Genomic DNA, 115,343 nt, shown 5'->3' with positions numbered 1-115,343 from the left:
AGGAGCGGTTTCGGGCAATTGGTGGCATGGAACATTCGAAGGTACGACACCCGGACATCTTGAAGTGCAAGTCCAGGGAAAAGAGTTTAGCTGGAAATATGTGAAGTAATTTCTTAGCCGGTCAATCGCATGAGCACAGTGCAGTTCAAGGGAAATATACAAATCAGCTAACCGCCAAAAGGATATAAACTTTTGGCGGTTTTTTTGGGGAAAATAGAATAGAGTTAATCTTAAGAGCAATGGTCTGTTGCATTATTCTACTGGTTTGTTTATAAATCCATCATAAATTGACTTTCCTAAAAATAAAACCTAATTTTGATTCATCAACAATAACTAAACCAGCAGATGAGTGTCACACATGTCCGACAATTGTTTACCCAGCTTTACGAAGAAAATTGGGTGAAGTTGTATGTGCATGTTTTCCGCATGTTGGACGATCGTGACGAAGCCCGTGATATTGTGCAGGAAATATTTGCCAATCTCTGGGACCGCATGGAACGACTGGAAATTGAGCATTCCTATCAGGCTTACCTGTTTCGTTCGGCCCGAAACTTGGTGATCAACCGTATCGCCAGCCAGGATGTCGGACGTAAATATGAACATTACCTGGAGCATGCCGCCCCGAGCCTTGAAATTATGCCCGACGAATTGCTGCGGGAGAAAGAATTGGCTGCGCAGATCGATCAGGCGATTGAAAAGCTGCCCCGCAAAATGGCTTTGATCTTCAAAAAAAGCCGTTTCGAACAACGTAGTTATCGGGAGATTGCCGCAGAATTGGAGATCTCGGAGCAGACTGTCAAAAAGCAGATATCCAATGCGTTGACGGTTTTAAGAAAAAAAATACGAACTATTTTCATTTTTTTCTACCACTAAAGGGTCGCCATCCTGTCTTCTAAGTTATAAACAGGATAGCACCTATGAAACCACCCTTATCGAAACAATTACTGCAGCGCTACCAACAAGGTCTGTGCAATGCCGAGGAAACGGCACTTGTCGAAAGTTGGTACAATCAGCTCAGCAAGACAAATAATGAAAAAGATATACCTGAACTTGATCTGGCAGCCGAAGACCGGTATTTCCAACAGCATATTTTTGGGGCTGTATTGCAGGGGCATCGCCAACGACGTGCCTATCTGAAGGTAGCTGCCAGTCTGGTATTCTTTTTAATGGCAGGCGCCGCTATATATTTCTTTTCCAAGCCCCAACGAGCACCGCAACCTTTGCCTTTTAGTGTCGGTCAATTCCAGGCGGATCTGCTGATCGGCAACGAAGTGGTCAGCCTCGACGACAAGAAGCCCTTTAACCCCGCCTATATGGCGAAGGAAAAAGGGGCGAAGGTGGCTGTCAAAACAAAAAAGGGGCAAGAATTCAAAATGAAGCTTCCGGATGGTACCGTCGTCTGGCTAAATGCCGACAGCAAGCTGGAAATCGGATCGGGATATAACCTACAGGAACGCGCGGTCTTCCTGACGGGTGAAGCTTATTTCAAGGTGGCAAAAAATAAAGCGAAACCTTTTATTGTTCATGTTGGCAGCACCAGCATCGAGGCCTTGGGAACGGCTTTTAATGTGAAGTTATACGCAAACGATAGCCAGCTGTTGACCACACAGCTGGATGAAGGAAAAATACGGGTCAGCAATGCGGGGCTTCAGCAGGTATTGCTGCCGGGACAGTCCATCGAACTGAATGTGCAGAATGGTGCCTTCCAGCTACAGCAGGAAAACAGACTGCAGGATGCATCCAATTGGAAAGACGGTTACTTTGAATTTGACCAGACTCCGCTGCCGGAGATTTTGGCCGATCTTGCCCGGTGGTACAATTTTACCTATAGCCTGTCGCCCGTCTATAATAATAAAGTCCTGAGCGGAAAAATCAGCAAAAAAGAGTCCTTTGCCGAAGTGCTTAAAATATTGCGATTTGCCGGCATAAATTATACCATCGACAAAGACCGACTCGTCCTTGTGCCCTAACCAAGCCCAAAACAAACGAATATTCAATCTAAATACCCTATGAAACAATCCGTAAAAACACTGCTATTGATGCTGATGCATGTCAATGGCTATGCCTTTAGCCAGCAGGCAGACAAGGCAGCTGACCATGTTCAACTCAAACAACTCGTCAAAGCCATTGAGCAGCGAAGCGATTATCGCTTTGTTTACGACCCCCATGAAATTAACCCCGATCTGCCTTTCAATGTCAATTTAAACAATGCCAATATCCCCGAACTGCTTCGGCAGGCATTCGCGGCGAAGGGGATCCGTTATCAAATTGTCAAAAACACCATTGTGCTCCAGGGCAAAGGGGCCAGCAAATCATTGCAGGCCGCCATCTCTGGGCGGGTCAGCAATGCTTCGGGTGCAGCGCTTGAAGGCGTAAGCGTCCGTGTTAAAAACAAGATCGCCAGCACGGTCACCGATGCCAGCGGCCGCTTTAGTTTAAATGGGCTGCAGCAGGAGGATATATTGCTCTTGAGTTACGTGGGCTACCGCAGCCAGGAAGTGAAGGTTGCCGGCAATGGCATCCTGGAAATAAGCCTCGAGGCCGATCCGGGCAACCTGGATGAAGTGGTGGTTATTGGTTACGGCACGTCTTCGGTACGCAAAAATACCGGTTCAGTATCCAGCGTCACCAGCAAGGAGATCGAAACGCAACCGGTACTGGATCCCCTGGCAGCCTTGCAGGGCCGCGTTGCGGGACTTAATATCGCTTCCAATTCGGGCTTGCCGGGCAGCTCCTTTCAAGTGCAGCTGCGCGGGGTCAACTCCTTGACCAATGGCAGCAGTCCGCTGTACATTATCGACGGTATCCCATTTTCGGACGAAAGCATGAACCAGTTTACCGCAGCCAATGGCAATCAAAGCCCGCTGAGCCTGATCAATCCCAAGGATATTGAACGCATCGATGTGCTTAAAGATGCCGATGCGACAGCCATTTATGGCTCCCGGGGTGGGAACGGCGTGATCTTGATCACAACAAAAAAAGGCAATAAGAACGGGCTTAAAATAGACTTTAATGCCAATGTGGGCTCCAGTAAAGCCATCCGCAACCTGAAGATGCTGAACACGCAGCAATACCTGGACATCCGGAAAGAGGGCTTTAAAAACGATAACTGGACAGCAACGGCAGATAATGCGCCGGATCTGCTTACCTGGGATCAGTCTGCCTACAGTGACTGGCAAAAGCAGTTTTATGGTGCATCGGCTCCTTTCTCCACCTACCAGCTGTCATTTTCCGGCGGCAACGAAAATACGCAGTACCTGGCCAGCGCCAATTTCAATCGTCAGGGTGATCCCTTGCCCGGTAATAAGAACTATCAGCGTGGCGGTGCACTGTTGAACCTGTCTACACAGTCCAAAGACCAGCGATTTAAACTCAACAGCAGTTTCAACCTCAACCTCGACCGCAACAATACGGTCCCCACAGACATTGCACAGTTTTATAACCTGGCGCCAAATTATCCTTTATACGATGAAAATGGCAACTATTACTGGTTTCAGCAGACCTTACAGAATCCTGCAGCCTACATGGAGCGCTCGAGTATTTCTAAAGCTAAATCCCTGCTGGCCAATTTTTCTGCCGAATACGCCATCTTACCTGAATTGGTCGCGAAAGTCAATGTGGGCTATAACCTCAAAAGTATGGACCAGACGCGCTTGCTACCCAACGCGGGATTTAATCCATTGACGAGTACGGGATCAATGGCCTCTTACGGGAATTCGGATTATCAGTCCTATATCATTGAGCCGCAATTAAACTACAGCAAAACAATTGGTAAACATGATTTCAAGTTGCTTTTGGGTGGCACCTGGCAGCAAAGGGTCACCGAAGGGAAATACTTCGATGGCAGCAGCTACCCGAGTGATTCGCAGCTGGACAATATAGCTGCTGCAGGCATCCTCGCAATCCGCAACAATCAGTATGCCGACTACCGCTACCAATCTGCATTTGCACGTATCAATTATGCCTATGCCGACAAATACCTATTGAATTTCAGCTACCGAAGAGATGGTTCTTCGCGCTTTGGACCCAACAATAAGTACGGTAATTTTGGGTCGATCGGTGCAGCCTGGGTATTCAGCAACGAAGAGTTTTTCCAGGATCAGTCTATCCTGAGCTTCGGTAAGCTACGTGGCAGCTGGGGGGTGACGGGCAATGACCAGATCGGCGATTACCAGTACCTTGATACCTGGGGCACAGGTTTTGCCTACCAGAGCATCACGGGGCTTTATCCGACGCGGGTGTTCAATCCCAATTTTGGCTGGGAAGAAATCAAAAAGAAAGAACTGGGCCTCGACCTTGGTTTTTTCAGGGACCGTATTTTCCTGACGGCCAATTATTACAACAATAGATCGGATAATCAGCTGATCAATATCGTGCTCGCACCGCAGACAGGCTATAATTCTTATTTTGGTAATACCCCCGCACTGATCGAAAATAAGGGCCTTGAGTTTGAGCTGAGCAGCGTGAATATCCAAAAGGAAAAGTTCAGCTGGAAAACCAATTTCAATATGACTTTTCCTTCCAATACCCTGCTGGACTATCCTAATCTTGAAAGTAGCAGCGATGTACGGCGATACGTCATTGGCGAGTCTACCCGTATTGTGCGTGGATTTCAGTTTACGGGAGTGGATCCGCAAACAGGTATCGCTCAATTCCTGGATGTGAATGGTGATGGGAAAATCACCGAATTCAATGACTATGTGACCCTGGGTTCATTGCTGCCGAAGTTTTATGGCGGGATCAACAACAACCTGAGTTATGGCCATGTGAGCCTTGGACTGCTGTTTCAGTTTGTCAAACAGGAGGGGCCCTCCATTGGTTATGGCCCGCAGGCCACGACCATCGGCGCACTGGGCAACCTGGATGAATATGTATTGCGCCGCTGGCAGCAGCCGGGCGATGTGACGGATGTACCGCGTGCAACCGCCAACAGCGCCAACGATGCCAACCTGGCGTACCGCAATTACTACCGTTATTCATCGGCGGTATGGGACGACGCCTCTTTTATCCGCTTAAAAAATGTATCGCTCAGTTACGACATCTCCAAATGGGCGCAGAAGATCAATATAAACCGTGCTGTGCTGCAGTTCAATGCACAGAACCTCTTTACCTGGACAAGCTTTAGAGGTATGGATCCCGAGATGCCTGGTTTTGACCGTACCTATGTTTCGGATGTCAATCCTTTTGGTTCGGTGCGGAGCAGCGCTACACCATCGCTGCGTACCTATACTTTCGCAGTTCAGCTCACTTTTTAATGATCATAAAACTAAAGACTTACACCATGAACAAATATATCATCTACAGCCTTTTTGCAACGCCCCTGTTGAACCTCTCCTGCAACAAATTTCTGGCGGTGGATCCCCCCAAGACAGAAGTGGCGGCAGCGTCGGCCTTCAGTGACGAAAAAACGGCCACAGCAACCGTGGGCGGACTCTATACCAGTATGAACAACTACAATAACCAGTTTGCCAGTGGGCTGATGAGCATCGTGCTATCCAGCCTGGCCGACGATTACAACTCGGCCTTTACAAGCTACGATGAGTACAAATACAATCGGCTGAGTCCCGCAACCTCTTACCTCGATCGGCTGTGGTCGCAACCCTATAGCTATATCAATCACAGCAATAAGATAATCGAGGGACTTGAAGCTTCGGCACTCAGCACCAAGGTAAAAGCGCAGCTCTCGGCAGAAGCGCGTTTTACGCGGGTATTCAATTATTTTTACCTGTGCAACCTCTTCCAAAAAGTGCCCCTGATCACAGACACCAAAGATCTGGAAGCCAACAACCGAAAAGGGCCAGCGTCCCGGGAAGAGCTCTATGCTTTTATGCTGGGCGATCTGAAGCAGGCTGCTGTGGATATTTCGGATACCTACCAGGGCAATGAGCGCACCCGCCCCAATAGAAAAGCGGTTGATGCGCTATTGGCCCGGTTATACCTGTACCATGGCGACTGGGCCGATGCGGAAGCGACCGCCGACAAAGTCATCGGGGATAACCGGTACGAACTGTCGCGCGACCTCAATACCGTTTTTTTGAAGACGAGCAAAGAGGCCATCTGGCAGCTGCAGACGGTCAATCTTTCGACGGCAGGCGTCAACACCTGGGAGGGATTCAGCATCGTTCCGGCCGTAGCGACGGCACGGAGTTACTATCAGCTGTATGATACGACCGTGGCAGCTTATGAGGAGAACGACTTGCGTAAATCACAATGGTTAAAACCGTATGTAGTAAACAATAAAACACTTTATATGCCCTATAAGTACAAGTTGCGCACAGCGACACCGGTTGCCGAATACAATACTGTGCTGCGCCTGGCCGAGCAGTATCTGATCCGTGCGGAAGCGCGGCTCAACCAAAATAAGTTACAGGCAGCACTACAGGATATCAATCAGATCCGCGAGCGTGCAGGCCTCGCTGCGCTGCCACAAACGCTGGACAAAGCAGCCATCGCCCTAGCCCTCGAAAAGGAACGGCAGCTGGAGCTGTTGGGCGAATGGGGTCACCGCTGGTTTGACCTGGTCCGCACAAACCGGGCCCTGCCTGTACTTTCGAAGGTCAAAACAGACTTTAGTCAAAGCGATACCAAAATACCGATCGCCAGTGCTATTTTATTAACCAATGGTAATCTCCAACAGAATGATTAAGCTATATAAACAGGCCTCGCTGCAGTTTAGACGGGCCTTGCTGCTGCTGTTACTGCCAGCAACCCTGGGAGTGCAGGCGCAAGTCAGCATCCTACCGGAAAAAGCAGCCGCCGGTGATATCGTGACCATCAGCTTTGATCCCGTTAAATCTACCGCTGCTCCTGGCGCAGGGCCATTTTTCGTGGACTTCAACTACTCCAATTTTTACGAATTTCCGAGCCGCATGCCCATGCAGCGCGAAGGCGGACTGTGGCGTGTACGCTTTAAACTGCCGCCCTACGCCAACTTTTCCTGTTTTACGATCGCCGACAAGGACAAGAAATTTGTGCAGCGGGCAAGCGACAGCAGTCAGTATGAGATCTACGTCTATAAGCAGGGGAAACTGATCGCCGGTAATTACCTGGGGAAATCGTACAGCATACCCGTCCAGGATAAAACATCGGATCGCATCGTGGAGAAACAGGAATATTACCTCAAAAAAGAGCTGAGCTTGTATCCCGACAACTACGAGGCCCAGCTCCGGCTGATCGTCCTCGAGATGAAGAAAAGTAACCCCGCCCAGCAGGCCAGGCTCCTGAAGAAGGGCTTGGCCGTGGTTGAAAAGAAATTCCGCAGTAACCCGCTTTTTGAGGGGAACCTCAATAAGGTAACCATGGGGTATTTGATACTCGGTCAAAATCAAAAAGTAGATTCGATCCGTCAGGTTGTGATCAAGGAGTTTCCCAACAAGAAGATCGGCATAGCCTATCGGCTCAATAAACTGTTTAGCGAGCCGGATTCCACGGCGGTGGTTGCCAAGATCGGGCAGCTTCTTGCCCTTAAAACGGCCGATAATGAGGCGGCCTATGGCAGCGCTTACGACTATCTTTTTACCTACTATGTGCGGCATGGCGACAGCGTACAGGCCAAGAAATACCTGCCCCTAATTACCCGATGGGAGCAGGATCCCTACAAATGGCGCGCCTACAATCAGTATGTGCAGCTGCTGTTGGATCATAAGCTGCTGCTCAACGATGCATCCAAGCTCAATCTATACCTGTTGGACAGTGTGGCGGCCTATCCGGTGAGCTTAATACGCTATTTCCCCGAAACAGGTTATCTGGTGGCGCATGACCCCGCCAAGGCTGATAAAATCGCTGCGGTGAAAGCAGAACTTATGGCCAATCAGGGGCTTATCGCTACTCAGTTAAATCAGACTGAAGTAGCGCAGGACTGGTTTGCCAAAAGCATCCCTACGCTCAAATCGGCGGCACTGCTCCGGGCCATTGCCCTGCAGTATCAAGCGTGGAATGAGCCAGAGCGTGCGATACCTGTGCTGGAGGCAGCCTATCGCTATGCGCCTTTTGATCCACAGATCCGGCAGCTGCTCGACAGCGCGCTCGATAAAAAGGGGATGGGCAATGCCGCCGAGCGGCAGGCTTATTTTAGGCAGCTCGATAAGCAATGGAAGCAGGGCTATTACGCGGAGTTTCAGAAGATCATCGGCAGTACACCTCTTCCAGAAGACCTCAGCATCGTTGATATGGACAAAAAGCCCTTGCTTAAGGCGGAACTTGCGGGCAAGATCGTTGTCATTGATTTTTGGGCAACCTGGTGCAAGCCCTGCATAGCCTCTTTTCCTTATCTGCATCAGGTGTACAAAAAATATGCGGATGACCCGCAGGTGAAGTTCGTTGTGCTCAATTCGGGCAGTGGAAATAGCTGGGACGATGCGTATAAATGGGCGCAGGCCAATCGCCAATTTGACTTTCCATTTTATTATAACCAGGATAAGAAGTTGAGCAGTAAACTGGAAATAACCTCCATTCCGACAACGTTGATCTTGGATAAAAAAGGGAACATCCGTTTCCGAAAGGTAGGCTTTGAAGGTGAAAAGTTGCTGCAGAGCCTCGATGCCATGATCGAATACCTGAAAGAACTGGACCAATAACCAGGGGATGTCGTACCCCCTTTTTTTTGGTATATTTGCCTTACAGGTGATCCTGGTTGGATAAACTGTAATCAATATTTATGTTTGAGAAGAAAACTATCATCACTGTACAACACCCCGAATCCATGCATCATTTAAATGGGATGGTCGGTTCGTGGACAGACTGGGAGCTGACAGAACTTGGAAGGCAGCAGGCGGAAAATATCGCCACTAATCTGCAATTGGAGCTTGGGGATAAAAATTTTTCCCTGTATTCATCGCCACTTCGCAGAGCCAGTGAAACTGCCGAAATAATCGGAGAGGCCTTTGGGCGCAGCCCACAGTTCATGAAGGCGTTAAAGGAAAGGAATCTGGGCAGAGCGGTGGGGCAGTCGGTACAATGGCTGAAGGACAATATCGAAAACCAAGAGCTAACCTGCTTTGATAGATGCTTTAGTGATGCAGAATCTCGTTATGATGTTTGGCAAAGGCTGAAGCCGCTGTATGAAAAAATCTGCTACGGTGAAGAAGAGTATACGCTAGTGGTCTCGCACGGAGACACTTTAGGTATATTCCATGTAATGTGGCTGGGATTGGATGTCGAGATGCTGGATAAAATACAGCTTGCGGGCCGCAGTGCTGGTGTTACCATTCTTCAACAGTTGACCACAGGAAAAAGAGTCATCAGTAAGCTGGGGGATATGGGCTATCAAATCCTGAAGGATCAATAAGGTAGTTATACAACTACCTTATTGATGTCTATTACCTTTGTGGTAATACGAAATGTTTTTGTTGATCCCTTGCGCCGCATCATTTCTTTCGGGCGATACCGTTGCGGGAGCGTATTGCAATGACACAATATCGCTGCTGTCGATGTCGGGCATTTTAAGCGGGCGGTACCACGAAGGTGGGTTTGTTAGATTGCCCGTCCGCTTGCGATCTGTTGTTTCGGTTGATTCTTGTACCGAACGCTGTTTCCAGCGTTTGTATACCAGCAGTGCTGCTCCAGCGACTGCCGTGATAACGAGTCCGATTTGTGCTTTCATGCTTTCTTCTTTACGAATTGAAAAAAAATCCTTTCAAATTGAACAAAGCTCCTTTCAAAAAGTTCAATAAAAATCAAATCAGCTTTTTGGTCTAGCGCAATAAGGTCTTCCAACAGTACATTCGAACGTTAGTCCACCAGTGTTACCAGCATATCAGCCAATTTTGTAGGTGCTGTGAGCATGGCATCGTGGCCCGTCGCGATCTCCCGATAGTGCCAGTTGAGCTTGTGGTCGGCGCGCACCTTTTCGCTCATCTCCTTCATAATGGGCAGCTGTGGATCGGTACATGCGATATAGACCAAGGGTAATCCATTGCCATACTTGTTTTTTAAGTGCAGCCGCTGTGCAAATGTGCCAAAAGGTTGTGCGCTGAGCCTTTCCTTGACCCAGGAAACCATGCCGGGGGCTGTAACACCAAATAGTGCAACATCAAACGGCGCAAAATTCTCTTTCCGCTGAATGTTTTTGAGCTGAATTTCTTGCACTGCCTTGGGTTGCAATGAAATGGGGCTCTGGCCGTCTTCAATAATCATGGCGTCGAGAAAAATCAACTTGTGTAATCGTGAGGGAATGCGATCGGCAACTCCGGCAATCACAGCACCGGCATAGCTGTGTCCAACGAGATACACATCGTGCAGATCTTCCATCTCGATCAGGTTGACGATGTCCTGGATATGGGTGTCGATGTCGACCGAAGGCTCGATCAGGTGTTTACGTTCACCAAGCCCCGTCAGCGTAGGGGCGTAGACCCTGTAGTGAGCATCTGTGAGCTGTTGTGCGACGGCCTGCCAGCACCAGCCGCCATGCCAGGCCCCGTGAACCAGCACATAGGTAGGCCGATGATCTTGGTGTTGAGCGTATCCACTTAACATACCGCAGCTTAGCAGGACAAGCAGAAATAAAGTTCGCAGTTGTTTCATTTTTTTATAATTTTATACTGTTTTTAATACCTGACAAAGGTATAGGCAAGCTTTTGTCCGCACAATAACTCATCCTGAAGTGAGTGGCTATAACTCGATATTTAAAATGGCAACACCCCGAAAAAAACAATCCACTAACACGGAGAATCTACAGACTTTGGCACAGGCATGTGATGTGAACGAAGTACTGGCGCAAATAGCGTTGCGTTGGAAAATGCAGATTCTATACTGTATTGCAGCGGATGTATCGCAATTCAGCACCTTAAAAAAAATGTTTCCGACACTTTCAGATCAGGTACTGAGCAAACGTTTAAAGGAGCTGAAAGAAGAATCGCTTGTCGTTACCGAAGAAATTGAAAACACCGTACCGCCTCAGATACGCTATAGCCCAACAGAAAAGGGTAAGGAACTGTTGAAGATTATCCTGAATCTGCATCACTGGGGACTAAAATGGAAAACTACAGGCAATAACTATTGCCAAGTGCATTCGGAAAGCGATCAGGATCGCGTTTTTTAACCCTATTTAAATCTTATGGATTCACTCTTTCGCGCCTGGCAAACAAGCCGCATGGCTTACCTTAAGTTCTTCGACAATTATTCTTTGGAACAGCTTAACCGCATTCCCGAAGGCTTTAGCAACAACCTGATCTGGAATATCGGGCACATCATTGCCACACAGCATAAATTAATTTATATCGGATCTGGGATAGCGGGACATATCCCCGAGGAAGTTTTTCTGAATTATCAGTCCGGAACAAGACCGACAGCAGCGGTATCGCAACAGGAAGCCGATCTGCTTAAAAGATTACTCCTCGAGCAGATTGAGCCGACCATACGTGATTTTAATAACAAAAAGTTTGTCCACTATCAGGAGCGTACAACCGGAACGGGCTTCCATTTAACCTCCATATATGATGCCTTCGAATGGAATAATTTTCATGAAGGGCTGCATTTGGGTTATATGATGAGTATTAGAAAGTTTGTTGTTGACCGACAATAATCTAGGGGGGGTATTTTCAATGGTTTGTATATGCAGTACGAAAGGTTAAATAGGTGAAAGCGAATGATTTTTAAAGCTCTTCGGTCGAATATGGATGTTGATGACAGTGCATTTGATGATATATACCCGTCCAAAATAAAACAATTGGCTGAACGCCACTGGACACCTGTTCATGTTGCAAAAATGGCTGCCGAGTACCTGGTTGAATCTCCCATGGACAAAGTCCTGGATATTGGTGCCGGAGCAGGGAAATTTTGCCTTGTTGGCGCTTCTTGCACCCAGGGAATGTTTTATGGTGTGGAACAGCGCGAATCACTGGTGGAGCTTTCCAATGGATTGGCCGAGAAACATCAGGTGCACAATGTAGCCTTTATTCATGGCAATATTGACGAGATCTGTTTTTCCGACTATGACGCATTTTATTTCTATAACTCCTTCTATGAAAATATAGACACATCGAGTCCAATTGATTACTCGATAGCGCCTGATCCAAAACTTTATCATGCCTACACCGCGGCTCTTCGGAATCAGCTTGCGCTGCTGCCTATTGGTACGCGTGTTGTTTCCTATTGGAGTGGCTGGGAAGAAATTCCTAGTAATTTTGATTTGGAGTATACGGCATGTGACGGTTTTCTCAATTTCTGGCGGAAGCTGGGTTAAGGGAAAGGAAGCAGGACAGCCCTGCTTCCTTTTTTTGACGACCTTAATCTAAGTAGAAGAAAAGCCGGCTGAATATCTGATTCGGTACTTTTGGCGCAATAAAATAAGGCTGAACCTTGCCTTTATCGTTCAATTTTGGCAAAAAGAATCCTTCGGCACCCATTTTACTTTTTGTTTCGTCGCCGTCAAAAGCCCATTCATTGTCCGTATTGGCCTTGGTGAAATTGACCGTGGCACTCCGCAGATCAGCGCCTTTGTCAAAATCCTTCGGTGGTAGATAGTCTACATAGACCCACCTTCCGGGAAGTACATTTTTTGCAATGTACTCCTTACGGACATCACCCGTCGCTGCATTGACCTTCTGTAAAGAAATATCAATCGGGAAATCAATGCTTTTATCATAAATATAAAAGCCCAGTTTATTGACATTGGGGTCTGCAGCAGGTGGGTTCACTTCCTGCACCTTGCCATCAAAATAGACGTAGTTGAAATTGACTTTGATCGTGTTTTCAGGCAATTCGGCACTGTAAACCACTTTCTTGGTCTCCGTATCGGTTAAGGTAACCAGTCTTTTTTTTGGTATTTTGTAACTGTACGCCGTCGCAAAATGGATATTGTGCTGCGGTTGAATGATAAAAGCGCCATCTTTATGATCAAATACGGTCGTATCAATGGCGATCTGCAATGGATGGTCACTGCCATTATAACCATTGATCAGGATATGCATCGCGCGTTCCACCTCCGCAGCGTCCTTGTTGCAGGCACTGAACAGGAAGGGTAGGCCGATCAGCAGGAGCGCTGTCACCAGGGAATACAGCTTTGTTGACAAATTTTTCATACGCTATAATTCTAAAACCTTATTAAACCGCATCATGGTGTTGATGGGTGCTTCATTGATAATAAACAACTTGGAAATGGCTTTTGTGGGTGAGGGCACCGGTGCACCCGAGGTCAGCTGGCTGAATTCAAAAGACGATCCTTCGGTATAGGGAATATTTGTCCCAGCTTTATAAATATAGGCCCGAAATAAGACCGAGGTCTTCTCTCCCTTATAATCCTGGATGCCTAAGGGAAAGGGATCGAAAATGAGGGGCTGAGAGAACGTATTGGGTTTTAGATTTTTGATCCGTACGACCTCTTCAAACACTTTGGGGGTAAAATAGTATTTTCCAAATACAATGTCCACGGGCTCCCGGTAATTTAAGATGTTGGACTGGAGCATATAGATCAACTGTACTTTGCCCTCCACAGGTGCCGGCACTTTTGGGAAATCGGCTACTTTTCCGTCCATGTAAATAACATTGAGGTCTGTTATAGCCGCTGTATCGTTGGCTTTGATTTCCCGTTCCAGCAGAATTTTATCGGTAACCTTAGACTTCATGGTAAATTTTAAACGCTGCTTGGCCGGGTCATTGAAATTATAATTCGCAGCAAATGCGATGCGGCTAAAGGCTGGTGTTACCGTAGCGCTAAAGGTGTCCAATTGCAGGATAAGTTCCTCGTTGCTGTTATTGTAACCACTTAAATTGATCATATGCACATTGGAATAATACAGCAGTTGGTCGCCACCTTTATCGCATGAAAGGAAGGTGGATAGCAGAAAAAAGGTGATCGCCGTGGCTATTAAGATTATTTTTGTTTTCATAGCGGTTGATTTAAAAGGTATATCCGATGGAAAGGCTAAAGGAACTGCCCACTTTCCGGTTAAAAGTTTCTTTGTCGCCTATGCGCATCTTTTTTGTCCCGTCTTCGGAGGTCTCGTAATAACCTTCCTCATATTTTTGGGAAAAACCAAACTTCCATTCGTAGATCTCGTCCCATTCCTGTGTGGGCCATTCGGAGTTTGATAGACCTTTCCAACGATCCTGTACTTTGTACGTCTCGGGTCTATTCACATAGAAGCGGAACGGACTGTTCAACAGGTTGCTCAGGTTCAGTTTAAGATCGAGGTTTTTGTTTTTCAGGAATTTGTAGCTCAGCTGTGCGTCGAGCTGGTTGCGTGGGCGTTCGTATTCAATCAGATCTTCGCTCATGGCTGTCATAAAGGTTTTATAGCCCATATGGTTGAAGGCTACGTTAGCTCCAAAGCGGTCTCCGGCGTATTGGATAGCCGCATTATAGACAACGGGGATCTGTCCATAAAGTGGGCGTTTGCTTTTCAGGAATTGCTTTTCACGGTATTCAAAGGTATTTCCGTATTTATCGGTGCCGATACTCTTTGCCATAAATTCGGCCGACTGCACTTCGGAGCTTTGAAGCGTCATGTTTCCACTGACATTGAAATCCTCCAGTAGGGAACCGGGCGCCATAAAGCCCAGGTTTTTACGGATATCAAACTCCAGTCCCTTTACTTTGGCCCATTCCGAGTTATTGGTGGTCACATAGATGCGATGCGACGAATCCATCATCTGCCGGTACAATTCGATGGGGTTCTGAAAATATTTATAGAAAAACCCGATGGAAATAACTTCGGCAATGGAAGGGTACCATTCAAAACGCATATCATAATGGTCAATTAAGGTCGACAGCACACCTTCATTCCGACGGTAAGCACCACCCAATGCGGGATCCTGCCGCACCATCTTGGAGTTTTCAATCAATGCCGGCCGCACCACGGACTGTGAGTAAGCCATGCGGATGTTAAAATCGGGTATGGGCGTCAATGTTAGGCTCACCGATGGCAGGTAGCGCCAGGTTTTCTCTTCAGTTTCTGGATCCGCCGTCATGCCCACCAGTTTGCCCGTTTTGGGATCGACAAAGCGTTGCTTGCGCATCGCAATGGTTCTGGCATCCATCTGCAGGTCATTATCGCCATTTTGCAGGCTTTTATACTTGAAGTATTCGGCTCGTACACCCCAGACCAGTCGGATCCACGAGTTGAAGCGGTTGTCGAGTAGACCATAGACGGCCTGGTTTATATTTTTCCCTTCATAAGCACTGACGGAGAATGCTGCCGGGTAGTAAAACATGCCATGTAAGGGATCTGTGAACTCGAGGTATTTCGACCAGGTGTTGACAGGCGTAAAGGTATTGGCACCGACAGAGACGATAGGCAGCGAAACCCATTCGAACAAGCCATGCCGATCCATATATTGGTATCCGGCTTTGAACGTCTGCTTTTGCCCGAGCCAATTCGTCTGGTAGCTCAATGCACCTTCCGCAATTTTGTTGGTCTCCGTATAATGGTACTCGGAGCGTGTAAATGTTCCGTCACCGGCATTAGCGTAGTGCGAAGGGATGACATTATAAAGGGTATCATTTAAGAAACCGATCGGAGCGAGCCAAGCTTCGGTGGCATCTTTCTCACGGTTGTTCAGCTGATTGCGGGCAATATTCCACTCGAGTTTGAAATTGCCGAACCGATGTTCGCCATCCAGTTTATTCTGCAGCATATCTATAAATTTAGGACGGTCATATTCGCGGATTGCTGGCCTCGAATCGTAGCCAATATCATTTCCCCAGCCTTCGATTATAGAGAACTGATTGTTGAACATCCGGGAATAGAAATTCCTCGAGGTTACCTTGTGATTTTTGCTGTTCCAGCCCAGGTTGACCAAAGCGCCTAAGCTTGAATTGAAGTTATACTGTGTCGAGGTCGTCGGATGGATTTTTTTGCCCGTGCTGACATCGAAAGTTGCCCCGTCTACCTTTTGCCAGTTGCCGCGCTCAAAATTGGAGATGCGATCAATAGATTGCTCATTTCGGTAACTGAGTGAGCCGACAAATCCAAAGACGCCCTTTGTACCACTATAACTGCGCCCCAGGCTGAACTGGTAGTTTTGTCCGGGTAGTGCGGTGTATTTTCGGGTACCCAAACGCTCCAGTCCGCCGATACGCTTGTTCTGTGCAGCGATCATTTCCGGTGTAAAAGGTTTCACGCCTTCAGGCACGGGTTTATAGGGATTGGCAGGGTCGTAATTGATCCCGTCGAAAACGGTCAGATCGCGCGGGAAATTGCCCCTTGTACCATCGTCAAAGGCCAGGTAATCTAAGCTGCCGCGGCCATAGCCCAGGAAATCTTTACCCGTTGAGCCATTGATGTATTTGCTTCCCACCGAAAAGGACGTGAAGTTTTTGACCGGAATGGCCAGGGTGTTGATCTGTACCAGTCCACCACCAAAACCAAAGCTCAGGTCGGGCGACGAAGTTTTGTGAATGATGACATTGTCGATCAGGTTGCTGGGGACAATATCAAATTCGAAGTCCCGCACCTGCACGTCTGTACTGGGGAGGGTGGCGCCATCCATCATGGCCAGGTTGTAACGCTCGGCAATACCGCGGACCACCACCCGACGGTTGTCGTTGGTACTGACACCGGAGATGCGTTTCAGGGTCTCACCGACGTTTTTATCCGGTAAAACGGCTATCTGCTCCCGGCTGATCCCGTTGGAGATGGTGGCTTCATTCTTCTGTTTGGCATATAAGGAAGCTACACTTTCCTGTTTGTAACTTCCTGTCACGACCACCTGCTCCAGGCTTTTCACCACGTTCTTCAAAACGATGTTGAGATCGGTCTGTTTGCCGGACTGCACCACGATGTCGGTGATCCTTTTTGTCTGATGGGAAATGTAGCTGACTTCGATGGTATAGGTGCCTGGTGCGAGGTTCAAGTTGTAGCTGCCATCGGCTTTGCTTTTTAAGGATTGGCGGCTTTGGAGCAGCGTAATGCTTGCATCGGCAAGGGCTTCACCATTTTCATTGATGATTCGTCCGCTGATATTTCCCTGCTGTTGGGTGGCACTGTTGCCCATGCTGGCGGATAGCGAAACGGGGATAGCGGCCATGCTTTTTGCCGAAACGATCACAGACTGGTCCTTCAGCACAAAGCTGAGTGGCTGGTTTTTGAAAATTTCGGCCAATACAAGATTGATGTCGGTATTGCTGATTTCTATCGTAACGGGTCTGGCAATGCGCAGCAGGCTGCCTTCGACCAGAAATCCATACCCCGTCTGCGTACTTATCTTTTTGAATACTTTGGCCAGGGAGCTGTTCTTCTCGGAGAGACTGATGTTTTGTCCTATTGCTCCGAAGCTGATCTGTAGCATGCCAAAGAGTGTCATGAAGGTGCTTAGCTTCATTTTCAATAGTATTTTTGTATTTTTTTTATACATTTGTTAAGCTGAAATATGTGTTCATTGGATCGAGAAATTCATTGGCCTATTCCGGCTTTTTGGCCAGTAGTGTTGCGACCACTATTGGCTTTTTTTGGAATTGGGCATGCGGTATAATGTTCTATCAGGTGCTGTCCTAGGGCAGTCACCGATGTCAGTGCTTGTCTTATTTTGTTTCTACGATAAGCCTCCTTCCTTGCATCTCGACCTGGATGCTTTTAAATGTTTTTAATAGATTCAGTACTTTTTCAAAAGACCAGGACCGCGGGATTCTTCCGGTAAAGGTTTCGCTCGTTGGGGTACCCCGATACTGGATGTCCACATTGTACCAGCGGCCAAGTTCGTCCACAACACTGCCGATATCGGCATCTGTAAAATCAAAGTAACCCTCTTTCCAGGCGATCACTTCCGCGGGCTCCACATTTTTGATGGACAGGGATTCTCCCGCAACAATACCCTGTTCACCAGGCTTGAGGACAACGCGCTGATGCGCATTGGCCAAGGCAATGGAACCGCTCAGAAGGGTTGTTTTGGTCCTGGATCTGGATGTGTAGGTATTAACATTAAAATGAGTTCCCAGTACTTCGATCACTTGATTTTCGGAGCGCACCCGGAAAGGCATAGCCGCATTGTGTGCCACTTCAAAATACACCTCACCGCTGATGCTCACCTCGCGCGACGTGCCCCGGAAGGCTGAAGGATAGCTGATCGACGACTGTGCATTGAGCCAGACTTGCGTACCGTCGGCTAATGTCAATTGGTAGCGGCCACCCCGTGGGGTAGCAAGCGTATTGACATGTACCTTATCGACGTTCTTGCCGGCCGTATACACCAGATTACCGGGTTTCAGTTTGTTGATATGAATATTTCCTTCGCTGCTGAGCTCGCCATTTTTGGACTCGTCCAGCAGGATTTTTTCACCATTGCCAAGGGTTAAGATGGCTTTATCCGTTGCGGGATGAATGCTGCTGCTTTGCTTTTCAGCAGGGGTAGTTGACTGGTCAGCCTGCTGCTTGAAGATGTAAAACGAGACCGCACAAAGGAAGACGAGGGATGCTGCTGCTTGCCAAAGCCTATTTCCCGGATGGAGGAAGGATCGCTTCTTTGGAACAGGGGTCGATGCGGCTATCTCCACGTCGATCTGATCGAAGATCTTTTCCTGCAGTTGGCTTTTCCGGCGTAAACGTTCTTCGACGCTTAACCTGTCGATGAGATTCGGATTGGCTTCAAAGGAAGCGTACCAATTTTCAAGAACCTGGAGCTCGTCCTCCGTTATTGTGCCGGCTTCGTATTTAGCGAGTATATCACGTATCTGTTGATTTTGATCGTCCATTTCCTGTGCTTTATACTAAGGAGTACCCGAAGTCTGCAAAAGCGGGAACGAAAATTTGAAAAAAAATACTTTGCCTATTTTTTGTGCGTGTAGAGCAGCAGGACCAGGTAGAAAATATCCATTTGATGTGCTTTGATTTCTGAGCGCATGATCTTCATGGATTTTGTGATGTGCTTGCGGACCATGGCCACCGAAATGTTGAGCTGGTCGGCGATATCCTGATTGGAGCGCTTTTCGAAGCGGCTCAATAGAAAGACCTCTTTGCAGGTGGCGGGCATTTTTTCGGTGATCTGAATAATCTCTGCATGGATTTGCTTGGCTTCGAGCAGCGTGTCGGGCTGAATCGGAGCGGTATAGCCGAGCTGGGCGGCGGTTTGGATATATTTATCCTGCACTTGTTGCGCCCGATAGGTTTTAAAGACCTGAAATTTAATCGCCGTTTTTAAATAGGCCGAAAGGGAGTGGCTGAGTGTGATCTCCTTCCGCCGCAGATAAAAATCGACAAAAATAGCTTGCACGATCTCTTCGGCCATGGCCAAGGAGCCTGTCCGTTTACCGGCATGATTAATCAAAGGTTCCCAATAGCGGTTATAAAGTTCGGAAAATGCGGCTTTATGGTCTTTTAGTTGAACCAATTCCAGCAGCTCCTGATCCGAAAGCGTTTTCAATTCACAATTAGCCATTCTAGTTAAGCAAAGACCAAATGTAAAGAGGCAATTAAACCTGAGCGTTTTACGAATATTAATAAATTATTAATATTAGTTTGGCCTGTTGCTGCCCCGGGGCTGCCGACAAATAAGCGCTCGGTCCATCAAAAAAGCCGCTTTCCTTCTGTGCTAACCGGCTTTTTTGATGGAGTTTATCACCGGGCTTGCTAACCCGACGTATTTAAACCTGATTACCTGGCAATTCAACTATAACGCCCCGGGTATTCGGGAAATATTTGTCGAGGTCTTCAAATTTATTTGAAGATCTCGGTAGGAGCAATTCCCGACCAGGATTTTGGTAGATTTTTCAGTCCAAATAGGCGGGCCAATATCCACGAGGTATTTCTATTGCTATTGAAGAAGGCATTGGTCATGCCTAGATTTTTGATTTTTTTGCCCGTAATGCCAAAAGGGATCTGCATCTCGTTCATGCTCGTGCCGCCGTGACCCTTCTTGATGCCACCATGGTCGGTCAGTAACAGAAAATAGCAGTCCTCATAGAGATTTTGTGCTTTCAATGTCTGTATAAAATTCCCGATCGCAACATCTGCTTCTTCGATTGATGCTATATATTCCGGTGACATCCAGCCGTGGCCATGTCCGGCATGATCGGTATGCACACTGTATAGAAATACCAACATTGTATTGTTTTTATTGTCACCGATAAATTTTAAGGCTTTCGCATAGTTGTTCTCGTACTTATCGTCCTGTTCAAAGGAGACTTCATCCAGGTATTTTTTGTTGATGGGATTGATAAGCTCAGCCCAATTATAGTAGAAAGCGGTTTTTGCATTCGGTTTCTCCTCCTTCACTAGTTTGAATATGGATGGCGAATAACCCTCTTGATCTACCTCCAAAGCTTGTAGGGGGCGGTTGTCCAGTGTCCAGTTATTGGCCGTGATACCGTGTTCTTCAGGACCCTGTCCCGTGAGATGGCTCGTCCAGTTGGGGAGTGTGACTGATGGAAGGACGGGCCTGCTGGATAGTGTCAGTAATCCTTTTTCAAACAGCTTGTCGATATTTGGATGTTTTGAACCCCGAAAGCCTTCGGAACTAAAACCGTCCAGACCGATGATAACAATATGTTGTGCGTTTACAGCACTACATACAGCGATAAATAATAAAATCAATAGGGTTTTCATGCGCCTTATCGCATAACGACAGACGCCAGAAAGTGGACTGCTGCCACGATTCCAGTGATAGGTTGGTGAATTTTTCATTAATATAAATATACATAAGTTTTGTAATACTAAACAAAGTTTATTTATACTGTATTTTCAGGTAGTTAAATTTACGTGAAGTCATAAAGATAAGCAATAAGCGTCGGTCGTGTTTCCATGCTTAGTGTAGTAATAAGAATGCTATTGCTTTATTTTCTAAGTATTAAAGTGGAAATAACAATTTTAACTCCTGACTATTGTTGTTTAATGGTCAGAAGTTTTTTATATTTACGGCACGTTAGCGAACCTTGGGCAGATAATCTGAAAAATCTGGCTTTATGGTCGCAATGCGCAATGATTAAAAACTTATTAGAATATGAAATATTACTTACTGACCTTTTCTGTTTCTGCTCAGGTGCTCACCAAACGCGCTGAACTGATCAATTACCTTAGCCGGCATATTGCTGATCTGAAATACATTTCGGCCGATCTTCAGGATAAACTTTGTACCATTACCATCCGGACCTTACGACGTGACGAAGGCGTTGTTCTTAATTTATTGGCCCTAAGGGGGTTCAAGGCATCTTTTCTATCAGCGACTGAAGGTTCTTAATGTTACTAGCTGAAAAAATGGTCGTGACAACTCTGGTAAAAAGCTTAACAGAATGCACTTTAGGATCAGTGACTTAGCGTGGGACATAGTGAACTGCTGCGGTCCTGCCTATTGGACGAGCTTAAAATTACCGGTTCAAAACGTTTGTCCGTTCGATTACCGTGATTTCCTCTTTCGCGGCGATCTGCTGTTTTTTTGAAGTTCTACAGTAGGTATACTGTCGTGAACGGCTAAAGCCACGGGGCAAGACTGTCCGCTCCAGATAACCCTCCGCTACATATTTACGCAATAGTGAAGCAATTCGTTCACTTTTAAAAGTAATCTGATAGGTTTTTTCAACGGCAGCGATAACCTGTTCAATGCTGCGGGGATGCTGAAAATAATCCGAGTCAAAAATCAGCTGCATGACAGATTCCCGCTGGTAACGATGGTCTAGATTTTGCATCCTTTGGAGTTGGTTTTTGTCAGTGACCTCATCGGTAAAGAACTTTTTGCCTAAGGGGAAGAATTTGGTCTTAAATAGATCGACATTACTGTGGGCACCTGTTTCTATTCTTAATGGAGTTGATTCATCAAAAAATTGGGTCATTGGAATAGAAAGCGCATCACAGAGCTTGGCTACGGCTTCCACAGAGATCGTCGAATTTTTGTTACAGTAGCGCTGAAGTCGGCTTTCGGGTATCTCGCTAAAATTAGCTAAGCCGGCTAATGTCATTGCTGTTTGGTCAAGGATTTCTAAGATCCGCAGGGACATCCATTCAGCTAAGGCGGTATTGGTGATCTTTCCCATACTAATTGCAGAATTCCGCTCAAAATTTGATGGATTGTCTTGTTTTGCTCAGAATTCTCTTATACTATTGTTGTTTTTCTTCGTTTATCTGATTAGTCGTTCTTTTTTTTAAAGAAATATCCCAAAGGATCTGTTTTCGACTGATAGTTTATATAACTTGTATTAACAATTTTGGTAACACCGTTGATTATTGAATAAAAAAATAACGTTACGTCTGCATTTTTTATTTATGTAAACGATATTACTGATTTTTATTGAAAACAGGGTGATGTGTTAAAAGAAATAAAGGTGTTTTTGACAGTAATATGTTTATTTTGAAATCTTAGCAAAGGCGAAGGGAATTTGGAGGCTGTCGCCCGCCACATTTGCTTTCAGCTTTTCACCGTCCCGCCAGTAGGTAATTTTTTTAGGAAAGGGGAGCGAGTCATTCGTACATTCAAACAGACCGTTCTTCATCATGGTCATCTCAAAAGTGATAAAATCTTTTTCATCGGGTGTTTTAACCTTTAAATTCCAGTTACCGTCGGATTTTGATAACTGCATTTTTTCCTGATGTATGGTATCCAGGTTATGTAGGGTAAAAGCAAAACCGACATATTCAGCGTCTTTGATTTTCTTCCAATATTCAAAGGTCCTTTTATCCTTGGCTTCGTTGGTAAGCTGCCATTTTCCCACGAGCCAATCGAAATTTTCAGATGGCTCATTTTGAAGCCCTGAACATCGTACCAAAACGAGTAGAATCAATAGGGGAACTCCAACTTTGATTAATTTTGCCATCTTCTGTTTTGTTTTAAAGGTTGAGCAGCCAGCATAGGCGCTGCTGAGACGGGCCCAAATGTTGACAGGAGGCTCTGTTGCCCCTATGCGATTAAATTTAATAAAAAAACGGAGTTTGAAAAGTATCGGTTTGGTCATTATTCTGTCAATTGCAGCAGTCTAACGACGCCCTTTGCAGGCTTGTGCTTTTTCGTGTAAAATACGTTATATTTACCTGATGGAGCTTGTACTTGCTATCGTAATTGCCACTATTTTTATTTTTTTGGCTTTGCTGCATATTTTTTGGCTGTTTGGCGGCCAATGGGGAATGAACGCTGCCGTTCCGACCGACTTGAGTGGAAGAAGGATATTTAATCCCACCAGGGTAGGTACTTTATTGGTAGCCATCGGATTATTGATTTTTGCGTGGGTAAATCTATGTGCCATCGGGGTTTTGGATGTTCCGATAGACGCAAAGTATATTCGCTATGGGATGTATATAGTCAGTGGTATTTTCCTGCTTCGATTTATTGGCGATATGAAGTTTGTCGGCATTTTTAAGAAGTATAGGAAGACTCCTTTTGCCCGAAAAGATACGTATTTTTATAGTCCATTATGTCTCTTTTTGGCACTATCCAATGGCTTTTTGGCACTTGTATTATGAGAAAAAACGACTCCTATTGCTGCCCTGCGTAGCGTGCATGATCTGACTGGTAATTGTCTGTATTCAAATGTACATATTCCCGCCCGCTCTTCTATATTGATTGACTCTATTTTTGGTCAGGAAAAAGATTATTGAAAATAAAGTCTACTAATATTATAGAATTTATTTTATGTTTACTATATTTGTTTTATCAACCTAGGAGATAAGCCTGTCTTGCGTACAAGCCGTATCTTCCGCACGTAATGATCACAATGTTTTACTTAATTCATTATTTATGAACGGCAAATTTTATCTAAATCCTTTCCAACCGAGCGCAGGTCTGCGCAATGGTACATCCTTTTGTTCTGATTTCAATAAGCGAATGTGTAGCTGCGGTTAAAGGGAAGTACTTCTTTCCATAAAAAGCAGCTTTTCTGACAAGTAATCAATTGGCGTTGGCACTTGTAAATATTCACTGTTAAAATTTTACCTATGAAAAATAGCGTATGGAAGTACGCCGTGACAATTTTTTTGTCACATGGTTTGCTATTGCCTGCATTTTCGCAGCAAGCTGAGCCCCTTATTAACGCTACCTTAAAAGGTGTTGTATTGGATTCGATTACCAATCGGCCTATTGAAGGCGTTACCATAAAGCTCGAAGGCGTGACGCACCAAGTAAAGACCGACGCGTCGGGGAGATTTCAGTTTGTCACGGGGCAACGGCTTCCGTTGACATTCTCCACTTCATTTTTGGGATATAAAGGTCGAAAGATTACCGCACGGGAGGCGCAGATTCAGATCTTGCTTCAACCGAGCGTTTCCGACTTGGATGAAGTTGTTGTTGTGGGCTACGGTGTACAAAAACGAAGAAGCCTAACGGGCGCAGTTGCCAAGATCGACGCTGCCGAAGTCAACAAAATTCCGGTAGCCAGTTTTGATGCCCAGTTGCAGGGTAAACTCTCGGGAGTGCAGGTTTCCACCAACTCGGGAGTCCCTGGCGAAAGTATCTTTCTGCGGGTTCGCGGAACAACATCCATCAACTCCAGTAGCGATCCCTTATATATTATCGATGGGGTATTCTTAAACAATACTTCGCTTCAGAATATCGGGCTCGGTGGACGGACCAGTTCGCCGCTCACAGATATCAACCCGGCAGATATCGAGTCGATTGAAGTGCTGAAAGATGCATCTGCTACCGCAATCTATGGTTCCCGGGGGGCCAATGGTGTAATTATCATTACCACCAAAAAGGGAAGCTACGGTAGCCGGACCAAAATTGACCTCAACGTGCAGGGAGGCTGGGCTGAAGCCAATAAATCCCTGTTGCCCAAACTGGCTACAGGTCCCGAAACGGCAACCCTCGCCAACGAGTGGTGGATAAACTCCGGACTGGACAATCCGGCATTGAAACAGACTTTCGCCAACAGGCCTTACCGTCCTGTCTCGGAAGGCGGGAAAGGAAATCCCGAAGATCAGCCTACTTACGATCGCCTTGGTTTCCTCTTGCGCCACGGGAAGCTGCAGGATTATAACATCGGCATCCAAGGGGGCGGAGACAAATCGCGTTTTTATATTGGTGCGGGCTACACGGGCCAGGAAGCTTTTATCAAGGTGATCGACTTCTCACGTACTAATCTCAAGTTTAATTTTGACCATCAGCTCAGCAGTCGTGTGAAGATCGGTCTGACCAATAATTTTTCCAGAACCTACCGCAATCAGGCACGTACAGGCGATGGCCCACAGGTAAGCCTGTTTAATTCGGCCGTTTCTTCGGCAACGAATGTGCCGATATTCAATACCGATGGATCAATCAATGGTACCGATAACACCTATACCCTGGTAGACAACTACGATGTCAATACCACAAGCCTACGTTATATAGGAAGTGCCTTTGCGGAAATCGATCTACTGAAGGGACTGAAATTCAAATCCAGCTTTAGTGCCGACTATAACCTCTACGACGAATCACAATACTGGAACAGCAAAACCAGTATCGGTATCGCAAATAACAATCAGGCGACGTCGGGAATATCGCGAAATGCAACCTGGATCAATGAGCAAACACTGACCTACCAGCATACGTTCGGCAAGCATAGCCTCAATGCTATTTTGGGAAATACCTTGCAGAGCAATGTACTTGATTACAAGTATTTGGAGGGGAATGGTTTTGCCAACGATTCCTTTAAACAGATTTCCTCGGCAGCCAATATCATTGCCGCAGACAACTGGACTAAATATACCATTGCTTCCTATTTTGGAAGGGTAGGCTATAGCTATGCCGACCGTTATTTTGCAGAGGCAACCCTGCGGGCAGATGGCTCGTCCAAGTTTGGTGCCAACAACCGATGGGGGTATTTTCCCGCTTTTTCGGCGGGCTGGCGGATTAGTCAAGAAGCCTTTCTGGCAGATCAAACCTGGTTAAACGACCTGAAAATAAGGGCTTCCTATGGATTGACTGGCAATCAGGCCGGAATCAGCAATTTCGCCGCCAGAGGTCTCTGGTCGGGCAATGAAAAATATGCGGACAGCTATGGCAAGGTGTTGCCAAGTACAGGTCCTTTCCAATTGGGTAACGAAAATCTGCGCTGGGAGAAAACGGCACAGGCCGATCTTGGACTGGATGTGGCGCTCTTTAAAAATCGCCTGTCCATTACCGTAGATCTTTACCATAAATATACCTCCGATCTCCTGCTCGAGCGACCTATTGTCGGCAGTTCCGGTTTTTCAAAGTATTGGGCCAATGTGGGCGAAATCAGCAACAAAGGCTATGAAGTGTTGATCAACTCGCTCAACGTGAAAACAAAAGACTTTGCCTGGAATACAAGCTTCAACATCTCGGGCAATAAAAATAAAATTGAGAAACTACCCACGCAAATCACCCAGTATACCCGCGATTGGGTGATTCTGAAAGAAGGTTATTCGCTCAACTCATTCTGGCTGTATGAACAGTTGTATGTCGATCCGCAGACCGGAAAGGTGGTATTTGACGGACAGCTGAGCGATGGTTCTTTGCCGACTTCGGCGCGGAAGGTGTTTCGCAATGCCTATCCCAAGTTTTACGGTGGTATAGGTAATACCTTTACCTATAAAAACTTCGATCTGGGTGTAGACTTTAGTTTCCAATATGGCAACTACGCGGTGAACCTCAACCGCTATTTCAGGGAGCGTAATCCCAGCAGTGGTGGGGTATCTCAAAATGTGCTGAACAGGTGGCAGCAGCTCGGGGACATCACCGATGTGCCCCGACTGACATCGGAAGGGCTCAACTATACCATCGATGCCAATAGCCGTTATCTCGAAGATGCCTCGTTTTTGAAACTCAGACAGCTTTCTTTTGGATATAAACTGCCGAAAGAGCTGGTAGAGCGGGCGAAGCTGTCTGCCGCGCGGATCTATTTTGTAGGATCAAACCTCTTTATCTGGAGCAAATATACAGGCGATCCCGAATCGAATGTCACCAGCAACCCAAATGCGCAGGGGATAGGCACATTTGGAACGCCACCGCAGCCCCGTACGTTTCAGCTTGGGCTCAATGTAACCCTTTAAACGTTAACCTTAATCCGTAAAGCTCATGAAAAAAATTATATATTTCCTTTATCCGCTTCTTGTCCTTCAGCTCAGTGGCTGCAGTTCTTTTTTGGAAGTGGAGCCCAGGAGTTCAGTATCTGATGAAGTGACTATCGTCGATGCGAGTTCTGCCGCAACAGCAGTACGCGGTATCTACTCTGCACTTCGGTCCAACGATTATTATGGCTATAGCTTTCAGCTGCTGGGATTCTTTTCGGCAGACAACATCGTGTATCGCGGCAGTCAGACTGTTCATCAGACGCTGACCAATCATACGGTCAAATCCGACCTCGCTGTGTTGGCTACGGCTTGGAACCAGATCTATGCCACCATCAACAGGACCAACCATGTGATCAGCAAAGTACCCAACCTGGCGCTAACGACGACTTTCACCGAAGCCTACCGCAACCAGCTTGTGGGAGAAGCCTATTTTGTGCGCGCACTGGCGTATTTTGATCTGGCCAGAACCTGGGGTGGTGTACAGATTGTGTTGCAGCCGACAACTTCGGCCAGCAGTCTGCCGCAGGTTAAAAGAAGCTCCCTGGCCGACACCTATGCGCAGGTGCTGCAGGACCTGCAAAAAGCAGAACAGCTCTTGCCTAATGACACCAATCGCATTCGCGCTACCAAGAAAACAGCCCGCGCGCTCCTGGCAAGATTTTACCTCTACCAGAAAAACTGGAGCGAAGCCATAAAATATGCATCCTATATTATTGACGACAACGCCAATTATAGCTTGGTCAATCCATACCGCTCGTTTTATGCCAACAATACCTCCAACACCAAAGAGTCTGTCTTCGAATTGGTCTATGATATCAACAATACCAGTGGGCAGACCAGTCAATGGTTGTCGGGCAATAATGGCGGGACTGCCTGGATCAGACCTTCGCAGGGTATCTACGACCTACTGGTAGATCCTACGATCGGAGGGGATCGTGCTGCGCTCGTGTCCAAAACCACCTCATCCACAGACCCAAATATCCTGATCGGCAATCTCTATTACCGAACAGACCGTACTGACCCCGCCTTTTTGATCCGTACGGCCGAGCTCTATCTGATCCGCGCCGAAGCGTTGGCGCAGCGGAATGGCCCGGGCGATCTGACAGCGGCATTGGCCGACTTAAATGCCATACGCTCGCGCGCGAATATTAAGCCGTTGCAAGGGCTCGGAGCTGCGGCACTGCTGCAGGCTGTGGAAGATGAAAACCGCGTGGAATTTGCCCTGGAGAACCATCGCTGGTATGATCTTTTGCGGACGGGACGTGCACAGCAGGTGCTAAATATTTCTTCCGCGAATAGGCTTTTGCTGCCGATACCGTATGCTCAGGTTTCGATAGATCCGGATCTACAGCAAAATCCTGGTTTGGATTGATCCGCATGAATCAGGTGTTTTTTTTCATTTAATCGTATTGAAATGACCATATTAACAGACTCTCATTTTTTTAAGCGCCATCGCTCAGCGATCGTATACATTGGCCTGATTTTCTTTTTGATACTCAGTATCCCTTACGACCCTAATCTTTTTAGGGACCGTTCATTTGGGGATCTGTTTTCCTTGGAGAACTGGTTTGCGTTGGCGACTTACCGCACTTCTTTTATTGCCGAGAGCCCTTACGTCGGTACGGACGTGCGCGGATATTACAACTGGGCTATTGCGCTGCTGCTCGCGTTGTTGCTATTTTGGGCCTTTGGCCGTAAAATCAGGCAATCTTTTCAGGTCAATGATGATAGCGTATTTTATTGGCTGCGCGTGCTGCTACGCTATCGTTTAGCCTTAGCAATGATCTTTATCGGTCTCGTCAAAATCATCCCTATACAACTTCCCGAACCAACCATTAGCGAGCTGCATACCGAATATGGTGATTTTCTGCTCTGGAAGCTCTATTACCTGACCAACGGCATTGCAACCGCGGGTTATCTACCGGTAATTGGTGCGCTAGAAATTGTGAGTGGACTCTTTTTATTGAACCGGCGCACAGCAATCATCGGGTCGGGGCTGCTTATCGCTGTATTGCTCAATGTTGTTATCGTCAACTATGTGTACGAAATCGGTGAACAGGTGTATAGTTCATTTTTACTACTGCTTGCGGTCGTGATCTTCTCGTACGACTGGCCCCGTTTTTATCAGCTCCTGATCAAAAAGGGAGCGACTGTTCCCGATGGGTTTTGGCCTGAGTATGGACGCCGCATTGCGCGCATTCGCCCTTATCTGCAGGTCTTATTCCTGCTGCTGATCACTGTCTTTAGCGTGCAGACTTACCTGAGCTGGAAGAATTCGGATTATCCCTTCCCCGATGAAAAAGGGTTGGAAGGAGCAGCAGGGGTGTACAATGTGAAAGATTTCGTGTGGAAGGGCGATACCATCCCGTATTCGCTGAGCGATACATTGCGGTGGAAGGACGTGGTTTTTGAAAAATGGAATACGCTCAGCATAAGGGGAAACCGTTCTGTACGGGTTGATAGCCTCAAACCACATATCGCCTTCAACCGGGAGCGTAACTATGAATATCTGGGCAATGGTGGCCGCGAATTCTTTGCTTATGCGATCAAAAAAGGAGCAAACAAGGCGGAGACAGCGATCAAACTGACGGGAAAGGTCAGTAAAGGCCACACCTTTGCCTTTGTGGTCAATCGCCCGGATAAGCGCACGCTTGTGCTTGATGGTGTAAACCAACTCGGCGATTCCCTGCATGTGCGCCTGGAGAAAATAAACAAGAAATACCTGTTGCAGGAGGGGCGTAGAAAGCCGATCCGTATTTATTAACGATTCAAATTTAGACTAAGCTTATGGCAACGATTCAATATTTGGAAAGCACTCCAACCATCCAGCAGGAGCAGGGCTGGAAGTACTGGGAGAAAGTGGGATTTAGATTTACTTTTATTTTCTTTATCCTGATGGTGGTACCCCTGGATGGGGACTGGTACGAAAAAGTATTTAAACCCGATTCGCTATACGATTGGATGGCAACGATCGCCGGTGGCTCGCGCACAGGTTGGATCGAAATACACAGCGAAAGTGGCAAATGGGGGTTCGCATCGTATACGTCCTGGTGGCTCAATGGCCTGATAGCCGTGCTGGGTGCTTCCATCTGGACGATATTGGCCCGGAATAGCAAGGTGCAGCGTTACGATGCGCTTTATTATTGGTTGCGGGTATTGGTGCGTTACCGCATTGCTTTGGGACTTATCGCCTTCGGATTTATCAAGTTCTTTCCGATGCAGATGCCCTTTCCATCACTTGCCAATCTGAATACCGACATCGGCGAATATGCTCCCTTTAAGTTGTACTGGCAAATCGTCGGTGTATCCTATAAGTATGAGATCTTCTTAGGCTTTTTGGAGATCGCCGCAGGAAGTTTACTCTTCTTCAGGCCTACTGTTGTCATCGGGGCTATTATCAATGCAGGCGTGCTCTTTAACATTGCTCATGCCAATATCGCCTATGATGGCGCGGTACATGTATACAGTTCGTATTTTGTTTTGCTTTCCCTTTTTCTATTGCTGCAGTACCTGCCAGCGATCTGGAAGCTTTTTATCCTGCGCGAGCCGGTGAGCACCTATTACTATGTGCCCAAATTTCTCAAGCAGTGGAATAAACCCCTGTATTTCGGTCTTAAGTCAGTCATTGTGGTGCTGTTTATATTTGTTTACGGCTTTTATCGCTATGAGCGATTCTATGATGAAGGGCGTTTAAAGGAACCGGTGCTTCCAGGGCTGGCAAAAGCAGCAGGACATTATGAAGTTTCGGGTTTTCTGCTCAATGGAAAGCCGCAGCCTTATTCACCGGCAGATTCGGTACGTTGGCATGAAGCCTTTTTTGAACGCTATTCGACCTTGGTCTACAAGGTCAACAAAGCCAATTCCATTGATCTTGGTAATGGTACGCCAGCCTTGAATGATGTGCTCAAAACGTATGAATTTACGGGCCGGGCCGGAGGAAAGAATTACCTGTATTATGAAATAGACTCGGCAGAACATGCGCTGTACCTGATCGACAAAAATCAGAAATTTAGTAAGGAGCAACGAAAAAAACTCGATGAAAAACTGGATGTGGGGCTGAAGGCCCTGTATGGAAAAGCACAGGGCGATAGCTTAGGTATCCTGAAATGGGCTTACGAACGACCAACGCCAGAGCAGATTAGACTCAAGGGGCTGGATGCCAGCGGTAATAACCTTGAAATTACGCTCGACCGGGTTAAAGAATCCTATCTCACCGGTAAAGAATGGTATATGAAAAACACCCTCTTTACCTATTAATCACCTTAAAAAAATAGCATGTTATGAATAGAAGATCATTTATCCACCGTTCAGCTGTCTTTTTCACGCTTGCTTCGGCAGGCCAGGGCATATCCTGTTTTGGAAATACCGATCACACCGGGGCGGGCTACAGTATCAAACAGTTCGAAGATGAGGGCCTCGCACAGTTTTCCTATGCGATTTTGGCCGATAAGAAAATTGTACTTGTGGACCCTGCCCGTGATCCGCGGCCTTATTACGCTTATGCAAAGGAACAGGGGGCCAAAATTATCGCCGTTGTAGAGACCCATCCGCATGCTGATTTTGTGAGTTCACATCTGGAGATCCATCAAGAGCAGAAAATTCCGATTTATGTGAGCAAGCTTGTCCGTGCAACGTATCCGCATCATACGTTTGACAATGGCGATAGGTTGAAGATTTCGGACCATATCGTGTTGCATGCCATCAATACAGCGGGGCATTCGCCCGACAGCATCTCCGTCTTGCTAAAAGAAAACGGTCGTGATGTGGCCATCTTTTCGGGGGATGCGGTGCTGATTGGCGGGGTTGGAAGGCCCGATTTGCGCGAGTATTCGGGTGAGCAGGCGACACTACGCGAAAAATTGGCTCGGCAGCTCTATCATACCGTTCATGATGTCTATGCCAACTTAGTCGATCAGGTGCTTCTGTATCCGGCCCATGGTGCCGGATCGCTCTGTGGCAATGCCATAAAAGGCGCGAAGCAAAGTACCATCGCTGCAGAAAAGGCTCATAATTTTGCCTTTCAGCAACAATCCGAAGAAGCGTTTGTCAAGCAGATCTTAGCAGACCGTTCTCCGATACCGATCTATTTTCCTTATAATGTGGAGTTGAACCGTCGGGGCGCAAAGCCATTATTGGCTTCTTTGTCGGATATTTCATCGGTTTCAGCAGCTGCGGTGCCTTATGAATCGAGCACTGTCCTTGACACACGCGCTGCTTCAAAATTTAGAGCGTCGCATTTTCCAGACGCCATCAATATCCCCGAACGGAGCAAGTCGGAATCTTGGGTCGGGACTTTTATTGAACCGAAAGACGGCTTTTATCTCGTTGTGGATACCAAAGAGCAGGGGCAGGTGCAGCTTGAAAAACTGGCCAAAATTGGCTATGAGCAGTTTGTAAAAGGGATTGTGCTGTATGGGGATTTCGCAGGGCAGCCTTCGACAGCTTTTGACCAGACAGCTTTCGACCGGGCGCAAGATCACTATTTTATAGTCGACGTACGCACGGCCGAGGAGGCTAAGGCCGGGCCAGTATTCAAGGGGGCGCATAACATTCCGCTGGCGGAACTGAAGCAGCATATTGCTGAACTACCGGTCGATAAACCTATTGTCGTGCACTGCGCTTCGGGTTATCGTTCGGCCATTGCAAGTAGCCTGATCAATGAATCGGTACCAAAAGCGCAGGTAAGGGATATCGGAGAACATATTAAAACCTACAAGCAATCGGTGAATTAACACGAGGGATTACACTTAAATGCATACATGATATGAAAGATTTAAAACTATTGGTTAGTATGTTGTTAGCGGTAGCGGTATTGCTCAATATGACGAACTGCCAATCCAGACAGGACACCCAGGAAGCCGTAAAAAATAGTCAGGTTTCGTTTAAAAAGGAAGAAGGAGTGCGCTTTAAGCAGGAGCTCGAAAGCCTGAATAAAACGAATAAAGTGCCGGTACAGATTCCCGACAATCCGCGGATCGTTTATGCGACCGAACAGGATGTGCTGGAGCTGGAAAACGGCATTGTGCTGTTTGGATGGCCCAGTTGTCCATGGTTTCGCAATGCCATAACGCCATTGCTGGAATTTGCCCAGGAGGAAAAGGCGGCCATCTATTACCTCAATATCCACGATATCCGGGATCTCAAAGAGAAGGATAAAGAAGGTAAGGTGATCACAACCAAGGCTGGTAGCCCGGGTTATGAAGCTATCTTGGCCAAATTTCATGATATCCTCAATCCTTATACAGCTGTGGGCGTTGATTCCATCAAACGGATTTCTTCACCAACGGTATTATTTATTGAAAAAGGCAAAGGTGTGCATAAGGTTGTTTCCACGGTCGTATCGCAGACCGATCCGAAGGTCAAGCTCGATAGCACGCAGCGACAGGAGTTAAAGCAACGGTATCGGGAATATTTTTTGGATGAACATACGATTTAAGACCAGCGTATTTCAACAGCATCGTAAATTAAATGGATAACATATGAAAAAAATAATCAATCTTGGACTTTTAGCATTTGTTTTAACGACATTTACAGTATCCTGCGGATCTGCGGGCAAGAAAAAGGAAAACGGCAAATCACAGTCGGATTCCACATCATCAAAAGGTTCAAAAAAGGATCAACCCAATACGGGCTGCGACTAATAGACTGTAACACGATAACACATGCGAAGATTTGACGCAATTATTATTGGCTCGGGACCGAACGGACTGGCGGCAGCCATTACCTTTCAGCAACAGGGGCTCAGCACCCTGCTGATTGAAGGTGCCGATACGGTCGGTGGGGGGATGCGGACCAAGGAACTTACACTTCCGGGCTTCCGACATGATGTTTGTTCGGCGATCCATCCCATGGCCATGGCTTCGCCATTTTTCAGGAAGTTGCCTTTGGAAGCTTTTGGGCTATCGTTTGTGAAGCCGACATATGCGGCGGCACACCCACTGGAAAATGGGGAAACGGGAATTCTTTACCATAGTCTTGCCGAAACCATAAAAGGCTTGGGGCCAGATGGCGAAAGCTATCGCAAGCTGGTGGAAAAGGTCGCGACACATTGGGAAGACCTTGCTGCCGATATTATGGGGCCACTATCCTTGCCGAAGCATCCGTTACGGTTGGCTTCCTTTGGTCTGGATGCGCTTCAGCCGGCAAGTTGGACGGCAAAGCGTTTTGCCAGTGCACAGGCTAAGGCTCTATGGGCGGGAATGGCGGCCCATGGAATTCAGCCGCTAAGCAACTGGACAACTTCCGCTATTGCTATTGTGCTCGCGGCAGTAGGTAACACATATGGCTGGCAGATCCCAATAGGAGGCTCGCAATCCATTGCCGATGCTTTATTAAGCTATTATAAATCCTTGGGCGGGGAGATCCAAACGGGCTTTTGGGTAGAGGACGTTCGCGATCTGCCCTCCCATAAAGTCCTGCTCTGCGATATCACGCCGCGGCAGTTGCTAGCCTTTAAAGGAATAGAACTGGGTAGCGCTTACCGCAGGCGCCTTGAAGGCTTTCGGCAGGGAATGGGGGTATTTAAAGTTGACTGGGCATTGTCAGAAAAGACGCCCTTTAAAGACCGGCGCTGTCAGCAGGCGGCTACCGTGCACTTGGGCAATACCTATGCAGAAATTGCCGAGAACGAGCGACTAAGCCATCTTGGAAAGCAAGTGGACAAGCCTTTTGTGTTGTTTGCACAGCAGAGTGCATTTGATTCCAGCCGTGCTCCCGATGGAAAACATACGGGATGGGCATACTGTCATGTCCCCAATGGAAGTAGGGTCGATTACACCGAAGCGATTGAAAATCAGATCGAGCGCTTTGCACCGGGCTTTAAAGATACTATTCTGGCTAAGCATACCTTTTCTCCTGCAGCACTCGAGTCGTACAATCCCAATTACATCGGTGGTGATATCAATGGTGGGATTATGGATATTTCACAGCTGTACAGTAGACCTATATTGGCCCTAAACCCGTACCGCACCTCGGTCGACTCGATTTATCTCTGTTCATCGTCGACCCCTCCGGGAGGTGGGGTACATGGCATGTGTGGTTATCATGCCGCACGTACGGCGCTCAAAGAACATTTTGGTTTAGTACTGTAAACGGCAAAAATTGGCTTATTCCTGTACATGGTAAAGGTTGGCTCGTTGCCATGAATGGCGCCGACTTACTTGTTGCTGTAGATAGCTCCGATTATGTATGTCCTGATCCGCCTCTATGGAAGGCCCTTATGGTTATCCGCATAACATGTTATCTATATTTAGAGAAAATTAACAGAATTTGTTACGAATTGTTCGTAGCTTTAGTAAGTAAATTAAAGCTATAGCATTCCATGAAAGCGATATATTCCTTACCTACATTCATCTGTCTACTCTTTGCGTGGGCCCTGCCGCTTCATGCACAGAACGTGATCGACATTTTAGAAAAATCGAAATGGGCGCTTGACCAAAAAGAAGCAATAAACTACAATTACAGGCTGGAAATAAATTATACCTCGGAAAATTACAACTACACGCTGGAAGGGAATACCTATTTGGATTTTAGGACAAAGGACAATCCGCTGGGGCTGGCTTTCCAATTTTCCAATGCAAAGAGCAAGATTGTGTATAATGGATCCGAGTCTTTTGAGCTTAATCTACTTGACAAGACAAGTGCGTTAAAACGTCATCCCCAAAAGAGTGAGCTGGGGCATTTTACCTTTTTGAACTTGAGTCTGTTGACCTGGAAAAATGTGCTTCCCCTCATTATTGCTTCGGCCGATATCCAAAAGACTTTTGTGGACAGTCCGAATCCGATATGCTATGCGATACGAATCGGGGTGGGGCAGCGGGATATCGATAAATTAGGAAATGTGAATGCCCTAACCGCAAAAAGGAATATAAGCTATACCGTGCTGCTGGACAAAAAAAGCTACTTTCCCGTCGAAATTATTCAGGAAAATGATGTGTCCAAAGGCGATTATCTCAGAACACAGTTTAGTTATAAGGATTTAGCTGAAGTTCCGGTCGAACGCTCCTGGTATTTTTCCAGTTATTCCGGATATAAGATTAAAGATCCGAAAGTGCAGATATCGTTGATTAGGGGTGAAATTGCTCCAAAATGGCAATTACCGTTGGTTTTAGACTCCGGATCAATCAAGCTGGATTTTCTTCAGGGCAACTATGTACTACTTGAATTCTGGATAAAGAACTGCGGCTACTGTATTGAAGCGGTTCCGCTCTTGAATGAATTACAGCTGGGTTATGCGGACAAGGGGGTAAAGGTGATTGCTATAAATGCTGGCGATCGTGAAGCAGATATCCAAAGCTTCCTTCGTCGAAATAAACCTGTATACCCCAGTGTATGGGACCGTGATGGTAAAATAGGCGCACTTTATGGCGTCGGTGGATACCCACAAGCTTTTCTTTTGGATAAAGGAGGTCGACTGTTATTCCAGGGAGCTGTAAATTCTCCTGAAATGAAAACTATACTTGAGCAGTTGCCGCGGAACAGGTGATTTTGCTGTTTTATATTTTTCTGAAGCACAGCGCAATTAGAAAAAATCAGTGAATGGATGTGTTTTTTAATTTCGGCAGTATTTTTGCTGTATAGGGCTAGAAAACACCCCAAATAATATGTTGCATCAGGCCAAGATAATTTCTTGGCCTTTTGTATGTACTTGAATGTTTTTAGTTTACAAAGGCGATAACGGCTTCGATGTTGTCATTCCTTTTTGCTGAATACAAAATAGTAGGAATATGCACTTTAATAGCATGGCGATTAGGTCCCGATACGACTTTGATGTAAAAAACGCTTTATGTAATTATTGAATCACTTTATAAAATTATAACTGAATAAAACCTAAATTTGGACATTTTACCTTTCATCCTGGTTCAGTATTTTTCTTCATAGCGCTAATATATTGTCATCCTATCTTTATAAAATTGGATGAGGATTCTTTGATTGTTGCAGTAAATGAGTCGGTTACAGTCTTTATTTGAAAAGGTCGTTTTTATACTGCAGGTCGAAACTTTCATCTTTAACCAACCACCAATTCAGTATTGAGCCATGCTGTTACTATTTTGTTTCTAATATCGCAGCTGTTGAAAAATTGGAATTTACTCCTATTTTTATACCTTCAAATTTACAATCTATGTGAAACATTGATTCAGTTAGTTACCATCGGTTTATTGAGATGACTGGCTTTGGTTATGTGGAATGAGAAAAATAAGTGATGTAATAGCGAGTTTTTTCAGCCGATTGTACACATAGACTTACATTAATTTTACCTTAATGAAAACAGAGCATTTGCCAATTACACTCACGGAAGAGGGGGTATTTTACAAAGAAATAAGTGGGACCGAAGATTATAATAAGACAACAAAATGTACGTATTTTTTGATGGTGCTATTTTCTGAAGGAAGTGGTACGCATTATATTGATACAGCGGAATATCCGATCAGAGGGAGGCAGCTTCATTTTTTATTTCCAGGGCAGCATCACCACTGGACTACCGGCCCGGAGACGAGTGCGCAGAAAATTGTCGTGGGAAAGAAAGTATTTGAAACTTTCTCCAGTCTTAGTGAGATTTATTTCATTCGTCACAATTTGCATCCCGTCTTTAAACTCAGCACATCTTTATTTGAGGTGATATTTAATGAAATGAAAAGTATCCAACGTGATCTCTTGGCGTTGGAATCGGATGGAAAGTGGAACGAAATTGTCCGCTTGAGAATCGATATACTCGTTTCTTTGATAAAAAAGGAAGCTGGAGATTATTTAAAGGAAAATCTTCTTGGAAATTCAAATGTAATTATTGACTCTTTTTGGGATCTTGTGAATGTAAATTTCCTTACTCAAAAAAAAGTAAGTTGGTATGCTAAGCGATTGCATGTAACGGGTAATTATCTGAATATCCTTTGCCGAAGATATCTCCATATGACAGCTTCAAGCGTGGTTCAACTGCGAATAACACAAGAGGCTAAACAACTCTTAAAATTCTCAGGTAAAAGGATAAAGGAGATTGCATTTTATTTAGGGTTTGAATCGTTATCGGCATTTTCTACATTCTTTAAGAACAACAGTGGTTACTCGCCATCCGTTTATAAAGGGCAGTCATCTTAAAAGACCAAAAGTAGAAATCAAAAATAGGATATGCCAGGGAAGAGTTCATCGTGCATCGCAGGGCGAACCGCTGACGGATGGTACTCAATGGGCGAAGTTGATGTGCTATAAAGAGATTAATTTGTAACTATCTGTTTATATTGAACTATTTAAGTAGCTTATTGATATAGGGTTATGTTAAGATTATTTTGGCGTTATGTCAGTTTGGCAGATGCCTATTTCAACTCGCTGTTGGCTTTACAGGACTGCTTCGATTTCAGAAAGATGTGTTTCTTTAATAGGGTTGCCCTACATTTTCCAACGAAAGAATGCAGTGAACTCGTACTTTATCTTGGCAGATAGGCAAAAGGACGGGGCCTGTTGGTTTTTTGTATACTGAACACCTTAATTTAGCTTTTGATAAAGTGGATTAGGGTATTGTTTTCGTGGTTGGATGTCCAGGTCACGTTATTATTTGATAGGGATATACATATAGTTCCATTACAAAAAATATGAGCCGTACAGCAAATAATTTGCAGTGGTGTTATTTTATGTATATATTCTAATTGCTTATATACAGCGTATTGTGGTTTTTATATTGATTAAAGGTATAGGTGGTGTTTTGGTTAATAAGGACGACTAATGTATCTTTTGGAAATTGTTGCGTAGGATGAAACGATCAAATGATTGTGGAAAAAAATGCATAAATTAGGGGAACTAAACAAGCTGTTTTATGAACATGAACTTTATTCCAAAAGCTTTCTTTCTATTTGCGCTCTGTCTGATCCATGTAATCGGTCATGCGCAAGAAAGCAACAACAATAAGAAATTGTGGGCAAAATCAATTTTGAATCAACAAGCGCCAAAACTGGAGGTGGAACAATGGCTGACTGATGTGCCGGATACAAAGGGTAAATTTATCCTCATTGATTTTTGGGCCACCTGGTGTGGACCCTGCAGGAAAGTTATTTCCGAACTCAACGAGTGGCATAAGAAGTATGGTGATAAACTTGTGATCATTGGCCTTTCGGATGAAAAAGCAGCGGTCATTAAAAAGGCGAAGGAGATTAAAATTGATTATTTTTCAGCGATTGATACGAAAGCGAAGTTGAAGAAACAGCTCGAAGTTCAGGGAATACCACATTGCATTCTAGTGGATCCTGAGGGCATTGTGCGTTGGGAGGGTTTTCCTACGTTGGAGGGGCATGAGCTAACCGATGACGTCGTTTCTGGTCTCATCAGAAAGTATTCGCGGAAGCGTGGGAGATTCAAAGATAGCAGTCCCTATTTTCTGCGGCAGGAAGAAGTGATGTTGGCTGGATTGTAAAAGTCTTCAGCAACCCAGATCGATAAATTCTCCGATTTTTAGTCGGTACTTGGGTAAAAAATGAATAAAAAAAGTGTAACGGTTGCCCGTTACACTTCGCAAGAAGATAAATAGATTATCTACTTGTGTGTTTACTTAATTATGCGATACGTACGTTAACTGCATTAACGCCTTTTTTACCATTTTCTACATCAAATGTTACGCTGTCATTTTCGCGTACTTCGTTGATTAAACCAGATACGTGTACGAAAATGTCGTCTCCACCACCCGCAGGCGTGATAAAACCAAAACCTTTTGTTTGGTTGAAGAATTTAATAGTTCCTTCTTGCATTGTTTTATAAATTATATTAAAGTAATCTGTACTACACTATTGTGATAAATGAATATGAACAATAGTTAATCGATTTTTTGCAAGAAATGGGATCTGATTTTAATGATCTTGGATTGACTCAAGTCCAAAAAGGTCTTTACCTCCGTTTTGCTAACAAAAAAGCTTCTGAAAATGCGAAAACTGAGCGGTAAGTAAAACTTGACGATTTCAGATAAGCAAAGGCGGAGCCGATTATAATCCAAATTTAAGTATAAATTATTGATATATACAGTGTTTTAATTTTTTTATATAAAATAAATTCTTATCACGCTTAAAACTTGCGATATACGAGCGGGGTCTATCGCCCCGGCAAAGCTATACGCGATAGACAAAAGCATTGATATTCATGCCCGCACCAACAGATGCAAATAGAATAATATCGCCTTCGTGCAAGGATTGGTTGTCTATCTGACCGCGCGAAATAAGATCATAGAGCGTAGGAATGGTAGCCACACTACTATTTCCTAAGGTATGGATGGTCATCGGCATAATGTCGGGGGGCGGAACTGTATCGTATAGGGCATAGAATCTCATGAGAATGGCTTCGTCCATCTTCTCGTTGGCTTGGTGGATCAGTATTTTTTTGATTGCTGTGATATCGAGATCTGCTTTTTGGAGGCAGGCTTGCATGGCTAAGGGAACTTTGCTGAGGGCAAATTCATAGATTTTACGCCCTTTCATTTTGATATAGCGGATATCAGGATCCTGCTCTTGTTGATACGAGCTTCCGAAGTTGAGATATTCAGCTTCCTCAAGCGCATAAGTTGCGCTTTCATATGATAGGAGCCCTTGTTCTGTGGTGCTGCCTTCAACGACGACAGCACCGGCGCCATCCGCATAAATCATCGAATCCCTGTCAAAAGGATCTATAACACGGGAAAGCGTTTCTGCGCCAATGACCATACAGCGCTTTGCCATACCCGATTTAATGAAAGCGTTGGCCTGCAATACGCCTTCGTTCCAGCCGGGACAGCCAAACAGTAAATCATAAGCCACACATTTGGGATTACTGATCCCTAACTTTTTTTTCACTCTGCTCGCTAAACTTGGTACAGTATCCGATTGGATTTTGCCGGATGGCACATCGCCATAATTATGTGCAACAATAATATAATCCAAGGTTTCGGCATCAATGTCTGCGTTTTCAATGGCAAGTTGACCAGCTCGGAAAGCAAGGTCTGAAGCCACCTGGTCAGCGTCGGCGTAGCGACGTTCCTCAATGCCGGTGATTGCTTTAAATTTTTCTATGACAGAAGCCGGTTGCTTAAATGGCTGGCCATTTTCATCCAAAAAAAGATGATCGGCAAAATCTGCATTGGTTATTTTATGGGGTGGAATATAACTGCCAGAACCGATAATTCTAATATTCATCATTGTTTCTCCGTACGTATTGTGTTTAAATATATTTCGACGATCATCCCCTTATGCTATGCTGAATCCTTATGGTCGTATACATTCACATTTTTGGCGGCCTATTTCCTTCTCAGCTTTAATTTACTAAATATTATCGGGATAGCGTTAATTTTCTTTCTCACACCAGTCCAGCAGTGGTTTGTATAAGCCCTGAATATCTTTCGGGTTGTTGTCCTTATAAAGGCGAAACAATTCGGCGTTAAATTCATCTGCTTTGGGAAAACCTTTCTTATTGACCATCATATCATTGACGTTTTCAACTATCTGTCCAAAAAGATCGTGATCTTCTCCAAACTTGTCGTAACAATATAAAATGAAAAGTCCCCAGGTTAAATATTCATCGAATACTTTTACCGGAGTCGGATAATGAACCGTACTTTTGTTCGCTGAATCTACCCATACTTCCCTGTTATTGAAAATTGCATCAATCTGTTTTTTATTTTTTTCGCTCAATGGACCTACGTAGTTGTGGTCTATCTCTGTGAAAATGATGCGTGTATTGAAGGCTTTTTTGAATTTGGGGCTCCAGGATTCATCTTCGCGAAGGGTTGGTAAAAAAAGCAGAATTTCTTTGAAACCTTTGTACTTGAAGGTGTGGGTCGCATTCATTCCGGCAATCAGGGGGGAGGTCAATACACGGTAGCTATTGATTGTATAATCGAATTTATGTTCTAACCATTCTTTCTGCTCGGCAATGGAAGCATCCTCCTGATATGCTGTACGAAGACTGTCGTAATAGGCTTGATGCGCCTTGTAGAATGCCCGGTATCCACTCTGTCTGGCAAATTCTTCCAGATCGTTTTTGTAGCCGGGGATGGGATTTGATTTGACCTGATAATTTCCCACTCCTCTCGCTGGAAAAATATAGATGTTTGTAGGTACTAATTGATCGTTTTTAAATTTAAAGCCATATACATTGGCCGCTAAGAGGAAATAGTTGGTTAGATTCTCTCGCAGCTTCTGATCAAATTTCTTTACGATAGGCAAATTGGAAAATGGGGTAAAATGCGTTTTGACCTCCTCAAAATACGCTGTATTCTGCTTGGTCATGTTTGGGTTTTCCTTACCAAAGTCAGTTATTGCAAAGATAATATAAATGAGTTCCTGCGCCTCATTGATTTCAACAGTTGTCTTGCCATCGTTTTGGGCAATATAGGCTTTGCTAAAATCGACGTCTTTTTCCTGACACATGGCTCGGCTGGCCATTAAGCCAAAGCATATTAGAATAAAAAGGAGTTTTCTTTTCATCGTATCGTTAGTTCATATAATTATTGATAGGACATGTTGGTGATCGCATAATATTCTTGCAGTTAACGGTCATGCCTGAATGGGGATTTCACTATGAAATGAAATATTCCCGACTGCAATTATAGGGAGATTTCTGCTTGTTTTATAATAAAATTTGTACAATAAGGAATGAATTCGGCTAATTGATGAGGCTCTATATGATCAGTAGCGAAGAAATAGTTTGCCCGGTTATCAGCCATAAGGGGTTGGAGCTGTATCACACAGTGGTTACAAAAGTACAAGGTGATGGGCAAGCCGGTATGGGGGGCAGATTCGTACCTGCTTCGTACCTTATTCGGATGCGATACAGATATTGTACAGGTGCTGAACAGATATTGTCCAGACCCTGAACAGGAATTACCTGGTCGGAATTTGGTCAATAATGATCACCAGATTGTTGAGCTCCGAAGGTGGTCCGAACACAATACGAACACAACATGAAGACATTGGCGCTCGAGGTAAAAAAACACAGGCTAGCCTGGGCTAAAAAAGATGCACTCATCTGATGCACTTTTTGTGCGATAGAGGAATGCTTCTTTTTTTGTGTTAAATGGATATGCTGCAGGACTTCGCTGCGAAAAAGAATACAGCGAGCCATACAAGTCCTTTAGCCAGAAAGAAGAGAAATGCTCCAATTCCGGCACGCTTAAGCCATTTAGATTTATTGTCTTTTTGCTCCATTTATGGGATTAAACACGAACACTCCAATTTTAGTTCGCACTGGCAATAGGAGTGAATACTTCGCCAAAGTTATAAAAAGTTTGGTTTGCAATCTCTACTGCGCGATCATAAGTTGCCGGATCTTCGGAATATTTGTTCAATACTGTTGTAAAACCAGTCCACATGTCACGGCTATTTTCGCCATAACCTTCGAAGAAAGAAGTTCCTTTGGTAACGCCATATTTATTGAGCATCTGCACGATATACGGGCCGCCCATGATTGAACCTTCCAAAACATATAATGATGCAAGTGCTTCCTGTACATTGGCTACCGCTGGAGCGTTTGCTTCTGGAAGGTTGTCTACATTACCACCCAAAGCTTCTATATCGCTTTTAATGTACGATGAATTACGGCGTTCAGCCAAATCTGGCAATACTTCTGCGGTTACAAAAGGAGCGATGCGATCTTCTACAGCACGGAAATAAGCATAGAAGCCTTTCAATACTTCTGCGTAATCTGCTTCTGAACGAATATTTTTCAATTGGCGCACGATCGTTCCTTCTACGTTTTGGTGAGCTGCGTGCGTTTGCTCTTTGATATGTTGACTTAACATGTTCTTGTTTTTATTTATAACGATTCTATACAAAGATTCGTATTTATTTCTACAAATGTATGCTGTTTTCTGCTTTATCATCTATGAAAAGTGGTTTAAATTTAAATAGGAGTATAACAAAATCCAGCTTCAATAAGTTGCTCACTTTAACCTAAAGTTTGTTTTTAGCAGCAAATTTTCGTCTACTGGCGTCGGGAAATAAGACGCGGATGAAACTGCTTTGATCCGTAGGTTTCCTCCAATATCTTTTAATGCTGCTGCAAGCCAGGCTTCCTTTGGGTCTCCGGGATGGCGGGAGCTTTCGACCGGAGCTAAAGGCAGGTCTACAGGTATGCCATCAAAATAATCCGACCATCCATCAGCATTCCGGATGAGAAATGAAGCCAGGTATACATCGAAATCTCCTATGTGGACTGAAAAAAAACCTACGGGTTTACCAAACGTCTGCTGACCAATAAGGCGTATCGGAATATAAGGTCTGAAGCTGCTGATCAGTAATTCACTTGCCGAAGCCGTGCGTTCTGATACAATGCATGACAGCTGCTGTAAAGAATTGAAATGTCCCTTTTTGATAAAGTAATGCGTATTGGCTTTTTCACTATAATCCACATCGGCGAGGGTGGCAGGGCGTCCTTTGTATTGGACCACTTTGCCACTTGCATCCAGATAGGGTTGGTTGAGGAGTAGTTTTGCTTTGCCTTGCTGTACAGTCGGATGAAATTGTTCGCTGAACATAACTTTTTTATCCAGTTTGGCTGGGCTAATGAGGTTGACTAAATATTCTGCGGTCTCCACATAACCACCACCGTTATGACGTAGATCGAGGATTAAGTGAGTAACTTGCTGCTGTGCGAGTTCGGCCGCAAGTTGATCCAATTCGGCCTGTACTGTATTGAGCTGCGGAAAGGAGGGAATGTAAACATAAGCAATCCGTTTGTTTCCCGCAGACCAGTAGGACAGGTGTGTAGCATACCTGTAGGGTGTTTCTATGCTGGCCATGTGACCGCTACTTTTCTTGTCGTTACGACGACGCTCCAAATATGAATATTTGGGTTTATTGGGGATGGTCGACCACTCATAAGGCTTTTCTTTTATGCGCATGGCGTATTGGCTGAGGGCAAAAAGTTCACGTTCATAGGCCGTTTGCTCGGGTTCTATTTGGGCATATTTTGTCCGCGGATCAAAGGTGGTATACGAAGGGAGAGCTTCCTGCCAGCGGTAGAGCTGTTTGGCATACAGGTAGATTGAGTCGAGCGTCAATTCTTTTTTTGTTCCTGTTTTTGGACTAATAAATTCATCGGGCAGCGTTGTTGTCTTACTGCCGTTCTGACAAGCTGTTATAGCAGTTATTGTAACTAATAGACCAACTATTGGGCGGATTCGACTCATGATTTGATGCGCATTGTGTTCCTTATGTCTGTAGTAGCTTCGCTACAAAATGGGTAATTATCTGAAATTTAATACTTTTTTACTTTTTTATTTCATATAAAAGCCTAATTTTGTGCCAATTTATTTAATTTTTGATGCCTCCGCTACTGTGGAGTACTCAAAATGTCCCAAAGGTATCCCCTTTGGGATTTTTTATTTTAGGGCAATACAGGTCGCTCTGTTTTGCTTGGCACATTGGATAAACTCTCCAAAAAAGCCAAGATATTTTCCTGTTCTTTACTACTTAATCGGACATTTTGGATATGTGGCGATAAGGTGCCATTGACCTGTTGTCCTGTCTTTTGGGGCATCCCTTGACTCAGTAGGTTGATCAGTTCACTTAAGCTTGCAATACTACCATTGTGTAGGTAAGGGGCAGTATGGACCACATTGCGCAGACCCGGCGTGCGAAATTTACCTTTGTCTGTTTCCAGTCCTGTCGCCTCAAAGCGACCATTGTCCAAGGCACCTTTGCTGGTAACAGCATAACCCAGATTATGAAAATCGAGATCAGTAAAGAAGGCACCATTATGGCAGTTGATGCATTTTCCTTTGGTCCGAAACAGATGGAGACCTTCGAGCTGTGCATCGTTTAATGCCTGGTAATCTCCTTTGATAAAACGGTCAAAGGCGGTTTCGCCGCTGCTAATTGATCTTGAATACGCTGCTATGGCATCCAGTAATCCTTCGACGCTCATCGTCTGGCTCGAATAAGCCGCCTCATATAAACGAAGATAGCCAGGTATAGCTTGCAGCTTAGCGGGTAAAGCAGTCGTATTTCCGCCCATTTCGATGGGGGAGTTGATGGCTTCGGCAATCTGCTCTCGATAAGTCATTGCGCGGCCGTCGTGGAAGAGTTTGCCTTCCAGGTACCAGACATTTTCTAGGGAAGGTGTATTGCGGTGATGCAGTGCGATCCCATCTGCCGTTGTTTTTTGGTCGATCCAGTAGGTGTCCGGATTATGACATGAAGCGCAAGTCTTCATGCCATTACCGGTGCGGGGGTCGAAAAATAAGGCTTTGCCAAGTGCTATTAGCTCGGCCTTATCTTTCGATGGGTTTTCAGGTAAAGCGGCCAGTTCACGTACCTTGATATTGCTGTACCAAGCAGCAGCTGGCCATTGCGTTACCGATTTACTATATTGTTGGCGTAAGGTTTCTTCAGGTTGAGGGACAATCGTCGGCTCTTCTGGTATAGACTTACTTTTGCTGCAGCTGTATACAATGATAGCTGCTAATGCGATTATGATAAACTGCTTTGTTTGATTAGCGACAAACACGATTAAAATGAGTTGGTAAGGCGTATTAGTTTAGCGTGATATAATAAGTATCCTCTAATAATACTTTTCCTGATTTGTCTACCATTTTTAGCTTGTTGATTCCACTACCCGCTACGTTGGACGGTATAGGGATGGTGACCGTCATTGCGTTCACATCAAATACCGCATTGTTTATAGTATATTCTTTATTCAGATTGTCCACCGCGATGAAATGGTCAAAATCGCTTTTAAAATAACGCTCGTAAAGGACTTTACTTTGCAAAGGAGCCACAAAGTTTTCTCCTTTTTTAACGCTATATAACAGATTACTCTTTATTAATAGATTGAGGATGCTAGGTAAGACAGCCTCAAATGAATCGCTTACGATGGAATAACGGCCTGACACCAATTTGACCTTATAGCCAGTACCTGCTTTGAAGTCATCTGGAGCAGCAAAAGTAACAGCAAAATTAGTGGGTACTATATTTTTGCTAAACGAAAGTAATGTTTCTTTTCCATCTTTATCTATTAAATAGCCTTTAGTTTGTGTCTCGTTGGGTATAATGTTTTCTCCAATAAAAGTAAAAGTATTCGGATCAGTGATATAGTATTGACCAGACGATAAACTGTTAAATGTAGCTTGTACTATGGGCTGATTGTATTGGAAGGTCAATGTATAGTTTTTGCTGGATCCGTCCTGTGCCCGAACAGTATAGGTGATGGGTTTTTCGGATTGGAGTTTTATCGGTGTACCCGATGCAGGCGTAATAGTCGCTAATTCCGAAACTTTAATCGTAGGTGTAATGTTTTCGGGTTGCTCCACTAAGGGTGGCCAATATAAGATAATCTGGTCATTCACAATGCTGGCTGACAAGATTTTGCCATCAGCATCCTGAATGCTAAAAGATTCAATGTCATTGTAGGGTAGGCTTGGGTATTCCGTTTTACAGGACCAGCATGTTAGTGCTAGCATAAAAATCGCTAGAAATTGAAGGATATGTATTTGTTTTTTCAAAAATGAGTGTTGCATAATTTTTTTGGTTAAAAAAATCGTTATGCGGATGTTGATTAGGCTAAAAAGATCCGCAACCCATCCACCAGGTTGCGGAATCTTTCATTCATTAAATAGGAAGGACTATAATGCCTTAACTTCGATATTGGTATCTGCTTTTACTTGTAATTGACCTGCCACTACTTGTTGGCCAACATTTGTAAAATTAATTAACTTAACAGCATACGAAGCTCCGGAAGAATTTCCGACCAACACTGTCAAAGGTTGGATTGCTTGGTTTGCATGGCTATCTAAATCATATTCATACCATTCGCCACTACCCTGTGATGATACTGAAGTCGCTGTTGCCCAATCTGATGCTGTAACGGAAGCGATGTCTTTTGCTACCGTTCTGATCGAATAAGATCCATTAGCCTTGATCGAACCATTTACATGGCTAAAGAATGCAACTTGACCAGAGCTACTTAAGCTTTGTGCACCTGTAGCAAGGTCGACATATACTGCAGGCCAAGTTGCTGCAGCTGCTGGGCTCCACCATTGACCTACAACAGTGTAGTTACTATTTGCTTTAGCTTGGTTCAGCGCCAAAGGAGCTGTTGCTGATTCTGTTGTTGGGGCTGCTGCCCATACTGCTGCCGATAGCACAGTCACGGCCATCGCTGATTTTAAGATAGTTTTGATGTTTGAGTTCATGTTGAGATCTCCTCTTGTTTAATTTATTTAATTTTGATGCCACCATGGCATACTGTGGATGCTTGTTTATGATTCCGTTATTGTACTTGGAGACAACTGTGTCTTTACAACATCGGCCCAGTCTTTAAATTGGAATTTGAGCTGCAAATTATCAAAGGTTCCGATTGGCAGAGTCGCTGGTAATGAAACTGTCATTTCGGTACGGTTATAAGATTTGATTGTCAATGGATAATCTTTTCCATTGAGTGTCATGATAACGGCCGTAGGATCTAGAATAACCTTATCTAGGCCAGCTTTTATGGTCCAATCCTTGTTTTTTGCGAGATTTAGACCCAATAAGCTAAGAATTACATCCGGTTGGCGATACGTAATTTTGAGCGGATTGGCTAGTGTAATGGTGTGGTTGATGTTGGTCACCTCCACATCATAGGTGCCTGCTTTAATATCGGACGGAATACGGTTTTCTCGTTCAGTTCCCGTATAACTTAATTGATAACCAACATTTCCTGATACTTTCAAGCTATTGGGCGTAGCCATCTTATAGCGTTCTTTGGTCTCTTGATTAATCAATGCGATACTGACCAATGCGGGATTGGTATGCATGAAAGTCCCATTTATCGCTGGAAATGCACCTCCAGGCCCTTTTGTAAGTGAAATGGAAGATGTCGATGCAAAAGTCGCTTCAAAAGATGGCGTACTTTGTAGCTCAATCTTTAAGCTATAGGTTCTTGTGGTGCCTGTAGCGGACTTCACGGTATACGTCTGTTTTTTTTCATCTGTTTTAACGGGCAAAATTTCTTCTGTTAAACTGGCTCCGTTAGCAACTTTAATAGTCGGATCGATGACGAGCAAGCCATAATAATAAGGGAGATATACCGTAATGGTATTGGCCTCATTGTCTATTGCTCCATAAATGACATCGTCATTGGGGAGGTTGGTGACCTTGTATTCGAGTATCTTATCTGCAGGAAGTAAGGCTAATTCTTCCGTTTTGGTGCAGCGGGTTAGCAGCAATCCTAAAAAAAGGAAGCTTAAAATGCTGTATAATCTTTTCATGTTAGTTTAGTGTCTAAATCAGAATGCGTAGCTTATAGTATTTAGTTAGCAATCACAAATTTGCTACTACCAGCTTTGGCAAGTACATATTGGAATGTAAAGAATGGTGTTGGTGAATCTTTAAACCAATCTTTTGGATCCAAAAGGTCTTTGTAGATACTTTGTATCTTGATCTTGGCATAATTCCCCTGGGCTGTACGGACGATCAGTGTATTGCTTTCAATTGGATAGCAAACGTGTTTTTTGTTTTCCGCTCCACCACCTTTGATTACGCCATCAAAATCATATAAATACCAACCTAGACCTTCACCAAATGCTCCTGAATCATCTGTACCATAGGCTTTTTCACCTTTGCGAAACTCGGAGTCTGAGGGGATATCGATTACATCTTCAAATTTTTTCTTCACAATGAGTATACCACCTTTCCCTGGGCCACCTTTACCAAATCCGTTTGCTGTATTATTGCAATTGATAAAACTGCGGTATATTTCTGAACAGGAGATATCCCATCGTGCGGTTAGTTTATAATCCGGTGTCACAGCTTTGTTCTGTTCCAGACTGTAATATATTGGTGATTGCGCCGTGGTTGGTGCACTTCCAGCAGGTAAGTCTTCGCCAAAATTCTTAACCGTAATCAAGCGGTTGAACATAGCTTCTGGTGCAACAGGATCTGGTTCAGGCTCTACTGCTGTGGGCTCGCTTTTGCTACAAGACCCCAACACAATTAAAAATGCCAATACCGGTATGAATTTTAATAGGTTGCTGCTTTTCTTTATTTTCATTGTTGCTCGTTTTTTTGTGTTAGTTGATACCTTGTCCCTTTTCTATACATGTAGTAGGGTGTTAGTATGTTATTTTTATTTAAATTGATTCTAAATAATAGTAAAGATAAAATCTTTTGCTGATAAAGTATGTATGAAAATTGGTATTTAATATATTTTTTTCGGTTTTTGATTTTTGGTTAACAAAAGCAGCTGGAATTTTAACCAGCTGCTATCTTGATACTATTTAAATTCTTGGTAATCGATGGAGTAGAAATAATAATTTCCGGGAGCCACATCTCGTTCAGGCTTCTCGTTTTCATAAATGTTATTCATTCTGATTTTGTAGAATGGCTTGTTATCCTTTAATACGATGATTGTTCGATTTGCAACAGCCACAATTTGGTGGTTAGGTTTTCCCGTATAATCAGCCCAACCTATTACATTGGGAGCGAAACTGGTTTGAAGGCCCAATAAGTTATCTTTAGCAACCAGAAATTGATCTGTAGATTTTACTTCGTCAAATGGTTTTTCAATGTATGATAATGTATATCCTTTAATAGCGTTTGTGATAAAATCAACATTTGTAGGTTGCGCATTAATTGAAACAATAAAATCACTCGCATTTAAGCCATCGTTCTCCTTAAAATCAAAATAATAGGTTTGCGCTGCAGTTGTTGTCGCTTTTCCATCTTCACCGATAGTAAATTGTTTGAAGTTACGTAGTGAATAGGTATTGCCTGTACGCTTGATTGTTCCTTGTGTATTGATCGTTTTGGAAACCTTTGTTAAATCAACAGTTTCACCGTCTTTGACCATAACCTTAGCTTGGTATTCCGGCTCGACTTGCTCCACCTTATCATCATCCTTGCTACAAGAAGTAAAACCTAAACTCAATGCACATAGTAGTGCTGCTGTTGTAAATAATCTATTCATCTTTAATTTAATTGTGTAATTTTTCCTTATTATAATGTGTTTGTATTTAAATCTTTACTGCCATCCTGCTGTACATAATATTTAAATGTATAGTATGGGGCAGGCCAATTGAGGTTGGTTACCGCCGCTGGATTTCCCTTATAGGCATTGATCAGTTGCAATTTGGCATATTTGCCATCGGGTAAGCGAATCGCATAGGTGCGATTGGGGAGCGCCTGCATAATATGGGTGCTCAAACTATAGCGAAACCAGCCATCCGAACCATCGGTTGCTGCCCAGCCAATTTTGTTTACTTCACTTTTATTAAACTCTTCATCCGAAGGAGCTACAGTGACACTCTGATAGGCTTGTCGCAGTAAAACCACAGCGGTATTATTTGCCTGGCCGCCATAACCCGGATTGTATTCATGCTGGGCATTGTTCAGATAGATCTCCGAATTGTAAGGACCTGTAAAGGCAATATCCCAATCTTTTGTTTTAAGCCACTGCGCAGAATCGGCTTTGGTTTTAACCCAGATTTGCTTTTGGTCTTTAAAACGAAAAAGAAATATAAAAAATGGTCTTTGCTCTTTTCCTTCAGTACCTTCGCCCATGGCTGCATCGGTATCGCCAGCAAGATCTTTGATCAGAGTACTTTTGCCATCTTCCAATCCGATAGTATAATCTTTGTCTTTCCCGCAGGATACGACTGTCAATAGCAATAGTGCTGAAAAAATACAACGGCCAATCTTGTGAAAGGAAAGCCAGATGCTACATTCTCCTATAATCATGCGAATCGTTCTCATCTTTTATCTTGTACTTGGTATGCTAAATTCGTGTTCATTAGTGCTTATTATTCTTTTATCCAACGGTAGCTGACACCACCCATAATAACCCGTCCAGGCTGCCCGAGTAGATAACGGCTTGTAAAATTGAATAAGTTGTCACCGATCAGGCGGAGGGTCAATCTCCTGTTCATCAGTCTCTTTTCTACTGTCATATTCACCAATGTGTGATAGGGAATAAAAATGTCGTATTTGTCAATAAACTGGTTGCCATTGTATTCCTGAAAAGGTGTGGCACTTCTGAAATTGACCCGCGCATTGACATTAACGCCCCAGGGTTTATATTCATATTGGGCTTTTGCGTTGAACATGTGTCTCGAACGGTCTTCAATACCCCAATAATCCGATTTTTTACTCTGGCGATATTCGCCTGTAGCGGGATCGTTGATCTGGTTATAGGGATAACTGCCCTTGGCAATACTATCCAATACACTCAGGTCTTTGGCAATCAGGTATTGATAGCCCATCGACAATTGCAGATCTTTGGTCGCCTGATAGGTCAATGAAACTTCAAAACCTTTATTCATCGCTTTGGGCAGGTTGCGGTAGCTATAGATCTGTGCGACTTTGGTTCCGTTACCTACACTAACTGTGTTGATCTGATTGTTGATCCGATGGTAGAAGACAGAGAAATCGGCCTGTAATCTCTTGGTCGGGTTCCAGGTCAGTCCAAGATTATTTGAAATGCTGGTTTCGGCTTTAAGGTTGCCCGCCACCAAATTGAGCATATAGCTGTTTTTATAACTGAGTTCTCCGGCTTGATCCATGGCTGCAATTACATCGGCTACGCGTTCCGAACCGACCACAAGATAATTGGCTGCTGGATTGAAGAAGACCTGATAGCGCATTTTATAGTCGGGGGCTTTGAATCCTGCACCAACACCGCCTTTGATAAGTAGTGTGGCGCTGACGTGGTATTGTAGACCCAGACTTGGACTCAAGTGGCCATTGTAGACGTTGGTCTGATCGTAGCGTAAGCCCAGCGTCGTCAATAAGCGGTCTACAGGTTTCCATTCGGTCTGTAAATAGGCGAATGCGCTGTTCAAAGAGCGTTTGGCATCCAGATCTTGGTTGTCCATCCGTTCAAGGCTACCACCTATACCGCCAGTAAGTTTAACCTGTTGTGCAGGGCTATACGCAAACTGCTGTTCAATGCGGTGTACATTCTGACCAAATTGCTCGGCGCTGGCAACAATACCTTGTTGCAACCATTGTGCGGCAATCTGGGAGTGGAAACGCGAGAAATAGTAACGCGTCATACTACGCAGTCCAGACGCAAAATTATGGTCGTAACTTGCCGAGAGATTGATGTCCTGATCTTTTTGTTTATCCTGCAGTGTGGCCGATTCAGACCAGGCATTGATCATTTCAGATTCCCGGGCTGCATAACGCCCTGTCACGCCCAAAGTGCCATTTTTGCTTGTACGATAACGCAGTCGGCCCTGGAAACTATAGTTGGTATAAGGCGGAAAAGTGGTGCTCTTGGAATCCAGGTATTGCTTGTCGGTATTAAAACCATCCGTGCGGTAGTAATTGCCCGAAAATACTGCGCTGCCGCGCTGATTAGCAAAAGGTGTCTCAGCTTCCAAAGTGGCATCGACGGTATTGAGACTGCCATAGAGGAGGGAAGCCTGTGCCTGTGGTGTGATAGCACCATGGCGTGTAATGATATTGATTGCACCACCTAATGCGTCACTGCCGTATAAGCAGGAGGAAGCTCCCTTGATGATCTCGATACGCTCAATATTGGTCACCGAAACACGGGACAGGTCAAAGTTGCCACTGTTGCGCCCCAGCATAGGTTGCCCGTCTACCAGGACCATCACGTAGTTGCTGCTGAATCCCTGGATCTGCACACCGACGGCTCTGGAGCCTCCGGCGATATCGTTAACAATGGCGATACCCGTCTGTTCTTTTAAAACTTCATCTAGCCGACGGCTGCCCATAAGCTCGATCTCGCGCTTGGTGATTACTTTAACGGGCATGGCTGCATTTTCGGCCTTAACGAGATTGTCTACAGCCTGCACTTTACCCTGCACATCAACTACATCCATCTGCCGTTCTTCAGCTTTTAACACAATGGTCAATTGCTGATTTTTGTCTTCCAAATCGATAATTTGACGGTACTGTTGATAACCCATGGCCTGTACCTGTAATTCGTAGCGCCCCGCATAGAGCTGGGAGAATTGAAATCTCCCAGCAGTATCTGTTTTAAAAGCATATTTATCTGGATAAAGATAGATAGTCGCATTGGCGACGCCTTTATTGGATTCGTTTTTCAATACACCGGAGATTTTCCATTTTTCCTGTGCTTGCACAGTGTAGATCTGGCAGGCGCAAAGGGCGATCAGGGTGCTTGTTCGAATAGGTGAGCTGCTTTTAAACACTATTTTTATTTTTAATAATTCTAAATAATGTTACAAAAAAAGGTAATCCTGTTGGATTTTTCTCTATGCAAAATGTCATAAATTCTATTTAATCCGTTTTTTATGGACTGAAAAGTAGTTTGGATTTAGTTATATGTTGCTGTTTATTAATGGTTTGTCAGGCTTTTTATGTTGAGGTATGCTGTTCTAAAAGAAATAATATAATTTGTATTTAGACTGATTATTGATTTGTTTTGTACTCAAGTTGAACGGCGAGAGGTAAAACCATTCCTGGTGATCCGCTATCGCCATAGTGGAGATAAAGAATTACAATGAGTAGATTTTATGTTATTATACTGTGTTTTTTGATGCAAATCGGTGGATGGGCAATGGCACAGCAGAGAATCATTACGTTAAACAGTTCGTTGACCGAAACGATCTATGGACTGGGAATAGGTGAGCACATGGTCGCTACCGATGTGACAAGTATATCGCCCAAAGCAGCGGCGGCCTTGCCGAGGGTAAGCAAGAACCGTTCGGTATCGGCCGAAGGTTTATTATCTTTTAAGCCAAGCATCGTTATTGCGAATGAAGGCGATGTATCCAAATCGGTCATTCAGCAGATTCGTGCGGCTGGTGTGAAATTTGTCTCCATTAAACCAAACTATTCTGTTCCGGGTGCACTTCGTTACATCCAGGAGGTCGCAGACGCCGTCGGTGAATCTGCTGCCGGTAAAAATCTGGTTTCGCGAACAAAATTAAGCCTGGATCATACCATGGAATTGGTGAAAAAGGAAAATCAGGGTAAAGCGGCACCCAAAGTATTGTTTTTATATGCCCGTGGTACGGGTACCATGAGTGTAGCGGGTAAAGGCAGTAGTCTGGATGCGATGATTAATCTGGCTGGTGGTAAAAACGCGGTTCAGGAATTTTCGGATTTCAAACCCTATACAACGGAAGCGCTGGTGCAGGCCAATCCAGATATTGTGTTGCTATTTGATTTTGGCGCAAGTAGTCTTGGCGGTGAGGATGCTATCCTCAAATTGCCGGGGATGCGTATTACGAATGCGGGTAAAAACGAACGTATCTTGGTGATGAATGCCTCGCTGCTGGTCAATTTCAGTAATCGGCTGCCAGACGCAATCTTAGCATTGCACCGTGGATTTGGAAAAGTGATGGATTCAAAATAAAGCCGGTGCAAAAGAAACAGAAATTTATCCTATTGACTTTGGGCCTGGTATTGGTTGTTGTCAGTATTGTTGCCTTGGGGATGGGGGCTTACCATATTCCACCCGCTGATATCTTAAGGATGTTGACGCAAAAATTGCACTTCGGAAGTGCGGGAGGTGTGCATAATATGCACGAAGATGTTCTTTTTGAGATTCGTATGCCGCGTCTTTTGCTCGGACTTTTGGTGGGTGCAGCATTGGGTATATCGGGTGCTGCGATCCAGGGTATATTCCGCAACCCCTTAGCGGAGCCCGGATTGATCGGGATTTCATCTGGAGCTTCTCTTTTTGCGGTACTGATCATTGCCTTTGAGACTTTTCTCTTTACCTCTTTGGCTGCTTGGATTGGCTATTATATATTGGCTTTTGGCGCTTTTGTGGGCGCTGGTTTGACCGCTTTTTTGGTTTACCGTATTGCCAGTAAAAATGGCCGCCCTAATGTGACGACGATGTTGTTGGCAGGTATTGCCATCAATGCCTTTGCGGGTGCGCTGACAGGTTTGATGACCTATATGTCTACAGAGCAACAGTTACGTACGATCACTTTTTGGATGCTGGGTAGTCTTGGTGGGGCTACTTGGGATAACTTAAGGGCTTTGGCGCCATTTATTTTGATCCCGGTGCTGATCTTACCCTTTTTTGGAAAGTCGCTGAATGCCTTTTCCCTCGGGGAGTTGCAGGCAGATCTTTTGGGTATGCGTACCGATCGCGTCAAACGCTGGGTGGTTGTTTTATCCACACTTGCTGTGGGAGCATCCGTTGCGGTATCGGGGATCATTGGTTTTGTGGGATTGATTGTTCCGCATACCGTTCGTCTGATGGGCGGGGCGGATCACCGATTTGTACTTCCTGGTTCATTGTTATTGGGGGCGTTGGTGCTGACGTTGGCAGATGTGATTGCCCGGGTTGCTGTTGCACCCATTGAATTGCCCATCGGCGTCATTACAGCTTTATTGGGTACACCGGTATTTTTGTATATTTTAATCAAAGATAAATAGTCTTTTGGCAGAGGCTTTAAAAATAATTGCATTATGCTACGTGTAGAGAAGATCAACTACGAAGTAAACGGACGAAAGCTCCTGAAGGATATTACCTTTCAGGTACGTAAAGGTGAAATCCTGGCAATCCTCGGAGCCAATGGCGCTGGTAAATCGACGCTGATGGGGGTGCTTTGTGGTGAAAAGAAGCCGGATTCGGGTGCTGTTCATCTCAATGGCAAGGCGCTATCGACATACGAACCTGCGGCTTTGGCCAAATGTAGGGCTTTACTGAGTCAACAGCAGCAGATGACATTGAGCTTTAACGTAGAAGAGATCGTGCTGATGGGGCGGTATCCGCATTATAGGAATACGCCCAAACAACAGGACTATAAAATCGTGGCCGAAACCATGGAACTTTGTGGAGTATCTGCCTTTGCTGAACGGGATTTTTTGAGTCTTTCCGGCGGTGAACAGCAGCGTGTTCATCTGGCACGTATCCTGGCGCAGATATGGGATAACCCAGATGCACTGTTGTTATTGGACGAACCTATTTCTGCATTGGATCTGCATTATCAGCAGAAAGTACTGGCCATTGCACGGGCACTTGCCCGAAAAGGATTTATGGTGGTGCTGATTGTGCATGACGTCAATTTTGCTGCCATGTATGCCGATCGAATTCTGATGCTCAAAAATGGCCGCAAGCTCTTTCATGGTACCCCGGTGGAAGTGTTGGCCCAAAAGGAGATCTATACGATCTTTTCGGTCGAGTCCAGTGTCATTATGAATCCAAGAACATTGAAACCTTATGTTCAGTTGGAGGAAATGGATATTGACTTGGATTAATCCTGTTATTTAGAAAGATTATAAATAATTTTAAAATACCATCTTATTTCGTTAATTTTAACTGCTTCAGGCTTATTTAGGATTTGTAATCATGTTGGTGAAAAGTAAAATAGTAGAGTTGGCAGATTGGCTTTTTGAAGAAGAAATTCCGGATGGCTATGTTCCCGACAAACCTTTGGTCGAAAATAGGATATCCATATCCAAAGATCCGGTCCATATGGAGAATTTTCAGCTATCGACTTCAGGATTGTTTATCTTGCATTCGAAAATGCAGTTTGATCGGCCAGTGCAGGTTCTTACGGAGATCGAGGGCGAGACCATAACCAGCCAGTTTATTTTCTTTAAGCCGACGGATAGCAAATTGCCTTACGGCATGAGCCGGCATAATATACGCTACATTCCCTCGGTCAAATCCATCCATGAAGTGGAACCCGGTATTGAGTATACTTATTTTATAGCTGTTATTTCCAAAGAGTATTACCTCAATCTGATCAAACGCGATTCGTTATTGCATCAGCAATTTGTGCATGAGATCGAAAAAGGCGAATACGTTTCCTTCTCAGAAGAAGATCTGATGGCGACCTATGAGATGCAGCATACCATAACCGAGCTGATTGAATCCAAAAAAAAGGGCGAAATCCGCAGGCTTCATACCGAGTCGCGTGTTGTTGAGCTGCTGATGTATCAGTTTGAGCAATATAATGAAAAAACGGAAAGCAATGATTCGCTCTTTCATGAGGAGGATGTGCAAAGGTTGGAGATGGCACGGCAGATTCTTGAACAGCGTATTGCCAATCCGCCGACGCAAAAAGAACTGGCCGCGGAGGTGTTGACCAGTGAAAGCAAATTGCGTAAGGACTTTAAGGAATATTTTTCAGTGACCATTCACGACTACCTTACACGGGTGCGCATGGAAAAAGCCAAAAGTTATCTGCTCGAAGATAAAATGACTGTCTATGAGGTGGCCTTGTTGACGGGCTATGGTCACCAGAATAATTTTAGCAGTGCTTTTAAAAAATATTACGGAATCTCTCCCGGGGAGCTCAAGATGTAATATAAACTGCTGCTTGGATTAGTTTCTTCTGATCGGGAAGATATGATCGTCCGAAATAGCATAACTTTGATATAGGGAAGACAGGTCTTTGCTGTCCAATCCCGTAAAAGTACTAAAAGCGGGAAGGATAATCTGATGAGTAGATACCAGAAAACAGGGTAGGCGAACCTTCCGTTTCGGTGGAATAACCAGGCTGATACCCGGATGGATATGTCCACTAATCCGAAATGAAGAGGAATCTGCTGCATCAGCGGGGTGGTGTTTAAATTGGATCTGTTGCATTTCGAAAACTTCTTTATGATGCTCTATACCGAAGCGAATGCCCATTTGTTGCGATAGGCGGTCGTGATTGCCTTTGACAAGATGAAGGTGGAGCTCAGGGTGGCGTTGTCTGAATGATTCCAGTAAAAGTACTTCCTGATTAATGCCGGCATGAATGAGATCGCCGACAACGATGACTTGCTTAGCTTGATAGTACGCTATTAGGGATTCTAATCGAGTAAGGTCCGTTATGGCAGTATCCGTCGGGATAGCAATGCCATGCTTTCTGAAATGTGCCGCTTTGCCCAGATGTAGGTCAGATAAGATTAACGTTTTTTGGTCTTTCCAGTATATAGAGCGTTGTGTGTTAAGGGTTAATTCCTGTTTATTGAATGTAATTGTTCGTTCTCCGATTTTCATTTTCTGCGCTTCTTTTTTTGAGCATTGGTCTTTTCCATGCGTTGAATCCGTTCAATCAAGGCTTCGCTCGACAGGGATTGCCGGAGGCTATCCACTTTTATCGGAAAGCTCAATGGCGTATACTCTTCGACAAAGGTATAACGTATTTTGCTCTGATTGATCCTTTCGAATGCATTTATTAACCGATGTTCTTCCAGTTGCTGGTTGAACACTTCGGTAAAAGCCTGTTTGAGCAAAAGGTTAGTGGGATCGTGTTCCATCAGTACGCGGAAAATAATCCCTGATGAGGCCTGTAATGATTTGTTGTTTTGCTGGGTGCCCGGATAGTTCTGCACAACCAGTCCCGAGATGACAGCGATATCCCTAAATTTGCGGCTGGCCATTTCTGCAGAGTTAATACTACTGATCACATCTTCCATCAGATTGCTGCGGCTCAGTACCTGTTCGAGCTGCATTTGACTGAGCTGAATTTCCTTATCGGAATAGAGTTCGAAGCCATAGTCGTTCATGGCCATGGAAAAGCTGATGGGGTACAACTTGCTGATGCGGTAGGCGACAAGCGCTGCCATGACTTCATGGATCAATCGGCCTTCCAAGGGGTAGAAAAATAGATGATGGCCTTCCCTGGTTTTGATATGTTCGACGAGGAATTCCGCTTCACTTGGCACGGCTGAAAGTTCAGCCTGTTTTTCGATCAGTGGCGCCAGGAAATGAAGCTCTTTTTCACTGGAAGGAGCGCTGGCTGCTGCAGCCAATTTTTTTCTCAGGAAATGGCTCAAATTGGACGATAAGGGAAGTCTGCCACCGAGCCAGCTTGGAGTAATGGCTTTACCCGACGAATTTCTTACGAATACCGTCATTTCCTTGACCATCGCTACTTCGAGTATCCGCCCCGCAAGGATAAAGCGTTCACCTTTTTTTAGTTTGCTAATAAAATATTCTTCGATCATGCCGATGTAACCACCGGAGAGAAACTTCACGCGCATCATGGCATCACCGACAATGGCACCTATATTGAGTCTGTGAAGTAGTGCAAGACGACGGTTTTTGATGATCCATTTGCCATCTTCATCTTGGATAACCTTGTGAAATTCTTCGTAGCGTTTTCCAATTTTTCCACCCGCGGTAATAAAATACATACACCATTGCCATTCTTCCGTTTCCATGTAGTGAAAGGCATGGGTATTGGCGACGATTGCATGCAGTTCTTCCGAACGAAATCCACCGCCCAAGGCGATGGTTACCATGAATTGAACGAGCACATCGAAGGTCTGAACCATGGGATCCCGGTTTTCGATCGTCTGCGTTTTTACGGCCTCCTTCAAGGCGGCGACCTCGATGAGCTCCAGGGAATGTGTGGGGACGAAATAGATCGTGGAAGTTTCAAATGGGCTATGTCCACTTCTTCCAGCGCGTTGCATAAATCGAGCTACACCTTTACTGGAACCAACTTGTATGACTGTATCTACAGGTTTGAAATCTACCCCTAAGTCCAAGGAGGAGGTTGACACGACCGCTTTAAGTTTGCCGCTGCTGAGATTGTCTTCGATCCATTCGCGGATATGGGCGTCAATGGAGCTGTGATGCAAGGCTATTTGTCCAGCAAAATCGGGGTGAGCCTGCAGCAGCAATTGGTACCACATCTCACTTTGGCTCCGTGTGTTGGTAAAGAGGATCGTACTTTTACTGGCAAGTATAATCGGGACGACCTGATCTACGAGGTTGCCGCCGAGATGCCCTGCCCAGGGAAGCAGTTCCACTGTGCTGGGGAATATCGGTTTGATGGCAATTTTCTTTTTCTCCTTGGCAACAATCTGGATACGTTTTGCAGCTTGTGGAAGCAAAACTTCCATCGCTTCTTCAAGGTTTCCGATGGTGGCTGTGATACCCCAAACGCGTAGGTTTTTTATATATGCTTTCAGAAAGGAAAGTGCCAGTTCGACCATTACGCCGCGTTTGTTGCCCATGAGCTCGTGCCACTCGTCAACCGTCACACATCGGAGATTTTTAAAATATTTATCGCGTTGTTTTTGAGCAAGCAGTAAGTGCAGGCTTTCTGGAGTAACGAGTAAAACGTCAGGCATGGAGCGGGTTTGCTGCGCTTTGATCTTGGGATCGGTGTCACCATTACGCACCTGTACGATCCAGTCGAGTCCAATTTCATCTATTGCTGTTTGCATGGCCCGCGCCAGATCTTTGGCCAAAGAGCGTAGGGGCGTAATCCAAAGGAGCTTTAGCCCCTTTTGATAGTGTTCCGGATGATTGAGGAAGTCCATCAGTACGGCCATAAAAAGGGAGAAAGTCTTCCCAAACCCTGTAGGCGCGATGACCAGCCCGCTATATCCTTGCGCATATTTTTCCCAGGCCTTGGTCTGGAAGCTAAAAGGGGCGTTTCCCTGCGATTTAAAATAATCACTGATTATTCGAAAGCCGTCACTATATGCTATTTTTTCGTTCAATGTGTATGAAGCTATGCCTTATTGTATCAACTTTTTAATATCTTCAAGACTATCGATCTCTGCGGCGGTCTTGTCTTTTCGCCAGCGTAATATCCTCGGAAAACGTAGCGCGACACCCGATTTATGACGTTTGCTGTATCCAATGCCTTCAAAGGCAATTTCAAAAACTAGTTCAGGTTTAACGGTTCTTACGGGGCCGAATTTCTCTAAAGAATTTTGTTTTACAAAGCGGCTAACTTCTAGAATTTCCTTGTCTGTAAGACCTGAATAGGCTTTTGCGATCGTTACAAGCTGATCGTCATCCTTTACGGCAAAAGTATAATCGGTATAATGGGCACTTCGGCGGCCACTTCCTTTCTGTGCATAAATGAGGACAGCGTCTATACTCATGGGGTTTACCTTCCATTTCCACCAGTCGCCTTTTTTGCGGCCGGCATGATAAGCGGAGTCCTTTTTCTTGAGCATAAGTCCTTCGCTGTTGACCTCGCGCGAGTTTGCCTGAATGTCTTGTAGCGCGGACCAATCTGCTGCATGTATCAAAGGTGACAGCTCTAAAGCACCTGGAGGATTTGCAGCATAACACTGTTCTAGCAGTGTACGTCTGTAATTAAGAGGCTTATCGCGCAGATCGATGCCATCCAGTTCGACAATATCATAAAGGTAGACTGAAATAGGTACTTCTTCACGTAGTGACTTTGGAATGGTCTTTCGGTTGATTCGTTTTTGCAGTTCGGAAAAGTTGAGGACACCGCCGTCTCTGACAGCTAGGATTTCGCCATCAAGCACAAAATTTCCTTTCCACTGATGGAGGGCCTCGGTAATTTCAGGGAACTGCGCTGTCACGAGTTCCTCTCCGCGAGACCAGATATGTATTTCATCTTCGCGCTTGATGAGCTGGCCACGTATACCGTCCCATTTGTATTCTGCCTGCCATTCGTTGAGAGAGCCTAGGTCTTCGGGGGCCTTTTCTAAAGGATAAGCAAGGCAGAATGGATAAGGTTTGGAGCGGTTGGTATCGCTGTAAGCGCCATTGACGAGTTTGTCGAATTCTACCGCATGCGGATTCCATTCGCCCATGATACTATGCGCTACAGCGCTTGCTTCAGTGTTGGTATACTGCGCGATTGTATTGATTAATCCCTTATCGGAAACTCCCAGTCTAAAGCTGCCGCCGAGCAGTTTATTGAAAATGAAACGCTCTACGGTATTTAGTGCATTCCAGGAATGAAGGACAAAAGCCTTTTTTTGGGCTATACTGTCATCCCGGATGGCAATGATCTCGTCCATCCATTCACTCAGGCTTTTTTCGATCTGCTGTGATGGTGGTGGGAGCAGCAACGATAAGGTCTCGGCCAGATCGCCTACGGCAGCATACGATTCTATAAACAACCATTCGGGGATTCCGGTGATTTCTAAGGCCCATGTTTTAAGATCCTTGATCGCGATGCTTCGTTTCGGTCTCTTGCCGGTCATCAGGGCAAGAAACCAAAGTTTGTCTTTTTCGGAAGCCTGATTGAAAAAAGTTAAAATAGCTTCTTTTTTCGAATTGGTCTTATTGCTGCTGTCAAGCGCATGGATCAATGTGGCAAATTCTTTCATAGGCTATTCTGTGGTTTGGCTTTGAGGGTCCTCTTCATCTCCGTATTGCGTTTTAACTTCTTCGGCCTCAATACCGATTTCATTCAGATATTTGGCAAATGTTGCTGTCTGTCCGTGTGTGACATATACTTTTTCGGCAGCGCTACCACGTACCGCCTGCAATAAGCCCTGCCAGTCGGCATGATCGCTGATCGCAAAGCCGGCATCAGCGCTGCGCCATCGCCTTGCCCCACGGATTTGCATCCATCCGGAGCAGATCGCATGGGCAACATGCGGTATTTTCTGTAGAAGCTGGCTGTCCAGCAGAGCAGGCGGTAGCAGCACAATTTGATTGTCAAGCTGTTTGAGCTCCGATTTTAAATCGGCGATGCGGTAATTTGGCAATTTTATACCTGCCTGACTATAGGCTTCGTTCAGCTTGGCAATGCTGTAATGAACGTACACGGGACCCATCTCATGAACAGCGTTGAGAATGCGCTGCGATTTTCCAAGGGAATAACCGATAAACACAGAGGTTTTGTTGTTGCTCTGATTGGTTTTAATCCATGTCTGTAGGCTTTCATTTTGCGCTTCTACGGAATCCCAACGGTAAATAGGGAGGCCGAATGTACTTTCTGTAATAAGTTCATGGCACTTTATGGGTTCGAACGGCGTAGATAAACCATCGTCCTGAATCTTGTAATCGCCCGTAAAGACGACAACTTTACCTTTATGTTCCAGGCGTATCTGTGCAGAGCCAATGATATGGCCAGCTGGATGTAAGGAGACCCTGACTCCATTGATGTATACCGCTTCGTTGTAGCTAAGACCTTGAACCTGAATGTCTGGACCTATGCGACTTCGTAGGATATTGACCGTAAAATGGTGGCATAAGTATTTCTTCATTCCCCAATGGGCATGATCTGCGTGACCATGGGAGATGACTGCCAAATCAACTGGTTGCCATGGATCAAGATAAAACTTGCCCGGAACACAGTAAATACCTTTTGATGTAAAACTTATCATTATTCATTAAAACAGGGTTTCGTGGGCTAAAGTTTTACTTATTTGCTGTCTTTTCAATTTACTGTTGTCTTTGCGTATTAATGTTGGGGGTATTCAGTTAATTTTTTTAGATTTGTTAACCTTGATGCTAAGTTTTAATACACTATGATATTAATTGTCGATGATAATCCGGATAATATTTACTCTTTACAAAAATTGCTGGAATCCAAGAATTTTAAAGTTGATACCGCTCATTCTGGGGAAGAAGCTTTAAAAAAGATCCTAAAAAATAATTATGCATTAATCATATTGGATGTTCAAATGCCGGATATGGACGGCTTTGAAGTCGCCGAGAATATCGCCGGTTTTAGTAAGACAAAGGAAACACCGATCATATTTTTGTCTGCGGTCAATACAGATAAAAAATTTATTACGAAAGGCTATGATTCCGGTGGTTTGGATTATGTCACCAAACCTGTTGATCCGGATATTCTAATGCTGAAAGTCAAGACGTTTTATCGCCTTTATGAGCAGACGCAGGCATTGAAAGATGTTCAGCAGACCTTGGAGCTTGAAGTGGAACGACGAAAGCAGGCGCAGCAGGAGCTTCGGTCTAAATTGGACTATTTACATACGCTTTTGGAGTCGCTTCCTCAAATTGCATTTACTTGTGACAAGAGCGGTAATATTGATTTTGTCAATGGCCGTTGGTTTGAATTTTCTGATGATGCCACTATTTTTCCGCAGACTTACCCTGGTGACCGGCCTATCGCTGCCGCGCTTCACGGTAGCCTTCAGTCAGGTGAACCTTTGGAGATGGAAGTCCGTTTGAAAAAGACCCATTGTGGAGAGTATTCATACCAATTGTTGCGGGTGTGGCCAATCTTGCAAAATAGTGAAAGCAACTGGATAGGAACTTTCACCGATATTGACGCACAAAAGCGGGCGGAAAAAGAGAAAGATGAGTTTCTGAGTATTGCCAGTCATGAGTTGAAAACACCGTTGACAAGTATAAAGGCCTATATGCAATTGCTTGACCGCAAGTTGAAACTGGAAGAGGAAAGTGCTGAAGCAAGGTATGTTCATCGGGTGCAAGGACAAATAGATAAACTCAACAGCCTTATATCGGATCTTTTGGATCTATCAAAAATTGACAATGGGAAGTTGCTTATCAATAAAAAAGTATTCTCACTTGAGCATATGGTAAAAAGTGCGGTTGATTCCATTGTTCAGACGCATGACCAAAGCAGCATGAAGCTTATTCGAACCGGTGATATCACAGCGGTACAAATATACGGTGATGAGATCCGTCTGGAGCAGGTATTGGTTAATTTCTTGACGAATGCATACAAATATGCAGCGGGCACGGAAAAAGTCATTGTAGATTGTACGGTTGTCGACGATGCTGTGAAGATCAGTGTAATCGACTTCGGCATCGGGATACCCGTGGAAAAGCAAGCCGATGTTTTTGAGAAATTTTATCGTGTGGAAGAAACATCATTTGACTTTCAAGGGCTCGGGATAGGCCTTTACATCTGCGCCGAAATTATACGAAGCCATCAGGGAACGATTGGTGTAGAGAGTTCGGGCGAGCGTGGTGCAACCTTCTATTTTACCTTACCCTTAAATTAATTTAAGAATGCCAAATAGTAAGACACTCAATAATCTAACGTGGGGGATCGGCTTCTCATTGGTCGTGTTGCTTATTAGTTCTACTGCATCATACATTGGTATACAGGAGCAAAATAGGCATCGCCAAGAACTTGCGGTAACAAGAAAAATAATCAGCACTTCAACTAGTTTACTAGCTTCGTTACAAGGTGCTGAAACTGGAAACCGGGGCTTTCTTCTGACTGGTAAAGAAAGCTATTTAGAGCCTTTTAATAATGCCTTGGAAAGTTTGCCCAAAGAATTGCAGGAGATAGAAGCCCTCACCAAGCAGGATCCGGTGCAGAAGGTTCGAGTAGACAGTCTTGTAATTGCAGCAAAATGGCGGCTCGACATTTTAAAGGAATCAGTTGCAACGAAGAGAAGGGGCGGCGTTTTCGGCTTAGCACAATTGGATGAGAGTAAAATGGCTATGGATAAGTGCCGTGCAATTATCAAGGATATTAATCAGTATGAGGACGATAATATCGATAGGAAATCGGCTAATTTGGATAATTCTTCGTTTATCACAACCTTGTTTATTGTTATCAGTGCCTTACTTTCTCTTATTATTACCAGCTATTTTTATTTTAGGTTACGTGCCGACTTCTTGAAGCGTGCAGCCCTCGAGAAATCATTACGTGAGAAGGATGAAGGTATTTCTAGGCGCTTAAATTTGGTTCAGAAGATTACCAATCGAATCGCATTGGGGGATTATGATGTCAAGGCAGAGGAGGTCGGAGACGATGATCTCGGTGAAATTGCGAAAGCCGTCAATAGGATGTCGAAGGCGTTGAAAAAATCATTTGAACAGCTAACAGATAATGATTGGCTTCATGCTGGATATGCTAAACTTTACACTGGATTGATGGGAAATAAGAGTGAGCAAACAATTGCTGCAGATTCCATCAAAAGTCTTGTGGATTATACCGGTGCCATCAGTGGCGCGATCTATATTTTTAACGATGACAAGTTGGAACTTTCAGGAGCATATGGTTTGGATATGCAGACACAGCGATATTTTTTGCCGGGAGAAGGCTATATTGGGCAGGTATTTGTTGACCGGGAATCTAAGACACTTCATAATCTGAATGCAACGGATTACGTGGTTAGTTTTGCCAATGGAAAGATCCATGTGCAGCATATTATTTTCTTACCGATGCTGGTTGATGATCAAGTCCTGGGCGTATTGGAAGTTGGTCAGATGGATAGTTTTACTACGGTAGAACAGACATTTTTGAATGAATGTGCCCGACAGATTGGGATTGCACTAGTTTCAGCAAAAGGAAGGGCAAAAATCCAGACATTGCTGGAGGAAACACAGGTACAGTCTGAAGAGCTATTAACACAACATGCCGAGCTTGAAAGTTTAAATACTGAATTGGAGGCGCAAACATTGCGTTTGCAGTCTTCAGAGGAAGAGCTTAAAGTGCAACATGAGGAACTGATGCAATCCAATCAAGAATTAGAGGAACGCTCGCGATTGCTTGAAGATAAGAATTTGATGATTGCCGAACGAAATCAGGAAATTCAGCAGAAAGCCGAAGAGTTGGCGCTGAGTACTAAATATAAATCTGAGTTTTTGGCTAATATGTCCCATGAACTCCGTACACCACTCAATTCGATATTGCTGCTATCTCGTTTGCTATCGGAGAATGTAGAGAAAAACTTAAATTCAGATCAGATTGAATCAGCTAAAGTCATTCAAAGTTCAGGGACGAGTTTGTTAACCTTGATCGATGAGATTTTGGATCTTTCCAAAATTGAATCGGGTAAGATGACCTTGGATTATGCCTCGTTGGATCTGCATGATATTTTGTCCGATTTGAATAGCCTGTTTTTACCCATTGTAAAGGAGAAGGGGTTGGCTTTTAAGACGACTGTCAGTGCTAAGATCGCACCTCGCTTTGAGGGAGATCGGCTTCGCATCGATCAGGTACTCCGTAATTTGATTTCAAATGCGATTAAATTTACCAAAGAAGGCGAAGTACGTCTGGAAATCTATGAAGATCCAAGTGATCACGATCGATTGGTATTCGCTGTAGTCGATTCGGGTATTGGTATACCACTTGAAAAGCAGAAAATTATTTTTGAAGCCTTCCAACAAGCTGATGGCTCGACGAGGCGGAAGTTTGGCGGTACTGGCCTAGGACTTTCTATTAGCCGGGAGATTGCACGTTTGCTTGGTGGAGAGATCAGGTTGGAAAGCGAAGTGGGTAAAGGTAGTACCTTTTTGTTCATTATTCCGAAGTCCAAAGTTGAAGTCAAAGAGATATTGACGAAGGAGCAGCAATTGGTTGAGGAGATATCTTCGGAAGTAGAAGAGGTGATTGAGATTGTTAAAGAAGATACCTATAATCCGGTCACAATTAGGATCCCCGAGGAGATTCCAGATGATCGAGATACGGTTGCAGAGGGAGACAAGGTGATTTTGATTGTGGAGGATGATGTTAATTTTGCCAAGGCACTCTTGAAATATACACATACACAAAACTATAAAGGTGTAGTTGTTGTTCGTGGTGATCATGCACTCCCTGCAGCACAGAAGTATCATCCAGCTGCTATTCTGCTCGATATTCAATTACCAATCATGGACGGATGGGCTGTCATGGATCAATTGAAGGGCAATAAGGCTACGCGGCACATTCCGGTTCATATCATGTCTTCGCTTGAGGTGAAGAAAGAAAGTTTATTAAAAGGAGCAATCGACTTTATTAATAAGCCTGTTGCGTTGGAGCAAATGACTTCGGTATTCCAAAAAATTGAATCGGCCTTAAGCCGTTCACCGAAGAAGGTACTTATTGTTGAAGAAAATCCAAAGCATGCCAGTGCACTGTCTTATTTCTTAAGTAGTTTTAATATATCACTTGAAGTAAAAGATAATGTAGAGGAAAGTATTACTGCTTTACGCACGGCAGATGTGGACTGTGTGATTCTGGACATGGGGGTTCCTGATGAAATGGGCTACCATACGTTAGAAGCAATCAAACAACATGAGGGATTAGAGAACCTGCCGATCATTATCTTTACAGGCAAGAACCTGTCTAAGGCTGAAGAGTTGAAAATTAAGAAATACGCAGACTCTGTTGTTGTTAAGACGGCCCATTCTTATCAACGGATTCTAGATGAGGTCGGCTTGTTTCTTCATTTGATTGAGGTTAATAATTCAGACGACGCCAGAAGGAAGAACAATGGGCTTGGAGCTTTGACCGATGTATTGAAGGGCAAGAAGGTCCTTGTTGCTGACGATGACGTCAGGAACATCTTTTCAATAACCAAAGCATTGGAGAAGTTTCAAGTAAAAGTAATTCCTGCAATGGACGGTAAAGAAGCGTTGGAAGTATTGACATCAGGAGAACCTATTGATATCGTATTGATGGATATGATGATGCCAGAGATGGATGGCTATGAGACTATTAAGAATATCAGGCAACATGTTGATTATGCAAGATTACCAATCATCGCTGTTACGGCGAAGTCGATGATCGGCGACCGAGAAAAATGTATTCAGGCAGGAGCTTCGGATTATATCTCGAAGCCGGTAGATATCGATCAGCTCTTGTCTTTATTGCGTGTGTGGTTATATGAAAATTGAGGACAACTGATATATGGATCAGAATAAGGTAATATTAATTGTGGACGACGATCAACGCAATATTTTTGCATTGCGTTTGACGTTGAAAGCGAAGGGATATCAAGTGTTGAGCAGCACGAGTGCGAGCGAGGCTATCGAGATCTTGGAGACGAATAAAGGTGTAGCGCTGATATTGATGGATATGATGATGCCTGAAATCGATGGCTATGAGGCGATTCAGCTGATCCGCAATTCGAGTTTGCTGGGCAAAATTCCAGTTATTGCCGTGACAGCGCAAGCGATGAGTGGAGACCGGGAGAAATGCTTGGAAGCTGGAGCCCAGTCGTATGTCTCGAAGCCGATTGATGTCGATAAATTGATGGGTGAAATTGAACGGTTAATCTAAATGTTGGGCTATAGTATCATAAAAGACCATGAAATAGATATTTTGCTTGAAGATATCTATCGCGACTACGGGTATGATTTTTTGCAGTATAGCCGTGCATCGATGAAGCGGAGGATTAATCGGCTTATGACGAATGACCGTTTGGCAAGTTTTGCTGAACTTCGTTTTGTATTAAAAGACAACCCAGCATTTTTGCAGCATTTTGTTGAAGAGATTACTGTTAACTTGACCGAGATGTTTCGAGATCCCTTATTCTTTCGTCAACTGCGGGAGGAAATTCTCCCTCAATTGGGGACATATCCATTGATCCGTGTATGGATTGCAGGATGCTCCACAGGAGAGGAAGCTTATTCGATGTCCATTTTGCTAAAAGAGGCTAATCTGTATCACAAGTCATTGATCTATGCAACGGATATTAATCCTCGGGTACTCGATATTGCCCGAAATGGTGTATATCCATTGAGCCAGATAAAATCTTTTTCCGAAAATTATATAGAATCTGGAGGAAAACAGGACTTTTCGAAATATTACACAGCAAATTATGAATGGGCAAAATTCGATGCCGATCTTAAGCAAAAAATGATTTTATCTACCCATAATCTGGTATCAGACACATCATTTAATAGCTTTCAATTAATCCTTTGTCGGAATGTTTTGATCTATTTTAATAAAGATTTGCAGGAGCGTGTTTTTAAATTATTTGACGCGAGTCTAGAAAATTTAGGATATTTGGCATTAGGTAGTAAAGAAACCATACGATTTTCAGGTATTCAGCATAACTTTACAGCTGTAGGGGATCAAAAAATTTGGAAAAAACTTTATACCTTATAGGGGATTGCAGGCAGGCATGAATCTTTTGTGCCTCATGTAAAACAATGACGGTATATATAAACTATTTTATATGAGTAAAACAAAAACGGTGTTGATATTTGAGGACGATACCATTATTTTGGAGGTTATAACGGTTGTTTTGACAGATTTGGGGTTTCACGTTGAAGTTTCGGAAACTTCACATGATATTATCCAAAAGGTGGAATCTGCAGAGCCCGATCTTGTTTTAATGGATAACTGGATTCCAAACATCGGTGGGGTTGAAGCAACCAGATTGCTTAAATCAGATCAGCGTTTTAGCCATATTCCCGTAATTTACGTGTCGGCAAATAACGATATTCAATCCCTGGCAGATCGTGCCGGAGCGGATGATTTTCTATCTAAACCTTTTGATTTGGAAGATTTGGAAAATATTGTCAATAAATATATTGTATAGATCAATTTAAGGTTAGACTTAAAGGCTGCAAATCTCCGGTTCTCGCAGGTTAGTTTAGTCGATGGAAGTATGCTGGTCTATGCCAGCATCAATTAGCTTTTGATCTATTATGTATTTGGTGAAAATGTATCGGTGATCTGACTACCAGGTATTTAGACCTTCCTGTAAAATAGTGTTATAGGTCTCCACGTTGAATTTATAGAGATCAGGAGCTTTATGGGCTCCGCCTTTCCGCTGTTCGTCAAGTTTTTGGAGGATACCCATATTTTTCATTTTACGATAAAAATTGCCACGATTAAGTTTCTTACCAAGCACTGTTTCATAGAGTCCTTGCAGGTCGGTCAGCGTAAACTTGTCTGGTAGCAAATTGTATCCTATTGGTTTATAAGAAAGCCGCTCGCGAAGAGTCCGGAGAGCCTTGTTGATGATTTTGCGATGATCCATGGTGATATTGAGCTCAGTGATGTCCCTAAAGTCGATCCACTGACAAGTCTCACTTAAGGAATCAGGTTGAGGAATTACGTGTTTGTAGTTTACCAGCGCGTAATAACCAATTGAAATAAATCGCTGTTTGTTCCACAATGTGTCTGGGTAATCTGCAAAGGATTGCTGGCTGCGCTGTGGGCATCCAAATACCGCAAATTCTTCCAAGAATATATCCTTCACACCTGAGCGTTCATAAAGTACGCGTTTGACCGCCTCGTCCGTATCTTCCTCTTTCCCTACATAGCCACCAGGCAGAAACCATTCTTTATTATAATTCATTTTTAGCAAAAGGATTCTCAAAGAACCTTGGTCGAAGCCAAAGACGACGATATCCACAGAAATGTGAGGTAGAAATTTTTCATAGCTCTCTGCTGATGCGTTAATTAGCTGTGTTCTGAAATCCATATAACTGCTGTCTTTGGGTTAATATTACAAAAAAATATCGCAACGAGAGGTAAGTTGCCGGATAAAACTCGAACAATTCCTTATGCAAAAATTACATTAGGTGCTTTTTTGATAAATCAATTTATTGGTAATTAGTTGTTTGTGTTATTTTGTTGATTTTATTTTGTAATTGAACAAAAAGATTGTACACTTGTATTGCTTCATTATGAAGCAATGTAAATAACTGATTATAACGTGTTAAGCCAAATGTTTTATTAGCCTTCAGGCGAATGTTTGACTACAAACTCATGTATTAAACGAACAGATTTTATGAATGTAAGAAACCTACTATTCGCTTCATCTTTCAGTCTATTTTTAACTTTTTCAGCACAAGGCCAAGTTTATCAAAAGATTGAGAATCAGTATGGCCCTGTTTTGGGGTATTCAACAACTTCGGGCGTGAAGATCCTAAGTATTGCTGGAAATAAATTTAAGGATCTCAATCGAAATGGAAAATTAGACCGTTATGAAGACTGGCGTTTGACAGCAGAGGAGCGAGCCAAAGATCTCGCCTCAAAATTGTCTGTTGATCAGATTGCTGGGCTTATGTTGTATAGCAGGCATCAAGCTTTACCGGCACCGGCCTTTGGATTTATGGGAGGCACTTATCAAGGAAAAAACTATCAGGAAGGTCTAGTTTCACCTTGGGCTCTGACCGATCAGCAGCGTGAGTTTCTGGAGAAAGATGGGCTGAGGCATGTCCTGTTGACAGCAGTGAAAGATCCGGAGACCGCTGCCCGCTGGAATAATGAGTTGCAAGGTTTTGTGGAAGGCTTGGGATGGGGGATTCCGGCGAATAATAGTTCCGACCCACGTCATAATGCTATTGTTAGTGCAGAGTTCAACGCTGGGGCAGGGGGGCAAATTTCAATGTGGCCGGATGGGCTTGCGATGGCGGCGACATTCGATCCAGCTATCGTCAAACGTTTTGGGCAAGTAGCGGCTTCGGAATATCGATCCTTGGGCATCACGACGGCATTATCACCACAGATAGATTTGGGTACCGAACCGCGTTGGTATCGTATCGGTATGACTTTTGGAGAGAGTCCCGAGTTGACAACAGCGATGGCTAGAGCTTATATCGATGGTTTTCAGACATCGAGTGGAAAAGACGAAATTGCCTTAGGCTGGGGCTATAAGAGTGTCAACGCTATGGTGAAACATTGGCCCAGTGGTGGGCCAGAGGAAGGTGGTCGGGACGGCCATTGGGCTATTGGAAAATTTGCGGTATATCCTGGGGATAACCTGAAGCAACATATTATGCCATTTGTCAATGGAGCTTTCCAATTGGCTGGAAAGACGAGCAAGGCTGCCGCAGTTATGCCTTATTATACGATTTCTTTTGGTCAGGATAAGAAAAATGGTGAAAATGTGGGAAATGGTTATAGCAAATATTTGCTTACAGACTTGCTGCGTGGCACTTACGGTTACGATGGTGTGATCTGTTCGGACTGGTTGATTACGGGGGATGAAGCACCTAAGCCTGATGGATTTGCAGGCAAACCCTGGGGGGTAGAACAGTTGTCGGTGGCAGAGCGCCATTACAAGGCATTAATGGCAGGCGTAGATCAATTTGGTGGCAATAACGATAAGGCTCCTGTATTAGCCGCTTATGAATTGGGCGTGAAAGAGCACGGACAGAAATTTATGCGGCAACGGTTCGAGGCTTCTGCCAGAAGGCTTCTGTTGAATATTTTCCGAGTAGGACTCTTTGAAAATCCCTATTTGGATGTCAAGCAGAGCCAAGCTACCGTTGGAAATCCGCTCTATATGAAGGAGGGCTACGAGGCACAGGTGAAGTCAGTTGTTTTACTAAAGAATAGTGATCAGCAATTTCCTATTCGTGGACGGAAGAAAGTTTATGTTCCGAAGATGTATAGTGCAGCAATGAAAGATTGGTGGGGAAACTATACGCCGGCACGATTGGAATACCCTGTCAATATTGATCTCTTGCGGAAATATGCAGATTTAACCGATAACCCTAGTGAAGCTGACCTTGCAGTCGTGTTTGTACAGAGCCCGATCAGTTCCGAAGGTGGATATAGCGAAAGAGATCGCAAGAATGGTGGAAATGGCTATGTTCCGATTTCCTTGCAGTATGGCACTTATACAGCCTCAGATGCACGAGCGGAGAGTATTGCCGCAGGTGATCCTAAAATCGATCCATCGATTAAGAATAGGTCTTATAAGAATAAAATGGTGACTGCTGCGAATGTGATGGATCTTCAAACGATATTGGATACGAAGGATATGATGAAGGGGAAACCTATTTTGGTATCTGTGACAGCAAACAAGCCCATGGTATTTGCCGAGTTTGAAAAGGAGGTATCAGGTATTATCCTAAATTTTGGTGTATCAACTCAAGCTGTATTGGATGTTATGTTTGGAAAGTATGAACCTTCCGGTCTATTGCCTGTTCAAATGCCCGCAAACATGGCTACAGTTGAAAAACAAGCTGAGGACGTGCCTTTTGATATGGAAGTCTATGTTGATCAAGCAGGACACGCCTACGATTTTGGTTATGGATTAAACTGGTCGGGTGTCATTAAAGATAAACGCGTAGGAGAGTTTGTGAGGAAATAATAGGGGCAATTTAAAAAATGAGAAGGGGAGATAGGTTCAAGCTTGCGTATGTATCGTGGATATTTTGAGATTGATGTATAAAAAAAGCCCCTTTGTGTCATACAGAGGAGCTTTTAAGTACGCCAATCAGGATTCGAACCTGAGACCGTCGGTTTAGAAAACCGATGCTCTATCCAGCTGAGCTATTGGCGCGTCGTTTTCGGTAATGCAAAAGTAGACATTTGTGTTATATTTCCAAAATATCACTGATTTTTTTTTGTGGTTTTTCAATAACTGATTGCTTTTCAATAAGATTATTTTATTGATGTAGGTCAAACAAATTGAATAAAACTGCTGTTAACTTTGTGTTGTTAAACAAATAGAAAAAACATAAAATTATGGCACAAGGAAAATGGGAACTAGACGCTGCACATAGCGAGATAGAATTCAAAGTAAAACACATGATGATTACAAACGTTAAAGGAAACTTTGACAGTTTTAAAATAGATGTTGACGCCGAGGGCGAAGATTTTAAAAATGCCCTTGCGAAAGTTGTTATTGACACGGCATCGATTAATACACGTAATGAGCAACGTGATGGTCATTTAAAAAGTGCAGATTTCTTTGATGTAGAGAAATATCCAGCAATTACATTTGAAGCAACGAGCTTGGAGAATAATGAAATTAAGGGAAATTTGACAATTCGTGACGTTTCTAGACCGGTGTCTTTCGACTTGGAATTTGCGGGTATCCAAAAAGATCCTTGGGGAAATACGAAAGCTGGATTTATTGTAGAAGGCAAAATCAAACGTTCAGAATTTGGCCTTAATTGGAATGCGGCGTTGGAAACAGGAGGGGTAATGGTAAGTGACGAAGTAAAATTTAGTGCTGATATTCAGTTTATAAAAGCTCAATAAGCGCAATATATAAAATAAAATTTGGTGGGAGTGTGAAAATTCGTACTTTTGTCGCGGAGAGTTGNNTTCGAATCCCTCACTCTCCGCCAGGTGCAAATTTAAAGTTTTTAAAAAGCACTAAAAAATAGATAAATCCTGCAAAATCAATGATTTGCAGGATTTTTTTGTTTATGGCTTTCTTTCTTTTTAAGGAGCTTAAACGTGAAGAGCAAATCAATCCACTTCATCTATGTTCGGATTACAGTAGATTGTATCCCTAAAGAAACATCAACAAAAAGGAAGTGGGATATTAACAGATGGAACCAAAAGGAGGAGAAAGTAATAGGTACCAAGGAGAGGCTAAAGAACTCAATATCTTTTTAGAATCATTTTGGGGCCCATTGTTTCTTTACCATCTAGAATGTCTAATCCAGGTGCTAGTGTGTCCGGTTTAACTATTTTGTTCTTATTTAACTTGTGTGATTGGTCTAAGTTTGTTTTATAATAATACTAAAAAAGACAATAATGAAAACAATTAGAAAATTTACAATCGCAAGTGCGTTATGCGTATCCCTATTTTCCGCCGTAGCAATTTCATGTAGTGATGATAACGAATTTCCGACAGAACAGGAATCGTCGCCTGCAAATCATAACAATGCAAAAACTAACTTTATCAACGTGAAAGGAGTAGAGTTTGCTTATCGCAGCTGGGGGAAGGAAGGTGGAATACCTCTAGTGTTATTGCCAGGAACTGGAGGTTCTATGGACGATTGGGATCCCGCGGTCACCAATGGACTCGCAAAACAATATAAAATAATCATTTTTGATAACAAGGGAGTAGCTTCATCCAAAGGGACCACTCCTAATTCTGTCCAAGCAATGGCTAATGACGCTATTGATTTTATCAAAGCAATGAACCTTGGAAGAGTAAATATCATGGGATTCTCAATGGGAGGATTTGTTGCCCAAAGAATTGTGTTAACGGAGCCAGCGATAGTTAATAAGATTATTTTGGCCGATAGTGGACCTAAAGGAGCAATCGGTCTTGCCAATCTTCCAAATATTGTTGCAGGAACTGCTGGACTTAGCGCAGAAGAATCCTACTTAAAATTCGGATTTACTGATTCACAAACAAGCATTGCAGCAGGAAAAGCGTCGTTTGCCCGTGTCCATCAACGCACTGTTGATCGAGATCCGGCACTAAGTGATGCTACTTCAACCGCTCAATTTACTGCAGTATTAGCATGGGCGCAACCTGATGCAAATGCACTTGAGGAAATTAAAACCATTAAAAAACCTGTTCTAATCGTTCATGGAGATAAGGATCTTCCAATTTCTGTTCAAAATGCATATAATATGAAACAAAATTTAGAGAACGCTGTATTAGTTGAGTTCTCAGATTCTGGACATGCGGCTTTTTATCAGAATCATGAAGCATTCATAACAAAAGCATGCGCATTTTTAGCTCAATAACATACTAAATATCAAAAAGCTTTAATTCCGGGGCAGATCAACACTAAAGTTGATCTGCCCATTTTTATTTTAAATAATACCCGGGAATATAATTTTTAAAGTAGAGAACTGTTTAAGGTTGAATGGGAAAAAGGAAAAGTATCTTTTCGAATTAAAAGCAAACATCATTTTGTAATGACCTTACCATTTAGACTTCCTTGAGCTGATCTATTTATAATATTGTGAAGATTCTCAAATTTATAGAAGACATTTTAATGCCTAGTGGAAATGATCGATGAGAAGTTTATGAATGGTTTTCTGTTGACGGTCATTGCTGAGGTAAATTGCTCGTGGTTATTATATGCTGGCTATAGATAAAACATAAATGCAAAAATGCCCGATAAAACTACCGGGCATTCTTGCTGAAATAATTACTTAAAATTATTTCAAAACGAATAAATTAAACTATATGGACCAGGGATAAAATGCGGCTTATTTTGAGGCTGCCATAATTATATTGGCGACTTCTTGAGGATGTGAGATGAATACGGCATGGCTCGCTCCTTTGATCTCGGTGATCTTCGTATCTGACCTTTTGTACATATTTCTTAATATAATAGGATTGATGCTCTTATCCGCCGTTGGAACAATTCCGAATGTCGGTTTTGTATGCCAGTCTGCAGCTGTTACTGCTGTGGTAAACGATGAAGCAAGGATCGGTTTTTGGGCATGTGCCATAAAAGTTGCTTGTTCATGGCTAAGATCAGCCGCAAATCCCGCATGGAATTTTTCCAGGTCATAATAGGCAAACCCTTCATTATCCGGAGGTAAAATACCAGCTTCTGGAAGACCCGGTTGGGACGAATACCATTTATCTGTTGTTTCACCTTTATCAGGTTGAAATGCAGTTACGTAAACTAGAGAGGCAACATTGGCATGTGAACTTGATTCCGTAATTACTGTACCGCCCCATGAGTGGCCTACAAGTACTGCCGGTCCATCAAGTTTATCCAATATTCTTCGTACAGTTGCATTATCATCCTTTAATGAAGTCAATGGAATCTGGGCAATTGTTACATTGTAGCCATTTTTTGAAAGGATATCATATACGCTTCTCCATCCTGATCCATCAACAAAAGCACCATGTACAAGTACTATGTTTTTAATTTTGGTATTGGTGTTCTTTTTTTGAGCTTGTGCATTACCTAAGCCCAAAAATATAGTTACTAAAAGTAAAATTGCAAAGTGGATTTTTTTTAGCATGACTGTTTAGATTAGTGTTGTTGAAATATTGATGTTTCCTTTTATTGCTTTGGAATATGGACAGGTTTGGTGTGCAAGTTCAATAAGCTGTTCGGCGATTTCTTTGTCAATTCCTGGAAGACCGACAGATAATCTTGCTTGCAGAAGAAATGCATCACCTGTCAATCCCAAATCGACTTCGGCATCGACGAAAGCATCTTTTGGTAGTATTGTACCAAGTTTTTTTGCTGCTAAACCAAGTGCTCCAATATAACAGGCCGACCAACCTGCGGCAAATAGCTGTTCAGGATTAGTTCCTTTCCCAATGGATCCTGGTGCGGAAAGTATGATATCCAATTTTTCGTCGCTGCTTTTAGCATTCCCTTCTCTACCTCCAACCGTATGGGTTTTTGCTGTGTAGAGTACTTTTTCGATGTTATTCATTTTCTTATTTATTTTATTGTTAGACCTTATTTTTTATTTTTTTCGGTGTCTTTTCTACTATTTTGATAGTACAAAGAGACCATAAAATATCCTATCAAACTAGTGTAAAGTGCCCCAGATGGACATAATAGCGGTTAAAGTGGACAAATAAAATAATGAAATGGACAATGAGGATTTGCGACAATACTATATATCTGACAGCAAAAAAAATCAAGATTTATTTATGTCTTGATTAACTATATTTTTAAGACCGTGTTGTATTAATTGGATAGTGTCAATAAACTCTTAGCGGAAATTTTGTTAGCGTTAAGCTGCACTTTTTAGGTTAACAGGCTGCTCGAAAATCGAATGGTTAAGATCGTGTGTATTGCTCAGGCAATTTCGGGCAGCGTATAATTGATCAAAACCTAACAGGACATCATCGCCTGTTAGGTTTAAAGATCGTATTACTTTAATAGAATACCTTTTTTGAGGAAAGACTCTAGCACAGAATGTCTCCAGTAAGGAGCCTTTGTGATCTTTTATCGATTTGGTCAAAACTTTAATTTTCCTGATGCCAAAGTCGTTTGTTCGCTTGTCAAGAATATTTATATCGGAACTTTATAGCAGATAAAAATATGCAAATGGGAATCCGTATCCGTTCATTGCCGCATAAAATATGTCATTTCTTATCCCATTTACCCCGATCTAGTTTAGCGGTCTTCCAACCAATTCAGGAACATGGCAGTTTTATCTTTGCCGATCAAAAGCTTTTCTTCTGTTGGAACGGTCAGTTTTACAAAGAGCTTTCTTCCAAAATAATGCTCAACTTCCTTTACGGCAGAAAAATTGATGAGGTACTGTCTATTGAGCCTAAAAAACTGTTTATCGGAAAGGATGCTTCCCAAATGATCCAAAGATTGGTTCATATCATATTGTTCGCCTTTAAAGGTGACAAGGGAAGGGGAGGTATAATTGATATAAATATAGGCGATATCATCCGTTTTGACTGTAAGGTATTTATTGTTTTTAAAAACCAGGAAACTCGTTTTCTTCCTTTCTTGATCACCGATCCGACTGATTATATCGTTAAGATCATTGGCAGAGGCTTTCTGGAAAATATTTTTAAAATTATGCACTTTCTCAAAAGCATTTTTTAGATCATCTTCCGAAAATGGTTTAAGCAGATAATCAATCCCGTTTTCTTTAATTGCTTCCATGGCGTATTCACCGAAAGCTGTGCAAAAAATTACTGGACATACGATTTTGACAGCTTTAAAGATGTCAAAGCTAATACCATCGGACAGCTGGATATCCATAAAGATCAGCTCTGGCGATGGGTTATTGGACAAATAGTCTATAGCGCCCTCTACACTTTGGATCTTTGCCAGAATCCGGGAACCTGGCTGCAAATGCAATATCAGATTTTCCAGTGAACGCGCAGCTTTAATTTCGTCTTCAATTATTAGGATGTTCATATAATATGGGAAGTTTTATGGTAAATTTTTCGTCAGTCGCCGTAATGATAATATTTTTCTGGCTAAGATGAAGGTACCGTTGATTGATATTTTTGAGCCCCAGTCCGGTGGAGGGTTCTGGAATTTTCCTTTCCTGCAGATTGTTCTCGATAACCAAATAATCTTCCTGCTGATAGATCGCAATGTAAAGTGGTTTCTCCAACGAAACAATATTATGTTTGATGCAGTTTTCTACTAATAGCTGCAGTGTAAAAGGAGGAATGTAAGAGTCATAGCTATCACTCCCAAGATTTTGTCTCACAAAAAGGCCTTCTTCAAAACGGGCTTTCAATAGATATACGTACGATTCCATAATAGCCAGTTCTTCTTTTAATGTTAGGACTTTAAGCTTTAGACTTCCAAGAGTAAATCTGTAGAAGTCAGCAAGTTTTAGTATAAATTCTGAAGATTGGTCATCGTGGCTCTCTACCATGTATTTTAGGGTATTGAGACTATTAAAAAGAAAATGGGGATTTACCTGTTGTTTTAAAAGTTCATATTGAGCTTCAAGATTTGCAGCCATCGAGCGTTCAAGTTCTCGTACAAATTGTTGATTAAGATAAGTCTGGTATAATATATGGATAAACATATAAAATGTGAGGTTGATCAATATCCCTCTTACTTCGTACATTAATATTTGGGGGCCAAAATTTAGGTGAGATAGAATGTAATACTGTATAGAAGAAAGGAAAAACATCAATATTAAACCCACTCCCAATCCCCTAAATAGCTGACCCGACAGTACTTTTTTACTGCCTGTTTTCTTTGTATATGCAGGTATCGAATAGATATTATAATACCAGATCAATAATGCAAAACCGGATGTTACAGCGAAATCGGCTATACCTTCGGCCATAACAAAGTGATGGTCTACAATTTTAGGGATTGAGGTTAATATTCCCAATGAAATTGAACTAATCCATATCAGACGACCTGAAATCTCAAAAGGTATTTGCTTTTTGGGTTTAAACATTTTAATGAAGGTTATTTTCTGTTTGAAGTTATGCTTTTTATGGATTATTTAAATCAAAACGCATAAAAAATCATTTTTTAATCTTGAGACAAATTTTCAGTGTAATCAATTAAGTGGAGTTTGTTAAACGCGTAGTATGTAATGGCCAGGACTAAAAAGGCGATTATCGCATCGATTGTCGAAGGTAGGCCAAGCACCAAAATCTTTGAGAAGAAAGCGAAAGTGATGTCAAAAAACATCCCTGCAAAGATCCATTCCTTCAACCTATTGAAACGATTTGGAATAAGGAAAATGATACTGCCTACAATTTTAAATATACCTAGTATATAAATGAAATGTGGAGGATATCCAAGTTGTAGCGTAATATCCCAGACCACCGGATTCCTTGTGAGTTCAAAGAAACCGCTTGCGCCGAACCATAATGACATAAAGATGCGTCCGCCAAGATAAATTTTTGTGTAAGTTGAATGTTGCATGATCAATTATTTTTGCCTTTTGAGCGAGTTATTAAAATTATTGTATACTGTTATGATGAATAATCGTTGTTTACTGTGCCATTAGGTCGGCTTCAATGATCGCCTCAGCGAAAGCCTCCGGTGCTTCCTGTGGCAGGTTATGGCCAATACCACCGTTTAAAGTATGATGCTTATACTTACCTTTATATTTTGATGCATAACTTGCTGGTGGCGGAAAGGCTGCCCCATTTGCATCACCTTCAAGGGTTACAGTAGGAACAATAATATCCGGAGCTTTGGCAAGCTTTTCTTCAAGTTCGTCATATTGTTCTTCGCCTTTGGCCAGTCCCAACCGCCAACGGTAATTATGGATGACAATATCCACATGGTCGGGGTTATCGAATGACTTTGAGGAACGTTTATAGGTCTGGTCATCAAAGTTCCATTTTGGTGAAGCTGTTTTCCAGATCAGTTTATTGAATGCCTGTATATTTGCTTTGTAGCCTTTATAGCCCCGTTCAGTGGCGAAATAATATTGATACCACCATAAAAATTCGGCATTTGGGGGAAGCGGGTTTTCGTTCGCTTTGGGGCTACCAATAAGATATCCACTTACAGCGACCAATGCCGAACAACGTTCAGGCCATAATGCTGCGATAATATCCGCGGTTCTGGCTCCCCAGTCGAACCCACCGATAATCGCCTTTTCAATTTTCAGTGCATCCATATATTTGATGATATCAATTGCGACCGCAGACTGTTGCCCGTTTCGCATGGTTTTATCAGAAAGGAATGTGGTGGTTCCATACCCCCGAAGGTAAGGTACCAGTACACGGTATCCCTTTTTAGCAAGGATAGCGGAGGACTGTTCAAAGCTGTGGATGTCGTATGGCCATCCATGAAGAAGGATAACCGGCTTACCTTTACTTGGTCCGATTTCAGCATATCCTACATTTAGGAGTCCCGCTTGGATAGTTTTAGTCTGCTGAAAATTCATCATATCTTCTGTTTCGCTGTTTTTCTCATTAACCGAAGTTTGCGCATTTAATCTTGAGATTCCAGCACCTATCATCATGATGATGGAAAATGTGAGGATCTTTAACATTGTATTTAGTTGGATTTTCATTGTTTCAGTATTTAAGTTGATTTAAATTTTTAAGGTCGAAGTATTATTTAGGTAATTTTAGGGGCTGGTATTCAAGGATCGAATTAATACGTTGCCTGCTAGATTCATTAGAAGAAACCTTTCCGAATTCGATTCCATATTTGAGATTTCCCATTTGATCGGTTTTAACGGTCTCGACACTTAACAGCTCACCACTGACCTTACTTCCAAAATAATTTGGGTCATCCTGCATTTTATAGGTCACGAGCTTAAGATCTACTCCTATGATTCCTTTTTTTGTTTCCAGTGCTGAAATTCCCTTTTGATTGCCATAAAGCGCAGACATGGTCTGTAAGTTTGGATTAAAGGAAGATGAAATAAACTTCAGGCTTCCCGGATCAAACATAAAGCGGATTTTTCCAGTTTCTTTTTCAGGATTTTTGGTACATGAGCCAAAAATTAAACTAGTTAATAGAACTATGGATAAGACTTTTTTCATTTTGAGCGGTTTTTAAATAGTGTTCAATTAATTTTCTGGAATTTACTTTTGGCGGCACATTGAAAAGAAAGCCTGTCGATTCTGCTAGCTGCCTGTGGCAACTGATGCAGGACTGTTGCGCGAACAATGCTGTTTTCCCTGTTGGTTTCAATTCCTGTCCATTGAATTTTGCAAATCCCCAGCCTTCAGTTTCCGTATATTCTTTCCCGTCTTTGACCATGTATTGCATGTTCACAAAGTCACCCGGTACAATTTCACCATTCGCTTTTTTTGTCTGCTTGAAAACTGCCTTTGCTACTGCGCTTCCATCTGGCCATGGATGAAAATTTTCTTCCTGAATCGCTTTTACAGCGATGTCATTTCCGTAGATTACCCGTATGCTGTTGTCAATGAGTGTGCTCATGCCGATCACTTTCCAATTTTTGAAGTCGGCATTGTAGCTGATCCCATTGGGAGAAACGGGGACTCCAGCTTGTACGGTAGTGGTCAAAGGTTCTACTTTAGGACCAGCTTGAACAGGGCTTATTGTCCTATGTGCAGGAATAAAACTGTCTTTTTCTGAAAGAGACAAAGCAAACTGCTTAATGGTCTCAATCTCATTTTGTGAGAGTTTAGCTCCTGGGTGCGTCATGGCATAGGAGGGAAGAGGCATCTTCTCGGCACGAACCATATTGAATATTGCGTAGAATTTTCCCTTTTGCTCAGCTTCGGATAATTTGTCCCATTCCGAAAAATTCATTACTTCGCGGGCTCTCCTGATGTCTTTATTGACGATCCAGGAAATCGGAGCGAGTTTATCTAAGAAGGTGAGATGTTGCGCATTTGAATGACAGTCATAGCAGGAACGTTCTAAAATCTGAGTGACCTCTTTAGGTACATTTTTCATAGGCCCGGTTACCGGCCTTTGTTCGATCGGCGCATTGAAAAACTGTAAGGCTATAAAAGCTGCTAAGATACAGAGTAATACAATGGGTAATAATCTTATTTGTTTTGCGTGCTTCATGATATTTTCTTTTTTGTTTTGATAAAATTAGAGTAAACAATGCCAGTCGAAAAGATCAAAGGCGATGAACCGGACATATTGAAAGGTGAATAAAGCATTTCTGGTGTTGAACCGGACAGGGTTTCCTATAAACTTACGCTGGTCGCATCAATGATTTCTCCAGAATTCTGGTTCTGTTCAAAAGCGATAATTTCCCAATCTTCTTTGGTATCCGGAAGTTTGAATGAGAAGCTGCCATTGGCTTGAAGTGTTCGGCTTTGCAAGTCCCTTACAATTTGTACATGTGAAAGCGCTTTTCCGGCGTTTTCACCTGCTGAGACCTGCGAAGAGGCTTTCTTTTGAACAAGTGCCATGAGGATTGTGGAGTTTTTCAATGCTGATTTTGATGTGTAGCCGATCTGAATAGATTTACCTTCGGATTTTTCAATTTTTACAATCAGGTTTTCCGCATGGGTCTCCAGCATTGCCGATTGAATGCTGCGTAATACTTTGGTGGATTCGGAGCCAACTGTTTCTGTCTTGCCATTGATTACCATCTGAGGCGTGTATAACGTCCCTAGGTTCATCCACGTTGCATATTCTTTTTGTCTTTCTGTGAACCTGGCTTTGCTGAAACGGTCTTTCCATCCCTGATGATCCCAATAATCTACATGGTATGCCAGAATAAAAAGTTTCTTGTTTTCGTTATCCTTTTCGAGCTTAGCAATCAGTTCGTCTGCCGGAGGACAGCTCCAGCAACCTTCGGAAGTAAACAGTTCGACTACAGCGAAGCTTTTATCCGAATTTTTTGCTTTGATGTTTTCCATTTTCTGGTCATCTGCAAATCCTTTGAAAGCCATAATCAGTGTGATGATCAAAGGAAGACTTAAGACGTATAATATTTCTTTTATCGATTTCATGCTATTGATTTTTATTTTATTGATGAAAAGATGAATTAAGGGTTTTTTATATGACAATTATAAACTGAAGATTTTGAGGGAAAAACCGAAGTCTTGAGGCGGGATGCAGATTTCATCGCTGCATTGCATAAACTGAATTGTCCCCCTGATCGTGCCATTCTTTCCTTTTATTTTGATTCTTTGACTAAACTCAACATCGTTCTCAAAATAGGTTACAGGAATACCCAATACTTTTTCGAACTTTTGGAGTGGTGTAGGTTGGGCCACTTTCCCTACCAGTTCATAAGATTTATCAGGCTGGAATTTAAAGTTCATTTTAATGGGGCTCTGGGGACTATTGCCCAGCGCATACATATGCCACCCTTGGGGTATCTTTGCTTTCATTGAAATTTCTCCTTCGTCAGGGGATTTTCTTTTGAGAATACATTCCCATGTTATCTGACCATTGGAAGTCTGACCTTTGGAATAACCGCAGAACATCATTAGGACTGTGATCATTAAAATTGCTAGCTTGTTCATTTTTCTTATTTTTTTAGTTAAAAACTGTTGTTTTGTTATGCAAATAGACGGTAAATAACAGTTTCAGAATAGTGAAAAGTGGTTAGAACGGACTTTTTTCCCATTGAAGCCGGCACTTATGGACATCAAAAATTTTAGGGGAAATGCGATAAAAAAAGTCCACTATTTCAAAATTGAAAAAGTGGACGGAAAAAAACAGCACAATCAAAACAAATGATTTATTTTAGTTTTTCATGATGGCCATTATAGGTCTGATCTTAATGATCGAAAAGCATTTCTCATTTCTTTTGTAAAGAGTTCCGGTTGCTCCCAGGCAGCGAAATGCCCGCCCTTTTCCAATTTGTTGAAGTAGATCAGTTTCGGATAAGCGCGTTGGGCCCAAGTTTTTGGAACAGCATAGATCTCATCGGGGAAAGCACTTACCGCTACCGGAATCTTTAATCTCCTTGGATCAAAAAATCCCGCTGTGGATATCTGGGATGCCTCCCAGTACAGACGCGCTGAAGATATTCCGGTATTTGTAAACCAATACAAGGATATATTGTCAAGGATGTCATCCTTGGATAGTCCTTCCTGCTGACCTGCGAATATACGTGTAATCAATTTTTGGCTCCGGTAATCATGGTCAAGCATCCAGGCTGCCAATCCGACCGGTGAATCATCAATTGCATAAAGCGTTTGGGGGCGTAGACTCATTTCATTGGCGTAGCCCAAACCTTTTTTATAGAAAAAGTCCAGTTGCATGAACGCATTCTTTTCATCTGGGCCTAAATCCGAAGGTATAATACCTTTTGCCAAGGCCTGCGATATTTCACTTGGTACTGTGGCTGCCATATTGGTATGAATTCCAAGTAATGATTTGGGAGCAATCAGCGCCATATTTTCGGAGATTGCATTTCCCCAGTCACCGCCTTGGGCTACATATTTATGATAGCCCAGTCTGTCCATGAGTGTGATCCATGCTTTGGCTACACGTACAGGGTTCCAGCCAAGTTCTGTGGGTTTCCCCGAAAAACCATGCCCGGGAATGGACGGAATTACCACATCAAAAGCATCTTCTTTTTTTCCTCCGAATTTCTCCGGATTGGTAAGCGGTTCAATGATCTTTAATTGCTCGATAATCGATCCTGGCCAGCCATGGGTAATAATTATTGGAAGCGCATTTTTATTCTTTGAGCGGACATGAATAAAATGAATATCCACTCCGTCAATATTTGTAATGTACTGCGGGTAAGAATTTAGTTTTGATTCTATTTTTCGCCAGTCATATTTTGTCAACCAATAGTCCGCAAGTGACTTCATCGTAGCAAGTTCGACCCCTTGTGTTTCATTGTTGACAAGTTCCTTGTCCGGCCATTTTGTATTCCGTAGCCGTGCTTTCAGATCTGTGATCTTTGCATCGGGTATTCGGATGTGGAATGGACGAATGCTCTGATCTAGCTGAACTGTATTGTTAGAGGCGATTTGCGCGTAGGTAGGTACAGTTCCTAATACAAACATCGCTAGAAATGTTGCCGTTATTATGGTCTTTTTCATTGTAGGAATTTTATAAGGGATTTAACTAATTTATCTAAGGGATTTGAATGCAGCTCTAAGCTCTTCCGTAAAAATCTGAGGTTGCTCCCATGTTGCAAAGTGTCCTCCTTTTTTCGCTTTATGATAGTAATACAAGGTGGGATAAGCGGCTTTTGACCAGCTTTCGGGTGCTTGGTAGATTTCATGTGGGAATACGGAAATCGCCACAGGAACTTCTATAGTCTTGGTTTTTTGATGATCTGAACTGAAATTATTGTTATTGTTTTCCCAATAGAACCGTGAAGAGGAAGCACCGGTATTCGTCAACCAATACAATGTAATGTCATCTAATATTGCATCTCTATGGATTACTTTTTCGGGTTGTAGGTCACTTTCTGTCCATTCTGCAATTTTTTCGTACAAGAATGCTGCAAGTGCACTCGGAGAATCAGACAGAAGATAACCTGTTGTCTGTGGTCTTGTAACCATCATTCCGCCATAGGCTGCATTTCTTCCAAAGAATGTACTTAGAGAATTATATGCTTTAGCTTCGTCTTCTGAAAGTCCGATAGGAGTAGGGTCACCCGCGTTAATCGGTTTTACCAATTCAGCGGGAATTGTTGCGGGCATCGTAAGGTGTATTCCAAGAAGTCCGGACGGAGCCTGCTTTGCCAATGCATCGGAGATCACTGAACCATGATCACCACCTTCCGAAACATATTTTGTGTAGCCAAGGCGTTTTACCAATACATCCCAAGCTTTGGCAACGCGGTCTGGATTCCAGCCTGTTTCTTTAGGGATTTCTGAAAAGCCATATCCTGGAATTGCAGGGATAATCACATCGAACGCATCTTCTGCTTTTCCACCATATTTTAGAGGATCAGTCAGCGGGCCAATGGCATCTATGAATTCTAGCGGTGACCCTGGCCAACCGTGGGTAAGGACTACCGGTAGTGCATTGGATTCTTTTGAGCGTACATGGATGAACTGGATATCCAAACCATCAATTTTTGTTATGTATTGTGGAAGAGCATTTAATTTTTTTTCAAGTTTTCGCCAGTCATATCCTTTCCCCCAATAGGTTACCAGTTCCTTCAACTGTGCTAATTGAATGCCTTGAGATTCATCATTCACAGTTTCTTTATCGGGAAAGCGAGTTTCCGCGATACGGCGTTTGAGCTCGTCAAGCTTTGACTGAGGAATGTTGATCTTAAATGGCCGGATGCTGGTGTTTGTTTTTAAAACAGTACTGGTAGTTTTGTTGTTTTGAGCACTGGCAATGGTAGGTAGACTTAGCGAGAATGCTGCTGCTAAGAGTACGGTTGTAAGTTTTGTTTTCATTGTTTCTTGTTTTGAATTTTTGTCCTGATTTCTTTTTGTTGAGACAAATGTAGACCAAGCCAAAGGCTATGGAAAGAAACAATCGGTTGAACCGGACATATTAGCTGTCGAGTTGGTTATTTTAATCCACGAACAAGATGATGCTATAATTGATCGTTTTGAATGATATATTTATAAATTGCGTGTAACTTAGACAAATGTTCGAACCGGTGGTAACTGTGGCGTTTGCTGCACATCTTTGATGAAAAGGTGAGGAAGATCTTATATTGGTCTATAGAGCAGATGCATTACAGTAAATATGAAAGCAAAAAGTTTCAAAAACAGAAAAACAGCGGTAAATAAACCGCTGTTTCACTTTGTCGGTCTGATTTTATAAACAACGGATCGTCCCTCCGTCGACCCGTAGTACAGAACCGCTGACATAGTCAGCAAAACGACTACAGAGGTAGACAACGGCACCCGCAATTTCTTCAGGTGCACCAAACCTGCCCGTATCATTTGGGATAAGCTCCTGAACTGCTTTGTACTTAATCTCTTCCCTATCCGTTCCCCATCCAAATTTAGGTGCTGCCTGCTCGAGCCATTGTTCTACCATTGGATTGATAATGGCTCCGGGAGATACGATATTCGAAGTGATGCCTGTCTCTTTAAGCTGTCTAGCTAGCGATACAGACATATTATGTCGCGCGGCAAGAGTCGCATTATAATGTGGCTGTTCCTTTATGGGCTGTATGGCCAATCCACCTCCAATGTGTATTAACCTGCCCCAACCAAGCTCCTTCATCTGTGGGACGATGCGCTGTATCATACGTACATATGAAACCACATTTGTGTTGTACAGCGCTAACCAGTCCTCTGTACTGGCTTCGCCCCATGATTTGTGGGAAGTAACTCCGGCATTATTAACCAGTATATCCACCGGTCCGGAGGAGAGTGCCGCTGCAGCTACAGCATCGGCGCCTTCATCCGTCCCAAGGTCTCCGATCGCTACTGTGGCAGATCCACCGGAAGCGTTAATCTGTGCAGCTACATCCTCGGCCCGTTTAAGGTTACGTCCATGTATAATTACCATGGCGCCTTCACTTGCGAGCATTTTAGCAATGGCTTCGCCCAACCCGGAACTAGATCCGGTTACCAGGGCACGTTTGCCCTTTAATTGTATGTCCATTTTAATTGATTTTTATGCTATGAATGTTTTTTATTTGGCGCATAACCAAATTCCTTTTTGTAGGCAAAGGAAAAGTGGGAGAGGTCCTCAAAACCCAGATCCAAGTATACATCGGACGGCTTCCCTTTTTGCTGTTCGATCAAGAAGCGGGCTGTATCCAGGCGCTTCTGCAACAGCCACCTGCCCGGGCTGGTATGAAACTGCTTTTCAAAATCGCGCTTAAAACCCGAAAGGCTGCGGCCTGTAAGAAAAGCAAAACGTTCCATTGGTACATTGTAGCGATAATGGCTGTTCATAAAGGCTTCCAGGTCAATCTTACCCGGTTCATTAAAATCAAACAGCACATTTTTAAATGCAGGATTATGCTGAATAAGTAGTAAAACAAGCTCTCTGGCTTTAAGCGCAACAATACGGTCATCCGTTTGCTGTTGCAGATAAGGAACCAAGGAATCTACAAAACCTTTCAGCAATGCACCTGGCTGGATAAGCAGTGCTGAATGGGGATCAATTATGCTATCAGCTTTCAGTCCATATTGTTCGCTCATTTCCTTTAAGGTGCACTGATCGATATGCACTGCTATAGACCTGAAACTTCCATCGGTGGTACTTTTCACGTATTTTGTTAATTGATTGCGTCGAAAAAAGCGGAAGTCACCTTCCCGATAGGAATGCTTTTGATCAGCAAGCCAGACATCCTGTTTCCCCTGGAGAATATAACTGAAGATATGATCTGCTACAAAAGCTTCGCCCTCGATCGTGTTTCCGGAATAGGTATTTAGCACTATTCTGGGGCCTTTAGCTGCATCTTTTGCTTTTTCGGAAATATCATTTTTACATTCCATAGCGATTAGCTTATGATTACTTTTGGTTCTAATTGTTCTTCGAGTCCATATAATCCTCCTTCTCTGCCCAGGCCTGATTGTTTAAATCCGCCGAATGGTGCCAGCGCATCGTGATAGATCGTATTGATCGCGACCCTGCCGGCATTAATCTGTGCAGCAACTCGTTGCGCCCGCTCCATGTATGAACTGCTTACATAAGCATGCAATCCATATATGGTATCGTTGGCAATGGCAATAGCTTCTTCTTCAGTTTTGTAGGTAATAACGGATAATACAGGTCCGAAAATTTCTTCTTGCGCAATCGTCATGTCATTACTTACACCTGTAAATATAGTGGGTTTGACGTAAAATCCGCTCTGCAATCCATCCGGTTTACCCAAACCACCAACTAAAAGTTCCGCGCCCTCGTCGATACCCAGCCTGATATAATGTTGTATCCGGTCAAACTGTTTCTGACTGGCCATTGGTCCAATGACCGTCTGCTCATCTCTTGGGTCACCAACTATTTGTGTAGCCATTGTTTTCAGCAAGATAGCTTTAACTTCTGGAAGGACAGCTTCCGGTACCAGCAGTCGTGTGCCAGCAATACAGGCTTGACCACTATTCATAAAGGCTGCACTTACCGCCATTGGTATTGCAGTATCAAGATCCGCATCATCAAGAATAATATTGGGTGATTTTCCACTGAGTTCCAGCGTGACGCGCTTCATCGTATCTACTGCATTACGGGCAATGATCTTGCCGACTATTGTAGAGCCTGTGAATAGGATTTTAGCCACAGCAGGGTGGGTAGACAATAGCGTTCCCAAAATATCTCCGCGTCCATGTACCATATTGATTACGCCGGCTGGAAGTCCTGCCTGGTGGAAGCACTCTGCCAAAACTTGCGACTGAATCGCACTCATTTCACTGGGTTTGATTACTACGGTACAGCCAGCTGCTATCGCAGCAGCCAGCTTCACACATATGGAACCTGAATTGGCATTCCAGGCCGTCATAATACCGGTTACGCCAACTGGCACCATAGAAATTACCGAATGACCTATGGGACGTTCGAAAGAAAAATCCTTAAGGATTTCCTTGAAGTAGAGGAAAGTCTCAGCGGCATACTGGTTTGACCAGCGAGACCGTTGTACTGTTGCACCATACTCTGTTGTGGTTGCTTCCTGCAGGTCATCGAGCCGCTCCATCAGCGCATCATGCAGTTGCTGTAGGTAATCCATGCGTTGTGCTCTTATTGTTTGTGAAAAAGAAGGTAAAGCTGCTGATGCAGCAACTATTGCAGCCTCCATATCCTGCTCATTGCCCAAGATGACATGACCGATGAGGCTTTCATCCGAAGGATTAATGATATCCATCTTCTCGGTACCAGTCGAAGGCCGAAATTGCCCATCGACATAATGTTGGTTAATTATTTTCATTTTGTTGTCTTTTAAAACTTCGCTCAAAAGCATCGTTATTATTGACACAAAATTACATCGCTGCCATCCTTGAAGGTTTGTTAGAAAGCCCAGATTACTTTGTTGAAAGGCTCAAGTATCATGCTGAATCACAAGTAGTAGTTTGTGAGAAAGATTAATTTTTTCAAAAAAAATTCTACCTTTGTAGTCTGTTATACTATATCTAACATATTATCTGCGTCTTAACTAAAAAAGACACGCTCGAAAAAGAGCTATAACTGCATGAAATCTTTTGACTTTCAGTGCACAGATAATTGTATCCCCATATTTTATTAAATCACAACCGAAAAATTGATTATCAAATCGATTGGTTTATCATTTTACGATGTTATAGCATTTAAAATGCTTATTATACAAGGAATATAATGAATAGTAAACAATTAATAAGTAGAGAAATAGAGTTATTCTACGATAAAGTATCGGAAGAAACCAGACTTGATAAGGGAATGGGAGTATTTGAGTTTGAAAGAATAAAATCACTTATAGAAAAATACATCATCTCTTCACCATTAACCATAATTGATATCGGTGGTGGCACAGGGAAGTATTCGGAATGGCTTGCAAAGAAAGGACATCGAGTTCATTTGGTGGAGCCCGTTACAAAACATTTAAAAATAGCCCGCGACAGAGCTAATAAATTGAAAAACAAATTTGCTGTGCACAAAGGAGAATCTCGAAAATTAGAGTTCTCAGATAATTATGCCGACCTTATTATACTACACGGTCCACTTTATCATCTTCAAGAGAAAGAGGACCGGGATTTAACCATTTGTGAAGCCAAACGAGTTCTGAAAAACAACGGCGTTATATTGGGTTTTGCCATTAATTATACTGCATCCACTTTGGTAGGTCTTTTAAATGGGTTAATCCACAAAAAGTCATTTTTTGAAATGTGTAAGGAAGAACTAACACTTGGCAAACATAATCCGCCCCCTGATTTCCCTTGGCTTTTAGCAGAAGCATTTTATCATAGGCCCGAACAATTAAAGAATGAATTTTTAAATCAACAATTAACCTATTTAAATACGTATGCAGTTGAAGGTTTGGCATGGTTGGACAAAGACTTTTTTGCCAATATGCAGAACTACCAACGGCGGAGAGTACTCATGGAGCTTATTCAAATTACTGAAAATGATAGCTACCTTCTTCCATTCAGTCCACATATGATGATAGCGGTACAAAAAACATATAACCATGGAAAATAAAGACAAATATTACTGGGCACTAATAGACAATGATGGTCAACTAAACGAAATTGATCTCGGAGAAAAAATAGGATTGAACGAAAACGAAACCAACAAAATAATTGTACAGCTTTTGTCTGAATATAAAATTGAATATACAGCAATCAGATCCTGCAATTACAGCCCGACGAAAAGAGCAAAGAGAATGAAGAAAAATTAACCGCTAATGTATTTTTCCTAGGAGCTGTTACTGCAATAGTCTATGTTGCCTTTAGTCTGGCAAGGCTGGTCATGGCGATAGTTGCGGCTTTGCTTATTGGTGGGTTTTACGCTGAGATTATATTTCGAGGGATCGATTTGATACGTAATGAATATAGCGATTGGGAGCACGAAATCCTAATAACTTTTGTAAATTAGGAAAGCAGCAAAAGACGTTGTCTGTTGACAACAGATAACGTTTTTTTTGTTTGATTATTTACTTATTAACGTTTAAAGGAACAAGATATGGGCGGAAAATTGATCCTAAAGTTCTCACTTTTGGTCGGACAGCTATTCTTAGGAGAAAGCTGTACCCATAACTCACATCGGGTGACGGCAGAAAATACTAAAAATGAGATTACAGCAGTGTCAATTTCTATGGTTGGCGGATTTACAGTAACACCTTCAAAAGGTTATACGATGAAGATAACAAGAGATAGTATTTATTGTCTGTTTTCTGCAATTGATACAGCGCAGAGTACCCTAAAATCATATGTCAACACAGAAGATAAATGGAACTTGTTATTGGATAAAATTGATTTGGAAAAATTTATTGCCGCTAAAGAAGAGGAATCGCGTCAGCCATACGACGGAATAGATATAAAAATAAGCATTACAACAAAAATGGGGCAATATGTAAAACTGAATGCTGACAATAACCCTAGCTGGAATCGTGTATATAGACAATTGGAAGAATATTTTCCCCCACAATCATACGGAAACAAAAAGTTAGATAAGTGAATCTATTAAAGACCGTACCGCTTATAATAGCTTTTTGTAACTTAGATTGCTTTCCATTTTTTGCTGTAAAAAAGGGAAAGAAAATTTTTTGACATAAATAAACACCATAAATAAAATATAAATTAACATGGATGAGCAATTCAAACAGCAGATATATGAGTTGGCTAAACTGATTCCGAATGGTAGAGTGACGACCTATGGGTCGATAGCAAAAGCCTTGGGCTATCCAAATCATTCGCGACATGTCGGAAAGGCTATGGGAGGATGTCCCAGTGATGTACCCGCCCACCGTGTTGTATCCAGTGGCGGCACGCTCGCAGTGCCTGAATTTCAAGAACGGCTTGAAGCCGAGGGGCTTGTTGTCAATAATTTACGGATCAAGGACTTTAGAAAGCTGTTTTGGGATCCGATGGACGAAATAATCGATTAATGTAATACTATGAAATACTGTGCTTTTCTACGCGGCGTCAATGTGAAGGGAACCAATATGAAGATGTCAGATGTCTGTCAGGTTTTTAAGGACGTCGGTGTAACGGACGTTACTTCGGTACTGGCTTCTGGAAATATTGTTTTTTCGTCGGACAAAGCGCCCGCCTCGCTCAAGCAGTTACTGGAGGATTCCATGTCGGCCTATTTTTCTTATGAAGCTTTTTTGTTCATCCGATCACAGGAAGAAGTGGAATTGCTGCAGGCAAATATTCCTTTTGAAATACATACGGACTTCCATGTCTATGCTTTCGTAGGGACAACAGGTGTCGAAACAATACTGATGGATGAATTCAGCAATTCGACACATGTGCCGGGAGAGAAGGGCGAAATTGTCGATACGGTCTTTTATTGGTGCGTACCCAAGGGCAATACCTTGGATTCCAGCTTCGGAAAGGTGTTGGGGAAAAAGAATCTGAAAGATAAGATGACAAGCCGGAATATCAACACCTTTGAAAAGATATTGAAAAAAATGGGTTAATTAACGGAATGAGCCCGGTATTATCCAGGCTCATTTTTAGTTTATGGAATTCAGCCATGCGCGAAGTAGTTACTTGGATGAAAACTTTTATGGCATTGATCTTAATCAATCTCAGCCGATTTAGCCCAGATGTTAATATGGCCGTCTTTTGCATAAAGATCAATTTCGTGAATTTCTTCCGGTCTAAACGTCAGATTCTTCAGCGCACCCACGCAATCAATGACCTGTTGTGGTCTTGAGGCGCCAATTAGCGCCGATGTAACTTGCTTCTTGCGTAAAACCCATGCTATAGCCATTTGTGCCAGTGATTGCCCTCTACGCTGTGCAATTGCATGTAAGGCCTGGATGTTCTTTTGATTTTCTTCATTCAGAAATTTTGTCTGAAGTGATTTGGATTGCGCCGCACGGCTATTCTCGGGGATATGCTGTAAATATTTATCGGTGAGCATGCCCTGTGCCAAAGGGGAAAAGACGATAGAACCAATGCCTATCTCATCCAAGGTATCGAGCAAGCCATCGGTTTCTACCCATCTGTTTAGCATAGAATAGCTAGGCTGATGAATAATAAAAGGTGTGCCCAATGATTTCAGGATTGCATAGGCTTCTTTTGTGCGTTGCGAATTATAGGATGAAATACCGACATAAAGCGCTTTTCCGTTACGGACAAGCTGATCTAGCGCCAGCATGGTCTCCTCCAAGGGGGTATTGGGGTCGAAACGATGTGAATAGAAAATATCGACGTAATCGATACCCAGGCGTTTAAGTGATTGCTCACAGCTTGATATCACATATTTACGGCTTCCCCATTCTCCGTAAGGCCCGTCCCACATGTGATATCCCGCTTTTGATGAAATAATCATCTCATCGCGTAAACCGTAAAATTGTTCTTTTAATATTTGTCCGAAGGCCCTTTCGGCACTTCCAGCAGGCGGACCATAATTGTTTGCGAGATCGAAATGGGTAATTCCCAGGTCAAACGCTGTTGTGCAAATATCAACTTTCGTTTGATGGGCTGTGTCGTCACCGAAATTATGCCACATTCCCAATGAGATGGCAGGCAATAGAAGACCGGATTGACCACAACGATTATAGATCATATCTTGATATCGGTCTGGATTTGCTGTATACTGCATAGTCTTGAATAGTTTTAATCCAAACTAAGATAAATTTACGCTTATTTGCAAGTTTTAATTCCATACGATGGCTGTAATTTTTTAGTGCAGGAAAAGTTTTGAAAGTATCCTGTACAGATATTCTTCGAGAGCATTTGGAAAACTGCCGCTCAATGTCTTTCAAAAATCGAAATTTAATGTATTTTTATATGAAATCTAAGAAAACGATTAATTCATACGATGAGGAAAATTCTAACCATCCTAAGCTTTGTTTTTATTGTATTGGGGAATTGTTATGCCCAATCAAAACATTTACTTTTCAAGACTGATTTTGGCGATTTTAAAGTTGTACTTTATGATTATACCCCCAATCATCGCGATTTGATGTTGCGATCTATTCGGGATACGGTCTATCAAGGAGCATTGTTTAATCGGATTATCGAAAATTTTGTTGTGCAGGGCGGAGAGCATGATATCGATATTGAAAAACGTGAGGCGGCAGATCCTCTTCATAGAAAACCGCGATTGGCGGCAGAGTTCGATGACCGGGCGTATCATAAAATAGGTGCCTTGGGTGCAGGACGGGATGGAAACCCCGCAAAAGCATCTTTTTTAAATCAGATCTATTTCGTGGTCGGAAAGAAAATCACGGCAGCAGAACTGGATAGTCTGGAATTGAAGAAAGGGATAAAATATACTGCAGCACAACGTCAGGAGTACTTGGCTCGTGGCGGACAGCCAAGACTTGATCACGATTTTACCGTTTTTGGCGAGATTTATGAGGGATTAGAGGTGATCATGAAAATCAGTCGGGTAAAGACGGATAAACAAGATTTTCCACTTCATAATGTGCCTTTTAAGATTGTCGAAATAAGTAAATAAACTTAACAGTCGGAGCAATATTCATAAAAAAAGGGCAACTAAGCCCTTTTTCTATTTGCTGTGTTGATCAAATTCTTCTTTAAGCTTCTGATAACGCTCTTTCCACTCGTCTGGCAGCTTGCTCGGGATGTCTTTGAGACTTTTCAGCTGAAATGCAAAGACACAGGCTGCAAAGCCCACCGTACTTATGGCCATTCCGGTCCATATGACCAGCGAAAAACCTGCAAATAGCGGATTCCAAAGTAAGATAAAGCTGAAAATAATGCCTAAAATGGCAAATAATAAATTCCAGCCCCAAGATTTACTGCCGTAATTTTTGAGGTCAAAAGAAAAGGATAGCAATTGAAAGGATTTAAAGAGCGCATAAAAGCCTACAATAAACGCCAACGTGCTGGCTGAAAGCAACGGGTTGGCAATCAGTAATATGCCGAATAGGGTATAAAGAATTCCTCCGGTGAGGTACCAACCCCAACCGTCCACTTCATCTTTGTTCTGCACGGCAAAGATAATTTCCAAAATACCGGAAATAATAAATGACCATGAAAAAAGAATCGCTAATGTGAGAAATGCGGCAACAGGTGTGTAAATGGTATAGAACCCCAAAAGAATTAATAGAATGCCGATAATCAACGGAATATACCAGTGCTTGATGGATGATCTGATCGTTTTAAAAAATGAATTTGCCATAATAATGAGTTAAGATGATGCAGTATTGTCGATAAAAAAGCCCCATTAATTACTTAATGAGGCCTTACATATATAAAACTGATTAAATTAGGCAAAAGGAAAATGTACTAGATCTTTCCAGTCTCTTTTAAAAGTTTGTAATATGCATACACAATATTGATTTCAGCATTTGTGTATTTCAATTCCGCTTCAAGTTTTGAGTTTGAAGCATCCATGATATCGACGATCAACGCCAATTGGTTCAAATACTTTTTCTCAATAATACGATAGTTCTCATCTGCAAGGGCTTTATTGTATTCCAGCGTCTTGCGTTGTGAGTAGGCCTCATTGTATTTAATGTATGCAGTATTAACAGCGACGCTGGTTTTTTGTTTCAGAGCACTTGTGTATTTTTCGTTCTTTTCAATTTGTAGATCATTTAGTTTAAGCTTTTTTCCTGTCGTGTAGAGTGAAGAAATCGTATAATTCAGGGAGATACCGGTATTCCAGGTATTCATATACTTGTCGATCACCGGCATCACATTGGTGATAGGTTTCACAAGACTGTTTCCCGCGAATAGGCTGAGGGCAGGGGATCGCTCTGATTTTGTAATAGCTTTTTCTGTCTGCAAAAGTTCGGCTTCCTTGGCCGCGAGCTGAAGGCCCGGGCTGAATACATACGCGTCTTGTTTTAAGCTCGCGAGGTCTGTCAGCTGAAAACTGCTGTTTAATAGTTTGTCATCCGGCTCAATTACTGTGCTCTCCGGTAGCCCTAATGCGACTATAAGCTCTTCATTCAGGATTTTCCGATTGTTCTGAATCACCTCTTTGGCTAACTCCAACTCGGATATTTGCAATTGGTTGCGGATAACATCATTTTTGGTGATCATGCCCTGTTTATATAATTTTTCCGTCAGGTCCAGTCTCTTGTGCGCAAGCTCAATATTTTGATTGTAGACAGCTTCTTGATTTTTCAGTTTAAATAGATCAAGGTAATAGCCTAAAACCAAAATTTTAATGTTCTGTTCTTCATTTTTATGGTCCAATTCAGCCAGTTCTTCGCCCAGCGAGGATGCTTTGATGCTATTTTTTACGACACCGCCCTTCCAGATAAGTTCTTTCGCTTCCAATGCATAGTTGTTACCGAAATGGGGTAAGGGGACTTTTTCCGACCCCGAAAGGTCTTTGTCGATCAACGCAGCGTTGCCGAGGTAAAAAGCCGATGCTGAAGCACTGATTTCGGGAAGCCTTCTTAATTTTGCAACTTCCGTTTTTTGTTGGGCGATACTTACGGCCGACGCCGAAACAATAAGATTTGGGTGGTTATGGATAGCAAGTTCGAACAGTTTTTCAATTGATATTTTTCGGCTGTTTATGCTGTCTTGACCGTATGTTTGATTGCAAAATAATGTAAAGAAGCATAACGTCAAGTAAAAACCTATTTTTCGGGCTCTTGACTTTGTATTCATGGTATTTAACTTTGTTTATATATGTGATACAAAGTTAGCATGCCCTGGGGTGACAAGAAATGTTTGATTACTGCTTTATGATGTTCAATTGGTAACAAGATTTACCTGTTGTTCACGAAATAGCTTAGGTGTTATGCCGACATGTTTTTTGAAAAACTTGCTAAAAGCATATTGATCTGAAAAATTAAACTCTTGTGAGATCTGGTTGATTGTTTTGGTAGAAATGGTGAGCTGCGCTCTAGCTTCTGTGACTAGCCAGTTACTGATAATTTCCGAGGGCGATTCTTGTGTAATCTCCTTGACGCTGATCGACAGGTATTTGATGGAAATGTGGAGGCGGTCGGCGTAGAATAAGAGATCGCGCTGCGCTTTGTAGTGATCAGCTATAAGCTGTAAAAAATGTACGGTAATTTCTTCCTTTCTCTTGTTGCGTGCCTTTCCGGAGCTTTCACCAGCAGTATAGATCACATCGGCCAAAAGGTAGATAATAGCCATAAAAATATTGATGTTGGCTTTTTGGAGAAAATCCTTCTTCGGGTCGATCGGTTTTTTACGATTGCTATGCAAAGTGCATAACAATGTCCAGATAGCTTCAAAATCGTTGGGGGCGGGAGTAAAAGGTGTGGAACGATTGGCATTGATTAACCGATACGCATCATATCGACTGATCGACAAGCGTATTCGGTTGGAAAAATTCCGGTCATAATGAAGGATTTTAAATATAGCATCGGTACTAATTGTTGTAAAGCTGTAGTACTTATTGTATCCGATAAAGAGGATACTGCCAGCTTGGAGATCGGTAAGCGTACCATTGCTATTGACCTGGATAGAGCCTCTATACAGCAGTATACAAGTCGTCCATAAGGGGTGATAGTAGTAGTCTTCTCCCTTCGCAGGAAGTTCCGATTGATCTATAAGTTCTATTTCATTCATTTTTATAATAAAAAAGTAAGGAATAGTGTAGGCAACTTTACCGCTATAATAGCAAAAAATTGTTATATCCTGTTTAGGAAAAAGGGACAATCAGTTTCTTTGGTACTGGAAGCTCAACAATATAAGATTGGAGGAGCAGCCCAAGAGCGACTCCATCAATCCTATATTATCACCTTTAAAAAGCGACTTTTTTAGGGTCCGATCCGGAAAACCCCATTTCAGGTAAATCGAGGATAGTTTTGATATCGCTTGCTGTCAGCTCAAAATCGTCGATCACTAAATTTCTTTTAATATTATCGGGATTGGTTGATTTTGGCAGCGGCAAGATACCCTGAGATAAAGCAAATTTGATACAGAGTTGTCCAACACTAGTATTCTTTTCCTTAGCCAAAGCAACGAGTGTTTCATCCTGTAATATTCTGCCCGAACCCAGGGGTGACCAAGCCTGAACAAGGATGTCATTGGATTGGCAGAGTGCCACAGTATCTTGCTGAAGGTAACCCGGATGAAATTCAATTTGGTTCACTGCAGGGATGATTGTCGCTGACTCCAATAATTTGGCGAGGTAGTCTTTGGGGAAATTACTCAGGCCGATCGCTCTAACTTTCCCCTCTTTGTACAGCTGCTCAAAAGCCCGCCAGGTATCGGCGTTGATGTCAGACCAGTTTGCAAATTGCGTTTCGTTGGCAGGCCAATGAATCAGGTAAAGATCAAGGTAATCCAATTGTAGATCGCTGAGCGATTTTTCGAATGCAGCAATAGTCTTATCGTATCCACGCTCGGTATTCCAGAGTTTTGTTGTAATAAACAGCGAATTACGATCGATACCACTGTCTTTTATCGCTTTTCCAACACTCTTTTCGTTGCCATATATGGCCGCAGTATCAATATGTGTATACCCAGCGGCAAGTGCTTCTTTAACTGCCTGATAAGCTTCGTCGCCCTCAGGAATTTGCCAGGTTCCAAATCCAATTGCCGGAATTTCAATTCCATTGTTCAATTTGAATGTTTTCATTGTGAGTCGTGTTTTTATGTTGAGCTAAAATAGGATTTCGCCTGTAGTATCTGGTCACTGAAATGTCAAGAGGAAATACTTTTGGGTAGAGGAGGGGCGACTTATTCTGTATTGCCAAAATATATTTATTTTCACAATTTTATTGTCAAAAGGGGTGCAATTCCTCGTTAATTATGGCATTTATTCTTATCTTTAGGCGAATTTTTGAGAAATTCAGATTTTTCAATGATTTCACATAGCATTAAAAATTAAACATATTTCTAATAGATTACTATGTCAAACAAATCAAAAATTGTTTGGACAAAAACAGATGAAGCTCCTTTATTAGCGACTTATTCGTTTTTGCCTATCGTTCAAGCGATTACAGCTACAGCTGATATCGATGTTGAATTGAGAGATATCTCTTTAGCAGGCCGTATTCTTGCTAGCTTTCCAGAATTTTTAAAAGAAGATCAAAAAATTGCTGATGCATTGGCTGAGTTGGGTCAGTTGGCAACAACTCCTGAAGCAAACATCATTAAATTACCGAATATCTCCGCCTCGATTCCGCAGTTAAAAGGTGCTATCGCTGAATTACAGCAAGCAGGCTACGCTGTTCCAAACTATCCTGATGAAGCGACAACAGAAGAGGAAAAGTCAGCTAAAGCGAAATATGCCAAAGTATTGGGTTCTGCGGTAAATCCTGTATTGCGTGAAGGAAACTCAGATCGCCGTGCGCCTAAAGCGGTTAAGAACTATGCAAAAGCAAACCCACATAAAATGGGTGCTTGGGCGAAAGATTCTAAAACAAAGGTTGCATCAATGACTTCAGGTGATTTCTATGGCTCAGAGCAGTCTGTAACCGTAGAAAATGAAGGCCAATTTAAAATTGAGTTTGTTGATGAGCAAGGTGCAGTAACAGAATTAAAAGGACTTTCGCCATTGAAAGCGGGTGAAGTTATTGATTCTTCAACGTTGAGTTTAACAGCATTGAAAGCTTTTGTAGCAGATGCTATCGCTGAAGCGAAAGCGGCAGGGGTATTGTTGTCTGCACATTTAAAGGCAACAATGATGAAAGTTTCTGATCCGATTATCTTTGGTGCTGTTGTTGAAACTTATTTTGCAGATGTTTTTGCGCAATATGGCGATTTATTCAAAGAGCTGGGTATCAATAAAAATAACGGCTTAGGTGAGGTTTATGCTAAAATCGCGGGCCATGCAAAAGAGGCTGAAGTGAAAGCTGCTATCGACGCTGCTATCGCAAACGGCCCTGCTTTAGCGATGGTAAATTCGGATAAAGGCATTACAAATTTCCACGTGCCTTCTGATGTTATTATTGACGCTTCTATGCCAGCAATGATCCGTATTGGTGGTAAAATGTGGAATAAAGACGGTCAAGAAGAAGATACTATTGCGATGGTTCCTGATCGTTGTTACGCTGGCGTTTACGAAGCTACAATTGAAGACTGTAAGGAGCATGGTGCCTTAGATCCTAAAACAATGGGTTCTGTGCCAAACGTAGGTTTGATGGCGCAAAAAGCTGAGGAATACGGATCTCATGATAAAACTTTTCAAGCTGCAGGAAACGGCGTTATTCGCGTGGTTGATGCTGCAGGAAATGTTTTCATGGAGCAAAAAGTGGAGACAGGTGATATCTTCCGTATGTGTCAAACGAAAGATGCACCAATTCAAGACTGGGTGAAATTGGCTGTGAATCGTGCTCGTTTATCTGAAACTCCAGCTATATTCTGGTTAGATGAAAACCGTGCACATGATAGAGAAATCATCAAAAAAGTAGAAAAATACCTGCCAAACTTTGATACAACTGGTTTGGATATTCGTATTTTATCTCCGATTGATGCGACGAAATTCTCTTTGGAACGTATTCGTAAGGGCGAGGATACCATTTCAGTAACTGGTAACGTGTTGCGTGATTATTTGACGGATTTATTCCCGATCTTAGAAGTGGGTACATCAGCTAAAATGTTGTCTATTGTTCCATTGATGAATGGTGGTGGTTTATTTGAAACAGGTGCTGGTGGTTCGGCTCCGAAACACGTAGAACAATTCCTTCAAGAGGGTTACTTGCGTTGGGATTCATTGGGTGAATTTTTGGCGCTTGGTGCTTCTTTGGAACACTTGTCTCAAACACAGAATAATCCAAAAGCGCTTGTATTGGCGGAGACCTTGGATGAAGCAACAGAAAAATTCTTAGCGAACGATAAATCTCCGGCACGTCGAGTTGGTCAGATTGATAATCGCGGATCACATTTCTATTTGACACTATACTGGACTCAGGCTTTGGCGGCACAGACAAAAGATGCTGAATTGGCAGAGAAATTTGCAACTGTTGCAACGGTGTTGACAGATAATGAAGCGAAAATCAATGAAGAACTGATCGCTGCACAGGGGCATGCACAAAACATCGGCGGTTACTATTTCCCGAATGATGAATTGGCTGCTAAGGCAATGCGTCCATCTGAAACATTAAATAATGCAATTTCTAGCATTTAAGCGGTAATTGTTTTCATAAAAATAGAAGCCCAGTTCGATTGATCTGGGCTTCTTTTGTTGTTTGCAAAAACGAGTATTTTTGCTATTTTAATGGATACTTGACACCTGTAAAGGTCATCTTAACAGGTATGATATGTCCATTTTTGTCAAATTTCATTTCCTCGATACAGGTGACGCGCTCATTGGCCCCATCTTTGCCAAGCGGTCTACGGTGGTAGACGATAAAATACTTGTCTTTGTTGGGTACTTTGATGACTGAATGATGTCCGGCGCCAACAGCGACTTCCGGATCCCGTTCCAATATTGTCCCGATGCGCTCAAAAGGGCCAAAGGGCGAGTCGGCGATGGCATAAGCGACTTTGTAGTCGGGGCCTGTCCAGCCACCTTCCGACCACATGAAATAATATTTTCCATCTTTTATAAACATAAATGGTCCTTCGACGTAATCCTTAGGGGTGATTTCCTTGTAAAAGGTCCCGTCATCAAAAGGGAGCAAGCCTGTGAAATCAGGTTTCAGTTTGACCATATTGCAGTGCTTCCAACCGCCGTAATACATGTAGAAAGTACCGTCTTTATCTTTGAAAACAAACTGATCTATCGGCTGAGCGCCATTGATAATATCGTTGATTAAGGGTTTGCCCAATAGGTCGGTATAAGGGCCTTCTGGCTTGTCGGCCACAGCGACCCCAATGCCTCCGATCTCTCCCTGATGCACATCATTGGCTCCGAAAAACAGATAATACTTACCCTTATTTTCCAATACTGCAGGTGCCCACATGGCTTTTTTCGCCCATTTAACGTTGCTGTTCTCCAAGATACGGCTATGTTTTGTCCAGGTGGCCAAGTCGGAAGATGAAAACGCGTCGAAGAATATCTGCTCTTCATAAGGTGCCGAATAGGTCGGGAATATCCAGTATTTATTGCCATAGATAATACCTTCAGGATCGGCATAGTTTCCCTTGATGACAGGGTTCTTCTGGGCAAAAAGTGTCGCGGTTAAAAGTAAGGCTGTTGATGTTAAAAATGTTTTAATCATTGTATCGGTTTAAACCTGTAAGATACAGGATAAATATGGATCGGAATGAGTCAAAATGAATCATTTTTATGCTCATTTATCTCATTATTTTTTGAAATGTTAAAATTTTGTTAAAATATTATTGTGCTTTCGATTGTTTCCGATTTATTTCACATATTTGTTTATGTCATTTCCAAATGGCATAAATACTTTTCATAAAATAGGTTAATAATATGGCTAAGATACCCAAAGTCTCCCAGACTTTGGGTGTTTTTTTATTCCCGCTCTAACCCAAAAATCATGACTAGTTTTCTGTCGTTGTATAAATTTAAGGTTTGTTCGGCTATGTCAAATTGAATTTGTTTTTGTTCAAAAATTTGGAAAAAGTCATTTTCGATATTTTGGCCATTGCAGGCACGCATGGTGCTTGCTAGGTGTATAAAGCTGATTTTGTCCCCTTTAATAGTGAAATTTCCCCAAAAATTGTTGCATCCCGTTGTTCCGGTAATCGTGCCATTTCGGGCATCGAACCCGATGCTTGCTTTGCTGTCGGTGACATCCTTTCCATTTAACTGAAGTAAATTCCATTTAAAACGAGCCAGAAATGCGGCCACACTGGGCAGTTCATTTGTACGTTCTTTTGAGACAACTTCAATTAAGCTGTATGTGATGGTGTCTGTATCTTTTTGTTTCGTTTGTTTTACCCGAATGCGGTAACGGTAGCCCTCTTGGTAATCGAAACCTTGAATGGTTGCAGCGAGGTATTCCCATTTATTTTTTTTATCAGATTTTATCTGCAGACACTTCAATTTACCAAGGTTCTGAGCATTTACGTAGTTTTCTCCAACTTCCCATGTGTCTACGGCCGTCTCTTCCGATAATGATTTTGTGATCGTTTTGGCTAAGCTGTATGTTGGACGTGAACCGTTTTGACGTTTGAGGATCTTGATGTCATATTCAAATTTGGGATCATAATCAAATTGGCGTATCTCGGTATTGAATTTCTCCCAATCTTTGCTGTTGTAGTACTTGACAAGATAGGGGGGTGTTTGTCGAAGACCTGATTTTACTTTTACACGAAATGAAGAATTCTGCGCGAGTAGGCTGTGACAAGGAAATAAGAGTGTTAAAAGAAGGAGTAATGAACTGTATGTGGAAAGCTTCTTCATAATTGGAATGTAAATATCAATAAAAACGTATCTTTAAACATGAATATTGCACGATTGAATCTGTGCCTGCTGTTTACATTTTCGCTGTTAAGTTTGCAGGTGTACAGCCAAAATAGGAAGGATTATTTTAAAACGCAAATTGCTCTTGGGGAACTGACTGATCCACAATTGAAGGAAGTGTCGGGTATTACACCGGCATATCAGGAGGGTAATTTTTGGGTACACAATGATAGTGGTGACGGTGCAACTATTTATTTAATTGATCGTCAGGCCAAACTACTGAAAAAATTTTCACTTGAAGGAGTCTCTGTCGTCGACTGTGAGGATATCGATCGGGTGAAAATTGGAGATACCTATTTTCTCGTCCTCGCGGACATCGGAAACAACGCCGGGAAAAGAACCTGGACATGCCTGTATGTATTTCCTGAGCCTCAGGCCGATGATCCTGGGCTTATTCCGAAGAAGTCCATTCGGGCTATCTTTCTTAAATTTCCTGGCCAGCAACGGTTAGATGCCGAATCGATTATGATTGATCCAATTGACAACATGTTGTATGTTATATCTAAACGTGAATTTCGATCGACTGTTTATGGCGCCGAAGTATTTACAAATGTTAAACAGCAATATTTCACCTTAAATAGGATAGCAGAGCTGCCATTTACTTTTGCTACGGCTTCTGCTATAGATCAGACAGGTACACAACTGCTTGTAAAGAATATTACCCATATTTTCTATTGGCAGAGAAACCGAAGTGAATCCTGGAAGCAGGTATTGCAACGAAAGCCAGCTATTCTGCCTTATCAGGTAGAGCCGCAGGGGGAAGCAATAGCTTTCGATAGCAATGGAACTGGATTTTATACAATTAGCGAGCGTCCATTTGGTTTAAAATCCTATCTTTATTTCTTTGAAAGAAATCAATACATTTATGATAAACACTAGACCTATTTTCAGTTATTCGATGCATAATTTTCATCAAACCGATCCTATCAAAAGCGGCCTATTTTGTCTGGCCGGTATTAGACAGCTGTTAATTGCATTCACTTTATTTTTATGCACACTCACGAACTCCTACGCTGCAAAAGTGGATACTCTTTCCATTCAGAGCCCGTCCATGGGTAAAGCAATTAAGACAGTCGTAATTCTTCCGCAAAATTACTCGAGCAAAATCAATTATCCCGTCCTTTACCTATTGCATGGTTATTCCGGTAATTATAGCAATTGGGTTAAAAATTCAAGTGTAAGCGCATTGGCAGATCAGTATGGTTATATGGTGGTTTGTCCCGATGGCGGTTTTGGAAGCTGGTATTGGGACATCGCGAACGATAAAAACTACCAATATGAAACCTTTGTGTCCAAAGAGCTGATCGATTATGTAGATCAGCATTATTCAACGATCAAAGATCGGAGCGGAAGGGCTATTACGGGTTTAAGTATGGGCGGGCATGGCGCGCTCTCGCTGGCCATAAAACATCAGGATAGCTATGGCGCTGCAGGAAGTACGGCCGGTGGGGTAGATTTTAGACCTTTCCCCCTAAATTGGGAAATTAAAGATCGCATAGGGAATTATGCTGATGTATCGCAAGAATGGGATAATCGTGTTGTTATGAATATGGTTCCCAAATTAATCAATAATAAACTTCGCTTAATCATCGATTGCGGTAAGGAAGATTTTTTCTACACGGTGAATGTTGCGCTGCATGATAAATTGATGTACCATAATATAAATCATACCTTTGTTACAAGTGAAGGTGGACACAATTGGGAGTACTGGTCTCGGTCAATTGTTTATCAAATGGCTTTTTTTAAGGGGTATTTTGATCAAGCGAAGAAAAGTGAAAAGAAAAATGGATAAATATTTGGCATAAATGAATAAAATGCTATTTTTGTTAAACAGAGACCTTAACTAACAAATTATAAACTTATTATTAAGCCTTACAAATTGTGAGGCTTTTTTATTATTTTCAGCAAAATTTTGACTTCACTTGATTATGTTTAAACCTATAAAGGTTGTTTTTTGTCTTTCTTCCATTTTGTTCTGCGCGCAGCAAGCGTATAGTCAACAGTCTAAATCTATTTCGGGGTTTGTTAGGGACAGTATCAGCGGTGAGAATATTATTGGTGCCGTGATACGAAACGATGCGGAGGAAAAATCCACTGCGTCAAATAAATATGGTTTTTTTAGCTTGTCTGTCCGTGATGGCAGCAAAGGGATAGAAGTATCGTCGGTAGGCTATCGAACAAAAGGATTTTCTGTTTATCTGGATAAGGACTCCACTTATATTATTCAGTTGGTACCTGAGGAAAATCAGCTCGCCGAGGTTACCGTGACCGGAAATAGGCGCAAATCAATAAAGGATCTAACGCCTGGGCTTACGCAGTTTAGCCCTAAAGAAATCGAAAAAGTCCCTGTACTATTTGGAGAAAAAGATATTCTCAAGACCATACAGCTATTTCCAGGAGTAACCAGTGGTGGGGAAGGAAGCAGCAATTTTTATGTGCGTGGTGGTGGTGGCGACCAAAACCTGATTTTGCTGGATGAGGCTCCTGTCTATAACAGTTCCCATCTGTTCGGTTTTTTCTCGACCTTTAATTCCGATGCGATCAAAGACGTTAATTTCTACAAGGGTGGGGTTCCGGCTCAATATGGGGGTAAAATTTCGTCGGTTATGGAAATAACCACCTTGGATGGAAACAATCAGCACTTCAACGTAGAAGGTGGCTTGGGACTTATCGCCTCGCGTCTTAAATTGGAAGGACCTATTCAAAAAGGCAAGAGCTCATTTATGATCTCCGGCAGACGTACTTATGCGGATCTTTTCTTAAAACTTTCAAGTGATGAGAATATTAAGAAGAGTGCGCTCTTTTTTTATGACCTCAATGCAAAGTTTAATTATCGCATCAATGATAAGAATACACTTTACTTGTCTGGATATTTCGGTAAGGATGCAATGGCTTATCATGATTTGTTTGATTTCAATTGGGGAAATGCGACTGGAACCATGCGTTGGAACCATGTCTGGAGCAATAGGTTGTTTAGCAATACAACGTTAATTTTTAGTAAATTCAATTATCAGGTTAAGATTGAGGATGATAATAACTTTAAGATCCGCTCAGATATCTTTAATTACAATTTTAAGCAAGATTTTCAGTACAATCTTTCGGACCGTCACAATCTAAAATTTGGATTGCAGGCAGCCCTGCAGGAAATCCGACCGGCAAGTATCGAAGCGGGGGAAGATTCGAAGGTGAATTCATTGCAAATTCAACATCGTAAGGGTGTTGATGTTGCTGCATATCTAACCGATGACTGGTCAGTTACCGACCGTTTAAAATTAAACTTTGGACTGAGAGCATCCGCTTACGCAGCATTGGGACCGGGAACATTTTATACTTTCGATCCTGCTGGCGAGGCCGTGGATTCTACCTATGTAGGAAATGGCAAGTTGGGTAAAAAGTACGTCTATCTGGAGCCTCGCATTTCCTTAAACTACGCGATCAATGATTTGACAACGGTAAAGGCTTCGTTTAATACCAATGTTCAGTATTTGCATCAACTGAGTAATACGACCAGCAGCCTTCCTACCGATCAATATGTACTGAGCAATAATACAATTAAGCCGCAGTTATCCAATCAGTATTCGCTGGGTTACTTTCGGAATTTTGCATCCAACAGATATGAATTCTCTGTTGAAGGTTATTATCGAGATTTAAAGAACCAGATTGACTATAGGAATGGCGCCGATCTACAGGCAAATGAATTGCTGGAAGGGGAATTGCTGTTTGGAAAAGGTAGAGCGTACGGCATTGAATGGTTTCTGAAAAAGAGACTGGGGCGATTTAGCGGCTGGCTGAGTTATACTTTATCCAAAAGTGAGCGCCAATTTGAACAGATCAATGATGGTGCGTGGTTTAGTGCGCGGCAGGATAAAACCCATAATATAGCCATTGTGGCGCAGTATCAGTTAAATCCGAAGTGGAATTTGAGCGCCAATTTTGTCTACTATACAGGTGACGCCGTAACGATGCCCGCGGGGAAATATTTTGTTGACGATCGTACGATCTTCTATTACGATAAAAGAAATGGGCAGCGGATGCCAGCTTATCACCGCCTGGATTTGGCAGCAACTTATGATATTAAGCGAACAAAGAATAGCTACTCGAGCTTGTCGTTTGGTCTCTACAATGCCTATAACCGAAAAAATGCCTATTTGATCGACTTTAGAGAAAAAGAAGGACAATCCAATGTCACCGAGATTTATCGGATAGCATTATTTGGAGCGATACCATCGATTACGTGGAATTTTAAATTTTAGCAAAGTATGAAGAAGATATTAGGAGTTATAGCTGTTGCATTATTTACTTTAGGGAGCTGCGAAGACAAAATAGATTTGGAACTGCCCGAAAATACAGGTCAATTGGTTATCACCGCAGATTTGATGGTTTCGGATCAACAGCATGAGATTAGTATACAGCAGGTTGTAAGTATTAAAGACTCGCTGTTTTCTCCGATAACAGATGCAGAAGTGATCGTTAAGAATATGCAAAATAATCGCACTTATACGTTTCAAGCGGGGGCTGACGGGCTGTATACCAATAAGACATTACGGTTACAGGAGAAGGTCACTTACCAGTTGCAGGTAAAGACCGCTGATGGAAGGGAGATCCAAGGGGTATCAAAGGTTCCCAGCTATGTGGATGTGGATTCTATAGGGCTTTCACAGCGCATTATTTTTACTGATACCATTTATTATCCAACTCTCGTATTTGTTGACCCCCCGGAAAAAGGGAATTATTATAAGTATAAGATGTCGGTGAATGGAGGTAAACTACGTTTTATTGATGTCTTTAACGATAAGTATAACAATGGCTTAGAGGTGCAGCATGATATTGTCGACCGCGATAGAGATTTGAAAGTTGGTGATCGTGTGCGTATCCTACGTCAATGTATCGATGTAGGCGCCTACAATTACTGGAATAGTTTTCAAATGATTAATCCTGGTTCGGCTTCGCCATCTAATCCGATTTCAAATTTAAGCAACAATGCATTGGGGTATTTCAGTGTCAGTGTAGGTAAATATTATGAATCTGAGGTGACGTTTGCTAGAAGTAAACCTTAATCTATTCTCGAAAGCTGATAGTTATTTTTTAATAGAAATTCTATTGTTTTAGGGAGAACATATTCGACACGGGGAATGGCTTTGATATTATCATGAAAAATAATAACAGAGCCATTTTTAATGTTGGGCAAAACGTTTTCGAGGCATTTCTGGGGACTTAAATTCGGATCAAAATCACCCGACATAATATCCCACATGATCACACGGTATTTTTTATAGAGTTGACGGAGTTGGGATTTTGTTGCTCGGGCATAAGGCGGGCGAAAAAGATCGGTTTGGGTCAGTTCCTGGCATTTTGCAACATTTGCCAAATACTGCTCATCATTTGTCTCCCAGCCTTTGAGGTGATTGTAAGTATGGTTGCCCACCTGATGTCCTTCCGCTAAAATTCGTTGAAACAAATGTGGATTTTTTTTAATATTTTCACCAACACAAAAAAATGTTGCCTTCACCTGATATTTTTTTAGGATATCGAGTATAAAAGGTGTAATTTCAGGAATTGGACCATCGTCAAAAGTAAGATAGACTTTTTTTTCATGACGTGGCATGTTCCATATTGATTTGGGATATAGCCATCTAAGGAAAAATGGAGATTTGACAAAATACATAACCGATAAATGAAGTTCAAATCTAAAAAAAAATGTATGGTTCTACATATGGACATGAAAAGATTTTATTATTCTGCAGTAGTATTTACTGGGTTATTTCTTGGAACTAATGTTTTAGTTCAAGCCCAACAGGTTGTGGGGGTGGCCGAGGCCATTCGTATGACATTGGAACGGAACGTACAGATAAAGCAAGCGGCCCTGAACAAAGATCTTGCTGAGCAGGACCTGTTTCAGGCAAAAAGTAATTTGTTGCCAAACCTGAGTGCTACTGTGGATCAAAGTTTCCGTTATGGTTTTGGTTTCGATTTAACTTCTGGACGAATCGTTAATAACACTTGGACAAAAGGAACCAGTGGCTCCGTGGGATCTAGTGTCAACTTATTTCAGGGTTTTCAGCAGGTCAATCAGATCAAAGCGAATAAATTGCAACTGGAGTCTACAGCGACTCAGGTAGATAAGATCAAGAATGATCTCGTGCTCAATGTGTTGGTGAATTATTTGGAAGCAATAACCAATCATGAGATGATGGTTGCCAGTGAAGATCAGATTGCTTTATCAAAGCAACAATTTTCTTTGGACTCCATCCAATTTGCAGTTGGTAATAAAACAATTGCCGATCTTGCTAAGTCAAAAAATCAGGTTGCCACAAATGAACTGAACAAAGTTAATCTAAAAAATTCATACGAAATGTCTTTGTTGACCTTGAAGCAGTTGATGGAAATGCCTCCTGAAACCGTTATTTCTTTGGAACGCCCGAGTCTGGAAGCCATATTGGTTCATGCAGTGGATAAGAATGCCGTGGATGTTTACCAAAAAGCGCTCACCTTACAGCCCGATATTCACAAATCTGCATTGGATAAAGAGGTGGCATTGAAACAAATCGATATCGCGAAGGGAGGCTATTATCCTACACTCAATCTGAATGTGAGTTATGGAACGAATTACTCCTCTGCAACGACAAGACAAACCGATCCCTTAGATCCTGCAACTCTTTTTAGAGTGCCCTTTGGCCAGCAAGTATCGGATAATAAGTCATTTTTCACAGGTTTATCTCTTGCTATTCCTATTTTTTCGAGAAATCAGAATAAAGTGAATGTGGCCAAGGCAAAGATTGGTTTGAAACAGGCGGAGGCATCCGAGCAGTTGGCAAAAAATAACTTAAACAAGGCCGTTAATCAGGCTGTATTGGATGTGAATGCGGCCAAACAACGCTATAGCTCGGCTACTGTAGCATTTGAAAGTGCTGAAACAGCATTCAAGGCAACAAAGGAGCGTTATGATATTGGTATGGCGAATTCACTGGAATTGTTTACAGCTCAAACAGAACGAAATAAGGCCGAATTTGACCTTATTCAAGCAAAATATAACGTAATATTCAGATCGAAGATCATCGATTATTACCTTGGAAATCCAATTCAATTTGATAACAATTAATCTATTTGAACTAACAAAAGAAATGGCAAAGAAAAAACGTAGCATTGGAAAAATTATACTGATCATCGTAGTGCTCTTGGTGGTCCTTGGCTTCATAGGTTTTAAAGCTGGCTGGTTTGGAAAGGGAGAGATTACTAAAGTCGCTGTGGATGTCGTAAAGGAGGCCGATGTCGATGAATTAGTTTCTGCGAGTGGGAAGATTCAGCCTGAGGTGGAGGTTAAGTTGAGTTCGGAGGTATCTGGAGAGGTTGTTGAGCTTAACATTAAAGAAGGTGATTTTGTTAAAAAAGGACAGGTGCTCTGTCGCATCAAACCTGATATTTTGCAGTCTGGTTATGATCGTTCGGTTGCGGCAATGAATTCACAGCGGGCCAATCTCGCAGCTGCACAACAGCAATTAAAACAACAAGAAGAAAACTTCAAAAATGTTGCCGCTACCTATAAACGGAATCAGGAGCTTTTCGAAAAACGTGTTATTTCTGCTTCAGAAATGGATAAAAGTTCTGCCGAATATTTTGCTGCACAGGCTTCTATCCAAGCACAAAGGGAAACGGTACGTTCGACAAAATATGGCATTGACCAATCACAAGCGTCAGTAAAAGAAGCACAGGATAATTTGAATCGGACGACAATCTATGCGCCCTCAGACGGTATCATCTCGCTCTTGTCTATCGAAAAGGGAGAGCGTGTTGTTGGAACGGCGCAGATGGCAGGTACAGAAATTATGCGTATAGCCAATATGAGCTCGATGGAGGTTAATGTCGATGTAAATGAAAATGATATTAATAATGTAAGGGTAGGGAATCAAGCTGAGATCGAAGTCGATGCTTTTAAGGATAGGAAGTTTAAAGGTGTTGTGACGGAAATTGCTAGCTCGTCTAAAAATATAGCAACAACAACGACGACGACATCATCGACAGATCAGGTAACAAATTTTAATGTAAAAGTGCGCATCAGTGCAGAATCGTATCAGGACTTGATGAAAGAGAACGTTGCATCGCCATTTAAGCCGGGGCTTTCAGCAACCGTTCAGATATTTACAAAACATGATAAAGGGCTGGTTGTTCCGATTCAATCGGTAACTGTGCGTTCTGATGATAAAGATTCTACCAATACAAATAAGAAAGTGGAGGAGTATGTATTTGTCCTAAAAGATAAAACTGTTAAGCAGGTGTTGGTAAAGACCGGTATTCAGGATGATAAAAATATCATCGTTACCTCAGGGCTGAAAAAAGGGGATGAAGTGGTCTCTCGGCCATTTGATGCTATTTCAAAAACTTTAAAGGATGGTAGCCAAGTTGAAAAAGTGGACAAGTCAAAGTTATAAATCTCTTTGTAGATAATAATTAATAAAAAGGGAATTGTTTTTAATAATTCCCTTTTTATTTTCCTTATAATTTATTAAATTTAGATATCCCAATTTTTAGCGGCTTATGAAGAGGCTATTGGCTTATTTTAAATTTAATAAAACAGAACAAAATGGGTTTTTCATTATTTTGGTAATCATTGTGTTGTTTGTGACGATCTATGCTTTGATTAAAAGCAATACGCGCGATCCAATTCCCAATCAGGCCAAATTATTTGAACAATCCTTTCATGACTCTCTTGAGGTCTCTGGTCCGGTAAACAAACAGGAGGTCGAGGCAACCTATTCGACTAAAGACAAAAGTGCGGGGGCAATATCTGAACATTCGGTTTTGGAAGAGACCAAACTATTCTATTTTGATCCAAACAATTTACCACACGCTGATTGGCATAAGTTGGGGCTTTCTGATAAACAGATTGCGGTCCTGAAAAACTATGAAAAAAAAGGTGGAAGGTTTAGGGTAAAAACTGATCTGAAGAAAATTTACTCGATCAATGGCCGACTTTACAACAGATTAGAGCCCTACATTCAAATCAAAACAATGCCTGATTCAGCGCGAACAAAACAACAAAATAAAGCGCCTTTGCTTTACGATAAGTTTGAAAGAAATAAAGCCGAGCTTATCGATATTAATACCTGTGATACCACAGCATTAATCAGTCTTAAAGGGATAGGTTCGGTTCTATCCAAACGCATTTTGAAATATAAAGAGGTTCTTGGTGGGTTCTACCGCATAGAACAATTAAAGGAGGTTTATGGAGTTACAGCGGAGACCTATGACCAGATTAAAGACTATATTGTTGTAGCCAATTTAGATGGAATCAAAAAAATCAATATTAATAAGCTCGATGCAAATTCATTGGCCAAACATCCGTATCTTAGCCCTAAAGATGCGAAACTAATCGTCAATTATAGGGATCAGCATGGAAGTTATGTCAATATTGAGGACTTGACAAAAATAGGAACACTTTCAGATCTTGCGATTGCGAAGATTGCGCCTTATTTAATATTTGAGAATGATTCAAGATAAATTGAAACTGGAAATCCGGGATATTGTGGATTTTCCTAAACCTGGTATTGTCTTTAAAGATATTACCCCTTTGTTGAAAGATGCGGCATTGTGTAGCGAAATGGTTGATGCGATTATTGATCAATTGCAAGGCATAGAGATAGATGCTATTGCTGGAATTGAGAGTCGGGGTTTTCTATTTGGATTTTTACTTGCCAATAGGCTGGGCTTGCCTTTTATTCCAATCCGAAAACAAGGTAAATTGCCTTTTAAAACCGTATCTGAATCCTATGCACTGGAATACGGCCAGGCAACCATTGAAATCCATGAAGATGCTTTTGAAAAAGGAAGCCGTATATTGGTTCACGACGACCTTTTAGCGACAGGGGGTACCGTCGTTGCCGCCAGTAAACTTATTGAACGACTTGGTGGGGAGATTGTCGC

General features: G+C 42.8%; 103 protein-coding genes and 1 tRNA gene (2 of these 104 only partly in view). 51 read left to right on the top strand and 53 right to left on the bottom strand.

Annotated features, from left to right (window positions below):
* The 7 genes from B3P16_RS20000 to B3P16_RS19970 form a co-directional block, all read left to right on the top strand.
* Positions 1–109, top strand: the 3' portion of a protein-coding gene (locus B3P16_RS20000) for a metallophosphoesterase family protein (RefSeq protein ID WP_286844029.1). It extends 728 nt beyond the left edge of the window; only the last 109 of its 837 coding nucleotides appear in the window; its start codon lies beyond the left edge, outside the window; it ends in the stop codon at positions 107–109.
* A 236-nt stretch (positions 110–345) separates the two neighbouring features.
* Positions 346–873 (top strand): RNA polymerase sigma-70 factor, encoded by a 528-nt coding sequence (locus B3P16_RS19995; RefSeq protein ID WP_046676041.1) that lies wholly within the window; start codon positions 346–348, stop codon positions 871–873.
* A gap of 44 nt (positions 874–917) precedes the next feature.
* Positions 918–1,970 carry a FecR family protein gene (locus B3P16_RS19990; RefSeq protein WP_286844028.1) on the top strand — a complete coding sequence of 351 codons (1,053 nt, stop codon included), beginning with the start codon at positions 918–920 and terminating at the stop codon, positions 1,968–1,970.
* A 39-nt stretch (positions 1,971–2,009) separates the two neighbouring features.
* Positions 2,010–5,255 (top strand): TonB-dependent receptor, encoded by a 3,246-nt coding sequence (locus B3P16_RS19985; RefSeq protein WP_286844027.1) that lies wholly within the window; start codon positions 2,010–2,012, stop codon positions 5,253–5,255.
* A gap of 26 nt (positions 5,256–5,281) precedes the next feature.
* Complete coding sequence (locus B3P16_RS19980) at positions 5,282–6,646, top strand: RagB/SusD family nutrient uptake outer membrane protein (RefSeq protein ID WP_286844026.1); 1,365 nt, start codon at positions 5,282–5,284, stop codon at positions 6,644–6,646.
* Positions 6,639–8,576, top strand: a complete 1,938-nt coding sequence (locus tag B3P16_RS19975; protein WP_286844024.1) for a TlpA disulfide reductase family protein — start codon at positions 6,639–6,641, stop codon at positions 8,574–8,576. The genes B3P16_RS19980 and B3P16_RS19975 overlap by 8 nt, the downstream gene beginning before the upstream one ends.
* Positions 8,577–8,656: 80 nt before the next feature.
* A complete protein-coding gene (locus B3P16_RS19970; RefSeq protein WP_286844022.1) occupies positions 8,657–9,286 on the top strand; it encodes a histidine phosphatase family protein in 630 nt (209 codons plus the stop codon).
* Positions 9,287–9,304: 18 nt separating this feature from the next.
* Here the strand turns inward: B3P16_RS19970 and B3P16_RS19965 are convergent, their stop codons facing one another.
* Both B3P16_RS19965 and B3P16_RS19960 read right to left on the bottom strand, forming a co-directional pair.
* Positions 9,305–9,601, bottom strand: a complete 297-nt coding sequence (locus B3P16_RS19965; protein ID WP_286754651.1) for a hypothetical protein — start codon at positions 9,599–9,601, stop codon at positions 9,305–9,307.
* Positions 9,602–9,729: 128 nt separating this feature from the next.
* Positions 9,730–10,521, bottom strand: coding sequence for an alpha/beta hydrolase (locus tag B3P16_RS19960; protein ID WP_286844020.1), 792 nt, complete (start codon positions 10,519–10,521; stop codon positions 9,730–9,732).
* Between the two features lie 106 nt (positions 10,522–10,627).
* Here B3P16_RS19960 and B3P16_RS19955 point away from each other — a divergent pair, with 106 nt between their 5' ends.
* The 3 genes from B3P16_RS19955 (at position 10,628) to B3P16_RS19945 (ending at position 12,181) form a co-directional block, all read left to right on the top strand.
* Entirely contained in the window at positions 10,628–11,038 is a 411-nt protein-coding gene (locus tag B3P16_RS19955; protein WP_112374635.1) for a winged helix-turn-helix transcriptional regulator, read from the top strand.
* Positions 11,039–11,053: 15 nt separating this feature from the next.
* On the top strand, positions 11,054–11,521 hold the full coding sequence (locus B3P16_RS19950; protein WP_286844019.1) for a DinB family protein: 468 nt from the start codon (positions 11,054–11,056) through the stop codon (positions 11,519–11,521).
* 63 nt (positions 11,522–11,584) lie between these two features.
* Positions 11,585–12,181 (top strand): methyltransferase domain-containing protein, encoded by a 597-nt coding sequence (locus tag B3P16_RS19945; protein ID WP_286844017.1) that lies wholly within the window; start codon positions 11,585–11,587, stop codon positions 12,179–12,181.
* Between the two features lie 43 nt (positions 12,182–12,224).
* On the opposite strand, the gene B3P16_RS19940 is transcribed toward B3P16_RS19945, so the two are convergent.
* The 6 genes from B3P16_RS19940 to B3P16_RS19915 form a co-directional block, all read right to left on the bottom strand.
* Entirely contained in the window at positions 12,225–13,019 is a 795-nt protein-coding gene (locus tag B3P16_RS19940; protein WP_286844016.1) for a hypothetical protein, read from the bottom strand.
* Positions 13,020–13,022: 3 nt separating this feature from the next.
* Entirely contained in the window at positions 13,023–13,826 is an 804-nt protein-coding gene (locus tag B3P16_RS19935) for a hypothetical protein (protein WP_286844015.1), read from the bottom strand.
* Positions 13,827–13,836: 10 nt separating this feature from the next.
* Positions 13,837–17,259, bottom strand: a complete 3,423-nt coding sequence (locus tag B3P16_RS19930) for a carboxypeptidase regulatory-like domain-containing protein (protein WP_286844013.1) — start codon at positions 17,257–17,259, stop codon at positions 13,837–13,839.
* Between the two features lie 199 nt (positions 17,260–17,458).
* Positions 17,459–18,427 (bottom strand): FecR family protein, encoded by a 969-nt coding sequence (locus tag B3P16_RS19925; RefSeq protein ID WP_286844012.1) that lies wholly within the window; start codon positions 18,425–18,427, stop codon positions 17,459–17,461.
* Positions 18,428–18,699: 272 nt separating this feature from the next.
* Entirely contained in the window at positions 18,700–19,308 is a 609-nt protein-coding gene (locus tag B3P16_RS19920; RefSeq protein ID WP_286844010.1) for an RNA polymerase sigma factor, read from the bottom strand.
* Positions 19,309–19,586: 278 nt separating this feature from the next.
* Positions 19,587–20,552, bottom strand: a complete 966-nt coding sequence (locus B3P16_RS19915; RefSeq protein WP_286844008.1) for an alkaline phosphatase family protein — start codon at positions 20,550–20,552, stop codon at positions 19,587–19,589.
* Positions 20,553–20,868: 316 nt separating this feature from the next.
* Here B3P16_RS19915 and B3P16_RS19910 point away from each other — a divergent pair, with 316 nt between their 5' ends.
* Entirely contained in the window at positions 20,869–21,105 is a 237-nt protein-coding gene (locus tag B3P16_RS19910) for a hypothetical protein (protein ID WP_286754659.1), read from the top strand.
* 127 nt (positions 21,106–21,232) lie between these two features.
* Here the strand turns inward: B3P16_RS19910 and B3P16_RS19905 are convergent, their stop codons facing one another.
* On the bottom strand, positions 21,233–21,895 hold the full coding sequence (locus B3P16_RS19905; protein WP_286844007.1) for a helix-turn-helix domain-containing protein: 663 nt from the start codon (positions 21,893–21,895) through the stop codon (positions 21,233–21,235).
* Between the two features lie 309 nt (positions 21,896–22,204).
* Positions 22,205–22,672, bottom strand: a complete 468-nt coding sequence (locus B3P16_RS19900; protein ID WP_286844006.1) for a DUF6265 family protein — start codon at positions 22,670–22,672, stop codon at positions 22,205–22,207.
* Between the two features lie 217 nt (positions 22,673–22,889).
* Here B3P16_RS19900 and B3P16_RS19895 point away from each other — a divergent pair, with 217 nt between their 5' ends.
* From B3P16_RS19895 to B3P16_RS19840, 12 genes are all read left to right on the top strand, one after another.
* On the top strand, positions 22,890–23,315 hold the full coding sequence (locus tag B3P16_RS19895; RefSeq protein WP_286844004.1) for a DUF3995 domain-containing protein: 426 nt from the start codon (positions 22,890–22,892) through the stop codon (positions 23,313–23,315).
* Between the two features lie 471 nt (positions 23,316–23,786).
* A complete protein-coding gene (locus B3P16_RS19890; RefSeq protein WP_286844003.1) occupies positions 23,787–26,840 on the top strand; it encodes a SusC/RagA family TonB-linked outer membrane protein in 3,054 nt (1,017 codons plus the stop codon).
* A 25-nt stretch (positions 26,841–26,865) separates the two neighbouring features.
* A complete protein-coding gene (locus tag B3P16_RS19885; RefSeq protein WP_286844002.1) occupies positions 26,866–28,233 on the top strand; it encodes a RagB/SusD family nutrient uptake outer membrane protein in 1,368 nt (455 codons plus the stop codon).
* A gap of 42 nt (positions 28,234–28,275) precedes the next feature.
* Positions 28,276–29,625 (top strand): beta-carotene 15,15'-monooxygenase, encoded by a 1,350-nt coding sequence (locus tag B3P16_RS19880; RefSeq protein ID WP_286754664.1) that lies wholly within the window; start codon positions 28,276–28,278, stop codon positions 29,623–29,625.
* A 23-nt stretch (positions 29,626–29,648) separates the two neighbouring features.
* On the top strand, positions 29,649–31,118 hold the full coding sequence (locus B3P16_RS19875) for a hypothetical protein (protein WP_286844000.1): 1,470 nt from the start codon (positions 29,649–29,651) through the stop codon (positions 31,116–31,118).
* 23 nt (positions 31,119–31,141) lie between these two features.
* Positions 31,142–32,593 carry an MBL fold metallo-hydrolase gene (locus tag B3P16_RS19870; RefSeq protein ID WP_286843998.1) on the top strand — a complete coding sequence of 484 codons (1,452 nt, stop codon included), beginning with the start codon at positions 31,142–31,144 and terminating at the stop codon, positions 32,591–32,593.
* Positions 32,594–32,625: 32 nt separating this feature from the next.
* Complete coding sequence (locus B3P16_RS19865; RefSeq protein WP_286843997.1) at positions 32,626–33,297, top strand: hypothetical protein; 672 nt, start codon at positions 32,626–32,628, stop codon at positions 33,295–33,297.
* Between the two features lie 43 nt (positions 33,298–33,340).
* Positions 33,341–33,502, top strand: coding sequence for a hypothetical protein (locus B3P16_RS19860; protein WP_172462378.1), 162 nt, complete (start codon positions 33,341–33,343; stop codon positions 33,500–33,502).
* A gap of 21 nt (positions 33,503–33,523) precedes the next feature.
* Positions 33,524–34,951: a phytoene desaturase family protein gene (locus tag B3P16_RS19855; RefSeq protein WP_286843996.1), complete on the top strand. Its 1,428-nt coding sequence runs from the start codon at positions 33,524–33,526 to the stop codon at positions 34,949–34,951.
* Positions 34,952–35,181: 230 nt separating this feature from the next.
* Positions 35,182–36,345, top strand: coding sequence for a TlpA family protein disulfide reductase (locus B3P16_RS19850; protein ID WP_286843995.1), 1,164 nt, complete (start codon positions 35,182–35,184; stop codon positions 36,343–36,345).
* 776 nt (positions 36,346–37,121) lie between these two features.
* Complete coding sequence (locus B3P16_RS19845; RefSeq protein ID WP_286843993.1) at positions 37,122–37,952, top strand: AraC family transcriptional regulator; 831 nt, start codon at positions 37,122–37,124, stop codon at positions 37,950–37,952.
* Between the two features lie 712 nt (positions 37,953–38,664).
* Entirely contained in the window at positions 38,665–39,258 is a 594-nt protein-coding gene (locus tag B3P16_RS19840; protein ID WP_286843991.1) for a TlpA family protein disulfide reductase, read from the top strand.
* Between the two features lie 139 nt (positions 39,259–39,397).
* On the opposite strand, the gene B3P16_RS19835 is transcribed toward B3P16_RS19840, so the two are convergent.
* The 3 genes from B3P16_RS19835 to B3P16_RS19825 form a co-directional block, all read right to left on the bottom strand.
* Entirely contained in the window at positions 39,398–39,589 is a 192-nt protein-coding gene (locus B3P16_RS19835) for a cold-shock protein (RefSeq protein ID WP_070566486.1), read from the bottom strand.
* A gap of 354 nt (positions 39,590–39,943) precedes the next feature.
* On the bottom strand, positions 39,944–41,002 hold the full coding sequence (locus B3P16_RS19830) for a 3-oxoacyl-ACP synthase III family protein (protein ID WP_286754671.1): 1,059 nt from the start codon (positions 41,000–41,002) through the stop codon (positions 39,944–39,946).
* Positions 41,003–41,146: 144 nt separating this feature from the next.
* Positions 41,147–42,289, bottom strand: coding sequence for a DUF4932 domain-containing protein (locus B3P16_RS19825; protein ID WP_286843990.1), 1,143 nt, complete (start codon positions 42,287–42,289; stop codon positions 41,147–41,149).
* A gap of 285 nt (positions 42,290–42,574) precedes the next feature.
* Between B3P16_RS19825 and B3P16_RS19820 the strand changes: the two genes are divergently transcribed.
* Complete coding sequence (locus tag B3P16_RS19820; protein ID WP_286843989.1) at positions 42,575–42,769, top strand: hypothetical protein; 195 nt, start codon at positions 42,575–42,577, stop codon at positions 42,767–42,769.
* A 105-nt stretch (positions 42,770–42,874) separates the two neighbouring features.
* On the opposite strand, the gene B3P16_RS19815 is transcribed toward B3P16_RS19820, so the two are convergent.
* The 11 genes from B3P16_RS19815 to B3P16_RS19765 form a co-directional block, all read right to left on the bottom strand.
* Complete coding sequence (locus tag B3P16_RS19815; protein WP_257786987.1) at positions 42,875–43,009, bottom strand: hypothetical protein; 135 nt, start codon at positions 43,007–43,009, stop codon at positions 42,875–42,877.
* Positions 43,010–43,038: 29 nt separating this feature from the next.
* Positions 43,039–43,602, bottom strand: a complete 564-nt coding sequence (locus tag B3P16_RS19810; protein WP_286843988.1) for a biliverdin-producing heme oxygenase — start codon at positions 43,600–43,602, stop codon at positions 43,039–43,041.
* Positions 43,603–43,743: 141 nt separating this feature from the next.
* A complete protein-coding gene (locus B3P16_RS19805; protein WP_286843987.1) occupies positions 43,744–44,991 on the bottom strand; it encodes a S41 family peptidase in 1,248 nt (415 codons plus the stop codon).
* Positions 44,992–45,188: 197 nt separating this feature from the next.
* Complete coding sequence (locus tag B3P16_RS19800) at positions 45,189–46,310, bottom strand: cytochrome-c peroxidase (RefSeq protein WP_286843986.1); 1,122 nt, start codon at positions 46,308–46,310, stop codon at positions 45,189–45,191.
* 25 nt (positions 46,311–46,335) lie between these two features.
* Positions 46,336–47,262 (bottom strand): hypothetical protein, encoded by a 927-nt coding sequence (locus B3P16_RS19795; RefSeq protein ID WP_286843984.1) that lies wholly within the window; start codon positions 47,260–47,262, stop codon positions 46,336–46,338.
* 162 nt (positions 47,263–47,424) lie between these two features.
* A complete protein-coding gene (locus tag B3P16_RS19790) occupies positions 47,425–47,994 on the bottom strand; it encodes a hypothetical protein (protein ID WP_182332226.1) in 570 nt (189 codons plus the stop codon).
* Between the two features lie 66 nt (positions 47,995–48,060).
* Positions 48,061–49,050 (bottom strand): hypothetical protein, encoded by a 990-nt coding sequence (locus B3P16_RS19785; protein WP_286843982.1) that lies wholly within the window; start codon positions 49,048–49,050, stop codon positions 48,061–48,063.
* Between the two features lie 41 nt (positions 49,051–49,091).
* Positions 49,092–49,832: an HmuY family protein gene (locus B3P16_RS19780; protein WP_286843980.1), complete on the bottom strand. Its 741-nt coding sequence runs from the start codon at positions 49,830–49,832 to the stop codon at positions 49,092–49,094.
* 222 nt (positions 49,833–50,054) lie between these two features.
* Positions 50,055–50,747 (bottom strand): hypothetical protein, encoded by a 693-nt coding sequence (locus B3P16_RS19775; RefSeq protein ID WP_286843978.1) that lies wholly within the window; start codon positions 50,745–50,747, stop codon positions 50,055–50,057.
* Between the two features lie 29 nt (positions 50,748–50,776).
* On the bottom strand, positions 50,777–51,532 hold the full coding sequence (locus B3P16_RS19770) for an HmuY family protein (protein WP_286843977.1): 756 nt from the start codon (positions 51,530–51,532) through the stop codon (positions 50,777–50,779).
* A gap of 47 nt (positions 51,533–51,579) precedes the next feature.
* Positions 51,580–53,958 (bottom strand): TonB-dependent receptor, encoded by a 2,379-nt coding sequence (locus B3P16_RS19765; protein ID WP_286843976.1) that lies wholly within the window; start codon positions 53,956–53,958, stop codon positions 51,580–51,582.
* 311 nt (positions 53,959–54,269) lie between these two features.
* Between B3P16_RS19765 and B3P16_RS19760 the strand changes: the two genes are divergently transcribed.
* The 4 genes from B3P16_RS19760 (at position 54,270) to B3P16_RS19745 (ending at position 58,043) form a co-directional block, all read left to right on the top strand.
* Positions 54,270–55,127, top strand: coding sequence for a heme/hemin ABC transporter substrate-binding protein (locus B3P16_RS19760; RefSeq protein WP_286754686.1), 858 nt, complete (start codon positions 54,270–54,272; stop codon positions 55,125–55,127).
* A 5-nt stretch (positions 55,128–55,132) separates the two neighbouring features.
* Entirely contained in the window at positions 55,133–56,164 is a 1,032-nt protein-coding gene (locus tag B3P16_RS19755) for a FecCD family ABC transporter permease (RefSeq protein ID WP_286754687.1), read from the top strand.
* A gap of 33 nt (positions 56,165–56,197) precedes the next feature.
* Entirely contained in the window at positions 56,198–56,989 is a 792-nt protein-coding gene (locus tag B3P16_RS19750; protein ID WP_286754688.1) for a heme ABC transporter ATP-binding protein, read from the top strand.
* Positions 56,990–57,080: 91 nt separating this feature from the next.
* Positions 57,081–58,043 (top strand): helix-turn-helix transcriptional regulator, encoded by a 963-nt coding sequence (locus B3P16_RS19745; RefSeq protein ID WP_115048478.1) that lies wholly within the window; start codon positions 57,081–57,083, stop codon positions 58,041–58,043.
* Between the two features lie 18 nt (positions 58,044–58,061).
* On the opposite strand, the gene pdeM is transcribed toward B3P16_RS19745, so the two are convergent.
* The 4 genes from pdeM to B3P16_RS19725 are packed head-to-tail and all read right to left on the bottom strand — an operon-like array spanning position 58,062 to position 63,787.
* On the bottom strand, positions 58,062–58,724 hold the full coding sequence (gene pdeM / locus B3P16_RS19740; protein ID WP_286754689.1) for a ligase-associated DNA damage response endonuclease PdeM: 663 nt from the start codon (positions 58,722–58,724) through the stop codon (positions 58,062–58,064).
* Positions 58,721–61,183, bottom strand: a complete 2,463-nt coding sequence (locus B3P16_RS19735; RefSeq protein WP_286754690.1) for a ligase-associated DNA damage response DEXH box helicase — start codon at positions 61,181–61,183, stop codon at positions 58,721–58,723. Before B3P16_RS19735 ends, pdeM begins: the two co-directional genes overlap by 4 nt.
* 18 nt (positions 61,184–61,201) lie before the next feature.
* Complete coding sequence (locus B3P16_RS19730; protein WP_286754691.1) at positions 61,202–62,782, bottom strand: ATP-dependent DNA ligase; 1,581 nt, start codon at positions 62,780–62,782, stop codon at positions 61,202–61,204.
* A gap of 3 nt (positions 62,783–62,785) precedes the next feature.
* A complete protein-coding gene (locus B3P16_RS19725; protein ID WP_286769350.1) occupies positions 62,786–63,787 on the bottom strand; it encodes a ligase-associated DNA damage response exonuclease in 1,002 nt (333 codons plus the stop codon).
* Positions 63,788–63,931: 144 nt separating this feature from the next.
* On the opposite strand from B3P16_RS19725, the gene B3P16_RS19720 reads away from it, so the two are divergent.
* The 5 genes from B3P16_RS19720 (at position 63,932) to B3P16_RS19700 (ending at position 70,660) form a co-directional block, all read left to right on the top strand.
* The gene (locus B3P16_RS19720) at positions 63,932–65,398 is read left to right on the top strand and encodes a response regulator (protein WP_115048486.1); all 1,467 of its coding nucleotides are present in this window, start codon (positions 63,932–63,934) and stop codon (positions 65,396–65,398) included.
* A gap of 7 nt (positions 65,399–65,405) precedes the next feature.
* The gene (locus tag B3P16_RS19715; RefSeq protein ID WP_286754693.1) at positions 65,406–69,008 is read left to right on the top strand and encodes a response regulator; all 3,603 of its coding nucleotides are present in this window, start codon (positions 65,406–65,408) and stop codon (positions 69,006–69,008) included.
* Positions 69,009–69,021: 13 nt separating this feature from the next.
* Positions 69,022–69,393 (top strand): response regulator, encoded by a 372-nt coding sequence (locus B3P16_RS19710; protein ID WP_046676428.1) that lies wholly within the window; start codon positions 69,022–69,024, stop codon positions 69,391–69,393.
* Positions 69,394–70,224, top strand: a complete 831-nt coding sequence (locus B3P16_RS19705) for a CheR family methyltransferase (protein ID WP_112374664.1) — start codon at positions 69,394–69,396, stop codon at positions 70,222–70,224.
* Positions 70,225–70,294: 70 nt separating this feature from the next.
* Entirely contained in the window at positions 70,295–70,660 is a 366-nt protein-coding gene (locus B3P16_RS19700) for a response regulator (protein ID WP_070566459.1), read from the top strand.
* Between the two features lie 141 nt (positions 70,661–70,801).
* On the opposite strand, the gene B3P16_RS19695 is transcribed toward B3P16_RS19700, so the two are convergent.
* The gene (locus B3P16_RS19695; RefSeq protein WP_286843974.1) at positions 70,802–71,551 is read right to left on the bottom strand and encodes an NUDIX hydrolase; all 750 of its coding nucleotides are present in this window, start codon (positions 71,549–71,551) and stop codon (positions 70,802–70,804) included.
* A gap of 309 nt (positions 71,552–71,860) precedes the next feature.
* On the opposite strand from B3P16_RS19695, the gene B3P16_RS19690 reads away from it, so the two are divergent.
* The gene (locus B3P16_RS19690; protein WP_286754694.1) at positions 71,861–74,173 is read left to right on the top strand and encodes a glycoside hydrolase family 3 protein; all 2,313 of its coding nucleotides are present in this window, start codon (positions 71,861–71,863) and stop codon (positions 74,171–74,173) included.
* 118 nt (positions 74,174–74,291) lie between these two features.
* On the opposite strand, the gene B3P16_RS19685 is transcribed toward B3P16_RS19690, so the two are convergent.
* A tRNA-Arg gene (locus B3P16_RS19685) sits at positions 74,292–74,365 on the bottom strand.
* 185 nt (positions 74,366–74,550) lie between these two features.
* Between B3P16_RS19685 and B3P16_RS19680 the strand changes: the two genes are divergently transcribed.
* Positions 74,551–75,069, top strand: a complete 519-nt coding sequence (locus B3P16_RS19680) for a YceI family protein (RefSeq protein WP_046676084.1) — start codon at positions 74,551–74,553, stop codon at positions 75,067–75,069.
* A 504-nt stretch (positions 75,070–75,573) separates the two neighbouring features.
* Positions 75,574–76,521 carry an alpha/beta fold hydrolase gene (locus B3P16_RS19675; RefSeq protein WP_286751758.1) on the top strand — a complete coding sequence of 316 codons (948 nt, stop codon included), beginning with the start codon at positions 75,574–75,576 and terminating at the stop codon, positions 76,519–76,521.
* Positions 76,522–76,992: 471 nt separating this feature from the next.
* On the opposite strand, the gene B3P16_RS19670 is transcribed toward B3P16_RS19675, so the two are convergent.
* The 15 genes from B3P16_RS19670 to B3P16_RS19600 form a co-directional block, all read right to left on the bottom strand.
* Positions 76,993–77,763: an alpha/beta hydrolase gene (locus tag B3P16_RS19670; protein ID WP_286751759.1), complete on the bottom strand. Its 771-nt coding sequence runs from the start codon at positions 77,761–77,763 to the stop codon at positions 76,993–76,995.
* A gap of 6 nt (positions 77,764–77,769) precedes the next feature.
* Positions 77,770–78,186, bottom strand: coding sequence for an organic hydroperoxide resistance protein (locus B3P16_RS19665; RefSeq protein ID WP_286751760.1), 417 nt, complete (start codon positions 78,184–78,186; stop codon positions 77,770–77,772).
* A gap of 692 nt (positions 78,187–78,878) precedes the next feature.
* Positions 78,879–79,643, bottom strand: a complete 765-nt coding sequence (locus tag B3P16_RS19660; RefSeq protein WP_286751761.1) for a LytR/AlgR family response regulator transcription factor — start codon at positions 79,641–79,643, stop codon at positions 78,879–78,881.
* Complete coding sequence (locus tag B3P16_RS19655) at positions 79,624–80,655, bottom strand: sensor histidine kinase (protein ID WP_286751762.1); 1,032 nt, start codon at positions 80,653–80,655, stop codon at positions 79,624–79,626. The genes B3P16_RS19660 and B3P16_RS19655 overlap by 20 nt, the downstream gene beginning before the upstream one ends.
* 77 nt (positions 80,656–80,732) lie before the next feature.
* The gene (locus B3P16_RS19650) at positions 80,733–81,131 is read right to left on the bottom strand and encodes a DoxX family protein (RefSeq protein WP_286751763.1); all 399 of its coding nucleotides are present in this window, start codon (positions 81,129–81,131) and stop codon (positions 80,733–80,735) included.
* Between the two features lie 70 nt (positions 81,132–81,201).
* Complete coding sequence (locus B3P16_RS19645) at positions 81,202–82,236, bottom strand: alpha/beta fold hydrolase (protein WP_286751764.1); 1,035 nt, start codon at positions 82,234–82,236, stop codon at positions 81,202–81,204.
* A 43-nt stretch (positions 82,237–82,279) separates the two neighbouring features.
* Positions 82,280–82,714, bottom strand: a complete 435-nt coding sequence (locus tag B3P16_RS19640) for a hypothetical protein (RefSeq protein WP_286751765.1) — start codon at positions 82,712–82,714, stop codon at positions 82,280–82,282.
* Positions 82,680–83,717: a heme-binding domain-containing protein gene (locus B3P16_RS19635; protein WP_286751766.1), complete on the bottom strand. Its 1,038-nt coding sequence runs from the start codon at positions 83,715–83,717 to the stop codon at positions 82,680–82,682. The genes B3P16_RS19640 and B3P16_RS19635 overlap by 35 nt, the downstream gene beginning before the upstream one ends.
* A gap of 125 nt (positions 83,718–83,842) precedes the next feature.
* Positions 83,843–84,616 (bottom strand): DUF1223 domain-containing protein, encoded by a 774-nt coding sequence (locus B3P16_RS19630; RefSeq protein ID WP_286751767.1) that lies wholly within the window; start codon positions 84,614–84,616, stop codon positions 83,843–83,845.
* A gap of 57 nt (positions 84,617–84,673) precedes the next feature.
* Positions 84,674–85,135 carry a protein-disulfide reductase DsbD domain-containing protein gene (locus tag B3P16_RS19625; protein ID WP_286843971.1) on the bottom strand — a complete coding sequence of 154 codons (462 nt, stop codon included), beginning with the start codon at positions 85,133–85,135 and terminating at the stop codon, positions 84,674–84,676.
* Positions 85,136–85,378: 243 nt separating this feature from the next.
* Positions 85,379–86,671, bottom strand: a complete 1,293-nt coding sequence (locus B3P16_RS19620; protein WP_286843969.1) for an epoxide hydrolase family protein — start codon at positions 86,669–86,671, stop codon at positions 85,379–85,381.
* A 30-nt stretch (positions 86,672–86,701) separates the two neighbouring features.
* Entirely contained in the window at positions 86,702–87,991 is a 1,290-nt protein-coding gene (locus tag B3P16_RS19615; protein ID WP_286843967.1) for an epoxide hydrolase family protein, read from the bottom strand.
* A gap of 370 nt (positions 87,992–88,361) precedes the next feature.
* Positions 88,362–89,159 carry an SDR family NAD(P)-dependent oxidoreductase gene (locus B3P16_RS19610; protein WP_286751771.1) on the bottom strand — a complete coding sequence of 266 codons (798 nt, stop codon included), beginning with the start codon at positions 89,157–89,159 and terminating at the stop codon, positions 88,362–88,364.
* Between the two features lie 17 nt (positions 89,160–89,176).
* The gene (locus tag B3P16_RS19605; protein ID WP_286843965.1) at positions 89,177–90,001 is read right to left on the bottom strand and encodes a helix-turn-helix domain-containing protein; all 825 of its coding nucleotides are present in this window, start codon (positions 89,999–90,001) and stop codon (positions 89,177–89,179) included.
* Positions 90,002–90,006: 5 nt separating this feature from the next.
* The gene (locus B3P16_RS19600; protein WP_286751773.1) at positions 90,007–91,422 is read right to left on the bottom strand and encodes an aldehyde dehydrogenase family protein; all 1,416 of its coding nucleotides are present in this window, start codon (positions 91,420–91,422) and stop codon (positions 90,007–90,009) included.
* 404 nt (positions 91,423–91,826) lie between these two features.
* Between B3P16_RS19600 and B3P16_RS19595 the strand changes: the two genes are divergently transcribed.
* From B3P16_RS19595 to B3P16_RS19575, 5 genes are all read left to right on the top strand, one after another.
* A complete protein-coding gene (locus B3P16_RS19595; RefSeq protein ID WP_286843963.1) occupies positions 91,827–92,666 on the top strand; it encodes a class I SAM-dependent methyltransferase in 840 nt (279 codons plus the stop codon).
* Positions 92,656–92,865, top strand: coding sequence for a hypothetical protein (locus B3P16_RS19590; protein ID WP_286843961.1), 210 nt, complete (start codon positions 92,656–92,658; stop codon positions 92,863–92,865). The genes B3P16_RS19595 and B3P16_RS19590 overlap by 11 nt, the downstream gene beginning before the upstream one ends.
* Before the next feature lie 284 nt (positions 92,866–93,149).
* Entirely contained in the window at positions 93,150–93,644 is a 495-nt protein-coding gene (locus B3P16_RS19585; protein ID WP_286843960.1) for a hypothetical protein, read from the top strand.
* Positions 93,645–93,771: 127 nt separating this feature from the next.
* Complete coding sequence (locus tag B3P16_RS19580; RefSeq protein ID WP_046676233.1) at positions 93,772–94,074, top strand: MGMT family protein; 303 nt, start codon at positions 93,772–93,774, stop codon at positions 94,072–94,074.
* A 9-nt stretch (positions 94,075–94,083) separates the two neighbouring features.
* A complete protein-coding gene (locus B3P16_RS19575; RefSeq protein ID WP_286843959.1) occupies positions 94,084–94,611 on the top strand; it encodes a DUF1697 domain-containing protein in 528 nt (175 codons plus the stop codon).
* A 101-nt stretch (positions 94,612–94,712) separates the two neighbouring features.
* On the opposite strand, the gene mgrA is transcribed toward B3P16_RS19575, so the two are convergent.
* Entirely contained in the window at positions 94,713–95,744 is a 1,032-nt protein-coding gene (gene mgrA, locus B3P16_RS19570) for an L-glyceraldehyde 3-phosphate reductase (protein WP_286802554.1), read from the bottom strand.
* Positions 95,745–95,963: 219 nt separating this feature from the next.
* Here mgrA and B3P16_RS19565 point away from each other — a divergent pair, with 219 nt between their 5' ends.
* Positions 95,964–96,605 carry a peptidylprolyl isomerase gene (locus B3P16_RS19565; protein WP_115048508.1) on the top strand — a complete coding sequence of 214 codons (642 nt, stop codon included), beginning with the start codon at positions 95,964–95,966 and terminating at the stop codon, positions 96,603–96,605.
* A gap of 51 nt (positions 96,606–96,656) precedes the next feature.
* Here the strand turns inward: B3P16_RS19565 and B3P16_RS19560 are convergent, their stop codons facing one another.
* The 4 genes from B3P16_RS19560 to B3P16_RS19545 all read right to left on the bottom strand — a co-directional run bounded on the left by B3P16_RS19560 (position 96,657) and on the right by B3P16_RS19545 (position 100,688).
* The gene (locus tag B3P16_RS19560; RefSeq protein ID WP_286802557.1) at positions 96,657–97,292 is read right to left on the bottom strand and encodes an HdeD family acid-resistance protein; all 636 of its coding nucleotides are present in this window, start codon (positions 97,290–97,292) and stop codon (positions 96,657–96,659) included.
* A 107-nt stretch (positions 97,293–97,399) separates the two neighbouring features.
* Complete coding sequence (locus B3P16_RS19555; protein WP_286802559.1) at positions 97,400–98,740, bottom strand: TolC family protein; 1,341 nt, start codon at positions 98,738–98,740, stop codon at positions 97,400–97,402.
* Between the two features lie 84 nt (positions 98,741–98,824).
* On the bottom strand, positions 98,825–99,673 hold the full coding sequence (locus tag B3P16_RS19550) for a helix-turn-helix domain-containing protein (RefSeq protein WP_286843958.1): 849 nt from the start codon (positions 99,671–99,673) through the stop codon (positions 98,825–98,827).
* 175 nt (positions 99,674–99,848) lie between these two features.
* The gene (locus tag B3P16_RS19545) at positions 99,849–100,688 is read right to left on the bottom strand and encodes an aldo/keto reductase (protein ID WP_286802560.1); all 840 of its coding nucleotides are present in this window, start codon (positions 100,686–100,688) and stop codon (positions 99,849–99,851) included.
* A gap of 273 nt (positions 100,689–100,961) precedes the next feature.
* Here B3P16_RS19545 and B3P16_RS19540 point away from each other — a divergent pair, with 273 nt between their 5' ends.
* The gene (locus B3P16_RS19540) at positions 100,962–103,181 is read left to right on the top strand and encodes an NADP-dependent isocitrate dehydrogenase (RefSeq protein ID WP_046676239.1); all 2,220 of its coding nucleotides are present in this window, start codon (positions 100,962–100,964) and stop codon (positions 103,179–103,181) included.
* 82 nt (positions 103,182–103,263) lie between these two features.
* Here B3P16_RS19540 and B3P16_RS19535 read toward each other — a convergent pair whose 3' ends face one another.
* Together B3P16_RS19535 and B3P16_RS19530 are read right to left on the bottom strand one after the other, a co-directional pair.
* The gene (locus tag B3P16_RS19535) at positions 103,264–104,217 is read right to left on the bottom strand and encodes a glycoside hydrolase family 43 protein (protein WP_139144861.1); all 954 of its coding nucleotides are present in this window, start codon (positions 104,215–104,217) and stop codon (positions 103,264–103,266) included.
* Positions 104,218–104,471: 254 nt separating this feature from the next.
* Positions 104,472–105,365, bottom strand: a complete 894-nt coding sequence (locus B3P16_RS19530) for a DUF4377 domain-containing protein (protein WP_286843957.1) — start codon at positions 105,363–105,365, stop codon at positions 104,472–104,474.
* A 39-nt stretch (positions 105,366–105,404) separates the two neighbouring features.
* On the opposite strand from B3P16_RS19530, the gene B3P16_RS19525 reads away from it, so the two are divergent.
* The 4 genes from B3P16_RS19525 (at position 105,405) to B3P16_RS19510 (ending at position 110,482) form a co-directional block, all read left to right on the top strand.
* Positions 105,405–106,304 (top strand): hypothetical protein, encoded by a 900-nt coding sequence (locus B3P16_RS19525; protein WP_115048521.1) that lies wholly within the window; start codon positions 105,405–105,407, stop codon positions 106,302–106,304.
* Entirely contained in the window at positions 106,291–107,217 is a 927-nt protein-coding gene (locus B3P16_RS19520) for an alpha/beta hydrolase (protein ID WP_312194605.1), read from the top strand. The genes B3P16_RS19525 and B3P16_RS19520 overlap by 14 nt, the downstream gene beginning before the upstream one ends.
* A 136-nt stretch (positions 107,218–107,353) precedes the next feature.
* Positions 107,354–109,678 carry a TonB-dependent receptor gene (locus B3P16_RS19515; protein ID WP_070560867.1) on the top strand — a complete coding sequence of 775 codons (2,325 nt, stop codon included), beginning with the start codon at positions 107,354–107,356 and terminating at the stop codon, positions 109,676–109,678.
* A gap of 6 nt (positions 109,679–109,684) precedes the next feature.
* Complete coding sequence (locus tag B3P16_RS19510; protein WP_112374687.1) at positions 109,685–110,482, top strand: DUF4249 family protein; 798 nt, start codon at positions 109,685–109,687, stop codon at positions 110,480–110,482.
* Here the strand turns inward: B3P16_RS19510 and B3P16_RS19505 are convergent.
* The gene (locus B3P16_RS19505) at positions 110,479–111,030 is read right to left on the bottom strand and encodes a polysaccharide deacetylase family protein (RefSeq protein WP_376746068.1); all 552 of its coding nucleotides are present in this window, start codon (positions 111,028–111,030) and stop codon (positions 110,479–110,481) included. The genes B3P16_RS19510 and B3P16_RS19505 overlap by 4 nt on opposite strands.
* Positions 111,031–111,144: 114 nt before the next feature.
* Here B3P16_RS19505 and B3P16_RS19500 point away from each other — a divergent pair, with 114 nt between their 5' ends.
* From B3P16_RS19500 to B3P16_RS19485, 4 genes are all read left to right on the top strand, one after another.
* Positions 111,145–112,524, top strand: a complete 1,380-nt coding sequence (locus tag B3P16_RS19500) for a TolC family protein (RefSeq protein ID WP_159332923.1) — start codon at positions 111,145–111,147, stop codon at positions 112,522–112,524.
* Positions 112,525–112,546: 22 nt separating this feature from the next.
* Complete coding sequence (locus B3P16_RS19495) at positions 112,547–113,851, top strand: efflux RND transporter periplasmic adaptor subunit (protein ID WP_070560902.1); 1,305 nt, start codon at positions 112,547–112,549, stop codon at positions 113,849–113,851.
* Between the two features lie 106 nt (positions 113,852–113,957).
* Positions 113,958–114,920, top strand: a complete 963-nt coding sequence (locus B3P16_RS19490; RefSeq protein WP_070560859.1) for a helix-hairpin-helix domain-containing protein — start codon at positions 113,958–113,960, stop codon at positions 114,918–114,920.
* Positions 114,907–115,343 carry the 5' portion of an adenine phosphoribosyltransferase gene (locus tag B3P16_RS19485; RefSeq protein ID WP_046676245.1) on the top strand. The gene runs 91 nt beyond the window's last position, so 437 of the gene's 528 nt are visible here — the first part of the coding sequence; it begins with the start codon at positions 114,907–114,909; its stop codon lies beyond the right edge, outside the window. Before B3P16_RS19490 ends, B3P16_RS19485 begins: the two co-directional genes overlap by 14 nt.

This window comes from Sphingobacterium sp. UBA7631 (assembly GCF_002483935.1).
Taxonomy (GTDB): domain Bacteria; phylum Bacteroidota; class Bacteroidia; order Sphingobacteriales; family Sphingobacteriaceae; genus Sphingobacterium; species Sphingobacterium multivorum.
The sequence above is the reverse complement of the archived record's forward strand: the minus strand, read 5'-3'. Positions and strand labels throughout refer to the sequence as shown.

Bases quoted from the DNA above. Each gene is read 5' to 3' on its own strand.
- B3P16_RS19890 (WP_286844003.1), top strand. From the start codon at position 23,787: ATGAAAAATAGCGTATGGAAGTACGCCGTGACAATTTTTTTGTCACAT.
- B3P16_RS19660 (WP_286751761.1), bottom strand. From the start codon at position 79,643: ATGAACATCCTAATAATTGAAGACGAAATTAAAGCTGCGCGTTCACTG.
- B3P16_RS19920 (WP_286844010.1), bottom strand. From the start codon at position 19,308: ATGGCTAATTGTGAATTGAAAACGCTTTCGGATCAGGAGCTGCTGGAA.
- B3P16_RS19805 (WP_286843987.1), bottom strand. From the start codon at position 44,991: ATGAGTCGAATCCGCCCAATAGTTGGTCTATTAGTTACAATAACTGCT.
- B3P16_RS19785 (WP_286843982.1), bottom strand. From the start codon at position 49,050: ATGAAAAGATTATACAGCATTTTAAGCTTCCTTTTTTTAGGATTGCTG.
- B3P16_RS19835 (WP_070566486.1), bottom strand. From the start codon at position 39,589: ATGCAAGAAGGAACTATTAAATTCTTCAACCAAACAAAAGGTTTTGGT.
- B3P16_RS19690 (WP_286754694.1), top strand. From the start codon at position 71,861: ATGAATGTAAGAAACCTACTATTCGCTTCATCTTTCAGTCTATTTTTA.
- B3P16_RS19750 (WP_286754688.1), top strand. From the start codon at position 56,198: ATGCTACGTGTAGAGAAGATCAACTACGAAGTAAACGGACGAAAGCTC.
- B3P16_RS19795 (WP_286843984.1), bottom strand. From the start codon at position 47,262: ATGCTAGCACTAACATGCTGGTCCTGTAAAACGGAATACCCAAGCCTA.
- mgrA (WP_286802554.1), bottom strand. From the start codon at position 95,744: ATGCAGTATACAGCAAATCCAGACCGATATCAAGATATGATCTATAAT.
- B3P16_RS19965 (WP_286754651.1), bottom strand. From the start codon at position 9,601: ATGAAAGCACAAATCGGACTCGTTATCACGGCAGTCGCTGGAGCAGCA.
- B3P16_RS19760 (WP_286754686.1), top strand. From the start codon at position 54,270: ATGAGTAGATTTTATGTTATTATACTGTGTTTTTTGATGCAAATCGGT.
- B3P16_RS19995 (WP_046676041.1), top strand. From the start codon at position 346: ATGAGTGTCACACATGTCCGACAATTGTTTACCCAGCTTTACGAAGAA.
- B3P16_RS19635 (WP_286751766.1), bottom strand. From the start codon at position 83,717: ATGAAGCACGCAAAACAAATAAGATTATTACCCATTGTATTACTCTGT.
- B3P16_RS19895 (WP_286844004.1), top strand. From the start codon at position 22,890: ATGGAGCTTGTACTTGCTATCGTAATTGCCACTATTTTTATTTTTTTG.
- B3P16_RS19975 (WP_286844024.1), top strand. From the start codon at position 6,639: ATGATTAAGCTATATAAACAGGCCTCGCTGCAGTTTAGACGGGCCTTG.
- B3P16_RS19490 (WP_070560859.1), top strand. From the start codon at position 113,958: ATGAAGAGGCTATTGGCTTATTTTAAATTTAATAAAACAGAACAAAAT.
- B3P16_RS19665 (WP_286751760.1), bottom strand. From the start codon at position 78,186: ATGAATAACATCGAAAAAGTACTCTACACAGCAAAAACCCATACGGTT.
- B3P16_RS19730 (WP_286754691.1), bottom strand. From the start codon at position 62,782: ATGAAAGAATTTGCCACATTGATCCATGCGCTTGACAGCAGCAATAAG.
- B3P16_RS19865 (WP_286843997.1), top strand. From the start codon at position 32,626: ATGAAAGATTTAAAACTATTGGTTAGTATGTTGTTAGCGGTAGCGGTA.
- B3P16_RS19600 (WP_286751773.1), bottom strand. From the start codon at position 91,422: ATGAAAATAATTAACCAACATTATGTCGATGGGCAATTTCGGCCTTCG.
- B3P16_RS19885 (WP_286844002.1), top strand. From the start codon at position 26,866: ATGAAAAAAATTATATATTTCCTTTATCCGCTTCTTGTCCTTCAGCTC.
- B3P16_RS19495 (WP_070560902.1), top strand. From the start codon at position 112,547: ATGGCAAAGAAAAAACGTAGCATTGGAAAAATTATACTGATCATCGTA.
- B3P16_RS19645 (WP_286751764.1), bottom strand. From the start codon at position 82,236: ATGAAAATCCAACTAAATACAATGTTAAAGATCCTCACATTTTCCATC.
- B3P16_RS19970 (WP_286844022.1), top strand. From the start codon at position 8,657: ATGTTTGAGAAGAAAACTATCATCACTGTACAACACCCCGAATCCATG.
- B3P16_RS19525 (WP_115048521.1), top strand. From the start codon at position 105,405: ATGAATATTGCACGATTGAATCTGTGCCTGCTGTTTACATTTTCGCTG.
- B3P16_RS19825 (WP_286843990.1), bottom strand. From the start codon at position 42,289: ATGAAAAGAAAACTCCTTTTTATTCTAATATGCTTTGGCTTAATGGCC.
- B3P16_RS19985 (WP_286844027.1), top strand. From the start codon at position 2,010: ATGAAACAATCCGTAAAAACACTGCTATTGATGCTGATGCATGTCAAT.
- B3P16_RS19775 (WP_286843978.1), bottom strand. From the start codon at position 50,747: ATGAATAGATTATTTACAACAGCAGCACTACTATGTGCATTGAGTTTA.
- B3P16_RS19620 (WP_286843969.1), bottom strand. From the start codon at position 86,671: ATGAAAAAGACCATAATAACGGCAACATTTCTAGCGATGTTTGTATTA.
- B3P16_RS19610 (WP_286751771.1), bottom strand. From the start codon at position 89,159: ATGGACATACAATTAAAGGGCAAACGTGCCCTGGTAACCGGATCTAGT.
- B3P16_RS19960 (WP_286844020.1), bottom strand. From the start codon at position 10,521: ATGAAACAACTGCGAACTTTATTTCTGCTTGTCCTGCTAAGCTGCGGT.
- B3P16_RS19780 (WP_286843980.1), bottom strand. From the start codon at position 49,832: ATGAAAATAAAGAAAAGCAGCAACCTATTAAAATTCATACCGGTATTG.
- B3P16_RS19695 (WP_286843974.1), bottom strand. From the start codon at position 71,551: ATGGATTTCAGAACACAGCTAATTAACGCATCAGCAGAGAGCTATGAA.
- B3P16_RS19880 (WP_286754664.1), top strand. From the start codon at position 28,276: ATGACCATATTAACAGACTCTCATTTTTTTAAGCGCCATCGCTCAGCG.
- B3P16_RS19550 (WP_286843958.1), bottom strand. From the start codon at position 99,673: ATGAATGAAATAGAACTTATAGATCAATCGGAACTTCCTGCGAAGGGA.
- B3P16_RS19500 (WP_159332923.1), top strand. From the start codon at position 111,145: ATGAAAAGATTTTATTATTCTGCAGTAGTATTTACTGGGTTATTTCTT.
- B3P16_RS19940 (WP_286844016.1), bottom strand. From the start codon at position 13,019: ATGAAAAATTTGTCAACAAAGCTGTATTCCCTGGTGACAGCGCTCCTG.
- B3P16_RS19945 (WP_286844017.1), top strand. From the start codon at position 11,585: ATGATTTTTAAAGCTCTTCGGTCGAATATGGATGTTGATGACAGTGCA.
- B3P16_RS19850 (WP_286843995.1), top strand. From the start codon at position 35,182: ATGAAAGCGATATATTCCTTACCTACATTCATCTGTCTACTCTTTGCG.
- B3P16_RS19675 (WP_286751758.1), top strand. From the start codon at position 75,574: ATGAAAACAATTAGAAAATTTACAATCGCAAGTGCGTTATGCGTATCC.
- B3P16_RS19980 (WP_286844026.1), top strand. From the start codon at position 5,282: ATGAACAAATATATCATCTACAGCCTTTTTGCAACGCCCCTGTTGAAC.
- B3P16_RS19745 (WP_115048478.1), top strand. From the start codon at position 57,081: ATGTTGGTGAAAAGTAAAATAGTAGAGTTGGCAGATTGGCTTTTTGAA.
- B3P16_RS19505 (WP_376746068.1), bottom strand. From the start codon at position 111,030: ATGCCACGTCATGAAAAAAAAGTCTATCTTACTTTTGACGATGGTCCA.
- B3P16_RS19710 (WP_046676428.1), top strand. From the start codon at position 69,022: ATGGATCAGAATAAGGTAATATTAATTGTGGACGACGATCAACGCAAT.
- B3P16_RS19905 (WP_286844007.1), bottom strand. From the start codon at position 21,895: ATGGGAAAGATCACCAATACCGCCTTAGCTGAATGGATGTCCCTGCGG.
- pdeM (WP_286754689.1), bottom strand. From the start codon at position 58,724: ATGAAAATCGGAGAACGAACAATTACATTCAATAAACAGGAATTAACC.
- B3P16_RS19615 (WP_286843967.1), bottom strand. From the start codon at position 87,991: ATGAAAACAAAACTTACAACCGTACTCTTAGCAGCAGCATTCTCGCTA.
- B3P16_RS19770 (WP_286843977.1), bottom strand. From the start codon at position 51,532: ATGAGAACGATTCGCATGATTATAGGAGAATGTAGCATCTGGCTTTCC.
- B3P16_RS19990 (WP_286844028.1), top strand. From the start codon at position 918: ATGAAACCACCCTTATCGAAACAATTACTGCAGCGCTACCAACAAGGT.
- B3P16_RS19590 (WP_286843961.1), top strand. From the start codon at position 92,656: ATGGAAAATAAAGACAAATATTACTGGGCACTAATAGACAATGATGGT.
- B3P16_RS19790 (WP_182332226.1), bottom strand. From the start codon at position 47,994: ATGAACTCAAACATCAAAACTATCTTAAAATCAGCGATGGCCGTGACT.
- B3P16_RS19840 (WP_286843991.1), top strand. From the start codon at position 38,665: ATGAACATGAACTTTATTCCAAAAGCTTTCTTTCTATTTGCGCTCTGT.
- B3P16_RS19845 (WP_286843993.1), top strand. From the start codon at position 37,122: ATGAAAACAGAGCATTTGCCAATTACACTCACGGAAGAGGGGGTATTT.
- B3P16_RS19870 (WP_286843998.1), top strand. From the start codon at position 31,142: ATGAATAGAAGATCATTTATCCACCGTTCAGCTGTCTTTTTCACGCTT.
- B3P16_RS19910 (WP_286754659.1), top strand. From the start codon at position 20,869: ATGAAATATTACTTACTGACCTTTTCTGTTTCTGCTCAGGTGCTCACC.
- B3P16_RS19875 (WP_286844000.1), top strand. From the start codon at position 29,649: ATGGCAACGATTCAATATTTGGAAAGCACTCCAACCATCCAGCAGGAG.
- B3P16_RS19595 (WP_286843963.1), top strand. From the start codon at position 91,827: ATGAATAGTAAACAATTAATAAGTAGAGAAATAGAGTTATTCTACGAT.
- B3P16_RS19680 (WP_046676084.1), top strand. From the start codon at position 74,551: ATGGCACAAGGAAAATGGGAACTAGACGCTGCACATAGCGAGATAGAA.
- B3P16_RS19830 (WP_286754671.1), bottom strand. From the start codon at position 41,002: ATGATGAATATTAGAATTATCGGTTCTGGCAGTTATATTCCACCCCAT.
- B3P16_RS19630 (WP_286751767.1), bottom strand. From the start codon at position 84,616: ATGAAATCGATAAAAGAAATATTATACGTCTTAAGTCTTCCTTTGATC.
- B3P16_RS19605 (WP_286843965.1), bottom strand. From the start codon at position 90,001: ATGGAATGTAAAAATGATATTTCCGAAAAAGCAAAAGATGCAGCTAAA.
- B3P16_RS19560 (WP_286802557.1), bottom strand. From the start codon at position 97,292: ATGGCAAATTCATTTTTTAAAACGATCAGATCATCCATCAAGCACTGG.
- B3P16_RS19700 (WP_070566459.1), top strand. From the start codon at position 70,295: ATGAGTAAAACAAAAACGGTGTTGATATTTGAGGACGATACCATTATT.
- B3P16_RS19705 (WP_112374664.1), top strand. From the start codon at position 69,394: ATGTTGGGCTATAGTATCATAAAAGACCATGAAATAGATATTTTGCTT.
- B3P16_RS19855 (WP_286843996.1), top strand. From the start codon at position 33,524: ATGCGAAGATTTGACGCAATTATTATTGGCTCGGGACCGAACGGACTG.
- B3P16_RS19670 (WP_286751759.1), bottom strand. From the start codon at position 77,763: ATGCTAAAAAAAATCCACTTTGCAATTTTACTTTTAGTAACTATATTT.
- B3P16_RS19915 (WP_286844008.1), bottom strand. From the start codon at position 20,552: ATGAAAAATTCACCAACCTATCACTGGAATCGTGGCAGCAGTCCACTT.
- B3P16_RS19580 (WP_046676233.1), top strand. From the start codon at position 93,772: ATGGATGAGCAATTCAAACAGCAGATATATGAGTTGGCTAAACTGATT.
- B3P16_RS19820 (WP_286843989.1), top strand. From the start codon at position 42,575: ATGGGCAAGCCGGTATGGGGGGCAGATTCGTACCTGCTTCGTACCTTA.
- B3P16_RS19955 (WP_112374635.1), top strand. From the start codon at position 10,628: ATGGCAACACCCCGAAAAAAACAATCCACTAACACGGAGAATCTACAG.
- B3P16_RS19860 (WP_172462378.1), top strand. From the start codon at position 33,341: ATGAAAAAAATAATCAATCTTGGACTTTTAGCATTTGTTTTAACGACA.
- B3P16_RS19510 (WP_112374687.1), top strand. From the start codon at position 109,685: ATGAAGAAGATATTAGGAGTTATAGCTGTTGCATTATTTACTTTAGGG.
- B3P16_RS19725 (WP_286769350.1), bottom strand. From the start codon at position 63,787: ATGATAAGTTTTACATCAAAAGGTATTTACTGTGTTCCGGGCAAGTTT.
- B3P16_RS19515 (WP_070560867.1), top strand. From the start codon at position 107,354: ATGTTTAAACCTATAAAGGTTGTTTTTTGTCTTTCTTCCATTTTGTTC.
- B3P16_RS19650 (WP_286751763.1), bottom strand. From the start codon at position 81,131: ATGCAACATTCAACTTACACAAAAATTTATCTTGGCGGACGCATCTTT.
- B3P16_RS19720 (WP_115048486.1), top strand. From the start codon at position 63,932: ATGATATTAATTGTCGATGATAATCCGGATAATATTTACTCTTTACAA.
- B3P16_RS19625 (WP_286843971.1), bottom strand. From the start codon at position 85,135: ATGAACAAGCTAGCAATTTTAATGATCACAGTCCTAATGATGTTCTGC.
- B3P16_RS19900 (WP_286844006.1), bottom strand. From the start codon at position 22,672: ATGGCAAAATTAATCAAAGTTGGAGTTCCCCTATTGATTCTACTCGTT.
- B3P16_RS19535 (WP_139144861.1), bottom strand. From the start codon at position 104,217: ATGATTAAAACATTTTTAACATCAACAGCCTTACTTTTAACCGCGACA.
- B3P16_RS19655 (WP_286751762.1), bottom strand. From the start codon at position 80,655: ATGTTTAAACCCAAAAAGCAAATACCTTTTGAGATTTCAGGTCGTCTG.
- B3P16_RS19715 (WP_286754693.1), top strand. From the start codon at position 65,406: ATGCCAAATAGTAAGACACTCAATAATCTAACGTGGGGGATCGGCTTC.
- B3P16_RS19935 (WP_286844015.1), bottom strand. From the start codon at position 13,826: ATGAAAACAAAAATAATCTTAATAGCCACGGCGATCACCTTTTTTCTG.
- B3P16_RS19565 (WP_115048508.1), top strand. From the start codon at position 95,964: ATGAGGAAAATTCTAACCATCCTAAGCTTTGTTTTTATTGTATTGGGG.
- B3P16_RS19530 (WP_286843957.1), bottom strand. From the start codon at position 105,365: ATGAAGAAGCTTTCCACATACAGTTCATTACTCCTTCTTTTAACACTC.
- B3P16_RS19575 (WP_286843959.1), top strand. From the start codon at position 94,084: ATGAAATACTGTGCTTTTCTACGCGGCGTCAATGTGAAGGGAACCAAT.
- B3P16_RS19555 (WP_286802559.1), bottom strand. From the start codon at position 98,740: ATGAATACAAAGTCAAGAGCCCGAAAAATAGGTTTTTACTTGACGTTA.
- B3P16_RS19930 (WP_286844013.1), bottom strand. From the start codon at position 17,259: ATGAAGCTAAGCACCTTCATGACACTCTTTGGCATGCTACAGATCAGC.
- B3P16_RS19815 (WP_257786987.1), bottom strand. From the start codon at position 43,009: ATGGAGCAAAAAGACAATAAATCTAAATGGCTTAAGCGTGCCGGAATT.
- B3P16_RS19545 (WP_286802560.1), bottom strand. From the start codon at position 100,688: ATGAAAACATTCAAATTGAACAATGGAATTGAAATTCCGGCAATTGGA.
- B3P16_RS19585 (WP_286843960.1), top strand. From the start codon at position 93,150: ATGGGCGGAAAATTGATCCTAAAGTTCTCACTTTTGGTCGGACAGCTA.
- B3P16_RS19640 (WP_286751765.1), bottom strand. From the start codon at position 82,714: ATGAAAAAAGTCTTATCCATAGTTCTATTAACTAGTTTAATTTTTGGC.
- B3P16_RS19810 (WP_286843988.1), bottom strand. From the start codon at position 43,602: ATGTTAAGTCAACATATCAAAGAGCAAACGCACGCAGCTCACCAAAAC.
- B3P16_RS19950 (WP_286844019.1), top strand. From the start codon at position 11,054: ATGGATTCACTCTTTCGCGCCTGGCAAACAAGCCGCATGGCTTACCTT.
- B3P16_RS19520 (WP_312194605.1), top strand. From the start codon at position 106,291: ATGATAAACACTAGACCTATTTTCAGTTATTCGATGCATAATTTTCAT.
- B3P16_RS19540 (WP_046676239.1), top strand. From the start codon at position 100,962: ATGTCAAACAAATCAAAAATTGTTTGGACAAAAACAGATGAAGCTCCT.